Here is a 110,640-nt window from a genome sequence, read left to right on the forward strand (position 1 = left end):
ACACGGGCCATGAAGGCTCGTTTGCAACGATCCACGCCAACTCGCCTCGCGACGCGCTGTCGCGGCTGGAGAGCATGGTCGGCATGGCAGGCGCCAACCTGACGCCGCGCACCGCGCGCCAGCAGATCTGCTCCGCCATCACGGTGGTGATGCAGCTTTCGCGCCTGACCGACGGCACGCGCAAGCTGGTCAGCCTGCAGGAAGTCACCGGGATGGAGGGCGACACCGTGGCCATGCACGAGATTTTCCATTTCGAGCAGACCGGTGTGGATGCCCAGGGCAAGGTGCAGGGCCATTATTTCGCCACCGGCGTGCGGCCGCGCTTTGCCGAACGCTTGCGCATGTTCGGCGTGCCGGTGCCCGACAGCGTTTTCGATCCCGGCAAAGTCTACGAATAGGGGGCGGTCATGGATTTCGCCTGGACTGCATTTTCCGTGCTGCTGTTCGCCGCCGTGATCTGCCTGTGCGAGGGTGTCTGGCTGTGGTGGAGCAGCACGCACGGCAACAGTGCGCAGCGCATCGCGCGCCGCCTGCGGTTGATGTCGGGCCGCACCGAGGGCGCGGGCGGCGGCATCAGCATCCTCAAGGAGCGCCGCTACGCGAACTCGCCGGGGCTTGATGCACTGCTGCGGCGCATCCCGCACATCGGCGCGCTGGACCGGCTGCTGCTGCAATCCGGCCTGCGTTGGCAGGTGGCGCGCCTGCTGCAGGTCCAGGGCGCCGCCGCGCTGGCAGGCTTGCTGGCGCCTGCCGCCTTGCACATGCCGCCGCTGCCATCGGCCATTGTCGGCCTGCTGTTCCTGGCAGCGCCGTGCGTGGCGCTGCTGCGCGCGCGCGCCGCACGCATACGCCGCATCGAGTCGCAACTGCCGGAAATGGCCGACTTCCTCGCGCGCGGCCTGCGTGCCGGCCATTCCTTTGCCAACGTGATGCAGATGGCGGGCGACGAAGTGGCCGATCCGCTCGGCGGCGAATTCCGCGTCACTTACGAGGAGGTGAATTTCGGCGTCACCATGCAGGACGCCCTGCACAACCTGGCTGCCCGCGTGCCGCTGACCGATTTGCGCTACCTGGTGATCGCGGTGCTGATTCAGCGCGAATCCGGCGGCAACCTGGCCGAGCTGCTGGACAATGTGTCGCGCATGACGCGCGCGCGCCTGCAACTGTTGGCGCAAGTGCGCGTGATGTCGGCGGAAGGCCGCATGTCGGCCTGGGTCCTGACCTTGATGCCGCTTGGCCTGATGGCCGCGATGCAGGTGACCAATCCGAAATACAGCTCCGTGCTGTGGCAGGACCCGAACGGGCAGCGCATGCTGTGGTACGGGGCATGCGCCATGGTGGTAGGCATGGTATGGATGCGCCAGGTGATCAGGGTGCGCGTATGAGCGGCGCCGACCTGTCTGGCATCCTGTTCCTGCTGCTGGTGTTTGCCGTGGTGGCAGGCCTGGCGCTGTGGGCCATGCTGGCCCTGTCCGGCGTGCCGCTGCGCGAGCGCCTGAAATCCTTCACCAGCGCCAGCGAAACGACGCCTGCGCCCGGCCAGGGCGAGTGGATCGAAAAAGTGGCGCGCGTGGCGGAGCCGTTCAGCCGCCTGTCGCTGCCCGAAGATGGCTGGGAACAGTCGGCGCTGCGCACGCGCTTCATGAATGCCGGCTGGCGCCATCCCGCTGCACCAAAACTGTACTTTGCCGCCAAGACCTTGCTGGCGCTGGCCTTGCCTGCGCTGGTGGCAAGCCTGGCGGGACGTAGCGGCAACCTGCTGCTGGCATTGTTTGCCAGTGCGGCCATCGGCTACTACCTGCCAAACGGCGTGCTGGCGCGCCGCGCCGAACTGCGCCAGCGCGATATCTTCGAAAGCCTGCCCGATGCGCTGGACTTGCTGACCATCTGCGTCGAGGCGGGCCTGAGCATGGAACGCGCGCTGGCAAAAGTTGCGGGCGAAATCCACATCAAGAGCCTGCCGCTGGCACAGGAGCTGCAGCTGGTGCTGATGGAAATGCGCTCCGGCTTTTCCAAGGAGCGCGCGCTGCGCAACCTGGCCCTGCGCAGCGGCGTGGAAGATGTCGATGCGCTGGTGGCGATGCTGGTTCAGGCCGAGCGCTTCGGCACCAGCATGGGCGATTCCCTGCGCGTGCACGCCGACAACCTGCGCCGCAAACGGGCCGTGGTGGCGCAGGAGGCGGCCGCCAAGGTCGCGCTCAAGCTGTTGTTCCCGCTGATCTTCTGCATTTTCCCGGCGCTGATGATCGTGTTGCTGGGGCCCGCATCGATTCAGATGAAAGCCGTATTCCATCCTGTGGCGCACAGCGCGCGTTAGGAGCTTGCCATGCGTAAGACGATCATTGCTGCCTGTGTGGGGATGGTGGCGGCCTGCAGCACGCCGGTGCTGCCGCCGCCCCCCGCCATCGTGGCGGCCACGCCGCCTGCTGCGCCGGCGCCGGCTGCGCTGGCCAGGGATGGCCGCTATGAAGAGGCCATTGCGTTGCTGGAACAGCGTGCGCGGCGTACGCCTGGCGCGGCCCTGCTTGGCGACCTTGGCTACGCCTACTACCTGGGCGGGCACCTGGAGGAGGCGCGTGCCGCACTGGAACGTGCCTGCCTGATGGCGCCATCCAGCCCGGTTGCCTGGGAACGGCTGGCGGCGCTGCTGGAAACGACCGGCGACAGCGGCCGCGCGCTGGAAGCCATGCGCCATGCGCGCCTGTTGCGCGAAGCTGCGAGCGAGCCTGGCGCCGGCACGCAGGCCGCGTCCGGAAGCACGCCCGGCAGCGGCCTTTGGCCGGCGGGCATGGCGCATGTCGAGGTGCGGCAAGTCAGCGCCGGGCTGGTCGAAGTCGCGCGAGTGGAAGACAAGGCGCCGCCGCCGGTACCGGCGCCAAACGCGCCCACGCGGCTGGAAGTCAGCAACGGCAACGGCATTCGTGGCATGGCGGCAGTGGTCGCGCAGCGCTTGCGGGCGGAAGGGATGCAGGTGGTGCGCCTGACGAACACCATCCCCTTCAACGTGGAAGAGACGCGGGTCGAAATACGCGGCAGCGGCGAGCCGCAACTGCGCATCGTGCTCGGCAAGGATGCGGCAATAAAAAAGCCGCCCGGGGTTAGCGGGCGGCAAGCACCGTGAAACAACTCACGAGTTGGTAGGGAAACTTTGGCGTCAGTTCCAGGACACGCTGCCCAGGCCGCGTGCGGTGGACTGGCGGTTGGCCGGCTTGCCGTACACCGTTGCCGAACCCATGCCGGAGAGGCGCAGGTTGGCGGAAGTCCTGGCGTTGAAGGTGGCGCTGCCAAGGCCGGTCATGTCGGCATCCACGCTCTCGCTTTGCAGCTGCTTCGCATCGAGGCTGCCGATGCCGCCCAGTTTTGCGTAAAGCTGCTTGCTCTGGCCGGAGATCGCGATCTGGCCGGCGCCTTTCAGGTTCAGGTCCACCACGTCAGCCTGGGTATCGCTGACGGTCATGCTGCCCACGCCGGTCAGGCGTGCGTCGACTTTCTTGAAGCGCGAGGCCATGTTCACGGCGCCGGCGCCTTCCAGGGAGAGGCGAACTTCATCGCCGTCGAATCCCTTCACTTCAGCCGAGCCCACGCCGGCAGAAACCAGTTCGCGCAGCTGCGGCAATGTCAGTTCCGCTTTCAGGTTGCGCGGGCCGATCTGGATGCCGCGCATGTTTTCGGTACCGATGCGGATGGTGTCGCCGTTCTGCGTCACCGTAATCTTTTGCAGGTAGCGCTTGTCGCCGGACAGCACCAGTGCCGGTGCGCCTTGCTTCAGCTTCAGGTCTACCACGCCATCCAGCACTACTTTCACAGGGCGGCCGTCGACAGTGCGCGCTTCGGTGATGATCTCGTCCGCGCGGGCGCCGCCGGCGGCGAACATCATTGCGGTCATCATCGTGGCGGTGAAAAGCTTTTTCATGTCGGGGCTCCGTGAAGTTTCGATTGCGTTCGAATTACAGTGCAGCTTTTTCAGCAGCGGTCAGGCGCTTGGCGGTGACGGTCACCACGGGCATTGCCTTGGCTTCGGCCTTTGCCACGACGGCTGCCGGAGCGCTGTGCTTCAGCGGGGTGGCGGCGGTGGCGAAGCCGGTTGCGCTGATCACGGCAACTGCTGCGAGGAAGATGTATTCCATGTTTTTGGCGATGTTCATTTTGCTCTCCATTCGGTTGGGTTAAGTTCATTTCGCGTTTCGTTGATTGAACTATAGATATGTGCGGTGTCCAGCACTACCGGTCTGCGACGAAATGCAGAAATGGCGACCTGAAATGCAGGAAAGCCGGTGTGACGAAGGCGGACGCCCGTGTGACGGGGGCTGTCGGCACCTATGAAAAGGGCCGGTATACTGTCCAGCCATGAGAACCTTGCATTTCCTACGTATCCTCGGCATCTGCGTGCTGGCATGGAGCGTCGTCTGCCTGACCGGCGCCGCCTCCTCCTATGGCTCGCTGCTGCAGCGCGGCGCCAACCCCTCCTATGTGGAGCTGCTGCGCGACTGGGGCAGTGCGCACGCCCTGATGGTGTTGTTCAGCGCCGTGCTGTATATCGTCCTGGAGCGATGGCCGCAGTCGCTGGCCAGTGCGCGCGGCATCGTGCGCACCTATCTGCTGGTGCTGATCCTGTTCCTGCCATTGGAGTGCCTGTTCGTCTCCCTGCAGCAGGAAAGGAGCAGGTTCGCCATCTTCCTCGAGCTGACCTGGACCACCTTCACCTTCGTTACCGTGGCCGGCCTCCGCATCTGGCAGATCCAGCGGGCGCGCGAGACCGACAACCTGACCCTGCGCCTGGAGCTGGAGCAGCAACGCCTGGCCGCTCTGCGCGGGCAACTGGAGCCGCACTTCCTGTTCAACGCCCTGAACGCCGTCAGCGCGCTGGTACGCATGGACGATAAAGGCGCAACCCTGAGCGCCATCAGCCGCCTGAGCGGCCTGCTGCGCTACGCCCAGGCGGCAAGCTCGCGCGACTGGGTCACGCTGGCGGAAGAATTGCAGTTCGTGCGCGATTACCTGGCGCTGCAATCGATGCGCTACGGCGGACGCCTGCGCGTATCGATCGAAGGCGATAGCGGCACCGTGCTGGCCGCCGATTGCCCGCCCTTGTTGCTGCAGCCCCTGGTCGAGAATGCGCTGCGGCATGACCTTGACTGCCATGACGGCGAAAGCGATATCGCGCTGCGTTTTTCAGAGCAGGGCGGCATGCTGCATATCGTTATCAGCAATTCGGTGCGCGAGGTGGAGCCCAATCCCGGCATGGGAATGGGCTTGCGCAATATCGAGGCCCGCTTGCGCATTGCGTGTGGCAGCGGGGCCGGCCTGCGCACCGAGCGGGCGGATGGCCGCTTTGTCGCTGAAATCAACATGCCGATGTATTTCGCCTCATGAAGATCCGTGCCCTGATCGTCGACGACGAAGAGCCAGGCCGTATCAACTTGCGCTACGGCCTCGCGCCGCATGCGGGCTGGGAACTGGTTGCCGAATGCGCGAGCGCCGCCGCCGCACGGGCGGCGCTGGACGCTCATTCGGTGGATGTGGTCTTCCTCGATATCCAGATGCCGCAGGAAACCGGCCTGGCACTGGCACGCGAGCTGGCCCGGCGCGAAGAACCGCCGCTGGTGATATTCGCCACGGCTTATAACGAGCACGCCATCGAGGCCTTTGAAGTGCATGCGCTGGACTACCTGCTTAAGCCTTTCGACGACCAGCGCCTGGCGCAGGCACTGGAAAGGGCTGCCGCCATGCTGGAGCAACGCCAGCGTGCGGCCTATGCGCGCGCGATGCGCGCCTTCGCCGAGCCGACGGCGCAGGCATACCTGCAGCAACTGAACGTGCGCTCGGTCGGCCGCATCGAATGCGTGCAGGTGGCGGAAGTGCTGTGGATCGAGGCGGCGGGCAATTACGTGGAGCTGCGCTTGCCGCAACGGCGCGTGCTGCACCGGGTGCCGCTGGCGCGGCTGGAGCAGCACCTTGACCCGGCCAATTTCCTGCGCGTGCATCGGCGTGCGCTGGTGCGGGTAAGTGAGGTGGCGTCGCTGGAGCGCGATGCCGAGGGCGCCAGCCAGCTGGTACTGCGCTGCGGCGACCGCGTGCCGGTCAGCGAACGCTACCTGCCGGCCGTAAAGGCCTTGCTGGGCGCTTAAACCAGGGCGGCGATAGCCGCGCCCATCTCGGTGGTGGAGGCGCTGCCGCCCATGTCCGGCGTGCGCGGGCCCTGGACCAGCACGGTTTCGATCGCACGCATGATGGCGTCGTGCGCCTGGGTGTAGCGGGCGTCGCCGTTGCCGAGAAAATCCAGCATCATGGCGCCGGACCAGATCATGGCGACCGGGTTGGCGATATTCTTGCCGTAGATATCCGGCGCCGAACCATGCACCGGTTCGAACAGCGAGGGCAGGGTGCGCTCCGGGTTCAGGTTGGCCGACGGTGCGATGCCGATGGTACCGGCGCAGGCCGGGCCAAGGTCGCTCAGGATGTCGCCGAACAGGTTGGACGCCACCACCACGTCGAATCGCTCGGGGCTCAGCACAAAGCGCGCCGCCAGGATGTCGACGTGGTACTGGTCCCAGCGCACGTCCGGGTAGTTGGCCGACATGGCTTTCACGCGCTCGTCCCAGTACGGCATGCTGATCGCAATGCCGTTCGACTTGGTGGCCGAGGTCAAGTGCTTGTTTGGGCGCGACTGCGCCAGGTCGAAGGCGAACTGCAGGATGCGGTCGACGCCCTTGCGGGTGAAGACAGCTTCCTGCAACACGACCTCGCGTTCGGTGTGCTCGAACAGGCGGCCGCCGACGGAGGAATATTCACCCTCCGTGTTCTCGCGCACCACGTAGAAATCGATATCGCCCGGCTTCTTGCCGGCCAGCGGGCAGGGCACGCCTGGCATCAGGCGCACCGGACGCAGGTTCACGTACTGGTCGAATTCGCGGCGGAACTTGATCAGGGAGCCCCACAGGGAGATATGGTCGGGAACCGCATCCGGCCAGCCGACCGCGCCGAAGTAGATCGCATCGAAGCCTTTGAGCTGGTCGAACCAGTCGGCCGGCATCATCTGGCCGTGCTGCATGTAATAGTCGCAGTTGGCCCATTCGAAGGTGGTGAATTCCAGCGGCAGGCCAAACCTGGCTGCGGCGGCCTGCAGGGTGCGCAAGCCCTCCGGCATCACTTCCTTGCCGATGCCGTCGCCGGCGATGACTGCGATGCGATGGGTGCTCATGCTGCGTCGGCCTCCTCTTCGACAGGGGCTGAGCGCATCCACTGCACCAGCGGCCAGGCATCCTTGAAAGCGCCCACGATCATGCCCAGCAGCTCGTCCGGCTTGTTCAGCGGCAGCTTCACTTCCTGGTAGACGAAGAAGCTTTTCAGCTTGATGAACTCGATGTGCTCGTGCTCCGGATCGAAGCCTTTCGGCGGCCGTTGCAGCTTGTGTTCTTCGGTGATGGAACCGTAGCGCGCCTTCAGCGCCTTGTTGGCCAGCGCCTTCTTGAAGCCCTTGGCATCGTTGACCATGTGGTTGCGCAGGGCCTTCAGGCGGTGCGGCGGCGGAATGTATTCGCCGGCGCCGATGCCCAGCACGCCGTCAGGGCTGATCTGGAAATACCAGGTCGGGCCGCCCGCCATGCTGGGGCGGCGCATGTCGTTCGGCGCAATGGCGGCCGAGAAATGCGTCTTGTACGGGCTCTTGTCGTGGGCAAAGCGCACGTCGCGGTTGATGCGGAACATGGCTTTCTTCGGATTGCAGAACTTGACCTGGGCATCGAACTTGCCCAACTCCGCGATCACCTGGGTCACCAGCTCCAGGAATTCCTCGCGCAGGATGTCGTAGCGCGGCTTGTTCATCACAAACCACGGGCGGTTGTTGTTGTCGGACAGTTCCGTCAGGTAGCGGGTGAGGTCGCGCAGGTGCATATTATTTTTTGGCTGGGGGGCGTTTGCCCACGGTGAGTTGGAGATCGCTTTCGCGGCTCTTGCGCAGGATGCGCATGGTCGACTGGCCGCCCGGCGCGAGCTGGGCGATCAGGTTCAGCATTTCATTGGTGTCCTTGACCGGCTTACCGTCCACCGACAGCAGGATGTCGCCCGGCTTCATGCCGGCCTTGTCGGCCGGTCCGTTGCGTACCACGCCGGCGATGATGGCGCCCGAATCGCGCGCCAGGCCGAAGCTGTGCGCCAGTTCCGGCGTGATTTCCTGCGATTCGACGCCGATCCAGCCGCGCACCACGTGGCCATCCTTGATGATGGCATCGAGCACCGAACGTGCCGTGCTGACCGGGATCGCGAAGCCGATGCCGACCGAACCCCCGGTCTGGGAGTAAATGGCCGAGTTAATCCCCAGCAGGTTGCCCTGGGTATCGATCAGGGCGCCGCCCGAATTGCCGAAGTTGATGGCGGCGTCGGTCTGGATGAAGTTTTCGAAGTGATTGATGTGCAGGTTGTTGCGGCCCAGGGCCGAGATGATGCCCATGGTGACGGTCTGGCCGACCCCGAATGGATTGCCGATGGCCAGCACCACGTCGCCCACCTTGGCCTGTTCCACCTGGCCCAGCGCGACCACCGGCAGCTTGTCCAACTCGATGCGCACCACGGCCAGGTCGGTTTCCGGGTCGGTGCCCACCATCTTGGCGGCAGCCTTGCGGCCGTCCGGCAGCACCACCTGGATCTCGTCGGCCGCTTCCACCACGTGGTAGTTGGTCAGGATATAGCCCTGCGGGCTGACGATGACGCCGGAACCAAGGCTGTTCTGGTCATCCTCCTCGTCGCGGTCGCCGAAGAAGCGCTTGAAGAAGGGATCGCGCGACAGCGGATGGCGCTTGCGCACCGCCTTGGTAGTCAGGATATTGACCACGGCCGGCATGGCGCGGCTGGCAGCGGCCCGGTACGATCCCGGAGAAGGCGGGGCGCTGGCGTCGGCCAGGATTGCCGTGTGCGCGGCAGTCGGCACGGGCTTGGGGAGCACGGCCGGCCGCTGCACGGCCGTGTATACAAAGTACAGTGCCAATGCGATGGTCACCGTTTGTGCAAACAATAACCAGAGTCTTCGCATGGCGGTATTGCTACAAAATGGGAGTTAACTCCTATTTTCGCAAAGAATCGCGAATTTCGCGCAGCAGCACGATATCTTCTGAAGGTGGTGCAGGTTCTGCCGGTGCGGCAGCCGGCGCTTCGGCGCGGCGCAGCTTGGCGACCAGGCGTACCATCTGGAAGATCACGAAGGCCAGGATGATGAAGTTCAGCAGGATGGTGAAGAAATTGCCGTAGGCGATCACAGCGCCCAGTTTTTTCGCTTCAGCCAGGGCCAGGTTGTGCGCCTGTCCGTTGAGAGGAATGTAATAGTTCGCGAAATCGAGGCCGCCCAACAGCATCCCGATCGGAGGCATGATGACGTCGGTTACCAGGGAATCGACGATTTTGCCGAAGGCGGCGCCGATGATGACACCGACCGCCAGGTCGGTGACATTGCCTTTCATTGCAAATTCTTTAAATTCTTGCATCGTTCCCATAACATATTCCTTCCAAAAATTTATGGATTTGTATCAACTTTGCTGCAAATTCATGGAACACGCAAGAGGCGCAACATTGGGATGGATTAGCTAATTGCAAGGTTTTGCTTTAAATCGCAACATCACTCCTTTATAATTTAAGGTTGCTAGAAGCTTTGTTAACAATAAAGATTTTGGATTTTTGACTGATTGGGGTTTGTATGAGTAACGAGAAGCAGGTCGATTCGAGCCGTCGCGGTCTCCTCGTCGCAACGTGTGCGGCAGGTGGTGTGGTCGGTTTGGGTGCAACTGGCGCCCTGGTAAGCACGTTCCAGCCGTCCGAGCGCGCGAAGGCAGCTGGTGCACCGGTGGAAGTGGACATCTCTACGCTGCAGCCGGGCGAAATGAAAACGGTCGAATGGCGCGGCAAGCCAGTCTGGATCCTCAAGCGTACCCCCGAAATGGTGGCAACGCTGGCGAAAGACGAAGCTGAACTGGCCGATCCAAAATCCGAGCGTACCCCCGACGACCTGACGCCGGAATACGCCCGCAATCCGCATCGCTCGATCAAGCCGGAAATCCTGGTGGCCGTGGGCATCTGCTCCCACCTGGGCTGCTCCCCATCGTCGAAATTCACCCCAGGCGCACAGCCTTCGCTGCCGGATAACTGGCTCGGCGGCTTCCTGTGCCCATGCCACGGCTCGACCTTCGACCTGGCTGGCCGTGTATTCAAGAACAAGCCTGCTCCGGACAACCTGCAAGTGCCGCGCCATATGTACCTGGGCGACAACAAGCTGATCATCGGTAAAGACGAGAAAGGCGAGGCATAATCCATGGCCGCATTCAAGGAAACCAAATTCCCTGCCGACGCACCTGCAGCCAAGAAGCTGATGGGCTGGGTCGACGACCGCTTCCCTGCCACCAAGCTGTGGAACGACCAGTGGGGCAAATACTACGCCCCGAAAAACTTCAACTTCTGGTACATCTTCGGTTCCCTGGCCATGCTGGTCCTGGTGCTGCAGATCGTCACCGGCATCTTCCTGACCATGCACTACAAGCCGGACGCCGGCCTGGCCTTCGCATCGGTTGAATACATCATGCGCGAAGTTCCATGGGGCTGGCTGGTGCGTTATATGCACTCGACCGGCGCCTCGGCCTTCTTCATCATCGTGTACCTGCACATGACCCGCGGCCTGATGTACGGTTCCTACCGCAAGCCACGTGAACTGATCTGGCTGTTCGGTTTCGCCATCTTCCTGTGCCTGATGGCCGAAGCGTTCTTCGGCTACCTGCTGCCATGGGGCCAGATGTCGTACTGGGGCGCCCAGGTGATCGTCAACCTGTTCGGCGCGATTCCGCTGATCGGCCCTGACCTGTCGCTGTGGATTCGCGGTGACTACGTGGTGTCCGACGCGACCCTGAACCGCTTCTTCGCCTTCCACGTGATCGCGATTCCGCTGGTCCTGCTGGGCCTGGTGGCTGCCCACCTGATCGCACTGCACGAAGTCGGCTCGTCCAACCCGGACGGCATCGAAGTGAAAGAAAACCTGGGCCCGGACGGCCACCCAGTCGATTCGATCCCATCGCACCCGTACTACACCGTGCACGACCTGTTCGGCGTGTCCGTGTTCCTGACCATCTTCTCGGCTGTGGTGTTCTTCGCGCCTGAGATGGGCGGCTACTTCCTGGAGTACAACAACTTCCTGCCGGGCGATTCGATGAAGACCCCGCCGCACATTGCTCCGACCTGGTACTTCACCGCCTTCTACTCGGTGCTGCGCGCCACCACCTCGGACTTCCTGTGGGTGCTGATGGTCGGCATCGCTGCCTACACCGCCTTCCTGTGGATGAAGTCCAAGCTGTCGGGCATGGTCAAGATCGCCGTCAGCGTGATCGCGCTGCTGATGATCGTCGGCATGCTGCCAGGTGCACTGGATGCGAAGTTCTGGGGCGTGGTGTTCTTCGGCGGTTCGGTGGTGATCCTGGCCTTCCTGCCATGGCTGGACCATTCGCCGGTGAAATCGATTCGTTACCGTCCTGACTGGCACAAATATGTGTACGCCGGCCTGGCCATCGCCTTCGTAGCCCTGGGCTACCTGGGCACCCAGCCGCCAAGCCCAGTCGGCACGATCATCGCTCAGATTGCGACCCTGTACTACTTCAGCTTCTTCCTGCTGATGCCGTGGTGGAGCGCGATGGGTACGTTCAAGAAGGTGCCGGACCGCGTTGTGTTCCACGCGCACTAATCGGACGACCAGAACGCTAAGCAAAGGACTAATAAATGATCTTTTCGAAGAAACTGCTGGCCCTCCTGGCCCTGGTACCAGCGCTGGCCTTCGCCAACGAAGGCGGCTTCCCCCTGGAAAAGGCCCCGGACCGCTCGCACAACATGGCCGCCCTGCAAAACGGCGCCAAGCTGTTCGTGAATTACTGCCTGAACTGCCACAATGCGTCGTCCATGCGCTTCAACCGCCTGCGCGACCTGGGCCTGACCGAAGAGCAGATCAAGAACAACCTGCTGTTCACCGGCGAAAAAGTGGGCGAAATGATGACCACCGCCATGCCGGCCAAGGACGCCAAAGTCTGGTTCGGCACCGTGCCGCCTGACCTGTCCGTGATCGCCCGCGCCAAGGCAACGCCGTCGAACACCGGCAGCGATTACCTGTACACCTACCTGCGTACCTTCTACAAGGACGACACCCGCCCAACCGGCTTCAACAACATGGTGCTGCCGAATGCGGCCATGCCACACGTGCTGTGGGAGCTGCAGGGCGTTCAGTCCGCCAAGTTCGAAGAAGTGGAAGATCCACACGAGCACGGCAAGAAGATGCACAAGTTCGTGGGCTTCGAGCAAGTCACGAAGGGCAGCATGAGCAAGCTGGAATACGACACCGCCGTGGCCGACATCGTTGGCTACATGGAGTGGATGGCCGAGCCGGCCGCCCAGAAGCGCAAGCAACTGGGCGTATGGGTCCTGATCTTCATGACTATCTTCGCTACCCTGGCATGGCGCCTCAACGCGTCGTACTGGAAAGAAGTCAAATAATTGCGTGCGCCGGATTTCCGGCGCGTGTTTGCGCCGCCTGATACGTCAGGCGGCCCAACTGGGGTGAACCGTTCGCGGTCTCGCCCCCTTTGTTTCTAAGGAACTAGGAAAATGATGGTTCTCTATTCGGGCACTACCTGCCCATTCTCCCAGCGCTGCCGCCTGGTCCTGTTCGAAAAGGGCATGGACTTTGAAGTGCGCGATGTTGACCTGTTCAACAAGCCGGAAGATATTTCGACCATGAACCCGTATGGCCAGGTACCGATCCTGGTCGAGCGCGAATTGATTTTGTACGAATCGAACATCATCAATGAGTACATCGACGAGCGCTTCCCACACCCGCAGCTGATGCCGGCAGACCCGCTGATGCGCGCCCGTGCCCGCCTGATGCTGTTCAACTTCGAGAAGGAACTGTTCGTTCACGTGCACACGCTGGAAAGCGAGCGCAACAAGGCGAGCGACAAGAGCCACGACAAGGCCCGCGCAGAAATCCGCGACCGCCTGACCACCCTGGCTCCGCTGTTCCTGAAGAACAAGTACATGCTGGGCGACGAGTTCTCCATGCTGGACGTGGCCGTGGCTCCGCTGCTGTGGCGCCTGGACCACTACGGCATCGAGCTGTCGAAGACCGCAGCGCCGCTGATGAAGTACGCCGAGCGTATCTTCTCGCGCCCTGCCTACATCGAAGCGCTGACTCCGTCCGAGAAAGTAATGCGTCGCTAATTGCGGCCCCTGCGGCGCGCCCATGGAGCGCGCCGCAACTTATAGTTTGAACATGGCAGAAATCTCCACCAAGCCCTATATGCTGCGCGCCATCTACGAATGGTGCACCGATTGCGGCTATACCCCCTACCTGGCAGTCAAGGTCGACGCAGCAACCCAGGTCCCGATGGAATACGTCAGGAAGGGCGAAATCGTCCTGAACATCAGCTTCGGCGCCACTTCCGGCCTGAAGATGGACAACGACGCGATCCACTTCCACGCCCGCTTCGGCGGCGTGTCGCGCGAGATCTACGTGCCGGTCAATAACGTGATGGCGATCTACGCCAACGAAAACGGCCAGGGCATGGCGTTTGAACCGCTGCTGGGCCAGGCGCCAGCACCGAAAATGCCTGCAGCGGTCGAAGAAGTTGCGCCAGCGCCGACCCTGTCTTCCGTGCCAAGCGCCCCTGCGCCGCGCAGCGAAGACGATAATGGACCGGACGATGGCGGCGAGCCACCAAAGAAAGGTGGCCGTCCAACCCTGACTCGCATTAAATAGCGTATAATCGCGGCGGAAGTTTTACAGCCGGCTTAGCTCATCAGGTAGAGCAGTTGATTTGTAATCATCAGGTGGCGGGTTCGAGTCCTGCAGCCGGCACCAGAATTTAGCAGTAAAAACAAAGGGCTACGAGCGAACTGCACGTAGCCCTTTTTCATTTCCCCGTCCTTCGCCCTCTCATGTAACCGCCATGTAACCCGCTTTCAACAATTACAAGCGCAGTCACCTGATCCCCGAGCCGCGATCTGAATTACTTATCTCGGAAAGAAACCCTTCATTCCTCTTGAAAGCACTCGGTAGGTCTTCTGGAGGAAGCGGACCAACACGTCCCCGGAACGCTTTTACCGTTCCGTCGAATTTCTTCGCCTTGTCGTCATCCTTTTGCCTTGACGCGGCATGTGGGAGCCCTTTAGCCGGCCTGCCCGGCCAGCGACGCTGACTTCAATCCAGCGAGTGCGTAGACCTAGGTAAATCATGTGAATTTGCCTGATCAGCTTGTGACCCTAGTACAGGTCGAGACCAAGCCCAACCTCTTGCAAAACAGCGTTCAGTTCAATATTGTCGCGGAGATATGAAGACGCAGGGGCGTCGAAGAATTGAATTGCAATGACTATTAACCGTAGTTGAGCGAAATCAGTGAAGTTGATTAATGTCATTAGATGATCTTTTCTGTCCTCAATTGTAAATCCGTTTGAGTCGCTTAATTTTTCTGTGACAATTTTTACTGTGATATAAAACCCTCTGAGGATGCCATAAATCCGCTCATCCCCATCAATTTGGTTAAGGAAGTTGACTATGGCTTTATCGTCAGCGCCGTTACCTCTTAGATTTTCTAGCTCATCCTCAATATAAATTATTGTGTTTGGCCCTGGTCTCAACATGCCGTTTCCGGGTGGGGCGTTAACGATAAAGCTATCCAGAAGACTTTTCTGTGAGGCGATCATATTAAAGAAGAGCGTACTAAATGACCGCAGTTTTTCGGTTTGCTTGCTATCTTTAAGTTCTTCTCTCAAGTCTACGTTTGCTTGATTTTGCAAGTTCAGCGACTTAATGAGTAATACAATTGATATAAAACTCAGAATAGGGTTGAGCGATCCACCCATATAGTCACCAAATTGGCCCCAAATTGCTGAGTCATCCGCAAAGCCATAGCCAAGAATGAGGCGGAATTTGATAACGTAGAAAGCAAATGCCGCAACCATGGCTGCGGCGGCAGCTACTATGTACCGAGTAAGAGTCATATCAATTTATGATGTACTTAATAATTTTTCCGTCTCGAAGGCGTATAGGGGAAGCGTTTATATCAAGATAGCGCCAATGCTCGCTGGGTTTTCCGTTGTTATAATGAAGATTCTCAGAGAATCGCTGTTTGACGGCAAAATCTAAACTTTGATATTCACCGCTGAAACCAAAGGCAACTGTCTCGTTCTCGCCTTTGATTTGAAGCCGCCCATTTCCGGTATTGGTATTTAAACGACTAATCCTTGCTACGAATTGCATTTCTTCATCCGACTTTTCTGCGTCAAGCACGCTTGCGGTATTGTCGTCAAACTCCGCCAATATTATTTGCTCTTCACGACTCTTCCGATAACGAATCTTTACGTCATGACCAAATTTTGTTGAAACTTCATGAATATTTTTCAGCGACGATACCCGAAGCTGCTGAACCAGTTCATCAGATTTATCTCCTAGTTGCGTAATGACTGCTTGGGCCTTTTCAGTTAATTCACGAGCCTCCTTGTAGATCGAATCGTTCAGGTAATACGCAACGAGTTCTGCAAAGACTGCTCTTCCGATTTTAGTGAAGCGCTTTTGAAATTTCTCGTCATAAATATCGATACTGAATTTTTGCCCATATGAACCCTTGAAACTTTGCCTCAAGGTTGTTCGCACTTTTGCCTTGTGGGACTGTCGTTCGGGCACTCGCTCACCGAGGACTGTCTCTGCAATATACCTTGTTGCATCTGAAACGCCTTGCAGAGTATCAAGCCCTGATTTCATGTCCACCGAATCTTCAGTGGTATCGATTACTACGTCAAAATTAATCGTCATGCGCCCAGCTTTCTCAAATGTGTGATTAGAATAGCAACAACAGTGGTCTATGTGATCACAACATTACCAGATTGCAGAGAGGAAAAATTCACCAATTGTCACGTAACGAGAAGAACATAAGGTAGTTCAAGAATTGCTGCGAGTACGATGGAACGGAGGGCATACAGTAGAAACACTGTGATTTCATACAGTATAGTCCTATTATGTGGCTAAGGTGATTGACAGTCGAAATCAGATCGTCGCAAAGTTGAGGCCCAACCTTTCGACCGCCAGCACACGGCGTCTGGGAACTACCTTTGTTCGCGATGTGCCGCACAGTTCGAGTTATGATAGTGTTGCGGTTTTCTTGGCGATATGTCATAACGGCAACGAATCGATTGCCGGTAGGCTATTTCTTCCCAACTATGGAACGTATTCATTCAATCAACGCGAGTCGCATTGCATGGTGTTGTGCCGATTTTGGCATCACCGTGGAGCAGCTTGCCGTCGATACGCATATTGCGGCTGCCAGTTTGGCAAAAGTGATAAGTGGTGAGGATGGAAGTGGTCTTACCTTCAAACAGTTGGGGAAAATTGCGAGCTACTTTGGGAGAGGCGTGCTGTTTTTCCTTGAGCAAGATCCTATCGAAGCTGAGCAGGTACATACGTTGGCTTTCCGCACGTTGACGAATCAGAAGCCTGAATTGTCAGCTCGAATCAAGCTCTTTATCGAACGCGTCGAACAGCAACGTGCAGTGTATTTGGCGTTGCGTGAAGAAATGACGAAGGAGGACCTCCCGCAATTTGAGTTTCCAAGACTTTCTAAGGATCCGGTGGCTGCGGCAAGGCTTGCACGTGAGTGGCTTGGTCTTGGGGCTCACAATACATTTGAGACTTACCGGGCTGCGATTGAGAGCAAGGGAATACTAGTATTTCGAAGCAACGGATATAACGGGAAGTGGCAAATTGCCAGCGATAGTCCGATACTGGGCTTCACCCTCTATGATGAAGAATGTCCCGTAATCGTGGTTAAGAAGCTGCGCGCCGAAACCAGGCAAGCCTTCACGCTGATGCACGAGCTAGGGCACCTTCTTTTGCATCGAGAGAGCTCGATTGATGACGAAGACGATATGTACTCCCATATGGGGGCTGAGCGGGATGCAAATGCGTTCGCGGGTCACTTACTCGTACCGGACGAATTTCTTCGACAAATTAGGGACCAAGAGCGCCCGGATGACGTTTCTCTGTTCGATAACTGGCTCCAACCTCAACGGCGGGCATGGGGCGTAAGCGGTGAAGTAATCCTTCGCCGTCTTATGGATGCTCAGCGGCTTTCAAGTGCAAAGTACGTAGCTTATCGTGCGTGGAGAGATGCTCTACCGAAACCGGAGCCAGAGCGTGCGGCAAGATTATATCGACATCGTGAACCCAAACACATTTTCGGCGAGACGTTCGTTCGAGCAGTCCTAGACGCATTGAGCGGGCGCAGAATTTCTTTGTCGAAAGCCAGCAAGTATCTGGATGGGTTGAAATTAAACGACCTGCATGAGCTTGAAAGGCACTATGCTGGTCTTTGATACCTCCTCGATTGTCTATGCTTGGGACAACTACCCTATAGATCAGTTTCCTAACCTATGGCACTGGCTAGAGGGTGAATTTGACAGCCGAAACATATGTCTTTCGGAGGTCGTGCTGGATGAGGTGGAGGAGGTTTCGCCAGAGTGTCATGCTTGGCTCTGCGACCAAGATGTTAACTATTTGGCTATCAGCGATCCGATTGCAACTGAAGCGTTGAGCTATAAAGCATTGTTGGAAATCGGAGCGCACTTCGGGGGCGGGGTGGGGGAAAATGATCTGTTTATTGTCGCTACCGCGCGGATCTATGGTGTAGAGCTTGTCACGAATGAAGCTCTGCAAAAAACACTTCCGAAGACGAAGGCTAACTATAAGATTCCTGCCCTTTGTGCAATGCAAGAAGTAAAGGTTACTTCTTGCAGTTTCTTGGAGTATCTGCGGCGGTCAAAAGTGGTGTTCGGATAGATGCGCTGTTTAGAAGCATGTCTTCAAAGGCTCCCGGCCACTACTTCAGTTTCTCGGTGAAGTCTTCGGCTCGCGTTGGATAGCCGCAGAATAACTTTTTTTGTCCACATTTATGAGCTGTAAGGGAGGCTTCGGTACTGGCTCCGACCCGCTCAGACTTTTGATAGCCCCCGCCCTTGGCTAGGACTCCTTCACACCAAGCTAGACACCAATTAGTTCGTCATTTTCCCCAGATGTGCACGCGACAAGCCATGGTTCAACACGATTGGCGCCATCGAGCGCCTCTTTGTTGAAGGCGGTCGCCGGATTGCCTCCATGGCATCCAATGCATTGCTTCATCCATTTCTGTCCGAGCCTACGCGGAAAGTAGCCCTCGCAGTCCAAGCAAGTCGCCACCTCGAAAGTCGGAATTTCAGATAGCGCATCTAGCCAAAGTGACGAAAAGCCTGCTGGACAGACCTCGGCAATATGCGCCGTCGCGTTGAGTACGCGGCCTCCATGCGCCAGCGCATCAAGTGAGATTGGAAAGCGTTCGAGGACTTCGTCCAAAAAGTGTGGAACAAACCAATCGTTTCTCGCTGATTCAAAGACTGGCTCAAAGCTGGCTTGCGCTAGCCGGGAGATGAGTTTGCCAATTTGGCTTAGCTCCTCATTGGTACGATTGACGCTAAAGTTCAAGTCACTGATACCGCTTCGCGTCCCCGTTCGTTGAAACGGCTGTTGTGCATCGTCCGCGAGCCTAATCGAAAGGCGGCCGAGACTCCCATAGTTCTCTTCGCCTCTCGCTACCTCTACTTTGGCCCCGACTGCGAAGCGCGCTTGAGGCACTCCCGCTTTCGAATAACTGCCCACGGAGAACGATTTGCGTCGTGTTCCATCCCCCTCGGCTAAGTATCCTGCTGCCAGGCAAAGGCAGTGCATTGCTGCTTCGTATTCCCAATCCCCGTTCAGGCAGAGCAATGCCCAATCGCGCGCCCCCTGAAATACCAGAACGTGCTGGTTATCGTTTGCTCCAGGCTCCCGTGGTCGCAAGACGTGCAGGGCTTCAGAGCCTTCTACTAGGCAGCAATACTCAATCAACATCTCATCCTCATGTGTGTCGTTAATGGGCTTAGCCTCGTACGGCTAACGCAGAAGGCAATTATCCCATTTTGGGATAATTTCTAGTGGATGGTCCCATCGGGGGATGAAATCTATCCACCGTCCACATTACGCCGAATTGATTGAGAAACTGGTCGAGGTACGGACTAGCTGTGGTGTGACGCAGACTGAGCTGGCGAAGCAGCTCGGTAAGCATCAATCCTACGTGGCTAAGATTGAGGCCCTGGACCGCCGACTCGATGTGGTCGAGCTTGCCGACTGGTTAAAGGCACTGAAAATGCAGCCGCAAAGGTTTATGGAAGGGTTGGATTGGTGGAACTAGTTTGAGTAACGCAATGCTGGTCGATTAGTCCTTACAAAGCTTGGCTAAGAAAAAACACCTAACAGAGCATAGGTGTTTTCCATTTTTCATCTTAGTGCGCGCGCCTAGCTTCTGGCTTGCACGGGCGCGTCATCATCCCCCTGAACGAATTTTCGTTGAGCTGCTGCAGCGGCGGTACGCCAAGCTTCGTGAGCAGCGAGAAGGGGTCACTGAGGTGCGGGGCTAGCAGGGCGATGAGGGCTTCGGACGAGAGGCTGCTGTGTGCCGCCACAAAGCCTGCCGCCACGTCAAGCGCGAGCTTCCTTTGTTGCAGGCTACGCTTGCGCTTACGTTTGGGTGGTTTCATGCCAAATTTCTTGCCCACCTTTTCATGGAAGTCCGCTTGCATGGCAGTGGTAGCTCGCCGGTCGCCCAGGAGGGCAGACCCCATCAACTTCCCATTTTTCAGCGGAAGCAATAGCACATGGGCGTGTGGATGCTGCTGGTCATCATGCATCACCGAGCTCAGAACTGGCGCAGCAAAATAGCTTTCCACCCATTCGGTCGAGCAGCGGAAATACTGTTCGAAATCGATCAACATGTTGCGGGGCAGGCTAAAGACAATCTCAACAGCCATGCTAGCGTTTTTCCGAACCTTTACGCCAGCCGACTTAATCCATGCATCTGCAAGGGCGCTTACTTCGGCCGCAGAGCCAGGGCCAACCAGGACGCGGTTACGATTGCTGCGGGAAAGATCTATCCCGTCGGGCACGGCCCAAGGCAAGTCGCGGTAGAGCTCGCGCAGGTTGTGGCGCATTGCCGTCAGAATCACCAAGGAATTAGATGAGACTTCCATCTTTTCTTTGCTCAACGTCGCCGCCGCGAGGAAGTGAACATCATCGTTTATGCGGTCGTAGTTCCGTGGAACAGCCCTAACGGCGCGCGCCCGGGACGACGCGGCGCGCACAATGGACTTGGTCGTCATTATTCGCCCACTTCCATGCCGACGATGCGTTTCAGGTCTTCGACGCGCCAGCCCAAACGGCCGTGGATCCGGATGGGGCGGATAGGACCATTTTCCAAGCACGCCCACTTGCGGAGGGTTTGTGGGCGACGGCCCAAGTGAAATGCTGCCTCGTTGGTGTCCAGGACTGCCCGGCGTTCGTTGTTCAGAGATACGATAGATTGATGGGAATTCATTACTAAGCCTCAGTGTTGATAAAGAGGGCTCAGTAAAAATTGCCAGCCTTTTGCCAGCGCTACTCAGGCAATTAGATTCGTGGTTTTTCTAGTGGCGGTGCCCTACATACCTCGAAAATCGGGCAATAAGGTCGGGCAATTCGAAATCATTTCCAAGGTTGCCCCTGTTTTCAGGCGCCTGATATCTCTACTCGTCCTTTGTCACATCCAGCAAAACAGTTTGCTTCGCAAGCAGCCCAAACTTTGGGCAGCCTTCGGCGGATAGCGCGTTCAGCCACGCTTCTTCGTTAAATCCTGGAAGCGCTTTCAACTCCTCCAAAACGTCCGTGCCGAAAATTATTCCCTCATCTAGCCGCGCTACGGTATCGAGAGCATGGACGATAAGTTGGGTGATAGTGTCGTCGTCACCGTCGCTCCTGGTCTCGGCTACGATGAGCTCAATGTCGGTGTAACGAACGAACCTAACCGTCATGAGGGGCTCATAGTAGACGAAGCCGTTCTCACTCATCTCTATTCCATAGTCCCAAAGACGCCTTGGCAGGAGGGTTCCCGGTACACCGGCAAATAGGCAAAGTAGCGCGAATACGGCGGTTCCAAGCAATTGCAACGGGTTCGACGAAGCTCGGAAATCATCAAGAAATAATAGTGCGATGAAGAGCACACCCATCACGAAGAATCCCAGTTGACTCCTTGGCGACATCTCAAAATTCGCTATGACGTTCGTAACGTGCTTTGCCCCGCGATTTTTCATAGCCAAAAATCCCTCCGCCCAGTTTGCATTACAGTCCAGCAGCCTAAGGTCACGACTATCGCTGGGCTTCCTCGCCATATGAGGACTTTTCCGACCACTCTTCCAGCCACGGGGCGAGCTCGGTTCGAGTCTGGAACCGAGCGGTCAAGCGAGAGCGAGATACGCCGTAACGGTCCTCAAGTGCAATTGCAAATTCCACGGGGTGCCATAGGCTATTGTCGCCCTTCCCACGGCTGCCCTTGTACTTCCGGATACCTTTCAACCATAGCGCTTTCCCATTCGCCAAAGTCTTAGACAGCTGTAACGTGGTCAGGTCCCCGAACGCATCAATGAGTTGCTGCGAGGTCAGGAGCGCGCCATTTTCAACGCCGCGTTTTCGGGATGCCGCTAACCTTGGCCCGAGCCTAAGAGTCGAAAGAAGTCCTCCATCCCATTCCTCTAGCGAGTTCAACGCTTTCCTTGCTAAGGGAAACCAGGTCTCGGAATTCCATCCATAGTCCATTGCGACGGAACGCACTACAACCATCATGTCTGTCCATTCGGTTTCAGACGGTGGCAGCTCCGACAGCGCCTTCACTTGATTGGACGGCACCAAGCTCCCGCCGGAGCGAGCAGCTTGCTCAAGAGCTTTTAGTCCGTGCCGGGACACTCTAATCATGTCGCGTGTCACCTTGACAGTCTTGCCAGGCGGTTCGAGAGCAACCTCCAGTGCGCTATTGGAAGTCCCACTTGGTATCGCAGCTACAAGAGCGTGGCCTTGCTCCAGCAAGTCGAATGCTTGCATCAAATCGATATGAAACGTGACGCCTCGACGAAGTGCCGCCAACCTTCGGACTTGGGAATCCAAGCGATAGATTCCAACGACTTCATCGTCAGGTAATGCGACAGTCAAAGAAGTGAGTGCGTTACTGTCGGACGCGGCGCCCTTGAGCCCCATTCTGACGACGTGGTCGAGAATGCGGGTTGGAGTCCACGTAATACCCTGGCTCTCGGACAGCCATGTGGCCGCCTCTTCAAGCGAGTTCAGCATCAATGGCTCGCTGTGGAGGCCAGTCTTATCGCACATTTGTTCTGTGGGTGTTTGGTGAAGGCCGCAATGTTACTACGGGCGCCTAGAGTAGATATGCAATGCCGATTCACGATGCCAACACGCGAAGCCTTTGGCTCACTTCTTCAAATTCAACTCCAGCCTCGCTAAGAATCCAGGCCTCAATCGTGCAGTGCCATTTGCGAAGTAGATCTAGCGGACGACGGATGTAGTTCTGTTCGCGAACACCTTGCGGCGCGTGGCCTTGGATTTGTGCCGAAATCCCACTTGGCGTTTCGACCCACTCGCTGAGGCTCGCAAACGAGCGGCGCAGCCCATGCAGCGTCAGATGCGGCAGGCCAGCTACTGCAAGCGCTTCGTTATGCGCGATGCGCGGCTCGGCAATGCGGCCGGATTCGGACGCTGGGCTCGAAAACACCCATTCATTGCGGCGGGGTAGGTTGGACAGCAAGTTCGCCACGTACGGAGTGAGCGGAACCATTCGGAAGTCCTCAACCTTGTCGGCCAATTTCAGGCTCTTCCAGCGCATATCCACATCAGCCCACTTCAAGGAGGCCAGCTCTTCGCGACGGGCGCCAGTCATGAGCAAGCACTGCAAATAGGCGGCGATTACCGGATTTCGAATTTGCCGCACCGCCTCGAACCACGCTCCTAGCTGCTCGCGCTGCAAAACGTCGTTTCGCAGTCGCGGCTTACCCAAGACCTCTCGAACCTTCGTGCTCTTTGCTGCATTGACTGCGACGATAGCGGAATAGGTAGGGTGCTGCGCGCACCAGTTTAGGCAAGCCTTCAGCAGTCGGATGGCGAGGCGTCCACTAGACGGACGTACTTGAGACTCCTCGCGCGCCCACACCTCGACGCACTCCATGCTGAGGTCGCACATGCGGACGTTCATCAGACTCGCCAGCGGCCCGGTTACGGTAAGGCCGGGACCGCGCTTTCGCTTTTCGCCTCCTGGCTGCGCAATTTTTCGATGGGCGACAACATGATGCGCGGACCAATACGGGGTCCGCTCTTTTATATATGCATCCCATACCACGGCCAGAGTGACAGCTTCGCGTTCCTGCTTCGCCAATGCTTCGTTGGCCTGTGCTTCTTTTTCCTCTCTAGCCGCGCGCTCCTCCGCAAGTTGGTCCTCTTTGACCTGGCGCGGATCCTTCCCTTCATCCACCAGCGTTTTCAATCGGCGCGCCTCTTGGCGGGCGCCCTTGCCCATTGGTTTGCCTTTTCCATCAGTGGGGGCATCAATAGGCCAGGTGTCCGGGTCGCCAATCGTGATACGAATTGTTTCGCCGCGTAGCTTGGCCTGAAACATGTATGAGCGTGCGCCTTTTGCGGTGACCCGCAGCCCGAGGCCTGGAGCGCCGCTGTCCCAAAGGAAGGATTGGCTCTTGCCTTGTTCGCACTGGAAGGCCGCGACGCGCCCCGCTGTGAAGTTCACCTTTGCCATTGCTTGTCTTGCTCCGCTTCCGTGTAACCACCATGTAACCCGGCACGGAGTATATCGTTCACAAAACATCAATGCAAATCAATCAATCAAATTTGGTAAGTATTTGATTTACTTGATTTCATGGCTGGCGAGGAAAGGACATCAACAGCGAAGATTTCGCTCTCCTCATGATTTGTAATCATCAGGTGGCGGGTTCGAGTCCTGCAGCCGGCACCAGCATTCCAAAAGCCCAGCCCTCACCGGCTGGGCTTTTTCTATTTGCGCCTGCGTGGTTGTTGTGCAGCCAATGCTGCAAATCAAAACCCCCGTAAAGTGCACCTCTATAATTATCTGACTTCTTGACAATAATCGAGGAAGAGTGATGGCTGCAGATTTCGTCGCCTATATCGATGAAGCGGGAGATGAAGGTTTCAAGTTTCTGGAGGGCGAACGTGGTAGCTCGCGCTGGTTCGTTCTATCTGCGACTATTGTACGAAAATCGAACGATTTGCAATTAGTGAAGGCTGCGAAGGATGTCAGGCAGCTGCTCGGCAAGCCGGATAAATTCGTACTGCATTTCCGTGAACTGAAACACGAGCAGCGAGTGCCTTACGTGCGCCTATTGGGAACACTACCCGTGCGAACTGTAAGTATACTTGTTCATAAGCCTTCAATTAACAATCCGGAGAACTTTCAGCAAGAGGCGCACAAGCTTTACCGCTACAGCACCAGGCTGCTACTAGAACGTGTTAGTTGGTTATGCAGAGACCACGCAATCGGAGGTGCTTGTAACACGGACCTCATTTTCTCGAATCGGTCTGCGATGTCATATGACGACTTGAGATCCTACTTGGAACTGCTGTCGCAACAAGCCAGGGCAGGTGCAGATATCAACATTCATTGGCCTGCGATCACGTGCGACAGCGTGCGCGCGGTAAATCACGACAAATTGGCAGGCCTACAGCTCGCGGATGCAGTGGCATCGAGTGTGTTCTTCGCAGTAAACAAAACTCAGTATGGAGAGGTCGAAAGTCGGTATCTAGAAATATTGAAGCCGACAATTTACAGAAAAGACCGTCGAGCCGATGGTTACGGCCTGAAGATCTGGTGTGGGGACGACGCGGAAAAACAAAGGCTCACCAAGCTGGTGAGCCTTGAGTAAAGTAGACCCCAGGTTCGAGGTTCCCACCCGTTCGGGCTGCCGCCGTTAAGCGACCTCTACAAATCCTGCGCTTGTCTACGCTTGAATAGTAACAAATGATGGAATTTTCAGCAATCGTTGGCATCAGTCAGTCAAGCGTTACCGTTCCCGTCCCCAGCTAACGCACGCGAATTTGACTCAAGGTTCCTTCGCCGAACGCTTTTGCAAAAGGTGATCGATTGAGAACTTGCCGCCGCCTTGAGCAATCAGAGGCAGCAGTAAGGCGGCCCAGCCCAGGTGGGTCGGCCAGGCTTGTGGATAGACGAAGATCTCGATGACGGCGGTCATGGCAAGGAGGCCGAGGGCGGCGAAGCGGGTGAACAGGCCGGCGACCAGCAGCAGTGGCAGGGCGTGTTCGGCGAAGGTGGCCATGGGGGCGGCGATCTCCGGTGGGATCAGGGGCAGCATGTACTCGTAGCGGAAAAGGTCGATCGTCGAATCCTTCAGCGTGAACCAGCCTTCGACTTTGGTGCGGCCGGAGAGGAAGAAGACTGCGGCAATGCCGAGGCGGGCCGCGAGCAGCTGTACCGATGGGGGCAGCAGGCGCGCGGCAAGTGCGTGGAGCGCTGCGATGCCTCCTGCGATGGTGCCGGTGGAAGTGGCTGCGGCGGCTGGGGATCGGGCGAAGTTGGTGTTCATGGTGGTCTCCGTTTTGTCAGGTATCAGGTGCGCCATTTGCCTTGGCGCGCCAGTGTGATGGCTGCATCGGCGATTTGTTGCGTGGTGGCGCTGGCGGCGAGGCCGATTGCCGGGACAGGCGTTGGCGTGGTGCCGCCATCCGCCAACACGAGGCCGATGACGCGCGTGCGGCGATGGCTGGCGGCGGCGCGCGCTGCCTGGGCTCCCTGACCGGTGCCGATGAAGACCGCTTCCGGGATGTGCAGGCTGTCGATGAAGGTCAGCAGGTCCTGGCCGAGCGCCGTGGCATCCGCATCACGCAGCGTCGGCAGCAGAACGAAGTAGCCTTGCGCTGCCAACAGCGATGCAATTTCGGTGTAGTGGTCGATGGAATCGCCCGGGCTGCGGGCGAGCACGATAGGGCGGCCGTCGTCAGGGCCGGCGGCGTGGTAGCTGAGTGCAGGCTGTGCTGCGGCTACTGCGCGCAGCACTTCGGTGGCGCTGCGGATGGGCAGCGCGGCGCCGGCGAGTGCCGGTGCGAAGGCGAGGCTTGCGGTCCCTGCCAGTCCGGTGAGGGCGGATAGCAGGAACAGGCGGCGGGTTTCATTCATTTTCAACTCCGGTAATGAGTTCACTACCAAGCCAGTCGGCCAGCATGGCGCCGGCGCTGGCGATGCCTTGTTCTTCGCCGACGCGTTCCACCAGCAACGCGCACAAGCCGGCGAAGCTGCCGTCGCGCTGGAGGTGCGTCAGCGCGGCAAATTCGATGGCGTCCAGTGCTCGCAGGCAGGAGACGAAGCCCTGGCGCCAGACCAGCAGGCCGCCGGGCGCGGGAAGCATTTCGCCTTCCAGGTTGCTGCTGCCGTCGCGCAGGGCGAACCACAAGTCGGCGGCGTTGGTGGTGGCAATGCGCAGTTGAAGTGTTGGCGCAAGCGTCAGGCTGGCGTGCTCCCAGTCGACTTCGGCCAGTGCGTCGGCAGCGACAGGCGCGGCATCGGGGCCGATGAACGCCTGGTCCAAGGCATGCTCGATCCAGGCCAGTTCGTGCAGGTCCGGATTGTCGGGGAACAGCGCCTGTAGCGTGTCGCAGAAATCGTCGGCGTAGGCGTCCAGCGTCCAGGCGTGTGGAGGGCGGCGCTTGATGTGCGCTGCGGCAGCATGCAGGAAGGCTTCTTCGCCGATGAAGGCGCGCAGTTGCGGGTAGCTCTCTTCCAGGCAGCCGACAAGCTGCGCGCGGTAGTTGTTCAGGTAGACCGCGCGGCCAGGGCCGGCCGGCACGCCTGCAACGGGCGTCGATGAGGCCAGCATGGCGTGGAAATCGCCCTGGAGATTGGCGAGGTTCATGCTGCCTCCCTGTGCGCTGCGAGATGGCGCGCGATATCGAGTTCGGCCAGCAGGTCGGCCAGCGGCGGGATATCGCCATCGCGCTCGATCATGGTGGCCACAGGGCCGCAGCGTGCGATCGTCTGCTGGTACAGTGACCACACCGCATCGTTGACGGCGCTGTCGTGGGTGTCGATCAGCAGGCCGTCGCCCTGGCTATGGCCGGCGAGGTGGATCTGGCATACGCGGTTCATCGGTACCCCGCGCAGGAAATCGAGCGGATCGAAGCCGTGGTTGCTGGCACTGACGAAGACGTTGTTCACGTCCAGCAGCAATCCGCAGCCGGTGCGCTTGGCCATGGCGGAAATGAATTCCCATTCCGTCATGCTGGACTCGGCATACGTCAGGTAGCTCGAAGGATTTTCGACCAGCATGGTGCGTCCCAGTGCTTCCTGCGCCTGGTCGATGTTGTTGCAGATGATGTCGAGCGCCTCCTGCGTGTAAGGCAGCGGCAGCAGGTCGTGCGAATTGAAGCGGCCGATGCGCGACCAGCTCAGGTGGTCGGAGACGAACATCGGTTCGATCTCTTCCACCAGGGCGCACAGGCGGGCCAGGTAGTCCGGCCGCAAACCGTCGGCCGAACCAAGCGACATCGACACACCATGCAGCACCACGGGATGCTTCTCCCTCACGCGGCGCAGGATATCGCGCGGCTGGCCGCCGGCGACCATGAAATTCTCCGAGATCACTTCGACGAAATCCACGTCGACGTCGCCTTCGAGGAAATCGCGGTAGTGCTCGCGGCGCAGGCCGAGGCCAAAGCGATGGGCATGCATGGTGTGCCTCCGTTTGGATTACTTGGCTTCGGTCAGGGTGCCGCCCAGTGCCTTGCACTCGGTCGGGGTTTTTACCAGCACTCCCTGGCCTTTGCACTGGTTCAGGCCTTTGCAGTCGTTCTTGGCGGTGGCGCACAAGCTGGTGCCCTTGCAGGTGTTGATGCCGTAGCAGCGGCCCGGTTCTTCCTTCACTTTTTCTGCAGCGAACGATGGTGCCGACAGGGATGCCAGTGCGATCAGGGCGGCGGCGCCGGCCAGGCCAGCGCGGGTTTTGGTAGCGATGCTCATGATGAATCTCCTTTGGTTAAAGTAGGACTTACTGGACGCTGAGGGCAGCGTCTTCGATGACTTTCGCGACCGCTTCCGGCTGCGAAATTTGTACTGCATGGCTTGCTGCGATTTCTGTGACCCTGGCGCCGGCACGCTTGTACATCCAGCGCTGCAGTTCCGGGCTCACCAGGCGATCCTGCGTGGCGACAATGCCGAAGCTTGGCTTCTGGTGCCAGGTGGCGAACCAGCTTGGCGTTCCCATCAGCACATTGCTGACCGGTACTTGCGAGGCCGCCATGAAGTTGACGCGGTTGGGCGTCAGGTCGGCGGCCAGGTCGGCCTGGAAGCGCGCAGTGTCGTAGAACTGGAAGCCTGCGCGGTCCGGCTTGACGCCTTCACCGGCGCCCGGTATCGACGACAACAGCTGCTGCGAGGTTTCGCCGACTTCCGGCATCAAGGCCGCCACATACACCAGCGCCTTGACCTTGTCGCCGGTGGCCACATTTGACATCACCGTGCCGCCAATGCCATTGCCGACCACGATCACGTTGCCGAACTGCTGGAAAATCGCTTTGCGGACGATGGCAATGTCGTCGTCGAGCGAGGTATGGGGCAGTTGGGCCACGGTGACGTTGAAGCCTTTCAGACGCAGGGTGTCGTGCACCACGCGCCAGCTGGAAGCGTCGATGAAGGCGCCCGGCACGATCACAACGTTTTTCGCGGCTGGCTGGGCGGCCGGTGCGGTGGCATGTGCCGCGCCGGCAAGGCCGGCTGCCAGGGCGATCACCGATGCAATGGCACGCTTCATCACTTCGCCTTCAGCGAGCCGTAGCCCTTAGGGGTTTTGATGGAGGTGCAAGTGCCTTTTTCGACCAGCACCCAGGCATCGCCCTGGTAGTCGACTTTGGAGGTTGCTGCGCACGAAGTGCCCGGGCCCGCGGCACAATCGTTATGGCCGGCTTTCGCCACGCCATAGCACTTTTCCATTTCCTTCTTGGGTTCTGCGGCGTGTGCGGCGGAGGTGCACAATGCGATAGCCAGGGTGGCTGCCAGTCCTGCGTAGGTGGTTTTCATAATCTTGGTCTCCTTGGTTAAGGTGTGACCAGATTAAGGGGGCAGTGTGTATCGCTTTTGTCGAGAGCTCGTGAGAAGTGTATCTGGCATGGCGCCAGATACACTGGGATACAAAAATGTCTACGGCAGGGTGCCGACGTCCACCGTTGGTACTTGTCCGGTAGCCGGGCGGGTGAAGCTTTGGTTGATTGGCACATTGGGGCTGAAGAAGCCGCCATTACGCAAGTAGAAGCTTCCGTTATGCAAGCCACCTGCGTAATCCATGCGCTGGGCGTTGGCTGCGGTGGCGTCGCCAGTGAAGCGTGCCGTCACCAGTTCGGTCCAGCTACCGCCGGTACTGCGCGCCCACTGGTTGTTGAACTGTACGCTGCGGCCAAGGTAGCCCCTGGTGTCAATGAAGTTCTCCAGGAAGGAATACACGCCGGCGTGGTAGGTCGTGGTGGCCGGGCGCTTCCAGGTGGCGATGAAGCGCCAGGCGTTGGTTTCGGGTGCGTAGAACCAGGCGGAGAAATTGGTACCGCCCGCGCCGTCCGGCACGACGCGTGTGATGAAGCGGTAGGTCTGTCCGGCCATCCAGTTGTACAGCAGGTAGGACTGGCCGCCGGTGCCTTCTCCGCCAAACGAGTTGTCGACCACGTTCGGGCCCTTGCGTACCAGCGTGGTCTTGGCGCCGTTATCGGCATCCCAGATCGAGAACAGCACGCGGCGTTCGGTCGGCGAGTTGACCTGGATGCCGAAGTAGCCGCCATTGAATCCGTTGGCCATGAAATAGGAGCCGATCTTGTCTTCGCCTGCCGGCACCGTCACCTCATTGTAGAAATACTCGGTGTTGGCCGGCACCGTGTAGCCGAGGTGGACGGATGGCCCGCGGCGCGACCAGTAGTAATTGGCTGCGTCGTTCGCATAGTTCAGCGGCGTGCTGGTGTTGACGCGCAGTGCCGCAACGTCACCGAAGTAGGAGCCGGATTTGCTAATGCCTTGCAGGTCGACCCGCACGTAACCGGCTGCGGGCACGTTGATGGTACCGACGGTGTAGGTCTTGGTCCTGCCCTTGGTGAGGGTGATGTCGAACGGCGTGCCATTGGCGGTCACGCGGATGTTGCTGGTCTTGCTGCCGGTCAGGCCGGCGTCCAGCGACAAGGTGGCGTTGCCCGCGGCGGCCATGCGGAACCAGATGCTGGTGACGGTATTGGCGCTGGTCCAGTTGGCCAGGCCGTTGTTGTTGATGACTTCCGTCGAACCGGCATCGGCGCTGGTGACGAAGCCGTTGCCGGCCAGGGCGACTACGGCATCCCCGCTGGCAACAGGCTGGCCCGCCAGGGCCGCGGCGGCGGAAAACGCAAGGATTAACAGCGAAATTCTTCGTTTCATCTCCATATCCTTTCAATTTTATTGAAAAACGAAAGGTAAACTACGATGAATCGAAAGTAAGCGCAACTGAAATCGCAGCGTACAATGAGCGGCATGAGGCCAGACCTGCCACCCGACCAGCAATGGAAGCTGATGCTGGGGAGCTTTATCCATGAGTTCTCCCGGCTGGAAGCGCACGTATTCATCCTGTGCGCACGCTGCATCGGTACCGACGACACGCGCAAGCTCACATTCGGCAAGCGGCTTGACCGCATCAAGGCCAGCCTGAAGCAACAATCGCCGCAGTCCAGTGAAGCCATGCTGGCGCTGTTGCGCGAGGCGCGCGGCCTGGCGGAATTTCGCAATGCGCTGCTGCACAACACGTCTTTCCACGGCATGGGCGGCAGCGCGCCGCAAATCGAAGAAATGGAAGCACGGCTGCAGCAGCTTGAGGTGCTGCTGGACGCGCTGGCGCTGGCTTAGTTGCGCAGGGCGGCGATGGCTTGCTGCACGCGCGCACTGTCGACGCGCTTGGCCAGCTTGCGGCCTTGTTCGCGCATGCGCTCGAACGCTTCGTCGAGTTCCGCCGCGCTCGGCTGCAAGGGCGCCAGCGAACGGGCCAGCTTCGGCAGGAGGCCGCGTTGCAGGAAGCGTTCTCCCATCTGGCTCAATTGCCAGGCTACCGCGCCAAGGCTGAGGAAGAAGGCGATGATGAAACCGGTGTCCATGTTTTCCGGCGCCTGCTGTCGCAGCGCGGCAAGCACCAGGGCGCAAAACGCGAATGCGCCGCCGATGGTCCACCACACTTCGCGGTCGAGGCGCGTGGTCGCTTCGAACTCGTCGAGTGCGTCGGCCTGCAGGCGCAACGCCGCATCGAGCTGGCGCCGGCGCTCCGATTCATCAAGCAGCAAGGGCGCTTCGCGCAGGCGCGCAGCAGCGGCCAGTGCATCGGCGTGGCGGATCGACAAATGGGGATTGGTGGTTTGTTCCAGCTGCACCAGCGGCAGCTGTTCCGCGCTCAACTGGGTGTAGTGTCCGACTTCCATGGGCAGCGCCATGCCGCAATCGCAGCAGGTGCGCTGATATCCGGCCAGCTCGCCTTTGGAAATGGTGAGGTAGTACACGTGCCAGGCCATGCCGATGCGCTGCACGGAGAACGCACGGGCTGCCCGGCATACGGGGCAGAAGTCGGCGACGTAGCCGGCGTGGGTGTAGACCGCCTTCCTGCCCCAGACGAAAATCATGCGTGCTTGTGGTGAGTGGTTGCCTTCGCGGTCTTATGGTGCGCGGAGGTTTTCTTCTTCGCCAGGTGATGCTTGGTGGAGGTCGAGGCGGTCTTGTGGTGGGTGGCGGTGGCCTTGGCGTGGGTGGTGCTGGCAAAGGCAGGCACGGTCAGGGCGAGGGCCAGGCTGGCAACGATCAGGTGTTTCATGCGTATCTCCGAGGGCGGCAATGGCGTGCCGGTTCGCCCAGCCATTATAGGCCCCGCCTCCGCCGTTTTTCCATAGGCACAAACCGTAAGGGATGCCCTTTGTACCGTCAGCCGAAATGGCGGCGCATCAGGGCTCGCGCCTGCCGTGCGCTGTGCTCGACTGTCTCGAAGTTCAGGGCGCCGCCCGCGTAGTATATGCGGCACTGGCCCTGCAAGGCGTCGATGCGTTCGAAATAACCGGCTTCCAGGGCGGTGCCGTCGACATGAGGGAAGTAATCCCACTCCTGCTGCAGGACGACGCGCGCCAACCTTCCCCCTTGGGCGGCAATATCGGCCGCCAGCAGCTCGCGCAACTGTCCGGTGCTGGCGGCGTCCCCGGCCAACTGCCAGCCCAGGTACATCGGCAGGGCAGGATTGCGGTTGGCCCAGGCATTCATGTGGCCGATGCGTTCGGGGTGTTCGTTCTGGTGCAGGAACAGGAATTCCCCACCCGGCAGGCTGCTGGCGGCAAAGGCGCTGACCAGGTAGCGGTTGCTGCGCAACTGCGCCAGCAGGGCGGCGGCTTCGCTGCCGGCCGGCAGGAAGCTGGCTGCCGTGTGCAGCGGCGCCGCCACCACCACTGCATCGAAGCTGTGCTGGTCGCGGCCATTGATGGTGAGCTGCACCGGACGGCCTGGTGGGCTGTCGAGCGCTGTCACGGCCGCGCCGAGGCGGACGTCGAGCTCTCGCGCCAGTCCTTCCCACAAGCCCTGGAAGCCCTGCGGGAAGACGTGGAACTTGCCCGGCGCCAGGCCGCCCTGGCCGTCGGGCCGGAACAGCCACGGGATCAGTTTCATGAAATACAGGGCCGGCACGGTTTCGTAATAGCCGTAGCCGAACCCCACCAGGGCGCCGCGCGCCAGTTCGGCCACCGGCGTGAAGCCGTGGCTGGCGGCGAAGCGGTCGAACGGCTGGTGCAGCGCGCGCGGCATGCCGGCCAGGGTATCGTAGCGAACCATGGCATAGCGTTCCAGCGCCGCGCCATAATTGGCGATGGCTTGCCCGATTTCGTCCGCGCTGTAGCGGCTGGCAAGGAAGGACGGGGCATCGTGCCGCACCCCATGCTCGTCGAGGAAGCGCTGCTCCACCGGGTAGGGCGCGATCGCAACGCCCAGGCGCTGCGCCAGTCCCAGCACCAGTTCGCACTCGGCGGAGGCGATGACGGCGCCCAGTTCTACCGGGCCGGCGGGCGTCTGCGCGGTGTACACCTTGCCGCCCACGCGCGTGCCCTGTTCGAACAGCGTGACTTTCTTGTAGCCCAGCTGGCGCAGGGTGTCCGCGGCGGTCAGCCCTGCCGGGCCGGCGCCGATGACGGCGATGTTTTGTATGGCTTCCATGGGTTCTCCCGTTCAGGCCCGCATCAGGCGATCGGCCTCGATCCACGCCGTGACCGAGCGCGGGAAGACCGGCGAGGCCGGATCCACGCCCAGTACCGCGCACATTTCATTGCTGCCCACCACGCCGTAGGGGCCGACAATGCCGCCCTTGGTGTGGCCGACCGCCATCACGTCCCCGTCGAGCACGAACTCGAAGCGGATATAGGTCCAGCGCTCGTCCCAGCACAGGGCGCAGAAGCGCAGGGTATAGCGCCGGAACGGCTTGAGCCCGCGCCGGAACGCGATCATCGAGCCGCCCAGCATCGGGCGCCAGCCGCGCTTGAGGGCCGGCCCCATGAAGCCGGCGCGCGTCATGTATTCGACCAGAGCCAGGTCGATGATGGTCATGTAGCGGCCATTGTTCATATGGCCGTTCAGGTCCAGGTCGTTGGGCAGCACGGTGAGCTGCATCTCGATCGTGTCGCCGATCTGGATCGCGGGCTTGAAGCAGGCCCGCAGCCAGACCAGCATGAGGCGGAAATACAGGTTCATTGCGCGGCTGCCGCGGCGGGTTGGCGCAGGCGGCTGGCGACGTAGCGCAGCGCCTGCTGGGTTTCCGGCTGCAGGAAGGCGTCGACGAAGTCGTCGACCGGCAGCGCATCGACGTCGGCAAACACGTCGCGCAGGTCGCGGCGGGCGATGGCGCGCGTGCTGACCAGGGCTTGCGGCGGCACCGACAGCAGTTCCTGCAGGCGCTCGCGCGTGCGCGCCACCACCTGCGAAGGCTCGGCCAGCTCGTCGACCAGGTTCACTTCCAGCGCCTGCTGCGGCGACAGCATGCGGCCGAACACCAGCAGCCTTTCGGCCTGCAGGGCTCCCACCACGCGGCGCACCGCAACCTGGAAGCAGTCCGGCAGCGCCACGCCGACCCGCACTTCGTTCAGGCCAACCTGCCAGGGGCCTTGCGCCATGACGCGGTAGTCGCAGAACACGGCCAGCAGGGCGCCGGCGGCCATGCAATGGCCGGTAATGGCGGCGAAAATCGGTTGGCGCGACAACGCCATCTCGGACGCCAGCAGGAACACTTGCTGCCAGTATTCGCGCACGGCTTCGTAGTCGCCGCCGACCAGGGCGGCCACGTCCACGCCGGAGGAAAACACGCCCGGCGCACCGGACAGGATGATGCCGCGCTGGCCTGTGCGCTCGGCTTCGGCCAGGGCATGGCGCAGGGTTTTCAGCACGCCCACGTCGATCAGGTTGACCGGCGGTCGGGCGATGCGCAATTCCGTGATGCCGGAATCGTGGGGAATGATATCGATCATGCTTGCTCCAGATTCTTTTTGAAACGGCGACAGCTGTCCCTGGCGCGCACTGCGCCATGCAAGCTGCCGCCTGGGGATGATGGGGCTTACTGCTTGATGATGTTGTGCTTCAGGCACCACTCGCGCACGTCGCGGAAGCGGGCTGCATTGAGGCGCTGGTTGTTCGGCGAGTTGCGCACCTCGCGGATCTTGTCGGTGTCGCCGGGTTTGATCGGGAAGTCGAAGGATGCATGCAGGGCGATTTCCGGCATGTAGGTGTATTCGTCCAGCAGGAAGCCGTAGCCCTTCTGGAAGAACTCGCACATCTCTTCCAGCTCCTCCTTGGGCGCCGCCTCGAAGTAGTTTTCGCAGATGGTCTTGGCGAAGGCGATGTGGCGCACTTCTTCCAGGTGGTGTTCCTTGAACATCTGGCGCGTCAGCGGGTCGATGCCGTCGGTCTGGGTCTGGAAGATCGAGTTCAGCTCCGCGAACCATTCGATCAGCAGGTTCCAGCAGATGCCGTACACCGGATGCTTGCCGGCCAGCTGGCGCTCGAACAGGGAGTAGTTGGGGATGTTTTCCGGATGGCTCCACAGGCGCAGGTTGGCCTTGTCCAGGTAGCGGCGGAACATCAGCGTGTGCACGATCTCTTCGCGCGAGAACACCATCAGGTATTCGCGCACGTCGTCGCTCAGGACGCCGTGGTACTGGTTGACGTAGCCGACGTACAGTTCGGGCAGGGTCTGTTCCAGCCAGATGAAATAGGACACGTCGCGGCCGGTCTCCAGCCACAGCACTTCATTGCGCTGTTCCTCGGTCAGCATATCCCAGTAGGGCGTGCCGTAGATCCAGCTCGACTCGGCCACCTTGGGCGGCTTGGAAAAGTCGATGCCTTTTTCCCAGTCGACCACCTGGTCGAGGAACAGCAGCTTGCGGTGCGAGGCGTTGATCAGCGTGCGCACGGTCTTGCTGCGCTTCTCGTCGAGCACGATAGGGTTGGTTTTAGGTTGGCTTACTGCGGCAATACTGGCTTCCATACTTAACTCCTGTTATTGAGATGTTCGGGGGCAGTACAGGGAATGCAGCAAAAACTTACGCCGCGACCTTTTCGTCGCGCAGCTCGCGGCGCAGGATCTTGCCCACATTGGTCTTGGGCAGGGCGTCGCGGAACTCGATGTATTTCGGTTTTTTGTAAGCGGTCAACTGCTGTTTGCAGTAGTCCATCAGCTGTTCGCTGGTGAGCGATTGGTGTTTGCGCACCACGAACAGCTTGACGGCTTCGCCCGAACCGGCGTCGGGTACGCCGATGCAGGCGCATTCGAGCACCAGCGGGTGGGCGGCCACCACGCCTTCCACTTCATTGGGGTAAACGTTGAAGCCGGAGACCAGGATCATGTCCTTCTTGCGGTCCACAATGCGGACATAGCCCTGTTCATCCATGATGCCGATGTCGCCCGACTTGAAGTAGCCGGACGCCGTCATGACCTTGGCCGTTTCGTCCGGACGCTTCCAGTAGCCGGCCATCACCTGCGGGCCGCGGATGGCGATTTCGCCGGCCTGGCCGAAGGGCAGGGGATTGCCGTCGTCGTCGACGATCGCCACTTCGGTCGACGGCACCGGCAGGCCGATGGTGCCGCTGAAGCCGTTCTGGTCGGGACGGCACAGCGTGGCCGTCGGCGAGGTCTCCGACAGGCCGTAGCCTTCCAGGATCGGGCTGCCGGTCGCGGCCAGCCAGCGTTCGCTGACCACCTGCTGCACCGCCATGCCGCCGCCCAGGGTGATGCGCAGGCCGGAAAAGTCGACCTTTGCGAGCTCGGGCTGGTTCAGCAAGGCGTTGAACAGGGTGTTCACCCCGGGGAAGAAATTGACGCGGTACTTGGCCAGTTCCTTGACGAAGCCCGCCATGTCGCGCGGATTGGGCACCAGCAGGTTCATCGCGCCCCAGCGCGCGCCCATCAGCATGCAGGCGTTCAGCGCCAGGACGTGGTACAGCGGCAGCGCACATACCGTCACCACCTGTTCGCCCTTGGCTTGATTGAGCAGGGCCGGCCCGGCCCACGCATCGTTCTGCAGCATGTTGGCGATCACGTTGCGGTGGGTCAGGGTGGCGCCCTTGGACAGGCCCGTGGTGCCGCCCGTGTATTGGAGGAAGGCGATGTCGTCGTGGCCCAGCTGCATCGGGCGCAGGGCTTCGCGTGCGCCCTGGCGCAAGGCCGCGCGGAATGGCACGGCGCCCGGCAGATCAAAGAGCGGCACCATCTTCTTCAACGTGCGCACCACGAAGTTGACCAGCATGCCCTTGGCAAAGCCCAGCATGTCGCCCATGCTGGCCACCACCACGTGCTTGACGCTGGTGCGCGGCAGCACCTTTTCCAGCGTGGTGGCGAAGTTTTCGAGGATGAAGATGGCTTCGGCGCCGGAATCGGTCAGCTGGTGCTCCAGCTCACGCGCCGTGTACAGCGGATTGACGTTCACCACGGTGCAGCCGGCGCGCAGGACGGCCGCCACTGCGACCGGATATTGCAGCACATTGGGCATCATCACTGCGACGCGGGCGCCCTTGGCCAGTCCGCGCTGCTGCAGCCATGCGGCCAGGTTGCGCGAGTGCTCGTCCCACTCGCGGTAGCTCATGACGCTGTCCATGCAGGCGTAGGCCTTGCGCGCGGCGAACTTGCCGAAGGACTCCTCCAGCAGGTGCGGCAGGGAGCGGTACAGGTCGGGATCGATGGAGGCCGGAATGCCATCGGGGTAGGACTTGAGCCAGACTTTATCGGTATTCATTGTTTGCTTGTCTCCTCTCTCATGCGCATCAAAGCGTGCGTCTTGTCATCGGCGCCGGGGCCGGCCACCGTATCGATCTGCGCCGGCGCCAGGTCGCGCCCGTCGGCGGCGCGGATGCCCACGCCGGCCACGGGCAGCCCGGTTTCGCGCTCCACCAGCGTCATGCGCGGCCCGTCCGGATGCGGCGCCCATTGCTCGCCCCACACGGTCATCGCGGCCAGGATGGGATAGAGCGAGTGGCCCTTGGGCGTCAGGCGGTAATGGACGATGCGGGCGTCCTCGTCGCTGGGCTGGCGCAGCAGGATGCCGTTCTCCACCAGCTTGCCCAGGCGGCGGGCCAGGATATTGGTGCTGATGCCGAGGTGGCGCTGGAAATCCTGGAAGCGGCTCATGCCGCAGAAGGCGTTGCGCAAAATGACAAAGGTCCACCATTCGCCGACCTGCTCCAGGGTCTGGGCGATGGGGCAGTTCATCTCGGCGAACGAACCTTTGCTCATTGGCTTCCATTTTGGTAGTAAATATATAACATTTACTCTATTGAAACCGCTTGCGTAACACAAGCGAATTTTCTAGAACGGTCGCTCTATTTTTCTGCGGTGCAACATGTCGCACCGTTGTCATTTCCGCCATTTATAGTTAATCTGTTTGCAAAATTACCAATCGTCAACGGAGGCGTGACATGCAAAAACTGGGTGCGGAATTCTTCGGTACGTTCTGGCTAGTCCTGGGCGGTTGCGGCAGTGCGGTGCTGGCGGCGGCATTTCCCGGGGTGGGGATCGGCTTGCACGGGGTGTCGCTGGCCTTCGGCCTGACGGTGCTGACCATGGCCTTTGCCATCGGCCACATTTCGGGCTGTCATTTGAACCCGGCGGTATCGGTCGGCCTGTGGCTGGGCGGCCGCTTCCCGGCCAAGGATTTGCCGGGCTATATCGTGGCGCAGGTGCTGGGCGGCATTGCTGCGGGCGGCGTGCTCTACCTGATCGCCAGCGGCAAGGCAGGTTTTGACGTGGCCGCCGGCTTCGCCTCCAACGGCTATGGCGAGCATTCGCCGGGCGGCTACAGCCTGGTGGCGGCCCTGGTCACGGAAGTAGTGATGACGGCCTTCTTCCTGGTGGTCATCCTGGGGGCAACCGACAAGCGCGCACCGGCTGGCTTTGCGCCGATCGCCATCGGCCTGTGCCTGACCCTGATCCACCTGATCTCGATCCCGGTCACCAACACCTCGGTCAACCCGGCGCGCAGCACCGGCGTCGCGCTGTATGTCGGCGGCTGGGCGGTGGCGCAACTGTGGCTGTTCTGGGTGGCGCCGATCATCGGCGCCGGCGTCGGCGCAGGCATCTACCGCTTCATTGGCGACGAACAGAAATAAGTGCGGCGGCGCCAACTGCTATCATTGGGACAATCCAGGGAGGGTATATGGCGCTACCGCATGCATCATCCGGGCAAGTGGTCCGGATTGGCCGCGAGGCCGGTGAAAGCTTGTCGCAGTTTTCTTCCATCGCACTGGCCAAGACGGAGCAGCTGGAATTGATCCGCATGACCGTGCCGGCCGGCCGTGCGGTACCGGAGCATGCGGTCAAGGGCCAGATCACGCTGCAATGCCTGGAAGGCGAGGTGGCGTTCGATGCGCATGGCCGCACCGCCATCCTGCGCGGCGGGGAAATGCTCTACCTGCAAGGTGGCGCGCCGCACGCCCTGCGCGCCAACACCGATGCGCTGCTGCTGTTGACTATTGTGCTGGAGGATTGAGCGGCAGGCGGAAGGTGAACCGGACGCCGTCGCCCGGCCTGCTGTCGAGGCGTACGCTGCCCTTCAGGATCGCTTGCACGGCGTTCAGCACGATCGTCAGGCCCAGCCCGCGCGCCCCCTCGCCGACCCGCGTCGTGTAGAACGGTTCGAACACGCGCGGCAACGCATCGGCGGCGATGCCGCAGCCATTATCCGTATACACCAGCTCCACGTCGCTGCCCTGGCGCGTAGCGGCAATGTGCACGCAGCGTCCCTCGCGGCCGGCAAAGGCATGGCGCGCCGAATTGTCCAGCAAGGCAACCAGGACCTGTTCGATATGGCCTGGGTAGCTGTCCATTTCCAGGCCGGCAGGAATATCCACCGTCAGGCTGATCGCTTCGCGTCGCAGCAAGGGCGCGGTGGCGCTGGCGACGTGGGCCACCGTTTCGTCGAGGTCGAAGCGGCGCCGCGGCTGCCCCTCCTGGTCCACTGCGATCTGCTTGATGCTGGCCAGCAGGTTGCCGGCACGCGTGCTATTGCGTTCGATCGTGTCGCAGGCTTGCCGCCCTTCGTCGAGCATGCGCCGCAAATTCGATTGCGACAGGGAGCGGGCTTCGGCCTGCTGCAAAATATCGTCCAGCCGCGCGGCCAGCGAGGACGAGCCCAGCACGATATTGCCGAGCGGCGTGTTCAGCTCATGTGCGATGCCGCCGACCAGGCGGCCGATGGTGGCCAGCTTGGCAGTGGCCACCATCTGTTCCAGCAGCGCGGCATCGCGCAGCGCCTGTTCGCGCCGTTCATAGACTTGGCGCAGGTCGCGTTCGACCAGGCCGCGGAATTGCTCCAGCAGTGCGCGCTGGGTATCGTCGTAGGGATTCCTCTTCCGGTCCAGCACGCAGATGGTGCCGAACACGTGGTCGTTAGGCCAGACCAGCGGCAGGCCGAGGTAGGAAACCATGCCGAGCTTGATGTCGGGATTGGCGCACCAGGCGGCGTCCTGCAAGGCATCCGGCACCAGGAGTTCGCCTCGCCGCGCCATCACGGTCTCGCAATACAGGCCGGTATTCAGCGGCGCCAGTTCATGTTCTTCGTAGGGATTGCCGGGCGAATGGCTGGACAGGAATACCTGGATGCTGGGCGGCTGCACGCGCATGATCAGGGCGGCCGGCACGTGCAGCAGGCGGGCCAGCAAGTCCAGGACTTGCTGCCACTTGTCCGCCATCGTCGTGTCGATCTCGAGCGTTTCGGCCAGGTTCGCGGAACTGATCATCGTCGCCTCCACTGAAGGGATGCGCCGATTATAGGATGGAGAGCGCGACGATGCTACTTAACTGGCGGCACCTGGTTTTCCGAGCGCGGGTCGCGCGCCAGCAAGCCTTGCACCAGGTCGGCCGGTTGCAAGCCGTCGAACAGCACGCTGGCGACGGCGTTTGTAATCGGCATCTCCACGCCGAGGCGGCGCGCCAGTTCGCGCACCGCTTTCGCGCAGGGCACGCCTTCGGCCACATGGCCCAGCTCCTTGACCACGGTTTCCAGTGACTTGCCCTGCGCCAGCCCCAGGCCGACGCGGCGGTTGCGTGACAGGTCGCCGGTGCAGGTCAGGATCAGGTCGCCCATGCCGGTCAAGCCCATGAAGGTTTCGACTTGCCCACCCAGGGCGGTGCCGAGGCGGGTAATCTCGGCCAGGCCGCGCGTGATCAGCGCGGCGCGGGCGTTCAGGCCCAGGCCCATGCCGTCGGCCACGCCGGTCGCGATGGCCAGGACGTTCTTCACGGCGCCGCCCACTTCCACGCCGACAATGTCGTCGCTCGAGTAGACGCGCATGGTGCCGCCGTGCACGGCGCCTACCACCAGCTCGCACAGGGCGGCATCGCTGGAGGCAATGGTCAGGGCGCAAGGCAGGCCCTTGGCCACTTCCTGCGCGAACGAAGGGCCGGACAGTGCGCCAGCCGGCACGCTATCGCCCAGTACTTCACGCACGATCTGGTGCGGCAGCATGCCGGTGTCGTATTCAAAGCCTTTGCACAGCCAGACGATGTTCGGAATCTGCCTGCCTTTCAGTGCTTGCAGCAAGGGGCGCAGGCCGGCAACCGGGCAGGCGGCAATCAGCAAGCCATCCTGGCCCGCATGGGCCACGGCGGCATCGAAATCGGAGCTCACCTGCAGCGCAGGCGGGAAGGGGAAGCCTTTCAGGTAATGGCTATTGTCGCGGGCGGCGGCCATCTCGGCCATCGCGGCGGCATCGCGGCCCCACAGCACCACTTCGTGGCGCGCGGCAACAGCGATGGCGACGGCGGTGCCCCAGGCGCCGGCGCCCAGCACGCTGATCTTGCGTTTGCCTTCTTGCAGCATCTTGCTCAATTACCCCAAATATCGTTGCTGCGCACATAGCCGACCAGGCCGTCGCGGTGCTTCACCTTGGTCCAGCCGTTGGCGGCCGGTTCAGCCAGTTCCAGCAGCACGCCCTTGTCGGCGATGAACACCACAGGCGAGGTATCGTCGGCCGCGCCGCGTACCCTGGTGTTGGCTGCGCGGACGATCACGTTGCGCTGCTTGATGCTCAAGCCCTTGGCTTCGGTCCAGGCCAGGTCGCCGGCCATATCGCGCACCTTGACCCACTCGCCATAGGTCAGCACGACTTCCAGCGGGGCGCCGGAGGGGACGATGTACTGCTTGGCCGCCCGGGTCGAGGGGGCGCCGTACAGCACGGCAGGATTGGCGCCGACCGACCGGTAGTCGATAGCCTGGGCGCTGGCGCAAGCCAGCAGCGGTGCGGCGATGGCGACAATTCGGCGTAAATTCATCGATTAATACCTTAAAAATGCGCAAAGGCCCACTGGGGCCTTTGCATGCGGGGGAACCGTGGTTCCCCATGATAGCGCAGAAGTATTACTGTACGGTGGCAGAGCCTTCGACCGGGGTGGCGCCAGCTTCAGCAGCTTGCTGCTGGGCGATGGCTGCCAGGCGCTGCTGGTAGAACACTTCAAAGTTGATTTCCGCCAGGTGGATCGGAGGGAAGCCGGCGCGGGTGATCATGTCGGCGATGTTCGAACGCAGGTACGGGTACACGATGTTCGGGCAGCCGATGCCCAGCAGTGGGTCCAGCTGTTCAGCTGGAATATTGCGGGCTTCGAAGATACCGGCCTGTTTGCCTTCAACCAGGAAAGCGACTTTGTCCTTGATCTTGGCAGTCACGGTCACGGTCACGGTGGACTCGAAGATGCCGTCAGACAGCGGCTCAGCGCCAACGTCCAGCGCCACTTCGATCGAAGGGGCTTCCTGTTCCAGGAAGATAGCTGGGGAATTAGGCTGTTCCAGCGACATGTCTTTCAGGTAGACGCGTTGGATTTGGAATACAGGTTGCAGGTTTTCTTCAGACATGGAACGCTTTCGTATCAGTTATATAGTTAATGCTTGTCCAGGCCACGGGGGTAAGCCAAAGTCAAACGCGACGGCAATTGTAGCAAAACTAGTTTATTTTCCAACGTTTCGCCCGCTTGTCCGTTGTATTTGGGGCCGTTTAACCTTTTAACAAGGGGTCGAGGCCGCCAGCCTGGTCCAAAGCGTACAAATCGTCAAAACCGCCAACGTGGGTATCGCCGATATAGATCTGCGGCACCGTGCGGCGGCCCGTCTTTTCCATCATCAGCTGGCGCTGGGCCGGGTCGAGGTCGACGCGGATCTTGTTGATGGCGGTGACACCCTTGCTTTCCAGCAAACGTTCGGCGCGCACGCAATACGGGCACACCAGGGTGCTGTACATGGTAACGTTGGCAGTCATGGCAACTCCTTTACTTTGTCAGCGGCAGGTTTTGCGACTTCCAGGCATCAATCCCGCCTTCCATCACGACAACGTCGGAGAAACCGGACTTTTCCAGCATGCGGGCGGCGCTGAAGGCGCTGATCCCTTTATCGCATACCACCACCAGGGTCTTGTCCTTGAACTTCTTCAGTTCGTCCATGCGGTTGCCCAGTTCGGCCAGCGGGATGTGTTTGGAATCGATGATACGGCTTTCGGCCTTGTCCTTGGCGCGCACATCGAGAATGCCGGCTTTGCCGCGGTTGATCAGCAGGGTGACTTCGGCCGGCGAGGCTTTTTTACCGCGCTGGGTCAGGACCGGGAACAGCAGGGCGCCGCCGGACAAGAGGACGATGGCGATCAGAAAAATATTGTCGATGATGAATTTCACGGTAATCCAATGGTTGAACTTAATCCGAGCATTATAAAATAGATGCTTGTTCGTGGCTTCGGCGGCGATTTTCACCCATTTCCAACTCTATTGTTATAGCTATATGTACAAAATCGTATTCATGCGTCACGGCGAGTCCACCTGGAACCTGGAAAATCGCTTCACCGGCTGGACCGATGTGGACCTGACCGAAAAAGGCGTCAACGAAGCCAAATCTGCCGGCAAAATCCTCAAAGATGCCGGCTTCTCCTTCGACCTGTGCTATACCTCCGTACTCAAGCGCGCCATCCGCACCCTGTGGCTGACCCTGGACGAGATGGATGAAATGTACGTGCCGATCAAGCATGACTGGCGCCTGAACGAGCGTCATTACGGCGCCCTGCAAGGCCTGGACAAGGGCGAAACCGCCGCCAAGTTCGGCGACGCGCAGGTGCTGGTATGGCGCCGCAGCTACGACATCCCGCCGCCAGCGCTGGAAGCCGGCGACGACCGCACTTCCTTCAACGACCCGCGCTATGCCGGTTTGCCAAAGGATGCCATCCCGCTGACCGAGTGCCTGAAAGATACTGTGGCGCGCGTGATGCCGGCCTGGGACGATGAAATCGCCCCAGCCATCAAGGCCGGCAAGCAGATCCTGATTTCGGCCCACGGCAACAGCCTGCGCGCCCTGATCAAGATGCTCGATGGCATCAGCGACGAGGCCATCGTCGGCCTCAACATCCCGAATGGCCAGCCCCTGGTGTACGAACTGGATGCCGACCTGAAGCCGATCAAGCACTACTACCTGGGCGACCCCGCTGCCATCGCTGCCGCCCAGGCTGCCGTGGCCAACCAGGGCAAGGCCAAGTAATCCCCGTGGCGTTGCATCCGACTCGCCCGGGTCGCGTCTGGAATTTGCGTGGCGTTGCGCTGGCCTTGCTGCTGGCGCTGGGCGCCGTGCATGGCGCCGACGCCGCCAAGGCGCCCAAGCCGACCGAACGCAGCAAGCAAAAGGCTGCCGCCGAGACGGAGCGGGCGGCGCTGGCGCGCAAGCTGGCCAACCTGAAGGCGGAAATCGGCAAGACCGAAAGCGCCAAGGAAGACGCGGCTGACACGCTGGCCGAGTCGGAGGAAGCCATTTCCGACGCCAATCGCACCCTGCGCGACTTGGCGGCGGAGCAATCCCAGATCAATAGCAAGGTGGCCGAACTGGCCGCCGAGCAGCTGCGCCTGTCCGCCACGGTGGCGGCGCAGAAGCAGCAACTGGCCAAGCTGCTGCGCGAGCAGTACGTGGCCGGCAATGAAGACCGCATCAAGCTGCTGCTCTCGGGCGACAATCCCAACCGCATCAACCGCGAACTGCAACTGATGGCTTATGTGTCGCAGTCGCAGGCACGCCTGCTCGATTCGCTGCGCGCCAACCTGAAAAAGGTCGAAGAAAACCAGGCCGAGGCGCAAAACGCCAAGCAGGAACTGGACGAAATCGCCGAGGAAGAAAAGCAGCAGAAAGCGAAATTGGAACAGGAGAAGGGCCGTCGCGCCGCTGCCCTGGCCAGCCTGTCCAAGAAGCTGGTCGCCCAGCGCAAGGAAGCTGGCCGCATGGAACAGGACGCCCAGCGCCTGGATGCCCTGGTCGATAAACTGAACAAGCTGATCGAAGAACAGGCGCGCATCGCCGCCGCTGAAAAGGCACGCCAGGAAAAGCTGGCCGCCGAACGGGCCGCCAAGGCCAAGGCGGAAGCGGAAGCGCGTGCGCTGGCCCGCGCCAAGGCGCAGGCCGAGCGCGAACGCCTGGCGCAGGAAGCGAAAAAGGCCGGCAAGCCGGTGCCGAAACCGCCGCCGGTCGAGGACGAACCAAAGGTCGCCGCCAAGCCGGAGCCTTCCGAGCAGCGCGACGAGAAGTCGCCGCGTCCATCCGAGGTGGCACTGGCGCCAGTGGTGCCGGACGGCGTGTTCGCCAGGTTGAAGGGCGAGCTGCCGGCGCCGGTGGCCGGCAAGGTGGACAAGCGCTTCGGCAGCAAGAACGCCGACGGCGTGGCCTGGAAAGGCATGGTGGTGAAGGCCGCCGCCGGGGCCGAAGTGCGCGCCGTGGCGGCGGGCCGCGTGGTGTACGCAACCTCGCTGCGCGGCTACGGCAATTTCATTATCATCGACCACGGCGGTCAATACTGGAGCGGCTACGGCTACAACGAGTCTGTGCTGAAACGCGCCGGCGACGTGGTGAAAGCAGGCGAGGTGATCGCCACCGTTGGAAATACCGGCGGTTACGAAGAATCGGGTTTATACTTTGAAATGCGCCACCAGGGCAAGCCGATAGATCCGGCCGGGTGGGTCAAGTTCTAGCGGCGGAAAGCAATCAATGGGCAACAAAACGAAGAGTCTGGGCCTGGTCGGCCTTGGTATGGTGGCTGGCATCGCCGTCTCGATGCAGTTTTCCGCCCTTGCGCAAAAGGCTTCCACGCCCTTGCCGCTGGAAGAACTGCGCACCCTGTCCGAAGTTTTCAGCCTGATCAAATCCGACTACGTCGAACAGGTCGACGACAAGAAGCTGCTGCAGGACGCCATCGCCGGCATGGTTTCCTCGCTCGATCCGCATTCCACCTATCTCGATAAGGCCGCATTCAAGGAAATGCGCGAATCCATCCACGGCAAGTTTGTCGGCATCGGCATCGAAGTCGGGGTGGAGGACGGCTACATCAAGGTGGTGGCGCCGATCGAGGATTCGCCGGCCTGGCGCGCCGGCATCAAGGCGGGCGACCTGATTACGCGCCTCGATAACGAACCGCTGAAAGGCCTGCCGCTGGACGACGCCATCAAGAAGATGCGCGGCGAACCGCGCACCAAGGTGGTGCTGACGGTGGCGCGCAAGGATGAAGACAAGCCGCTGCTGATCCCCATCGTACGCGAGGAGATCCGCGTGCAGAGCGTCAAGGTGAAGATGGTGGAGCCGGACTATGCCTGGCTGCGCATCTCGCAATTCCAGGAGCCGACGGTGGAAGACATGGCGAAGAAACTCGGCGCCCTGTATGCCAGGAATCCGAACATCAAGGGCCTGGTGCTGGACCTGCGCAACGACCCGGGCGGCGTGGTGCAGGGCGCGGTCGGCGTGTCGGCTGCCTTCCTGCCGAAGGATGCGCTGGTGGTGTCCACCGACGGCCAGTTGGCCGATTCCAAGCAGGCTTTCCACGCCACTTCCGAGAATTATGCCACCCGCAGCGGCGGCGATCCGCTGGCCAAGCTGCCAGCCGCGCTGAAGACGGTGCCGATGGTGGTGCTGGTCAACGGCGGCTCCGCCTCCGCTTCCGAAATCGTCGCCGGCGCCCTGCAGGATTACAAGCGCGCCATCGTGATGGGCAGCCAGACCTTCGGCAAAGGCTCGGTGCAGACGCTGCGCCAGATCACCGCCGATTCGGCCGTCAAGCTGACTACGGCGCGCTACTTCACGCCGAACGGCCGCGGCATCCAGGCCAAGGGCATCGTGCCGGACGTGCTGGTCGATGAAACGGCGGAAGGCGACGCCATCAACAGCCTGCGCCTGCGCGAAGCCGACCTGCAGAAGCACTTGGCCAACGGCGACGGCGAAGAAGACAAGGAAGGCCGGATCCGCCGCGACGAACTGGAAGAAGCACAGCGCCTGCTGGCCGCTGCGAAAAAGCAGAAGCCTTTCGAGTTCGGCGGCAAGGACGACTTCCAGCTGGAACAGGCGCTGCGCCACTTCAAGGGCTTGCCGGTCAAGACATCCAGGCCTGAGCTGGCTGCCAAGTAAATGAACGACCAGCAGCTGCTGCGTTATTCGCGCCATATCCTCCTCGATGAAATCGGCATCGAGGGGCAGCAGGCGATGTTGCAGGGCAGGGCGCTGGTGATCGGCGCGGGCGGCCTCGGCTCGCCGGCTTCGCTCTACCTGGCCTCGGCCGGCATCGGCCAGCTGACCATCGTCGACCATGACAGCGTCGACCTGACCAACCTGCAGCGCCAGATCGCCCACACCACCGAGCGTGTCGGCCAGCCCAAGGCCGAATCGGCGCGCGCCACGCTGAATGCCATCAACCCCGAATGCCAGGTGAACGCCCTGGTCGAACGCGTCGACGACGCGCGCCTGGCGGCGCTGGTGGCGCAACACGACGTGGTGCTCGATTGCACCGACAATTTCAAGACCCGCCATGCCGTCAACCGCGCCTGCGTGGCGCATCGCGTGCCGCTGGTGTCGGGCGCCGTGATCCGCTTCGATGGCCAGGTCAGCGTGTTCGATACGCGGGTGGCGGGGCCTTGCTACTCCTGCCTGTTCCCTCAAGACCAGCCGTTCGAGGACGTGGCCTGCTCCACCATGGGCGTGTTCGCGCCGCTGGTGGGCGTGGTCGGCGCCATGCAGGCTGCCGAAGCGCTCAAGCTGGTGATGGGCATTGGCGAGTCGCTCTCAGGCCGCCTGTTGCTGCTGGATGGATTGCGCATGGAGTGGAACAGCATTAGCATCACCCGCAACGAAGCCTGTCCTGTGTGCGGGACACAACATCAATAAACAGGAGATCCATCAATGAAGCGAGTTTCCGCCGTCCTGGCGCTGGCGATTGCAAGCGCGTTCAGCGCACAGGCAGCCGTCACGCAAACCACGCGCTACGTCATCATTTCCGAGAACAACGGCAAGCAGATGGGCGAGCAGGTGGTGGAAAACCACGACGACGGCCTGACCAAGGTTCGCTACATTTACAAGGACAACGGCCGCGGCCCCGAACTGACGGAGGAATTCCGCCTGGCGCCGGACGGCACCATGTCGCAATACCACGTCAAGGGCAATTCGACCTTTGGCGCCGTGGTGGACGAGGTCTTCGAACGAAACGGCGACAAGGCGCAGTGGAAGTCCACCACCGAACAGGGCGCGAAGGATGTGCGCGGCCCGGCCGTCTATGTAGCGCTGAACGGCAGCTTCGAAGTCGATTCGCGTGCAATCGCCGCGCTGGCCAGGACGCCGGATGGCACCATCCCGCTGCTGCCATCGGGCACCCTGAAGCAGGTCGTGCTCGATGAAGTGCAGGTTGCCGGTCCCAAGGGCCAGTCGCAGCAGGTGCAGCTGGTGGCACAGACCGGCCTTGGCCTGAGCCCCAAATTCCTGTGGATCACCAAGGGCGCCAATCCTTCCCTGTTCGCCGTCATCGAGCCTGGCACCTATGTGTTCGCCATCGAAGGCTGGCAGGACAACGGCAAGGTCCTGGCCGAGCGCCAGAAAAGCGCCGAAGCAAACATGCTGAAAGACCTGGCGGCCAAGCTGCAGCACCCGCTGCAAGGCCTGACCGTGGTGAAGAACGCCCGCATCTTCGACAGCAACAAGGCCACCGTCGGCGCGCCGTCCGACGTGTACGTGCTGCGCGGACGCATCGCCGCCATCATGCCGGCCGGCTCGCCGGTGCGCGGCGCCGTCAACGAGATCGATGCCGCCGGCCGCATCATGCTGCCAGGCCTGTTCGACATGCACGGCCACATCGGCCGCTGGGAAGGCGCGCTGCACGTGGCCGCCGGCGTAACCACGCTGCGCGACATGGGCAACGACAACGCCCAGCTGCAGATGATGATCGACGAGACTTCCGACGGCAAGCTGCTGGCGCCGCAGATCGTGCCGGCCGGCTTCCTGGAAGGTGAAAGCCCGTATTCGTCCAATGGCGGCTTCGTGGTGAAAACGCTGGAGCAGTCCAAGCGCGCCATCGACTGGTACGCCGAGCATGGCTATCCGCAGCTCAAGATCTACAACTCCTTCCCGAAAGAGATCCTGAAGGACACCGTGGCTTACGCCCACTCGCGCGGCATGCGCGTCTCCGGCCACGTGCCGGCCGGCCTGCGCGCCCAGCAGGCGCTGGACGCCGGCTACGACGAGCTGCAGCACATCAACCAGGTCATGCTGAACTTCCTGTTCAAGCCGGGCGTGGAAACGCGCAGCCTGGAACGCTTCTACCTGCCGGCTGAAAAAGTGGCCGGCCTGGACTTCAATTCGAAGGAAGTGAAGGACTTTGTCGCGACCCTGAAGAAAAAGCAGATCGTGATCGACCCGACCCTGGCGACCTTCGCTTTCCTGAAGCAGAAGGATGGCGACGTCAACGAGCCATGGGCGGCAGTGGAAGGCAATATGCCGCCCGACGTGGCGCGCGGCTTCCACGTCGGCACCATGAAGATCCCTGATGCCGCCACCCAGGCGCGCTACGAGAAGTCTTTCGCCAAGATGGTGCAATTCGTCGGCACCCTGCACAAGGCCGGCGTGCCGATCGTGGCTGGCACCGACGACCTGGCAGGCTTCACCCTGCATTCGGAACTGGCCCTATTGGTGAAAGCCGGCCTGACCCCGGCCGAAGCGATCCAGATCGCGACCCGCAACGGCGCCCGCTACACCCGCACCAGCGCCGACCGCGGCAGCATCGAAACCGGCAAGCTGGCCGACCTGGTGCTGGTCGACGGCGACCCGACCAGGAATATCGAAGACTTGCGCAAGGTATCCGCCGTCATCACGCGCGGCCAGGTGATCTATCCTAAGGAAGTGGACGAGGCGCTCGGCATCAAGCCTTTCGTCCGAGATTTGCCGGGGTTGCAGCCGTTGGAAGCTGTACCTGCCAATATAGCGGGTTCGAACGACGGCCTGTTGCGCCGCGCTGGCGCAATTGGCCGCAAGCACGATTGAATCACTTATACTGCCAGTTTAATTTCTAATGAATCTTATGCAAAAACCAAGCAAACGCCGCTCCGGCGGCTTCACGCTGATCGAAATCATGGTTGTCGTTGTGATCATGGGCGTGCTGGCGGCACTGGTGCTGCCTAAGGTGCTGGACCGCGTGGGCCAGTCCAAGACTGCCGCCGCCAAGGTCGAAATCTCCACCATCATGCAGGCGCTGAAGATGTACAAGCTGGATAACCAGCGCTACCCGACTACCGAGCAGGGCCTGCAGGCCCTGATGGCCAAGCCGACCGCCGGCCCTGCCGCCAATGGCTGGAAAGCGCCGTACCTGGAAAAAATGCCGAAGGACCCTTGGGGCAATCCGTACCAGTTCCTGTCCCCGGGCGTAAAAGGTGAAATCGATGTGTTCTCCTATGGCGCCGACGGCCAGCCAGGCGGCAGCGGCGACGATGCAGATATCGGTTCCTGGGAAATCTAAGCGTTCGGCAGCGCACTCGGCGGGGTTCACGCTGATCGAGCTGCTGGTGGTGCTGGTCATCATCGGCATCACGCTCGGCCTGACCGTGATGAATGTCGCGCCGTCCCAGGCGCAAGCCATGCAAAAGGAAGCGCAGCGCATCGCGCTCCTGATGCAGCTGGCGCGCGACGAAGCCATCGTGCGCAACCGGCCGATCGCCTTCGAAGCGGGGCAGGACAGTTACCGCTTCCTGGTGCGTAACGACAAGACCTGGGAAACGCTGCCGCAGGACGACCTGCTGCGCGAACGCCCATTCCAGTTCACCCCGATCACGCTGCTGCTGGACCCGCCGACCAATGTGCCCGGCACCATGCGCATCGTCTTTGGCCGCGAACCGGTAGACCGCCCATTCACGCTGACCATGGCCAGCGGCGATTTGCGCGCCATCATCCGTGCCGACGGCGTCGGCCATTTCACGGTGGACTGAAGAATGCGGCAAAAAGGCTTTACCCTGCTGGAAGTTCTGGTGGCGCTGCTGATCGTCTGCACCGCGCTGGGCGCCGCCTTGCGCGCCATGGGCAGCCTGACCCAGAACAGCGAAGGACTGCGCACCAACATGATGGCCATCTGGTCGGCGGAAAACCGCATGGTGCAGGTGCGCCTGGCCAAGGTATGGCCGGCGCCAGGGAAAACCACCTTCGAGTGTCCGCAAGCCGATTTCAATTTCATTTGTGAAGAAGTGGTGTTCACGCTGCCGAATCCGCGCATGCGCCGCATCGAAGTGAGCGTCTATGAAGCCAGCGCGCCGGAACGGCGCATCACGTCGTTGAACCAACTGGTGCTGCAGGAATGAAGAACGCGCGCGGCTTTACCCTGATCGAACTGCTGGTGGCGATCACCGTGCTGGCCATTGTCGCCGTGCTGGGATGGCGCGGGCTCGATGGCATTGTGCGCTCGCGCGAACAGCTCACGCAGAACATGGAGCAGACACGCGGCACCCAACTCACCTTCGCCCAGATGCAAAGCGACCTGGAACAGATTGCCGACAAGCCCCTGCTGCGCGAGCGCCAGAATCTGCTGGCCGAGAGCAACCGCCTGGTCTTCGTGCGCACCGTGATGGTCGAGAATGCCGCTTCGCAGCTGCAGGTGGTCAGCTACACCATCCGCGAGGGCTTGCTGTCGCGCACCGAGTCGCGCGGCGCGCGCGACCTGATCGAGCTGGACGCCCTGTGGAAGGCCGCGCTGGAACAATCGGGGCCGCAGTCGCCGGTCGGCCTGCAAAGCGGCGTCGCCAGCATGGAATTCCGGGTATGGGAGGGCGGCGGCTGGCGCCAGCCGAACAATTCCACGGCTTCGCCTGCCGATGGCGTGAAATGCGCCGATCCCGACCCGAACAAGTGCAAGGACATCAACCCGAGGGCCGGGCCAAAGGCCGAAGGCCCGACGGGGCTTGAAATCTCGCTGCAGATCCAGGGCCAGCCGGCGCCCCTGGTCAAGGTTTTCCAGCTGGGGTCCGTATGAAACGACGCTTCCAGTCCCGCCAGCGCGGCGTAGCTGTTGTTACGGCGCTACTGTTAACCACCCTGGCCGTGACGATCGTGGCCAGCCTGTTCTGGCAGCAGCAGGTGCAGGTGCGCTCGATCGAGAACCAGCGCCTGCATTCCCAGACGCGCTGGATCGTGCGTTCCGGCCTTGATCTGGCGAGGCTTATCCTGCGCCAGGACATGCTCGATAGCCGTACCATGACGCGCGCCGACGGCCTGTGGGCCACGCCGCTGGCGGAAACCCGGCTCGACGACTTCGTCAAGCGAGAAAAGATCGAGGGCGAAACTTTCGACGCGACCATTTCCGGACAGAATTACGACGCACAATCGCGCTACAATCTTGCGAATCTGGCCAGCACGACTGGCGCCGGCGGCATCAACAAGAAACAGGTGGCGGTATTTGCGCGGCTGCTGCAAGTCCTGCAGCTTGACCCTGCGCTGGCCAAGGTGGTGGCGACCCAGGTGGCGCGCAGCGAGGGCGCCGGCCTGCTGCAGCAGCCACCCGGCGGCACGCCGACGCCGGACGTCGAGGCTGTAGCGCCGGGCAGCGGGCAGCCGATGAAGATGCTGCGGGCCGAGGATTTGCTGTCGGTGTCGGGATTTGACCAGAAAGCCATCGACAGGCTGCGCGATTTTGTCGTCGTCCTGCCGGCGGCGACGCCGATCAACGTCAACACGGCGCCGGCGGAAGTGCTGGCGGCTCTGATCAACGGTTCGGTGTCGGAGGGGCAGAACCTGGTGGTGGCGCGCAAGCGCGCTCCCTTCCTCAACGTCAGCAACTTCAAGCAGAACGCCGGCAAGGCGCCGCTGCTGCAGGACAGCGACATGGACTGCCGCAGCGACTACTTCCTGGTGATGAGCCGGGTGAAGCTGGATCGGGCGGAGCTGGTGTCGTGGTCGTTGATCCATCGCGACCAGAACGGCACCCAGGTGGTGTGGATACGGGAAATTTAAGGAACAGGGAAGGCCAGCTTTGACAACACTCTACATTCGGTATCCGGCCCGCGCCGCAGCCGCCGACAACGGCGTGCCGGCAAGCTGCCAGTTCGCGCTGGTGGGCGACGGCGGCAACGTGATGCAGCAGGGCGCCGGCGCGCTGGGCAACCTCGGCGAGCTGGTGTCCTCGGCGCGTCGCGTGGTGCTGCTGCTGGCTGCCGCCGATGTCTCGCTGCTGAAGGTCAAGATGCCGCCGCTGTCGGGCGCCCGGCTGAAGGCCGCCCTGCCCAACCTGGTGGAAGAACAGGTCCTGGGCGACCCAGCCGACTGCGTGCTGGCCCTGGCCCCCGCCAGCGGCGACAGCGACGAGCGCGTGGTGGCCGTGGCCAACCGTGCCTGGCTGGAAGTGCTGGTCAAGGCACTGGTGGCGCAAGGCGCGCATGGCGTGGCGGCGCTGCCGGTGCAACTGAGCCTGCCGCTGGCGCCGGGCAGCGTGTCGGCGGCCCTCGGCGTGGACGATGCGGGCCTGGAGCTGACCCTGCGCACCGCGCCCAACGAAGGCCTGGGCCTGACCCTGCCCAATGCCCCCGAACCTGCGCTGCACACCCTGCGCGCCCTGGCCGGCGAAGCCCCGGTCACGCTGTACGTGGCGTCGGCCCAGCGCGCGGAATATGCCGCTGCGGCAGCCAATGTGCCGGGCATCACGGTTGAAGAAGACAACTGGGCGCACCGCATCGCGGCGGCGAAAGCGGTGCCGTTCGACCTGGCTGCCGGCCTGGGCGCCGTCAGCGGCGCCACCGCCCGCGCCTGGGCGCGCTGGAAATGGCCGTACCGCATCGCCGTCGCGGCTGTGCTGGTCAATATCGTCGGCATGAACTGGGAATGGATGCGCCTCAAGCGCGAAGCAGACGCCGTCAGGCAGAACATGGTGCAGGTGTTCCGCGCGGCTTATCCGAACCAGCCGGTCACCGGCGACCCGGCGGCGCAAATGCGCCGCAATATCGCCGTGGCGCGCGCCAGCAGCGGCGGCGGCACGCCTGATGAATTCACCAATATGAGCGCGGTGCTGGGCGAAGCGCTGGCCGTGCTGCCCAATCGCGAGGCGGTGGCAGGCATCGAGTACAAGGAACGCAGCATGACGGTCAAGTTCAAGCCGAACAGCGTCGACGCCAACGCGCTGGCGCAGGTACAGGCCGCGTTGGCCCAGCGCAAGATGAGCGCCACCGAAAGCGGTCCTGGCGTGTGGCTGGTGAAGGCGGGGGGCAAATAATGGCAAAACTGAACGACGCCATGAACGGCTACCGCGCCGCTGCCGACGCCTGGTGGGCCGCACGCACCGAGCAGGAACAGCGCATGCTGGCCGTCGGCGGCATCGTGCTCGCCCTTGGCCTGGTGTGGGGCGTGCTGATCGATCCGGCGCTGAGCGGCCGCGCCAAGCTGCAGAAGGAGCTGCCGCAACTGAACCAGCAGGTGGCGGAGCTGCAGGCGCTGGCCGGCGAGGCCACCCAGTTGGCGGCCCAGCCGCCGGTGCAGCCGCAGCCCCTGAGCAAGGACGGTGTGGCGGCGCGGCTGCAAGCGGCCGGCCTGGCCACGCAAAACCTGGCAGTTACGGGCGATTACATTAAAGTGGAATTCAAGGGCGTGCCGTTTGCCGGCCTGGTGACCTGGCTCGATGCGATGCGGCGCGAACAGCGCGTGGTGGTGCAGGAAGGCAGCATGACGCAGCAAGGACCGGCTGGCCAGGTGGACGCCAACCTGACCCTGCGCCAGGAGTCTTCCCCGCAATGAAGCGCGCAGTCTTGTGGTTGCTGGCCATAGTGCTCAGCGCAGGCCTGACGGTGCTGGTGTTCCTGCCCGCGAGCTGGATGGGGCAAATGGTGGAAAGCCAGAGCGGCGGCCGTTTGACCCTGGGCGATGCGCAGGGTACGCTGTGGCGCGGCTCGGCCTTCATCGGCGGCGCCGCCAGCAAGGATGGCGCGGTCACGCCGCTGCTGCCGGGACGCTTCAGCTGGCGCCTGTCGCCGCTGGTGCTGTTCGGCAGCGTCGACATGGAACTGCAAAATCCGGACGCCCTGACGCAGCCGGTCACGCTGCGCGGCGGCTGGAACAGCTGGGACGTGAGCCCGGCGGCCCTGATGCTGCCGGCCGACGGCCTGGCGGGGCTGGGCGCGCCATTGAATACGCTGGCACCAAGCGGCCGCATGAAATTGTCCTGGACTTCGCTGCACCTGGCGCGCGAAGGGCAGGCGGTGTCGCTGAACGGGCGCACCACGCTGGAAATGCAGGACATGTCGTCGCGCCTGACGCCGGTGAAGCCCCTGGGCAGCTACCAGCTGGCCTTCGACTGGAAGGGCCAGCAAGCCGCGCTGGCGTTGAATTCGCAGCGCGGCCCGCTGCTGTTAAGCGGTGCGGGAAAGTTTGCGCAAGGCCGCCTGGAGTTTTCCGGCCAGGCGGAAGCAGCAACAGGATTTGAAGACCAGCTTGGCGGCTTGTTAAGCATGCTGGGCCAGCGTAAGCCAAACAGCGTTAAAAACGTCATTGCACTAGAGTTCCGATAATGAAAACACACACTGCAAGCCCAACCCCCTTCCCGGCGCTGCGCCGCCTGAGCGCTGCCGCGCTGCTGTGCTGTGCGCTGGCGCCCGCCGCCGCTCCGGTGCCGGCCTGGGCTCAGCCCAATGACGAAGCCGCGCTGAATTTTGTCGGCGCCGACATCGAATCGGTGATCAAGGCCGTCGGCCACTACACCAACATCACCTTCCTGATCGACCCCCGCGTCAAAGGCACGCTGACCCTGGTCTCGGAAAAATCCATCACCAAGTCGCAAGCCTTCCAGCTGCTGGCCTCCGCGCTGCGCCTGCAAGGCTATGCCATCGTCAGCGGCGACGGCTACGCCAAGGTGGTGCCGGAAGCGGAAGCCAAGCTGCAGGCTTCGCCGACCGTGATCGGCGGCCAGAAAAGCCCGCAGGGCGACCAGATCGTGACCCAGGTATTCCACCTGAACCACGAGAACTCGGCCAACCTGGTGACCGTGCTGCGCCCCCTGATCACGCCCAACAACACCATCAACGCCAACCCGGGCAACAACACCCTGGTGATCACCGACTACTCGGACAACCTGAGGCGCCTGGCCAAGATCGTGGCCTCGCTCGATGCGCCGTCGTCGGCCGACCTGGACGTGGTGCCGGTGCGCTACGCCATCGCCAGCGACCTGGCCGCCATGATCAACAAGCTGATGGAACCGGGCGCCGGCGGCGACTCCGGCCGCGTCACCCTAGTGCCGGACCCACGCACCAACTCGCTGGTGGTGCGCGCGCCTTCGGCCGCACGCGCCAACCTGGCCAAGTCCCTGATCTCGAAACTGGACCAGCCGACCGCGCAAGCCGGCAATGTGCATGTGGTCTACCTGAAAAACGCCGAAGCGACCAAGCTGGCGGAAACCCTGCGCTCCGTGGTGTCGGGCGACGGCGGCAGCAGCCAGTCCGGCAGCAATAGCGGCAGCCTGTCTTCGCTGGGCGGCGCCGGCAGCGGCAACAGCCAGATGGGCCAGTCGGGCCTCGGTTCTTCCTCGCAATCGGGCAGCGGCCAGAACGGCCCGAGCAATCCTGCGCTGCAAAGCGGCAGCCGCAGCGGCTCGCAGTCGTCCGGCGCCGGCGGTTCGGCAGGCTATATCCAGGCCGACGCCACCACCAACACCCTGATCATCACCGCGCCGGAAGCCGTGTACCGCAACTTGCGCGCCGTGATCGACCAGCTCGACGTGCGCCGTGCACAGGTCTACATCGAGTCGATGATCGTTGAAGTGAACGCTGAAAAGCTGTCCGAATTCGGCGTGCAGTGGGCGGGCCTGAGCGGCAACTCCGGCAGCACCTACCGAGTCGGCGGCGGCACCTCGTTCGCGACCGATTCGGGCAACAACATCATTAATCTGAATAACATCGCCAACACCACAGACATCACGAAGCTGACTCCACCAGGCGCTGGCCTGACTCTGGGCGTGTTCAAGCAGCTCGCCAACGGCAAGTTGGGACTGGGCGCGATTGCCCATGCCCTTGGCTCGGACGGCGACAGCAATATCCTGTCAACGCCGAACATGATCACGCTTGATAATGAAGTGGCGACCATTAAGGTAGGCCAGAACGTGCCGATCGTGACCGGTTCGTTCACCACCACTTCGGGCACTAACAATAACCCGTTCCAGACCGTGGATCGCAAGGACATCGGCATTACCCTGAAAGTGCGCCCGCAGATTTCCGAAGGCGGCACCATCAAGCTGGCGATCTACAACGAAAGTTCGAGCATCGACAATAGCGTTCCTTCGAGCAGCGGCCTGATCCTGAAAAACCGCGTGATCGAGACCAATATCCTGGCTGACGACGGTCAGGTGCTGGTCCTCGGCGGCTTGATCCAGGACGACACCAGTGAAGGCGTGGAGAAAGTTCCGGGCCTGGGCGACATTCCTTTGATCGGCAACCTGTTCAAATACCAGAAGCGCCAACGCAAGAAAACCAACCTGATGGTGTTCCTGCGCCCTGTAGTGGTGCGCAACCGCGAGCAGCAAACGAGCCTGACGGCCGACCGCTATGACTTTATCCGCGCCTCGCAAGAAGCGTCGAAGCCAGAACCGAGCATGGTGGTGCAAGACCTGGGTCGTCCAACCCTGCCGCAACTGGTGAACGGCGAGCCGAATGGAGGCGGCCAGATGGTGCGCCCGATTCCGCCGGCGCCGCACACCGTGCCTGAACAGAAGCAACAGCAACAGTAAAAGCGAGCAATGACCAACCTCCTGCCCTATGCCTTTGCGCGCGACTTCCTGGTGCTGGCCCAGCCCAGCGCCGAAGCCGAGCACGCGGTCGATGTGATGATGTCGGCCGCCACGCCTGCGTCGGCGATTGCGGAAGTATCGCGCCGCTTTGGCCGCATCAACCTCAAGCACCTGTCGCGCGCCGACCTGGAGGCGGCGATTGCCACCGCCTACGCCAGCGCCAGCGGCGACGCCTCGCAGGTGGCGGAGGAATTCGACGCCGACCTGGACCTGACCAAGCTGCTGCAGGACGTGCCGGCCATCGAAGACTTGCTGGAATCGTCCGATGACGCGCCGGTGATCCGCATGATCAATGCCCTGCTGACGCAAGCCCTGCGCGACGGCGCCTCGGACATCCACATCGAGCCATTCGAACAGACCTCGGTGGTGCGCTTCCGCGTCGATGGCGCGCTGCGCGACATCGTGCGTCCGCGCAAGGCGATCCACGGCTCGCTGATCTCGCGCATCAAGATCATGGCGCAGCTGGACATCGCCGAAAAGCGCTTGCCGCAGGACGGCCGCATCACCTTGCGCGTGGGCGGCAAGCCGGTGGACGTGCGCGTCTCCACGCTGCCGACCGGCCACGGCGAACGCGCCGTGCTGCGCCTGCTGGACAAGGAAGCGGGCCGCCTCGACCTGTCCCACCTCGGCATGAGCGAAAAGATGATGGGGCAGTTCAACAGCCTGATCAACCAGCCGCACGGTATCGTGCTGGTCACCGGCCCGACCGGCTCCGGCAAGACCACCACGCTGTACGCCGCGCTGTCCATGCTGAACAACACCTCCACCAACATCATGACGGTGGAAGACCCGGTCGAATACGACCTGCACGGCGTGGGCCAGACCCAGGTCAACGCGCGCATCGACATGACTTTTGCCAAGGCCCTGCGCGCCATCCTGCGCCAGGACCCGGACGTGATCATGATCGGCGAGATCCGCGACCTGGAAACCGCGCAGATCGCGGTGCAGGCATCGCTCACCGGCCACCTGGTGCTGGCGACCCTGCACACCAACGACGCCGCTGCCGCCGTGACCCGTTTGCTGGACATGGGCATCGAGCCCTTCCTGCTGTCGTCCTCCCTGCTTGGCGTGCTGGCGCAGCGCCTGGTGCGCAAGCTGTGCCCGAGCTGCAAGACATTCGACGGCACGCAATGGAAAGCCGTGGGCTGCGAACATTGCGGCAATACCGGCTACCAGGGCCGCGTTGGCATCTACGAGCTGCTGCAGACGGACGAACATATCCGCGCCCAGATCCACGACCGCACCTCGGAAGCGGAGATCCGCGCCACCGCGCAGCAGCAAGGCGGCATGATCACCATGCGTGAAGACGGCGAGCGCTGGCTGCAGCAGGGCGTCACCACGCCGGCTGAATTGCTGCGCGTGACGAAGGACTAAGCGATGCCGGCCTTCCGTTATGAAGCCGTCGATGCGGCAGGCGCCAGCAAGAAGGGCGTGGTCAACGCCGACAGCGCCCGATCCGCGCGCGCCGACCTGCGTTCGCAGGGCCTGGTGCCGATCAAGGTCGACGCCATTGCGGCGCAAGTGGACGCCAGCGGCGCCGCGTCGCGCCGCGGCTTCGGCGAAAAGCTCAGCACCACCGAACTGGCGCTGTTCACGCGCCAGCTGGCCAGCCTGCTGGAAGCGGGCCTGCCGCTGGAGCAAGCCTTCACCGCGTTGCTGGAGCAGGCCGAGCGCCCGTATGTGCGCGACCTGGTGGCCTCGATCCGCTCGGAAGTCATGGGCGGCTCTTCGCTGTCGGACGTGCTGTCGCGCCATCCGCGCGACTTCCAGGAAATTTACCGCGCGCTGGTGGCCTCGGGCGAGCAGATCGGCCAGTTGTCGCGCGTGCTGTCGCGCCTTGCCGATTACATCGAACGCCGCAACGCGCTGGTGCAGAAGGTCAAGCTGGCCTTTACCTACCCGGCCATCGTGACCGTGGTGGCCTTCCTGATCGTGATCTTCCTGCTCACCTATGTGGTGCCGCAGATCGTGTCGGTGTTTGCCAATACCAAGCAGAAGCTGCCGTTGCTGACCGTGATCATGCTGGCGATTTCGGACTTCGTGCGCAGCTATGGCTTTGCCGTGCTGGGCATCCTGATTGCTGGCGGTTTCGTGGTGCGGCGCATGCTGCAGAACCCCGACATCAAGCTGCGCTGGCACACCTGGCTCCTGACGGCGCCGCTGTACGGCAAGTTCGAACGCAGCCTGAACACCTCGCGCTTCGCCAGCACGCTGGCGATCACCACCGGCTCGGGCGTGCCTATCCTGCGCGCACTGGAAACCAGCCGCGACACACTATCCAACGTGGCCATGCGCCAGCTGGTCGAGCAGGCCAGCGATTCGGTGCGCGAGGGCGCCAGCCTGGCGCGTTCGCTGTCGGCGCAAAAACACTTCCCGCCGATGCTGATCCACATGATCCGTGCCGGCGAAATCACCGGCGAACTGCCCGCCATGCTGGACCGCGCCGCCAGCGCACAGGAATCGGACCTGGAGCGCCGCACGCTGACCATCGCCGGCCTGCTGGAACCGATGCTGATCCTGGCGATGGGCGTGGTGGTGCTGCTGATCGTGCTGGCCGTGCTGATGCCGATCATCGAAATCAACCAGCTCGTGCGCTGAACCTGGAGAATTGAATTGAAACGTTTGCCTTTGATCTGCAGTGTGGCCGCCGTCGCGGTGCTGTCTGCCTCGCTGGCCTATTGGGGCATGCAGCTGTTCAAGCCCAAGCAGCGCCCGATTGCGGCGGTGCCGGTGGCCCAGATGCCGGAAGCGAACATGGACGCGGCGCGCGGGCTGTTTGGCGGGAACACCGCGGTGGCTGTGGTGAGCAACTACCAGTTGCGCGGTGTGGTGGCCGATACGCGTGGCCACGGAAGCGTGGCGATCATTTCGGCTGACGGGCAGCCGGCCAAGGCTTTCCCGGTCGGTTCCGAGGTGTCGCCTGGTGTCAGCGTGAAGGAAGTGCAGCCGCGTCATGTGATCCTGATGGAAGGCGGCGTGCAGAAGCGCCTTGACCTGATGAGCGACCAGGGTGTGAGTTCGACCGGTGGCATCGTCGGGCCGGTTGGCATGGGCGGGCCGCAGGAGCCTCCGCCAGTCCCCCTGCCGCAGCCGGCCACGCCAATGGCGCCGCCGCCAGTGCAGATGGCGCCGGCGCAGCCGCCAACCATGTCGGCGCAACCGACCGGTGGAGCGCCGCAAGCGCGATGAAGCGCTTAATATTTGTCCTAGCTTTATGCACGGGCCTTGCCTGCGCAGCCGAAAACCCGGAAAGCGGGGTCAGGCCCATGGGGCAGACCCCTGACACGCGGCAGTCGCTGGCAGGTGTCGGACCCAGTGGGTCTGACACAGGGGTGCCGGTTTCACGCCGCCCTCGCGTTGCCCTAGTATTAAGCGGCGGCGGCGCCCGCGGCTTCGCCCACGTCGGCGTCCTGCGCGCCCTGCAACAAATGCGCATCCCGGTCGACATCGTGGTCGGCACCTCGATGGGCAGCGTGATCGGCGGCGCCTGGGCCGCCGGCGCCTCCCTGAAAGACCTGGAAACCATGGCCGCCACCACCGACTGGGACAGCGTGGTAGCCGACCGCCCCGCACGTGACGAGCTGCATTTCCGCCGCCGCGACGAAGACATCCAGATCCCGTCGCGCATCGAATTCGGCATCACGCGCCACGGCGTGCTGGGCCCGCCCGGCGCCGCCAGCAATGCCGCGCTGGAAATGGCCCTGCAACGCCTGCTGCCGCGCGGCACGCGCGACCTGCCGGTCAGCCAGTTGCCGCTGCCGTTCCGCTCGGTCGCCTCCGACCTGCTGACCGGCGAACTGGTCGTGCTCGACAACACGCCGTTGTTCCAGACCATCCGCGCCTCGCTGGCCGTGCCGGGCGTGTTCGCGCCGGTGCGCATCAAGGACCACCTGGTGGTCGATGGCGGCCTGGTTCGCAACCTGCCGGTCGACATGGCGCGTGCCATGGGCGCCGACATCGTCATCGCGGTCAACGTTGGCACCACGCTGGCGCCGGAAAAGGAATTGGGCAGCGCGCTGGGCGTCGCCAACCAGATGCTGCAGATCCTGACCGAACAGAACGTGCAGCGCTCGCTCAGCGAGTTGCGCAAGGACGATATCCTGATCGCCCCCAAGCTGGATGGCATCACTTTCCTCGATTTCTCCACCTGGGAGAAAGCCATGGCCGCCGGCGAAGCGGCTGCGCGCGAGCTGGAGCCGCGCCTGGCTGCGCTGGCGCTGCCGGAACGCGAGTACGTCAGTATGGAAAGCTTGCGCCTGGCGACGCCGGCCGACTCGGATCGTCCCGTCAAGCTGGCCAAGGTACAGGTCCAGGGTGCGCGCGAAGTGAATCCCGAAGTGCTGGAAAAGCAGTCCGGCCTGGTGATCGGCCAGCCGACCACGCGCGAGCAGGTGCGCCAGGCCGCCGTTGCGTTGTACGGCCGCGGCGACATGGCGCGCGTGGAAACCGATATCGACGACATGGATGGCGAACGCACTGTCACCATCCGCGCCACGGAAGCCGAATGGGCGCGCAGCCGCATGCGCGTCGGCCTCGAGCTGGCCAGCGACTTCCGCGACTCGAACAATTTCGCCATCAAGGTGATGCACGTGCTCTCCGCGCTCAATAGCTGGGGCGGCGAGTTGCGCACCGAGGGGCGCCTGGGCAATGAACGCGGCCTCGGCATCCAGTGGTGGCAGCCCTTGGGCGCGGGTTCGCAATGGTTCGTGATGCCGTCGGCGCAAGTTGGCAGGATTGCCGGCGATATCTTCCAGAAGGAGCGGCGCATGGCGCGTGTGGCCTACAGCACGCGCGCCGCGTCATTTGCGCTGGGGCGGCAGTTCGGCAACTGGGGCGAACTGTCGGTCGGCGTCACGCGCCAGGCCAACTCGGTGCGTCCGCTGATCCCGCAAGACCCTGCGGTTCCCGTGAACCGCGTGTACAACAGCAAGACTTTCGCCCGCTTCCGCGTCGATACGCTCGACTCCCTGGCCTTCCCGACACGCGGCACCCTGATCACCATCGGCCGCGAGCAAACGCCGGGCAGCGGCAAGAGCGTGGGCACGGGCGGCGTCAACTGGGGCGCGACGGCGCTGCAGGCTTTCGAGTGGAACGACTGGGCCGGCCATGTATCGGCGGAGTGGGCCAAGGCGCAAGCCGGCGCTTCGCCGGTAACCCTGGGTGGCTTCCTGCGCCTGTCTGGCACGCCGACCGATTCGATCCAGGAACCAACCATTTTGCTGGGCCGCCTGGTGCTGGCGCGCCGCATCGCAGCGTTGCCGAGTGCGTTCGGCGGCACCATGCGTGCCGGCTTCTCGCTCGAGACCGGCGGTGGCTTTGACCGCGGGACCAGCGCGACCGGCCGCGCGCTGAAACAGGCGGGAAGTGCATTCCTGTCGGTGGAAACCCGCTTCGGCCCCTTGTTCCTTGGCGCCGGCGCCACCCGCAGCGGCGAAGAAACCCTCTACCTCTTCCTTGGCCCGGTCTGGTAAGCCGGCCTCCCACTGGTGAGAATTCGATAGGCTTATAGCAATATTGTTTGATAAACTAGGTTGCTCAGGGGTAACTGCCTCCCCAGCCATCATATTCGTGTGGAAAAGAACTCTATTATGAAAAGCAGGCTTTTAGCGGCCGCCGCCGTGTTCATCTTCATTTGCCAGGGCAGCGCCATGGCAGCCGAGTTTGTCGATGAGGTAAAAGAATTCCGCTCGACAAATAAGGAAGCAAGCGCAGACATTTCCGAAATTGCCAGAAAATATATCGCAGCGGGCCAATCGCAAGAAACGGTCGAGCATTACTTGAAGGCTCAGAAGTTCAGCTTGAACTACCAGCCGGTTGCCGCCGGCAAGGTGCAGACGCTGGTCGCCGTCCACGCCGGGAAAGGTGCGGACAGCATCGGATTTCACGACGAGATCCGGGTCATCGTCACTTTCGAGCATGGCGTGGCCAAACGCGTCAACAGCAGGTTGATTTATCGCGCACTGTAATTGCCGGCGCTGGTTGGCGGAAAGGCGGCGCTATTCGTCGTCGGCGCCGGACAGCTTCTTGTCGATCAGCTTTTTGGCAGACTGGCGGTCGGCGGTGGTGCGGTTCTTGTCGTGCGGCCCCGCGGCGCGCGCCTTGGCCAGCGCCGCAATCGGATTGCGGGGCTTGCCAAAGTGTTGCGAGGGCTCGACGCGGATCCGCATCTTCTGCCGCGTCGCCAGTTGCTTGTTAGCCATTACAGTACGTAGCGTGACAGGTCTTCGTTGACGGCCAGCGCATCCAGCCGCTGGTTCACATAGGCTGCATCAATGGTGAGGTTCTTGTCGCCGGTTTCGGTCGCCGTGTAGGAGATCTCTTCCAGCAGCTTTTCCATCACCGTGTACAGGCGGCGTGCGCCGATGTTCTCGGTGCGCTCGTTGACCTGGAAGGCAATCTCCGCCAGGCGATTGATGCCGTCCGGCGCGAATTCCAGCTGCACGCCTTCGGTCGCCAGCAAGGCCTGGTATTGCTTGGTCAGACAGGCGTCGGTACTGGTCAGGATACGCTCGAAGTCCGCAATCGACAACGACTCCAGCTCAACGCGGATAGGGAAGCGGCCCTGCAGCTCGGGGATCAGGTCCGACGGTTTTGCCAGGTGGAAGGCGCCGGAAGCGATGAACAGGATGTGGTCGGTGCGCACCATGCCGTACTTGGTGTTGACCGTGGTGCCTTCCACCAGCGGCAGCAGGTCGCGCTGCACGCCTGCGCGCGAGACGTCGGCGCCGCCCACCTCCGAGCGCGAAGCGATCTTGTCCACCTCGTCCAGGAACACGATGCCGTTCTGCTCCACGTTGGCGAGCGCCTTCTTCTTCATCTCGTCTTCGTTGACCAGCTTGGCCGCTTCCTCGTCCAGCAGGAATTTCATGGCTTCCTTGATCTTGACCTTGCGCGCCTTCTTGCGGCCGCCGCCCATGCCGGAGAACATGGACTTGATCTGCTCGGTCATTTCCTCCATGCCCGGCGGCGCCATGATTTCCATGGTCGGGTTCTGCTCGGCCAGTTCGATCTCGATTTCCTTGTCGTCGAGCTCGCCCTGGCGCAGGCGCTTGCGGAAAGTCTGGCGTGTGGCGTCGTCGGTGCGCGGCTCGGCCGAGGCATTGGCAAAGCCGAAGTCGCGCGGCGGCGGCAACAGGATGTCGAGGATGCGGTCTTCCGCCGCATCTTCGGCGCGGGCGCGCACCTTGGCCATTTCCGATTGGCGGGTCTGCTTCACGCCGATCTCGATCAGGTCGCGGATGATGGTGTCGACGTCGCGGCCCACGTAGCCGACTTCGGTGAACTTGGTGGCTTCGATCTTGATGAACGGCGCGTCGGCCAGCTTGGCCAGGCGGCGTGCGATCTCGGTCTTGCCGACGCCGGTCGGGCCGATCATCAGGATGTTCTTCGGGGTGATTTCATGGCGCAGCGGTTCTTCCACCTGCTGGCGGCGCCAGCGGTTGCGCAGCGCGATGGCGACGGCCTTCTTGGCCTTGCCCTGGCCGACCACATGCTTGTCGAGTTCGCCGACGATTTCTTGAGGGGTCATGTTCATGCTGGGTCCAGGGTCTCGATAATGTGGTTCAGGTTGGTGTAGATGCACAGCTCGCCAGCAATGGTGAGCGACTTCTTCACGACTTCGCTTGGGGACATGTCGGTGTTCTCGATCAGGGCCTTGGCAGCCGACTGGGCATAGCTGCCACCGGAGCCGATGGCGCCGATGCCGCCTTCCGGTTCCAGCACGTCGCCGTTACCGGTGATCACCAGGGTGGAATCCTTGTCGGCCACCAGCAGCATGGCTTCCAGGCGGCGCAAGACGCGGTCGGTGCGCCAGTCCTTGGCCATCTCGACCGAGGCGCGCAGCAGGTTGCCCTGGTGTTTTTCCAGCTTGGCTTCGAAGCGGTCGAGCAGGGTGAAGGCGTCGGCGGTGCCGCCGGCAAAGCCGCACAGGACCTTGTTCTGGTACAGCTTGCGCACCTTGCGCGCCGTGCCCTTCATGACGATGTTGCCAAGCGTGACCTGGCCATCGCCGCCGATCGCGACATCGTTGCCGCGACGCACGCACAGGATGGTAGTGCCGTGAAATTGTTCCATGTTAATACCTTTGTTGGGGATTAACGCGGTACTTTGGGGCCGAAGCCCCAAAATTCAACTGATCAGTACTTGTGAGGGAAGAGCCGCGCTATATCAGCATAACCCAGCAGGCGCATCAGTGCTGCCACCAGATGGTTCAGGTCGCGGAACTCGACCCGGCGGCTGGCGCCTGCCAGTTCCGCCACCTTGCTTTGCAGGGCGCTGGCGGCGCCGAATTCCATGCGCGCCAGGCGGCCGCAGTCAAAGACCACCACCTGGTTTTCGCTGGCATAGGCGTCGATGGCCGTCAGCAGGGTGCCGATGTCGCCTTCGATCACGGCCGGCAGCATGAAGCGGTCGGAAGCGGCCGCCGTGGCCTGGCGTGGTGCGTTGGCAACCTTCTTTGGCGCGACGAAAGGCGGTGGCGATACCTCGAAGGTGACGCAGTAATCCATCGAGGCTTCTTCGAATTCCTTTTCCTGGTTCAGCAGGCGCAGCAGTTCAAGGTAGAGCAGCCACGGCGCTTCTCCGCCATCGCGGTTGCCGATGGTCAGGATGCAGCGAACCTGCTCCGCCAGCTCGGCGGCACCGACCACGATCAGGTCGCGATCAGCGGCCTGCACCTTCTTCAGGGCCGCCAGCAGGAGGGCGCAGCCTTCCGGGTCGACGCCGTTGACGCGCGAGAAATCCAGGCGCAGCGGCTGCTTCTGGTCCATGCCATCCAGCCGCTCCAGCTGGGCTGCGACGGAAGCGTTCAGGATGCCGGCCAGGCCCAGGGTCGGGGTCACGCCGGAATAGCCGCGCGTTACTTCCGGGGCCTTGCTGTCCGCGCTGGCGGGCGGGACCCAGGACGGCGGCGAGGTTTCATACTGGCTGGCGTAGTCGATCGAGACGTTCTCGAACGATTCCTGGCGGCCCAGTACCTGGTAGAGGTCGAACAGCATCCACCAGACAGTGCGGTCCTGCGCCGAGTCGGGCAGGCTGCCCAGCAGCATCTGTTCGGCCACTTCGGTCTGGCCGTTGGAATACAGGATCGCGATCTCTTCCACGATCGGCGCGCTTTCGGCGGCCGCCGCTTCGAGCGGCATATCCTCGTCGCCCAGCAGTTCGGTGGTGTACTGGTCCAGCAGGGGCAGGGTGGCGCCATCATTGGCGGCAGCGGCGGCAGCTGGCTGCAGCGTGCGCGGCTTGCGGGCCCAGGCCGGCTCCGGTTCGTTGAAGATGTCCGCAGCCATCGCCGCCTCGATGGCATCGATCTTCATGGCGGTGGCGCGGGCGATTTCGCGTTGCAGGTCCGACTGTTGCGCGCGTTGACGCTCCAGTTCGCTGTTCGCGGCCAGGCGTGCAGCGTCCGCATCGTCTGTTTCGACGGCGCGTTCGTCAACCTTGCCTTTTTTGAAAATGGAGAACAGTCCCATAGGATCACTAGTGTAGCCCAACGGAAAATTATAAGGGCGTACCGTACGTGTAAAGAAAAGAAAAAAGCACGCCTAAGCGTGCTTTTTCTCGATTTGTGGCAGTTCAGTCGCCGTACAGCTTCTGTTTCAGCTCACGGCGCTGCTGTGCTTCCAGCGACAGGGTAGCCGTTGGACGTGCGATCAGGCGTGGAATGCCGATCGGTTCGCCGGTCTCCTCGCAATAACCATAGTCGTTATTGTCGATTGCCGCGATCGATTGCTGCACTTTCTTCAGCAGCTTGCGCTCACGGTCACGGGTACGCAGTTCCAATGCGTGCTCTTCTTCGATGGTGGCGCGGTCGGCGGGGTCCGGCACCAGCACGGTTTCGCGCAGGTGTTCGGTGGTTTCGCCAGCGTTCTTCAGCAATTCTTTTTCAAGGTTCTGCAGCTTGTTCTTGAAAAACGCCATCTGGGCCGGATTCATATAGTCCTTGTCGCTCATCTTCAGAATTTCTTCCTCGGTGAGCAGGACTTCTGCGGCGGGGGTCGATTTATTTGCTTTTGTCATGACTTCGCTTACCTTCGATACGACAGAGTTTTCAAATTTCTGCTTGGGTGGCGTCAAAAAAAACGCCTTAGTTTATACCAAACATTGTTCAAGGCCAGTAATAAAGATGTCTTTTGGGAGATTTTTGCCAATAAACACCATTTTGCTTGCCCGTGTCTCGTTTTCACCCCATTTTGCACCCAGGTCGCTGCCCATCAACTGGTGCACGCCCTGGAACACTACTTTCCTCTCTGCGCCCTGCATCAACAATACGCCTTTGTAACGCAACATGCGAGGACCGTACACATCAACGAGACCGCCCAGGAATTCGTCCAGCTTGGCCGGGTCGAACGGGCGTTCGCTCTTGAAGACGAAGGCCGCGATATCGTCGGTATGATGGGCGTGGTGATGATCGTGATGGCCGCAGTGCTCGTCGTGCACATGGCCATGTTCGTGGTCGTGCTCGCTTCCATCGTGAAGGTCCTCGGCCAGGAAGTCGGGATCGATTTCCAGCTTTTCATTCAGGTTGAAGCCGCGCAGGTCGAGCACCTCGGTCAGCGGCGCCTTGCCGAAATCGGAACGGCTGATCGGCGCGCGCGGGTTGATGCGCTTCAGGCGGGCAGTCAGTGCATCGACGGCGGCGGCATCCACCAGGTCGGTCTTGGACAGCAGGATCTTGTCGGCAAAGCCGACCTGGCGCTGCGCTTCTTCGTGCTCGTCCAGCTGCTGCATGGCGTGGCGCGCATCGACCACCGTGACCACGGCGTCGAGCAGGTAGTTAGCGCCTACTTCCTCGTCGATGAAGAAAGTCTGGGCCACCGGGCCGGGATTGGCCAGGCCGGTGGTTTCAATCACGACGCGGTCGAACTCGATTTCGCCGGCGGCGCGGCGCTTGGCCAAATCGCTCAGGCCGACGATCAGGTCGCCGCGCACGGTGCAGCAGATGCAGCCGTTATTCATTTCCACGATTTGCTCGCGCGATTCCTGCACCAGGATTTCGTTGTCGATATTTTCCTGGCCAAACTCGTTTTCGATCACGGCGATCTTCATGCCATGCTCTTCACGCAGGATGCGGTTCAGCAGCGTGGTTTTGCCGGCGCCAAGAAAGCCGGTCAGGATAGTGGTGGGAATCATTGCCATAGTCGTACGAGAAGCATTTGGAATCGGTCGATTATGCCGGAATTCTGGAAATGCTGGCAAATGGGCAAACTTGAGCGGGATCAAGTTCCCGGCTATTTAATTTTAGCCCTTGGATGGGCCTTGTCATAGACCAGCGCCAGGTGCTGGAAATCAAGGGCGGTATACACCTGGGTCGAAGTGATGCTGGCGTGGCCCAGCATGTCCTGCACGGCGCGCAGGTCGCCCGAGGATTGCAGCACGTGCGAGGCAAACGAATGACGCAGCATGTGCGGATGCACCGCGACCGGCGCACCGGCCCGGATGCCGTGGGCCTTCAGCCGCAGCTGCACCACGCGCGGCGTGACGCGCTTGCCGCGCTCGTTGACGAACAGGGCATTGCTGCCATCGGCCGGCGCCGGGCGCACCGCCAGCCAGCGTTGCAGGGCATCGAGGGCGGCGCTGCCGACTGGCACGCGGCGCATCTTGTTGCCCTTGCCGGTCACCACGACTTCCGCGTTGCCCAGTTCCAGCCAGCCCAGCGATGCGGGCTGGCCATCGCCGGCCTTGCGGAATTCGCGGTCCAGGCTGGCCAGTTCGGACACCCGCAGGCCGCTCGAATACAGCAGTTCGAACATGGCGCGGTCGCACAGGCGGGCCGGCTCGCCAGCATCGGCAGCCGGCATGGCAGGCGCCACCAGCTGCACCGCATCGTCGGCCGAGAGGGCCTTGGGCAAGGTCTTGGCCCGCTTGGGCGCGCGCACGCCTTCCACCGGATTGGCGGCCAGCGCGCTGTGCTGGCCCAGCCAGGCAAAGAAGCCGCGCCAGCCGGACAGCTTGCGCGCGATGCTGCGCGCATCCAGGCCGCGGCTATGCAGCTGGGCCGCGTAGCGGCGGATATCGAAGTGGCTGAGGGCGTCCCAGGCTTTGCCGTCGGACAGCGCGGCCAGCTCGCGCAGGTCGCGCCCGTAAGCAGCGACCGTGTGCGCGGACAGCTTGCGCTGGGCGGCCAGGTGGGCCAGGTAGGCGTCGGCCTGTTCGAGCTTGCCGGCGCCGCTCATGGAAGGGTCGGCCTTGATGCTAGGCCAGCAGGGGCGCCAGGGCAACGCTGGCTGTTTCGCCGATGTGGACCAGGAAATCGGTCGCCATCAGGGACGTGAAGCGTTCCGGGTCCGGCGAGCCCATGATCAGCAGGCCGAAGGCCGGGCCTTTGGCGCCGGGCTTGCGCAGCGGCAGGATGACCGTTGACTTGATGCGCTCCGCATCGTCCAGCCAGCGCACCGCTTCGAAATCGTTGTTGCTGCCGCAGTAAGGCGTCAACAGGCTGTTGGCGAACAGGCGGGCATCCTCGGAGACGCCGCTGGCAAACCATGCGCCGGCGAATTCGTCGCTCACGTTGAACAGGCGCAGGGTCGCGGCCGGCACCTGGAAGCTGTCGACCAGGCCTTGCACGATGGCGCGCGGCACTTCGGCATCGTCGCGGGTTTGCAGGATGGCCTGGTTCCAGCTGTGGAAGCGGTTGGCAATGGCGGCATTGGCCTCCGCGTGGCGGGTCAGTTCTGCCATGCGCAATTCCAGAGCCTTGTATTTGTCGCGCATGACTTCCATCTGGCGTTCCTGCAGCGAGACCGCACGCCCGGTCAGTGGGCTGGACAGCCTGACGTCGCCGAGCAGATTGGCGTGTTCTTCGAAGAAGTGGGGATTGTCGGCCAGGTACTGCGCGACGATTGCGGAATCCAGGGTGTCGGTCATTGTTGATGTCACATCGAATGTTGCAGGCGTGGACATTTTAACCGATCCAAACCGGTAAACCAGTGTCAGACCCAAGGGTCTGACACTTAACCCGCGGCGGAAGAGCAGACTGGGTCAGCCCCTTGGGTCTGACCCAGGTTTACCGGTTTTAGAAGTTGTGATGAATACCCAGCGCGTAATGATTCTGGTTAGTATCCGAAGTCGCCGTCGCAGTGAGCGGCAGCTTCTTCTGCGACAGGTCCAGGTACAGATAGGTACGCGGCGACAGGCTGTATTCATAGCCGACCGAGAACTGCTTGGTCTTCAACTGCCCATCCGGGTCCTTCTGGCCGTAGCCGATCAGGAACTTGCCCGGCCCGACAGTGTAGTTCGCACCCAGCATCCAGGAAGTGATGCCGTCATTGCTGGCCAGGATATGGCCCAGGTCCTGTTTACCGTAGTTGGCCATCAGCTTCAGGTCAGGAATCGGGCGGTAATAAGCGCCGATCGAATGCCATTTGACCTCGGTGGCATTGCGTTCGGTACCGGCGTAGATCGCCCACTGCGGCATCGTGCCCGGCGCCATGTACGTAGCGCTGACCGAATACGGATAGGCGCCGGCCAGCGAGCCCACCGGATACTGCGGCGCCGCCGCGGTGCCGCGGCCGACGATCGGAGTCGTCAGGCCATTGTTTTCCTTGCTGCCGATGTTCACATTGAGCTGGAAGCCATTCCACACCGGCGTGTTGTACCAGATGGCGTTGGAGAAGCGGTTGCCGGAATTGCCGGCAATGCCCAGAGGATCGGAGCCGCTGCCCGACAGGGCGGTGCGGTAGCCCGCCACCATGATGTCGGTCTGAAAGCCGGCGGGGTTCGGCATGCCGGACCATGGCTCGAACTGGGTCGTGGTTTCCTGCAGGGAAGTCAGTGCGCGGCCGGCGCGAATGGTACCGAAGCCGCCTTGCAGGCCGACCCGGCTCTGGCCCTGGAACAGCGGACGGGTCACGCCTTCAATGGTGCCGGTATCGGGCTCGAAGCGGATCTCCAGCTGGAACAGCGCCTTCAGGCCGCTGCCCAGGTCTTCCACCCCGCGGAAGCCCAGCTTGTTGTTGTCGCGCTTGGCTTCCTGGACGGCGGAATTGGCTGTATGGGTCGTCTTGGTAATGCCGGCATCCAGCGTGCCATAAATTGTGACCGAGGATTGGGCAAAGGCGGCACTGCTGAAGGCGCCCATCAAGGCCAGGGCCAATAACGATTTCTTCATGTGTTCTTCCTTTTTATGAGTCAAACCGGGTACAGGGATGCTTATACGATAAGTGCAGACAGCGCCGTATTCGGGCCGATTGGTCATCTACCTGCACGAAAAAGGGTCAAAACCGTCCAGTGCTGTTGTATTTTTGAAACGCTTGCCAGCCTGTTCATTTAGTGAAAGAGCTGTAAGGAAGCCGAAAGCTAGGGCTGTCACATTTGTCACATATCAAAAAGTCCGGGAGTCATGCGCCAGCGCATAGTGGTGCGGCTACACTGGACATGCAGCTTATTCCTTGGAACCGGATACATCGATGGCAAATCGAGACGAGCTGGTGATTATCAGGGGAGCGCGGTCAGGAGACGCCGCAGCCCAGTTAGCGCTGGGCAAGCTCTACCTTTTTGGCGGGGCCAGCCTGCCACGGAACATGCCGACAGCCTTGCATTGGCTATGCCGCGCCGCGACCCAGGGCGTGGAGGAAGCCTGGCAACTGATTGGCGCCAACATCCCCTTCGAAGTCGCGCAGCCTGCGCGGGCCCAGGCATTGCAGTGGTTCGTGCGCGCCGCGCAGGAAGGTATCCCGGCGGCGGTGCGCGTGCTGGCGCAACTGCGACGCGTCGATCCATCGCCGCCAGCCGCGACGGGCCAGCCGCGCCAGGCCGCCGCGCCAGCGATGCCGCGCGCGGTGCCGGGCCGCGAGGTGCCGTCCAGTGTGCCGGATGCCTGGCGCGCGCTGGAGGCCGAGCCGGATGCCGACCAGGACGAGCTGCTGCGCTTGCGTACCATGGCAGCCCAGGGCGGCGACCGCGATGCCCAGTTGGCGTTGGGCCTGCACCTGGCCCGCATGAACAGCGAGGGCGACCGGGTCGAGTCCAGCAGCGGCACAGTCAACTTCAAGCGCGCCCTGCGCTGGCTGGCCCAGGCCGGCGAGCAAGGGCTGGCCGATGCCTGGTTTGCCATGTCGCGCATCTATATCCGCCCCGAGTTCTCCCAGCGCAGCGCGAGCGAGGCGCAGGCCTGCCTGGAACGGGCGGCGGACATGGGGCATAGCGGGGCGCAGCTGGAATGCGGCATCCATGCCTGGCGCGCGCGCCGTGGCGCCGAGGACAATGATGTGCGGGCCGTGTTCTGGCTGCAAAAGGCGGCAGCCCAGGGCAGCGCCGAGGCGCAGCAGGCACTGGACCGGATCGCGCCGCCGCCACCGCCGGCAGGCTGGGCCGATCCGCTGTTGCCGTTGCTGACGCGTGAAATCCTTAGCAGCCAGCCATTGCTGGCGGCGCGCATCGAGCTGGCGGCCCTGTTCCGCCTGACGCGCGCCGAAGCTTTGCTATTGGACGTGAAGGCGGCCGACCAGGGGCATTGCCTGGTGGTCGATATTCGCGCCAGTTATGGCCGCAGCAAGCGCCGCCTGGTGCTGGTGCGCACCGCGGCGGAGCGGCAGAAGCTGGACCGCATCGTGCGCCTGTTCGAGCAGGTGGATGCGGATATGGAAGGAAATTACCGGCAGCGGCTGTACCGGCTCAAGAGCTGGTTGGGCGCCGACATGATGGCGGCTGCTTGAGAACCGGTAAACCTGGGTCAGACCCCAGGGTCTGACCCAGGTTTACCGGTTTCAGATCGTGATCTCGCCTTCGAAGACGGTCACGGCCGGCCCGGTCAGGTAAACTGGCTGGCCCTCGCCCGCCCACGCAATCGACAATTGCCCGCCGCGTGCGTCAACCCGCACCGGCGAATCGAGCAAGCCGCGACGAATGCCTGCCACCACCGCCGCGCAAGCGCCGGTGCCGCAAGCCAGCGTCTCGCCGGCGCCGCGCTCGAATACGCGCAGCTTGACGTGTTGGCGGTTCACCAGCTGCATGAAGCCGGCATTCACCCGCTTGGGGAAGCGCAGATGGTGCTCGATCAGCGGCCCCACCAGCTCCACCGGCGCGCTGTCGACGTCAGCCACCACCTGCACCGCGTGCGGGTTCCCCATCGACACCACCGACACCTGCACCGCTTCGCGCTGGCCGCCCAGTTCGAGCACCAGCGGCCACAGGGTTTCGCGGCCTTCCGGCTGGCCCTGCAAGCCCTCCGCATCGAACGGCACTTGGGCCGGATCGAGCACAGGGGCGCCCATGTCAACCGTGATGCTGCCGTCATCCTCCAGGCGCGGTTCGATGATGCCGGCCAGCGTTTCCACCCTGATCTTGCGTGCCGCGGTCAGGCCTTTTTCGACCACGAACTTGACGAAGGCGCGCGAACCATTGCCGCACTGTTCCACCTCGCCGCCGTCATTGTTGAAGATGCGGTAGCGGAAATCGCAACCCGGCACGCTCGACTTTTCCACCACCAGCATCTGGTCCGCACCGACGCCGAACCGGCGGTCGGCCAGTGCTTGCCACTGGGCGGGGCTGAAATCGATTTTCTGGTTAATGGCGTCGATGACCACGAAGTCATTGCCTGCGCCGTGCATCTTGGTGAATTTGAGTTTCATTTTTTCTTTGAATAGAAAGAAGGCTGGCCATCCGGGCGGGTCTTGAAACGCTTGTGGGTCCAGAAGTATTCGGCCGGCGCTTCCTTGACGCGTTCTTCGATAAATTCATTCATGCGGCGCGTTGCCGCGACCATGTCGGGCCCTGGGTAATTCTCCCACACCGGATAGAACTTCACACGGTAGCCTTCGTAATTGGGCAGGAAAGTGGCGATCACCGGCATCACCTGGCCGCCGGTTGCCGCGGCGATGCGCGCAGTAGCGGTCAAGGTCGCGGCGGGTACGCCGAAGAAGGGCACGAATTCCGCATCCTTGTCGCCAAAGTCCATGTCCGGCAGCATGAAGTAAGGCAGCTTTTCCTTCAGCGCGCGCAGGATGGGCTTGATGCCGTCCTGGCGCGTGAACAGCCTGACCGGCTTGAAACGCGCGCGGCCGGCGCGCAACACTTCATCGAAGACCTTGTTTTTTTGCGCGACGTACATCGACGATGCCGACGCTTCCATGGCGATCGAGGCGCCGCCCACGTCCAGGCAAACGAAATGCGGGCAGAGCAGGATGGTCGGCTTTTCCGTCATCTCGGCAACCGGAACCTTGCCGGGCGCCATGCCGTCGCTGGTTTCCACCTTGATCAGCCTGCGCAGGCGCTGTTCGGAGGCCCACCACAGGATCGAGCGTTCCAGCACGCTGCGCGAATAGGCCTGGAAGTGCTGGCGCGCGATGCCACGCCGCTGTTCCTCCGTCAATTCCGGCATGGTCAGGCGCAGGTTGGTCAGCGCGATCTCGCGGCGTGGTCCCATCACGATAAACAGCAGGTTGCCAACGGCCTTGCCGATGCGGCCCAGCACCGGCAGCGGCAACCAGTGCAGCAACCACATCATCCCCAGCAGGAGCCTCATGCCGATGCCTCCTGCGCCGCGGCGCCCGGACCGGTCACGCCGGCCGGCACTTTGTAGCGGTTATAGCTCCAGTAGTACTGGGCCGGACAACGCGCGATCAGCTTCTCCATTTCAGCGTTGATGGCGCGCGCCTGGGCGGCGGAATCGCCTTCCAGCGAGCCCTCGAACGGCACGAAACGCACCACGTAGCCCTTGCCGCCCGGCAGGCGTTCGGCGTAGACGATCAGGATCACGGCATCGCCCAGCTGCGCCATCTTGGCCGGCAAGGTCATGGTGTAGGCAGTGCGGCCGAAGAAATCGGCCCACACGCCTTCGCCTTCCTGCGGCACCTGGTCGGGCAGCAGGCCGATCGGCTGGCCTTTCTTCAGGAACTTGGCCAGCATGCGCACGCCGCCCATGTTCGCAGGCGCCAGCAACAGGTTCTTGCGGGCGCGGGCGCCCTCGATCAGCGGCTTCATCGCTTCCTTGCGGGGCGGACGGTACATCACCATCAGCTCGGTGCGGTGGGCGATTTCCTGCGCGGTGATCTCAAAACAGCCCAGGTGCGGGGTCAGGAAGACAATGCCCTTGCCGGCATCGAGGTATTGCTGCACCAGGCCCCAGTTTTCGACGGTGGCGCGGTCGGTCACGCGCTGCGGGTCGGCGCACCAGATGAACGGCAGTTCGGCAATGGCCTTGCCCGCTTCCCCCACGGCGCTGCCCAGGTGTTCGCCGAACCCGGCCTGTTTCATATTGGCGCGCATGCGGCGCCGGTAGGAAGGGGAGAGCAGGTAGACCAGCCAGCCGAGACCCACGCCCAGGGCATGCAGGATTGGCAGGGGGAAGATGGAGAAGAAGCGAAATATTCTTAACAGCATTTCTTAATTTATAAGAGCATTTTTACGTTGCTCTGCACAAAAATTTTTTAAGAAGCGTAAAATACCACGTTGCAGTAGCCGCTGAGTTAACAGACAACTTGCGAGGCGGGATACAAACTTCGCTAAAGCGTCGCAAGCTTTATTGGTTTTGCGACAATGTTATTTAGAACCAAAGCTAGGAGCTTGCGATGTCCAACGATTTCCTGTTTACCTCTGAATCCGTCTCTGAAGGCCACCCGGACAAGGTAGCCGACCAGATTTCCGACGCGATTCTGGATGCCATCCTGACCCAGGACCCACGTGCCCGCGTTGCCGCGGAAACCCTGTGCAATACCGGCCTGGTGGTGCTGGCAGGTGAAATCACCACCCACGCCAACGTGGATTATATTCAAGTAGCCCGCGATACCATCAAGCGCATCGGCTACGACAACACCGAATACGGTATCGACTACAAGGGCTGCGCCGTGCTGGTTGCTTACGACAAGCAATCGCCCGACATCGCCCAGGGCGTCGATGAAGGTGCAGGCATCGACCTGGACCAGGGCGCCGGCGACCAGGGCCTGATGTTCGGCTACGCCTGCGATGAAACCCCGGAACTGATGCCAGCGCCGATCTACTACTCGCACCGCCTGGTCGAGCGCCAATCGCAGCTGCGCAAGGACGGCCGCCTGCCATGGCTGCGTCCTGATGCGAAATCGCAGGTCACCCTGCGCTACGTCGACGGCCGCCCGGTCTCCGTGGATACCGTCGTGCTGTCGACCCAGCACGCGCCTGAACTGAGCCACAAGCAGATCGAAGAAGCGGTGATCGAAGAGATCATCCGCCCGGTGCTGCCGACCGAATGGATCAAGGACACCAAGTTCCTGGTCAACCCGACCGGCCGTTTCGTCATCGGCGGCCCGCAGGGCGACTGCGGCCTGACCGGCCGCAAGATCATCGTCGACACCTACGGCGGCGCAGCCCCGCACGGCGGCGGCGCGTTCTCCGGCAAGGACCCATCGAAAGTCGACCGTTCCGCAGCCTACGCTGCGCGTTACGTAGCCAAGAACGTGGTGGCCGCGGGCCTGGCGCGCCAGTGCCAGGTGCAGGTGTCGTACGCGATCGGCGTGGCACGCCCGATCAACATCACCGTGTACACCGAAGGCACCGGCGTGATCTCCGACGAGAAGATCGCACAACTGGTGCAGGAACACTTCGACCTGCGCCCGAAAGGCATCGTGCAGATGCTGGACCTGCTGCGCCCGATCTACACCAAGACCGCCGCTTACGGACACTTCGGCCGCGAAGAGCCGGAGTTCAGCTGGGAGCGCACCGACAAGGCCGCGATCCTGCGCGCCGCTGCGGGCCTCTAAACCGGCAAACCGGCCGGATGGCCGTCCCGTCTGACCCGCAGGGTCAGACACCCCGGCCAGCGACCGCCGCGTATCAGGTGTCTGACCCCTTGGGTCAGACACCGGTTTACCGGTTCGGGCTCGCACAGTGTTACAATCTACCCCCTCCGAGGAGCGCTGCGACCAGCAAGCCTGGCCAGGCTCGGAACATCAACACCGCGCTCACGTTACTTTTTTCAACACACTGAAAGGAGGGCGTGATGAACGCCGTACTCAAAGACTCCCAAGACTACATCATCGCTGACATCGGCCTGGCCGCTTGGGGCGAAAAAGAGATCAAGATCGCCGAAACGGAAATGCCAGGCCTGATGGCAATCCGCGAGGAATTCGCCGCTGCGCAGCCGCTGAAAGGCGCGCGCATCACCGGCTCGCTGCACATGACCATCCAGACCGCAGTGCTGATCCGCACCCTTGAAGCACTGGGCGCGCAAGTACGCTGGGCCTCCTGCAACATCTACTCGACCCAGGACCACGCCGCCGCCGCCATCGCATCGGCAGGCACCCCGGTCTTCGCAGTCAAAGGCGAAACCCTGGCCGACTACTGGGACTACACCCACCGCATCTTCGAATGGCCAGGTGAAGGCGTGTACTCCAACATGATCCTGGACGACGGCGGCGACGCAACCCTGCTGCTGCACCTGGGCGCGCGCGCTGAAAAAGACATCTCCGTACTGAACAACCCAGGCTCGGAAGAAGAAATCTGCCTGTTCAACTCCATCAAGGCCCACCTGGCCAAGGACGCGACCTGGTACTCCAAGCGCCTGCCGCACATCCTCGGCGTGACCGAAGAAACCACCACCGGCGTGCATCGCCTGTACCAGATGCACAAGGAAGGCAAGCTGGCCTTCCCGGCCATCAACGTGAACGACTCCGTCACCAAGTCCAAGTTCGACAACCTGTACGGCTGCCGCGAATCCCTGGTGGACGGCATCAAGCGCGCCACCGACGTGATGGTGGCCGGCAAGATCGCCGTCATCGCCGGCTACGGCGACGTGGGCAAGGGCTCGGCGCAAGCCATGCGCGCGCTGTCGGCGCAAGTGTGGGTGACCGAGATCGACCCGATCTGCGCCCTGCAGGCCGCAATGGAAGGCTACCGCGTGGTGACCATGGATTACGCCGCTGAACACGGCGATATCTTCGTGACCTGCACCGGCAACTACCACATCCTGACCGAGCAGCACATGCTGAAGATGAAGGACCAGGCCATCGTCTGCAACATCGGCCACTTCGACAACGAGATCGATGTCGCCTCGCTGAAGAAGTACCAGTGGGAGAACATCAAGCCGCAGGTGGACCACGTGATCTTCCCTGACGGCAAGCGCATCATCCTGCTGGCGGAAGGCCGCCTGGTGAACCTGGGCTGCGGCACCGGCCACCCTTCGTACGTGATGTCGTCCTCGTTCGCCAACCAGACCATCGCCCAGATCGAGCTGTTCGCCAACACCAAGGCTTACCCGGTCGGCGTGTACACCCTGCCGAAGCACCTGGACGAGAAGGTCGCGCGCCTGCAGCTGAAGAAGCTGAACGCGCAGCTGACCACCCTGACCGAAGAGCAGGCAGCGTATATCAACGTCAAGATCGAAGGCCCTTACAAGCCTGAACACTACCGCTACTAAAACCGGTAAAGCGGCGGGAACTGACCCTAGGTCCAGCTCCCGTCCTCTACTGCAAATCAGGCGACTGCCGCGTATCAGGTGTCTGACCCTGCGGGGCGGACACCGGTTTACCGGTTCTAAAGAAGCGAGATGAAATCATGCGTTTGGTTCTCACCTGGATAATCAATGCCGCCGCGCTGTTCGCGGTGCCTTACCTCATGCATTCCGTCAGTGTCACAAGCATTGGCGCCGCTTTGGTTGCTGCCCTCCTGCTTGGCCTGGTCAACACCCTGGTGCGCCCGCTGCTGCTGTTGCTGACATTGCCCGTCACGGTGCTGTCGCTCGGCCTGTTCATCTTCGTCATCAACGGCTTCATGTTCTGGCTGGTGGCGAAAGTGGTGGACGGCTTCCACGTCGACAGCTTTGGCTATGCCGTCCTCGCAGCGCTCCTGTACAGCGTGATTTCCTGGGCCTTGTCTACCCTCCTGTTGAAAGACAATGATGGCTAACCATAATTTCAGTATCGAATTCTTCCCGCCGAAAACGGCGGAAGGGACGGAGAAGCTGCGCCTCGTGCGCGCCAAACTGTCCGAGCTGCATCCCAAGTATTTTTCCGTGACCTTCGGCGCCGGCGGCTCGACCCAGCAAGGCACCCTGGATACCGTGCTCGAGATCATGGCGGCCGGCGAAGACGCTGCGCCGCACTTGTCCTGCATCGGCGGCACGCGCGAATCGATCCGCGCCATCCTGCAGCAGTACAAAGCGCACGGCATCAAGCGCCTGGTGGCGCTGCGCGGCGACCTGCCTTCCGGCTACGGCATGGCGGGCGAGTTCCGCTACGCCAATGAGCTGGTGGAATTCGTGCGCGCCGAAACGGGCGACTGGTTCCATATCGAAGTGGCGGCCTACCCGGAAGTTCACCCGCAGGCACGCTCGCCGCAGGACGATATGCAGGCCTTCGTGCGCAAGGTGAATGCCGGTGCCAATGCCGCGATCACCCAGTACTTCTATAACGCCGATGCATACTTCCATTTCGTCGACGCGGCGCAGAAGGCGGGCGTGAACGTGCCTATCGTGGCCGGCATCATGCCGATCACGAATTACACGCAGCTGATGCGCTTCTCGGATATGTGCGGTGCGGAGATTCCGCGCTGGGTGCGCTTGAAGCTGGCATCGTTCGGCGACGATTCGGCTTCGATCAAGGCGTTTGGCCTGGACGTGGTCAGCGCGCTGTGCGAAAGACTGCTGGCTGGCGGTGCGCCGGGCCTGCATTTCTATTCGATGAACCAGGCCGTCGCCACGACGGCACTATGGAACCGGCTGGTCTGAAACCGGTAAACCAGTGTCAGACCCACAGGGTCCGACACTTGGCCCGCAGCCGTCGCAGGCCGGGTGCCTGACCCTGTGGGTCAGGCACAGGTCTTCCGGTTCTAGTCTTCGGTAATGATGCGGTCCAGCGCCACATCGTGTCCGTCGCTGCCGAATTCGGCGGCGAGGCAGCGATAGGCCACCCCCACAGTAGCCGGGCGCGGTTCGCGCGCCAGCGTGCGGTCGTAGAAACCGCCGCCATACCCCAGGCGGTAGCCTTGTGCGTTATAGCCCAGGCAAGGCACCAGTAAAGCCGGCGGATACTCTTCCACCAGGCGCAGCTTGGCCGGCACGGCCACTCCCATCGGGTCCTTCACCATCGGTTCGCCAATGGTCCACTCGGCGAATGCCAGCGGGGCATGCTTTTCCAGCACCACCGGCAGCAGCAGTTTCACGCCCAGTTGCGCCAGCTCCGCATAACAGGCATGCAAGTTTGGCTCGTCGCGCAAGGGCCAGTACACGCCCACCGATCCCACACCGGATTCACGCCACCACTGGACCACCTTCGCACCAATTTCCTTGTCCCATTGCGCACGCATTTCCGGCGCCAGCGCACGGCGTGCCGCCAGCATCTTCTTGCGCAGGTCCGCCTTGCCGGATGCTGGCTGGCCGTCGGGGTTGCGTGGTATCCTAGTTGGGCTGGTCATATCGTGAATTACCTTGAGAGTCGTACATTGATTTCCACCTCGAAATGGATAGCCGGCGCACTGATGGTCGCAGCATGCGCCGCCTCGCCACTGGCCTTGGCGCAGGATAACGCAAGCGACAGCCGCAAGGAAGACGATGCCTTCCTCCTGCTGCGTGATTCGGTACGGCGCGACGACGCCGCCAAGGCGGAGTTTTACGCCGCACGTCTTGCCGATTATTCGATTCCTTCCTACGTCGATTATTACCGCCTGAAGGCCCGCTTCAAGGAAGCGACCGATCCGGAAGTGCGCGCCTTCCTGAGCAAATACCAGGGCAGCGCGATCGCAGACCGCATGCGCAACGACTGGCTGCTGGAACTGGGCCGCAAGCGCGAGTGGGCCACTTTTGACGAACAGTTCCCGCAGTTCGTGCTGCAGGACGACACCCAGGTCAAATGCTACAACCTGCTGTCGCGCCTTTCCAAAGGCCAGAACGTCGCCGCCGATGCGCGCGCGCTGCTGGTCTATCCGCCTTACTACGGCGAAGGATGCGGTGCGCTGATCGCAGCGCTGGCGCAGACCGGACAATTCACCGAGGATGACTTGTGGGGGCAGGTGCGCCTGGCCGGCGAAACCAATGCCACGGGCCCTGCCAAGCGCACCGTGATCCTGCTGAACGGCTCCGACAAGAAGATGGGCCAGGCAGTCGACCTGCCGACGCTGGCGTTGGCCAAAGGCGCCGGCAGCACACGTGCCGACCACGAAACCTTCCTGGTCGCAGTGGGCCGCGGCGCCCGCACCAGCATGAACCTGGCGCGCATGGCGCTGGAAAAGAACTCGCCGCACCTGACACCGCAGGAGCGCGCGATCGGCTGGGCCAACCTGGCGCTGGTATCGTCCTACTCGTTCTCGCCCGACACGGCTGGCTACTGGGCCAAGTCGGCCGGCGCCCCGCTGTCGCTGGACCAGATGCAATGGAAGACCCGCATCGCCCTGCGTGAGCGCGACTGGAAAACGGTGAAGGCCACCATCGCCGCCATGCCGCCGCAACTGCGCAAGGACCCGACCTGGATCTACTGGAACGCGCGCGCCCTTGCCGCCGAAGCAGGCAGCAACACGCCGGAAGTGCTGGCGGCCTACCGCAGCATCGCCGACCAGTCCAGCTACTACGGCATCCTGGCCGGGGAAGAGCTGGGCCAGCTGGTCACCATCCCGCCGCCGGGCGCGGCCCCGACGCCGGCCGAAATGGCCGCCATCGCCGCCAACCCGGGCCTGCAGCGCGCGCTCAAGTTCTTCGAAATGCGCCTGCGCTTCGAAGGCACGCGCGAGTGGAACTGGGAGACGCGCCGCCTGAACGAGCGCGAGCTGATCGCCGCTGCCGAATTCGCGCGCGAAAAGCATGTGCTGGACCGCATGGTGTACACCTCCGAAAAGACCCGCGTGCAGGCCGACTACACGCACCGCTATCCGGTTCCGCATGACGACATCATGCAGCCGACCACCAGCACCCTGGGCCTGGACCGCGCCTGGGTATATGGCCTGATCCGCCAGGAATCGCGCTTCGTGATGGATGCGCAATCCTCGGTCGGCGCCTCGGGCCTGATGCAGGTGATGCCGTCGACCGGCCGCTGGGTGGCGCGCAAGATCGGGCTGACCGATTTCGTGCAGGGCATGCTGACCGACGTGAAGACCAATATCCTGCTGGGCGCGAACTACCTGAACATGGTCCTTGGCAGCATGGATGGCTCGCAGGTGCTGGCTACCGCCGCCTATAACGCCGGGCCGGGACGCCTGCGCTCCTGGCGCACGCAGCTGGCCAAGCCGATGGACAGCACCATTTTCATTGAATCGATCCCGTTCTCGGAAACGCGCGGCTACGTGAAAAATGTGATGGTCAACGCCACGTACTATGCGGCGCTGTTCGACGGCCGCCCGCAATCGCTGAAGGCGCGCCTGGGCAGCACCGTCACGCCAAAGGGTTACACCGAGCAGGAACAACAGGAAGCCGCCTACGGCGGCCGTTAAACCAGAGCAGAGGAACCATGCAGACCACAGAACTCGACCCGAAACTTGCCGAAACCCTGGCCGCGGCGCGCGAACCCGGCCTGACCCTGGTCATCGGCAACAAGAACTATTCCTCCTGGTCGATGCGCCCGTGGGTTGCGATGAAAGCCTTCAATATCCCGTTCACCGAAGTGCGCGTGCTGCTCGACCAGCCCGACACATCCAACAATATCGCCAGGTACAGCGCCAGTGGCCGCGTGCCGGTGCTGCTGGCCGGCGACATGGCGATCTGGGACAGCCTGGCGATCTGCGAATACCTGGCCGAGCAATTCCCCGACAAGCCCATGTGGCCGCGCGACGTGGCCGCCCGTGCCCTGGCGCGCTCGGTCTGCGCCGAGATGCACAGCTCCTTCGGCAGCCTGCGCACCACGATGTCGATGAACATCAAGGGCAGCTACCCGGGCAAGGGACGCACCCCGGCCACCCAGGCCGACATTGGCCGCATCAGCGAGATGTGGGAAGAATGCCTGAGCCGCTTCGGCCACAACGAATTCCTGTTCGGCGAGTTCTCGATTGCCGACGCCTTCTTCGCGCCGGTCGTGTGCCGCTTCAAGACCTATGGCGTGGCGCTGCCGCCGGCGCTGGCCGCCTACTGCGAGCGCATGCGCAACCATCCTGCCGTCGACGCCTGGATCGCCGGCGCCCTGGCTGAAACCGAAACCGCGCCATTGCATGACGCGGAGATGCCGGACGATTGATGGCGATGAAGAGTTACGTGGTCGGCGGCGCGGTGCGCGATGAATTGCTTGGCTTGCCTGTCAAGGACCATGACCACGTGGTGGTTGGCGCTACTCCGGAAGACATGGTGAAGGCCGGCTTCCGTCCCGTAGGCAAGGATTTCCCGGTATTCCTGCACCCCGAAACGCAGGAGGAATATGCGCTGGCGCGCACCGAGCGCAAAACGGCGCCCGGCTACAAGGGCTTCGTTTTCCACACTTCCAGCGACGTGACGCTGGAAGAAGACCTGGTGCGTCGCGACCTGACCATCAACGCCATTGCACGCGGCGACGATGGCGTGCTGGTCGATCCCTACCACGGCCAGCGGGACATCAGGGACCGCATTTTCCGCCACGTGTCGGACGCCTTCGCCGAGGACCCCGTGCGCATCCTGCGCGTGGCGCGCTTTGCCGCGCGCTATCCCGGCTTCCGCGTGGCGCCCGAAACCAACGCGCTGATGAAACGCATGGTGGAAGAGGGCGAGGTCGATGCACTGGTGCCCGAGCGCGTGTGGCAGGAGATCGCGCGCGGCCTGATGGAGCAGAAGCCTTCGCGCATGCTGCAGGTGCTGCGCGAATGCGGAGCCCTGTCGCACATCCTTCCGGAAGTCGATGACGGCCACGCTGTGGCGCCTGTGATCGATCGCGCCGCAGCGCAAGGCCATGAGCTGCCGGTGCGTTTTGCTGCGCTGACGCTTGCGCTCGAGGTGGCGCAGGTCGAGCAGGCCAGCAAGCGCCTGAAAGTGCCGACCGAATGCCGCGACCTGGCGGTGATGACCGCGCGCGACCGCGCGAGCGTGGGCCAGGCGCAGGCGCTGGACGCCGCAGCACTGGTCAGCCTGTTCGAACGCTGCGACGGCTTCCGCAAGCCGGCGCGCTTCATGCAGATGGTGCTTGCAGCCGAATGCGCGAATGCGGGCGGGACTTCGCCGTCGCCGCAGCGCGGGCTGCTGGCCAGGGCGCTCGATGCAGCGCGCGCAGTCAACGCCGGCGAGATCGCCCAGCGCTCGGCGGCGGCGCCGCAACAGATTCCCGAGCTGGTGCGCGCGGCGCGCGTGCAAGCGGTACATGCAGCGATCGGCGCGGAGGGGCGCAACGATGACCAGCCTTAACTTCTTCCGCAATCCCTTGCGCGGCCTGTTCGGCGGCACGGACCGGCCGACCGTGCCGGTCAAGGAACTGCGCGAGCGCGACCGGCGCCGCATGCTCAAGCACTTCCTCGCGCTGGAGCACCGCGACCGCCTGCTGCGCTTCGGCTCCCCCATCAACGACGAGCAGGTCACGCGCTACGTCAACAGCATCGACTTCGATCGCGACCTGGTGTTCGGCGTCTACAACCGCGTCTTCAAGCTGGTGGCGGTCGGTCACCTGGCCTTCAACGATCGCGACGAAGACAAGCACAAGGCCACCGAGAAGGACCAGGTGGCGGAATTCGGCGTATCAGTCTCCAAGTCAGCGCGCGGCCTTGGCATCGGCTCCAAGCTGTTCGAGCGCGCCAACATGGCCTGCCGCAACAACGACGTCGACACCCTGTACATGCACTGCCTGTCCTCCAACGCCACGATGATCCACATCGCCAAGAAGGCCGGCATGGAAATCCACCGCGACTATGGCGAAGCGGACGCCTATCTCAAGCTCGGTCCGGCCGACCCGGCCAGCGTGCTGCAGGAAGCGATGGAAGAACAGCTCGCGTCGCTCGACTACGCCCTGAAAGCCAACGTCCGTGCCGCCAGCAAACTGCTCGACAAGATCCCAGGAGTAAAATCGGACGAAAAGTAGAGGAGGCTTCATGCCGTTCGCCCTGCGCAGCATTGCTTTAGCCGTAACCATGGCCGCACCGCTGGCGCAGGCGGCGGGCGCGCCGCTGACCTTCTGCTACGAAGATATCCCGCAGGCGCCGTGGACCATGCCGGATGGCACGGGCCTGAATATCGAGTTGCTGAAACGCGCAGCCAAGATCACCGGCGACCATGTCAACTTCGTTCCCCGCCCGTGGAAACGCTGTGAAGAAGAGACTCGTACCGGCGTGATCGACGCCATGGTCGGCCCTTCCGACAACCCGCGCCGGCGCGCCTACAGCCGGCCGCCGACCAAGGCCGACGGCTCGCAGGACCCCGAGCGCGCCATGTATCGTGACCACGTCGATGTGTACCTGCGCGTCGACAGCGGCGCAAGCTGGGATGGCAAGACCCTGGTAAATCCGCGCAAACTGGTGGTGGCGCAGCGCGGCTACTACATCGTGGACATGCTGCAGGCGAGCGGCCAGACCGTGATTGACACGCCCAAGACCGCGGAGGAGGGCTTGCGGCTGCTGGCTGCCGGCAGTGCCGACGTCGCCGTGCTGATGGGGCGCGATGCGGAAAACCTGCTGAAAGAAGACCCGCGCTACCATGGCCGCGTGGTGCTGGCAAAACAGCCTTTCGCTAATTTCGATTTCCACCTGATGGTGGGCCGCAAAGCCTATGACAAGGACCCCAAGCGCTTTGAGTCGCTCTGGAACGCCATCGCGAAAGTGCGTTCTACGGCTGACTACCAGCGCCTGGAACAGTCGCTGGTCCGCCAGCACGAACACGATTGACGGCGGCACGCATGCCGTAAGCGAACAGCAGGCCGCTGGCGTACATCAGCACACCGTACAAGGCGCCCGGCATGGCATAAGCATCCTGCTTCAGGACGCTGCTGCCGATCACCATCGCCAGCGTGCCGTTCTGGATCGCGGTTTCGATACCGAGCGTCACGGATTGCTGGCGCGACAGGCGAGCCAGCCATGCCGCACCGAAGCCGCAGGCCAGCATGGCGACGTTGAGCGCGACCGCAAACGGCGCCAGGGTATGGAAATTATCGCGCAACATTGCCCAGTTCTTTGCCACGGCAGCGGCCACGATCAGGATGAACAGCACCGACGCAATCCTGGTACAGGCGCCCTCGATGCGCTGGCCCATGGCCGGCTTCAGGTGGCGCAGGAGCATGCCGATGGCAACCGGGAGGCCGAGCATCACAACCATCTGCTTCATCATGGCGCCAACCGGGGCCTCCACCCGCTGCCCGCTGCCTGCGAAGTATTCCAACGTGAAGGACACAATGAGCGGCAGCGTGAAAATGGTCAGCACGCTGGCCACGGCGGTGAAGCTGAGTGCCAGCGCCACGTCGCCGCGCGCGATGTAAGTCAGCAGGTTGGACGTGGTCCCGGTCGGGCAGGCAGCCAGGATCATGAAGCCGATCGCGAAGGCGCCGCCGATACCAGCCAACTGCAGCATGCCGAAGCAGACCAGCGGCAGCAGCACGAAATGACACAGCACGCCCACCAGCAGCGCGCGTGGCTGCGTGACGATGCGCCTGAAATCGGCCGGCGTCAGGCCCAGGCCAAGGGAGAACATGATGAAGGCGAGTGCGGCGGGCAGCAGTACGGTCGAGACGATGTCTCCTTGCATGGCGTGTCTCCTGTTCCAGATTGGGTTTTTGCAGGGCGACCTATTTATATCATGCGTCGCGCACCGCGCCGCACCTCAGCCAGCCCGTCGTAGCACTTGCAATAGATCGACTAATACATGCTAGAATGCAGTTAAATGGACTGGGGGTTCCCGGTCGGCGTCTATGCCTCGGTGGGTTCACCGGGGCTTTTCGCTTTCTGGGGGCGGAAAAATCTTGCGTCCCCAATCTTCATATCCTGACCCAGCGTTTGTTCTACCACCGCTACAGAAGAACTTTTTCTTCAAGACTTCAAAAGCGCGAGTTTCCTGTCCAGGCCGTACGACACTCAGACCTATTGGTCGGGCTACGAGGTCGGCTAGTTGTAATCCGGCAGAATTGACTTTCTTATCGGCGAACAGGATCTCGAACGGTAACGCAGTTGCGAGTCGATTCGCACCTGCGCAAATTCGTCGAAACTCCAATTCCAAATCGTTGTCCTCTTTCTTGCCTCGACACTCGACCAAAATATGCGTCGTTGCGCCGTCCTGTTTTTTTCCAAGAGCAGCTGATACAACGTCTCAATACAGAAGCCTAAGGCGAGATGGTACGGATTTGGTGGCAAGCTATCGGTTGTCTGCAAACGCAGTTTATCGATCACACAGCTTATGAGTATGAAATTGCTAGTGTCGATAATCCCGGTCAGATCCGCAATAAATTGCTGCTGGTGTCCCCTACTGCGAAAGAAGTTGAAGACACCGGTTTCCTTTCGTATTTCATGCTCATGCAATACGACCAGGTCGTGACCGAAGTAATTGAACTTAAACTTCTCTAGAGCAGGGACAACCGTCTCGCTATAGTACCGTTTGTGAAAGACACAAAATGACAGTACGAAAACAGGGTAAATGGGATCTACGCTCGCCATGCCATGATCGCCGCTTTCATCGACATAGACGATATAGTCACTAAACCTGACTTTGCTTGCAGCGTCAGTTGTACCGGATTCCACTTCGAAAAGCGGGAACTGGGGCGAGGCTGCAGGCTCAGCTTTTGTCATGGCTTTAGACCAGCGGCAGTGCCGTGGTGTCCTTGATGCGCTGCAGGGCGAAGGACGATTTCACATCCAGCACTGCCGGGTGGCGCAGCAGCGTCGCCATCATGAAGCGCGAGAAGTGGTCCATGTCTTCCACGTGCACGCGCAGCAGGTAATCCATCTCGCCGGTCATGGCGTAGCAGGCCACCACTTCCGGCCACTGTTCGACCGCCACAGCGAAGTCGGCGCGCGGCGAAGTGCCGGTCGGGTTCACGCCCAGGGCGCGTGCGTTGCTGTGGGCGGCGGCGTCGCTGTGCTTCTCCAGGCGTACATTGACGTAGGCGAGCAGGCCAAGGCCGATCTTGTCCGGGTCCAGCAGCGCCACGTACTGGCGGATCACGCCTTCCTCTTCCAGGCGCTTGATGCGACGCAGGCAGGGGGAAGGGGAGAGGTTGACCTGCTCCGCGACATCCTGGTTGGACAGCCGGCCGTCCGTTTGCAAGATGGACAATATCTTGCGATCCGTTTTATCCAGCGCAATCTTGGTCATAAATTCCTCATTCAGTCGATGTTCTCGCAATATTATTGCTCAATCCGTCCAATGTTGGGAAATGTTTGCAATTAAATGTCGCATGCAGGGGACTATACTGTGCGCAATTCTAATAGGGAGACGCACCATGAAATTCACCCCCTGGGAAAACCCCATGCGCACCGACGGCTTCGAGTTCGTCGAGTTCGCGGCACCCGATCCCAAAGCCCTGGGCAAGCTGTTCGAAAACATGGGCTTCACCGCGATCGCCCGTCACCGCCACAAGGACGTGACCCTGTACCGCCAGGGCGACATCAACTTCATCATCAACGCCGAGCAGGATTCCTTCGCCCAGCGCTTCGCCCGCCAGCACGGCCCGTCCGTGTGCGCCATCGCGATCCGCGTGGACGATGCAGCCTTCGCGTACAAGCGCGCGCTGGAACTCGGCGCGTGGGGTTTTGACAACAAAACCGGCCCGATGGAGCTGAACATCCCCGCCATCAAGGGCGTGGGCGACTCCCTGCTGTACCTGGTGGACCGCTGGCGCGGCAAGAATTCGGCTGATGGCAAGCCGTCCGGCGCCATCGGCGACATCTCGATCTACGACGCGGACTTCGTGGCCATTCCGGGTGCCGAAGCCAACCCGGTCGGCAATGGTCTGACCTATATCGACCACCTGACCCACAATGTGCACCGTGGCCGCATGAAGGAATGGGCTGACTTCTACGAGCGCCTGTTCAACTTCCGCGAAGTGCGCTACTTCGACATCGAAGGCAAGCTGACCGGCCTGAAGTCGAAGGCCATGACTTCGCCATGCGGCAAGATCCGCATCCCGATCAACGAATCGTCGGACGACAAGTCGCAGATTGCCGAGTACCTGAACGAGTACCACGGCGAAGGCATCCAGCACATCGCGCTGGGTACCGACGGCATTTACGACTCGGTGCAGGGCCTGCGCGACCAGGGCATCGTGTTCCAGGACACGATCGAGACCTACTATGAGCTGGTCAACCGCCGCCTGCCTAACCACGGCGAGAACGTGGAAGAATTGCGCCGCCTGCGCATCCTGATCGACGGCCATTCGAACGAAAACGAACGCGAACTGCTGCTGCAGATCTTCACCCAGAACGTGATTGGACCGATCTTCTTCGAGATTATCCAGCGCAAGGGCGACCAAGGCTTTGGCGAAGGCAACTTCCGCGCGCTGTTTGAATCGATTGAGCTGGATCAGATTCGACGTGGCGTGCTGGACGATCCTAACAAGACCGCCGCTTGAAACCGGTACCCCGGTGTCAGACCCGCAGGGTCAGACACCCGGCCAGCGGCCGCCGCGTATAGGTGTCAGACCCAGTGGGTCTGACCGGACGGCGACCCGGACGGCTTACCGGTTTAAGAATTCCGGCAGCCCCGCAAACAAGAACGGGGCGCCGCTCACAACTTGAAGAAGTTTTTGGAGACACACCTGATGAACGCACCCGTCAAGAGCGGCGAGCTATCGCCTGCGCACGACATCACCCTCGACGACAAGTGGACCCTGGAGCGCGGCCGCGCCTTCATGACCGGCACGCAAGCCCTGATCCGCCTGCCGATGCTGCAACGTGAACGCGACCTGAAAGCCGGCCTGAACACCGCCGGCTACATCACCGGCTACCGCGGTTCGCCGGTCACCTCGGTCGACCAGACCGCGATGAAGGCCAAGAAGCACCTCGACGCGCACCACGTCAAGTTCCACCCCGGCATGAACGAAGACCTGGCGGCGACTGCCGTCTGGGGCACTCAGCAGACCAACCTGTTCGAAGACGCCAAGTACGACGGCGTGTTCTCCATGTGGTACGGCAAGGGACCGGGCGTCGACCGCTGCGGCGACGTGTTCAAGCACGCCAACAACGCCGGCTCTTCCAAGCACGGCGGCGTGCTGGTGCTGGCCGGCGACGACCACGCTGCAAAATCGTCCTCCACCGCCCACCAGTCGGACCACATCCTGAACGCCTGCGGCATTCCTGTGCTGTATCCGTCGTCGGTGCAGGAATACATCGACTACGGCCTGCACGCCTGGGCCATGAGCCGCTACACCGGCCTGTGGGTATCGATGAAGTGCGTGACCGACATCATCGAGTCGGGCGCCGTGGTCGACTTCGACCCGGACCGCGTGCAGATCAAGATGCCGGAAGACTTCGAGCTGCCGCCGGGCGGCCTGAATATCCGCTGGCCGGACACCGTGCTGGACATGGAAGTCCGCATGAACAGCTATAAGTGGTACGCCGCGCTGGCCTACTGCCGCGCCAATAAGCTGAACAAGATCATCTGGGATGCGCCCAAGCCGAAGATCGGCATCATCACCGCCGGCAAGTCCTACCTCGATACCCGCCAGGCGCTGGCCGACCTGGGCATCGACGAGCAGGCCGCTGCCGACATCGGCATCCGCCTGTACAAGATCGGCATGACCTGGCCGCTGGAAGCGGACGGCGTGCACGAATTTGCCAAGGGCCTGGATGAGATCCTTGTCGTCGAAGAAAAGCGCCAGATCCTGGAATACGCGCTCAAGGAAGAGCTGTACAACCTGCCGGACGGCGAGCGCCCGCGCGTGGTCGGCAAGTTCGACGACACCGGCGAGTGGAGCAACAAGGGCAAGACCGGCCACGGCGACTGGCTGCTGCCTGCGACCTATGAGCTGAACCCGGCCCAGATCGCACGCGCCATCGCTTCCCGCATCGAACACTATTGCAAGGACCATCCGGTTGCGGCCCGTGTGAAAGAGCGTATCGCCTTCCTGGAAGCCAAGGAAGCCGCGCTGAAGAACCTGCCGGCCAAGGCCAATCCGGAAACCGACCGCATTCCCTACTTCTGCTCCGGCTGCCCGCACAATTCCTCGACCAAGGTGCCGGAAGGTTCGCGCGCCATGGCGGGTATCGGCTGCCACTACATGGTGCTGTGGATGGACCGCGAAACGTCCACCTTCACCCATATGGGCGCGGAAGGCGTGACCTGGGTCGGCCAGGCGCCGTTCACCAATGAGAAGCACGTCTTCACCAACCTGGGCGACGGCACCTACTTCCACTCGGGCATCCTGGCGATCCGCGCTGCCGTGGCGGCGAAGGTGAACATCACCTACAAGATCCTGTACAACGACGCCGTGGCAATGACCGGCGGCCAGAACGTCGACGGCCCGCTGGACCCTGGCATGATCTCGCGCCAGATCGCGGCCGAAGGCGTGACCCCGATCATCGTCGTCACCGACGATCCCGAGAAATACCCGGACGACTACAACTGGGCGCCGGGCGTCACCGTGCGCCACCGCTCCGAGCTGATGGACGTGCAGAAGGAACTGCGCGACAAGCCGGGCGTGTCGGCCATGATCTACGACCAGACCTGCGCCTCCGAGAAGCGCCGCCGCCGCAAGAAAGGCGAATACCCGGACCCGGCCAAGCGCGCCGTGATCAACGAAGCCGTCTGCGAAGGCTGCGGCGACTGCTCCGTGCAGTCCAACTGCCTGTCCGTGGAGCCGCTGGAAACTGAACTGGGCCGCAAGCGCCAGATCAACCAGTCCAGCTGCAACAAGGACTTCTCCTGCGTGAACGGCTTCTGCCCGTCCTTCGTGACGGTGGAAGGCGGCGGCCTGAAAAAGCCGAAGAAAGCTGCGGCCGCGGGCGGCGGCGAAGTACCGGCCCTGCCATCGCCTGTACTGCCTTCGACCGCCAACCCGTACGGTATCCTGATCACCGGCATCGGCGGCACCGGCGTGGTGACCGTCGGCCAGATCCTGGCCGTGGCGGCACACGTTGAAGGCAAGGGCGCTATCGTGCTGGACATGTCCGGCCTGGCGCAGAAGGGCGGCCCTGTGATGTCGCACGTGCGCCTGGCCGACAAGCAGGCCGACCTGCATTCGACCCGTGTCGGTACCGGCAGCGCCAACCTGGTGATCGGCTGCGACCAGATCGTGACCGCGTCGAAAGACGCTCTGTCGCGCATGGGCGAAGGCCGCACTTACGCCGCCATCAACTCGACCGGCGCTACCACCGCAGCTTTCGTGAAGAACCCTGACTGGCAGTTCCCGGGCACTTCTTCGCAGGCAGAGATCAAGCGTGCCTGCGGCGAAGCCAACGTGGACTTCGTCGACGCCGGCAAGATCGCGACTGCGCTGATGGGCGACTCGATCGCCACCAATATGTTCATGCTGGGCTACTCCTTCCAGAAAGGCCATGTCCCGCTGTCGGAAGCTGCGCTGATGAAGGCGATCGAATTGAATGGCGTATCGGTGCCGTTCAACAAGGCAGCCTTCAACTGGGGCCGCTACTGCGCGCACGACACTGCCGCCGTGACCAGACTGGCCACCCCGGCAACCGTGATCGAATTCAAGCGCACCCAGACGCTGGAAGAGATCATCGCCAAGCGCGTGGAACTGCTGACCGCCTATCAGGACGCCGCGTACGCCAAGCAATACAGCGACTTCGTGGCGCAGGTACAGGCTGCGGAAGGCGCGCTGGGCTCGAAGAAGCTGACCGAAGCCGTGGCCCGCTACTTCTACAAGCTGATGGCCTACAAGGACGAGTACGAAGTGGCGCGCCTGCACAGCGACCCTGCCTTCCGTGAAAAGATCGCCAATATGTTCGAAGGCGACTACAAGGTGAAGTTCCACCTGGCGCCGCCGCTGTTTGCGAAGAAGGACAAGGAAGGCCACCTGGTCAAGCAGGAGTTCGGTCCGTGGATGCTGAAAGCCTTCGGCATCCTGGCCAAGTTAAAGGGCCTGCGCGGCTCCGCCCTCGACGTCTTCGGCTACACCGCGGAGCGCAAGATGGAACGCGCACTGATCGGCGAATACCGCAAGACGGTGGAAGGCCTGCTGGGCAAGTTGAATGCCGATAACCTGGCAACCGCAGTGGCCATCGCGCGCATCCCCGAGGACATCCGCGGCTACGGCCATGTCAAGGAGCGCCACCTGAAGGCGGCCAAGCAGAAGGAAGCATCGCTGCTGGCAGATTTCAACAAACCGGCCGTCGCAACCCACGCAGCCTGATCCTGAGAAGCCGGGGCAAGTCCCCGGCTTTTTTCATAAGCATCTGCAAAATCATTCGTTCATTTAAGAACTTCGGATTGTTAAGGTGGCCGCTCTTCACAAGAGGACCACTTCAATGCAGACAAAATTCAAATTGAAACCGTTGGCAGCGGGCGCTTTCGTTTTGCTGGCCGGCGTTGCGCAGGCGCAGGAAGCTTCCCCTGCCGCTGTCGTCATTACCGGCTCGCGCATCCCCCGCGCCAGCCTGGAAGGCCCATCGGCCGTCACCGTCATCACCGGCGACGACATCACCAGGCAAGGCTTCAAAAACGTCTTCGACGCGCTGACCAACCAATCGCAGAACAGCGGCTTCGTGCAAGGCGCCGACTACGGCAATACCTTCACGCCATCGGCCAACGCCATCAGCTTGCGCGGCCTCGGCCCGAACCATACGCTGGTGCTGCTCAATGGCCGCCGCATGGCCGACTTCCCGATTGCTTACGAAGGCACTGTCAACTTCACTAACCTGGCCAATATTCCGTCGAGCGTGGTGGAGCGCATCGAGATCCTGAGCGGCGGCGCGTCGGCCGTCTACGGTTCGGATGCGATTGCGGGCGTGGTCAACATCATCCTGAAGAAGCAGGCCAACGGCTACGACCTCAACCTCAAGGCAGGCACCACAACGCGCGGCGGCGGCAGCGACAAGCGCCTGCAGTTCACCGGCGGCCACAGTTTCGACAAATTGAACACCCTGTTCAGCGTGGAACTTCTGGAGCGCGATCCGTTGTGGAGCGCAGACCGCGACTTCATGGCCAGCAAAACCGGCGTGGCGCCGACCTCCGTGCTGGCGCGCAAGAACGTCAGCACCGGCAAGTACGTCGACCCGGGCACTATCTGCTCCGACATCGGCGACCTGTTCGGCGGCAGCACCGTGAAATACACGGCCAAGGCAGGCAGCTACTGCGCCAGCCCGAAAGTCGGCCCGACCTACTGGACCACGCAAACGAAGAACAGCAGCCAGAACCTGTTCGGCAGTGCCAATTACGAACTGTCCGACAGCGCCACTCTCTTTGCGGAAGCGCTTTACGGCAACAACCGCAGCAGCAACAACACGCGCGGCCCGTCGTGGACTTCGCGCTCGGCCACCGACAGCTATTTCTGGAACCAGAACACCAGCCGCTACGAGGCGTGGAGCCGCTACATCTCGCCGGAAGAAATGGGCGGCGTCGGACGCTACAACCGCCGCTGGGACGACCAGGCAGCCTCGCTGTCGCTCGGCTTGCGCGGCCAGGTCCCGAGCACCACCTGGAATTACGAAGCAGGCTACACCGCCTCGCAGTACAAGAGCCAGAATCACACCCAGCGCGCGCTGGCCAATATCGACAGCTTCTTCCTCGGCCCGCAACTGGGTGTGAATGCCAGCGGCGTCGCCATCTTCGCACCTGACCCGGCGCGCCTGGCTACCCGCCTGACACCGGGCGAATTCAATGCCATCACCGGCGAATCGGTCAGCGACGACAAGTCCTGGACCAACACGCTGAGCCTGAGCGCCAACGGCGAAGCCTTCACGCTGCCGGCCGGCCCGGTCAAGGTGGCTACGGTGGCTGAGTTGGGCAAGCAGGGCTTCTCCAACACTCCCGATCCGCGCATCAACCTGGGCTACTTCAACACGCTGGCACCGTCCGACGTGACTGCAGGCACCCGCAAGCGCTACGCCATCGGCGCCGAGGCCAGCATTCCGCTGGTGAAGACGCTGGACGGCACCCTGGCGGGCCGCTACGACCATTACTCCTTCGCTGGCCGCGGCGACGGCAAGTTCACCTACAACGGCGGCCTGGAATGGCGCCCGGCTTCGCAGATCCTGCTGCGCGGGAATGTCGCCACCAGCTTCCGTGCGCCGGACATGAACTACATCTACAAAGCGCGCGGCACCGGCTACTATTCGTCCACCACCGACTACTACCGCTGCGCCAAAGCCGGCCAGCCAGTGGCGGACTGCGACTTTGCGAACTACTCGCCGGGTGCCGATTATGTGCAGACCGGCAGCAAGGACCTGCGCTCGGAAACAGGCCGTTCCGCCGGCTTGGGCGCCGTGTGGTCGCCAAGCGCCGACTTCGACGTCACGCTGGACTATTGGAAGATCCGTATCGACGACCTGGTGACCAACCTGAGCGCCGACAAGCTGCTGCGCGACGAAGCCAATTGCCGCATCAAGGGCGATCTGGCTTCGCCCACTTGCGCCGACGCGATCCGCCGCATCGTACGCTATGCCGACAATGCGCTGAACAGGCCGGGCGAGATCAGGCAAATCCTGGTCAACCCGATCAACGCGGCATCGACTAAAGTCAGCGGCATCGACCTGTCGGCCCGCTACGTCCTGCGCACCGCGGCTTACGGCAATTTCATCACCAGGGTGAATTATTCGAAGACCCTGAAGCAGGAGTCGCGTCAGTTCGCCGATGACCCGCTGAACAACGACAAGGATGACCTGGGCAACTACGACTGGCGCGACAAGCTGAATGCCAGCCTGACCTGGAACGCCGGCGACTGGTCTAACACGCTGTTCCTGCAGCGCTACGGCAAGGTGCCCAACAGCGCCGGCGATGCCTGGCTGACGCCGACTACCCTGGTCAACGCCAGCTCGGTGGTCAAGCTGGACAAGCGCATTACCGTGTCGCTGGCCGTGAACAACCTGTTCAACCGGATCAAGCATGACGACAGCGGCGGCTGGCCGTATTACCCGGTCGGCAATTACAGCCCGGCGGGGCGCCAGCTCTGGCTTGAGCTGAACTACCATTTTGGCTCTTAATCTGTTGTAAATATTGATTAGAATATTTACAATCAAATAGTTACTCCATAGAATCGTTGGATGCAATAATTCTATGGAGTACATCATCGACACCGCCACCCCATCGCAGTCGGCCGTACTGGCCGAGCTGACCCGTCCCACCGCCGCCTACCAGCGCAGCGCGCGCCTGGCCGTTGCCGGCCTGCTGGTTTTTGTGCTGCTGTATTTTGGCCTGGCAGGCTGGTTCCTGTTCAGCGCCTGGCGCCTGGTGCACGCCAGCCAGCATAGCGGAAATGGCTTCGCCAACTGGTGCGCCGCCATCGTCGCCGTGCTGCTGGCAATCGTCATGTTGAAGGCCATCTTCGCCGTGCGTCACTCGATGTCGCCCGGCATGGTGGAGATCAAGCGCGAAGAGCAACCGCGCCTGTTCAATTACCTGATGGAGCTGGCCGATGCGGCCGGCGCGCCGCGCCCGCACCGCGTCTTCCTGTCCAATCGCGTGAACGCCGCGGTGTTCTATGACCTGTCGTTGCTCAACCTGATTTTCCCCTCGAAGAAAAACCTGGAAATTGGCCTGCCGCTGGTGAACGCCATGCCTCTGGGCGAGTTGCGTGCGGTGCTGGCGCACGAATTCGGCCACTTCGCACAACGTTCGATGGCGGTGGGCCGCTGGGCCTACGTGGCGCAGCAAGTGGTGCAGGAAATGGTGGCGCGCCGCGACAAGCTGGACGACGTCATCGAAGGCATCGGCCGCCTGGATATTCGCCTGCGCCTGGTGGCCTGGGTGGTTCAGGTCATCGTCTGGTCGCTGCGTTCGCTGGTGGAGCAAGCCTTCCGCCTGGTGGTATTGATGCAAAGGGCCCTGTCGCGCGAAATGGAAATGCAGGCCGACCTGGTGGCGGTGTCGCTGACAGGCAGCGACGCCTTGGTCCACGCATTGCACCGACTGGGCGCGGCGGACGACGCCTGGGAGCGTACCGTTGGATTCGTGTTCGGTGAATATGGGTCGGGCCGCGCCACCATTGACGCCTTTGCCGTGCAAAACCATGTTACGGCGCGCATGGCCGGCATCCTGGACGATCCATACTACGGCAAGGTGCCGCCGCTGCCGGCAAGTCAGCCGGAACAACACCGCGTCTTCAAGGCCGAACTGGGCCAGCCTCCGCGCATGTGGCAAACCCACCCGCAAAACCACGAACGCGAAGAGAATGCCAAACGGCGCTACCTGGCCGCCACGATCGACCAGTCCAGCGCCTGGTCGCTCTTCGACGATCCCGCGGGTCTGCGCCAGCGCATGACGACGCACCTGCTGGAAGGACAGGAAGGCAAGGCCGAGCCGGTCGAGCTGGAAGAAAGCCTGAAACGCCTGGCAAAGGAATATCGGCGCGAGCATTTCCAGAGCCGCTATTGCGGCGTGTATTTCGGCCGTTCCCTGACGCGCCACGCGGCACAGGCAGCAGAGCTGCGCGCTGCGCGTAATGCCCAACCGGCTGCCGAAGCCAGCGCGCTGTATCCGGTCTCGCTCAAGGAGGACGTGCGCCAGCTGCGCCAGTTGCAGGAGGAGCGCGCGCAATTGTCGGCCGTGATCAATGGCCACGCCCAGGTACAGGGCAATCGCGTCCAGCTGGGCGGCGAGGAGTACCGGGTGAACCAGCTGCCGGCAGCGCTGCAACGCACCGAAGAACGCATCGCCCAACTGGAAGAAAAGCTGCGCCGCCATGATGCAACAGTACGGGCCTGGCACTATGCGGCGGCGGTCAAGCTGGGCGAAGGCTGGCCCGCCTACCTGGACAGCCTGCTCGACGTGCTGCACTACGCTGAACATGGCGCCGCCAACGTGCGCGATGCCTGGGGCCTGGTGCTGAACACCCGCGCCGTGGTGACGGCCGTGGCGCGCCAGAGCGAGAGCAATATCCAGCGCCTGATCGCCGATTGCTGCGGCCTGTACGTGGTGCTGGACGAAATCTATCGCGGCAACGGCGCTGTGCAGCTCGACCCACAGTTGATGGAACGGCTGGACATAAAGGAGAGCTGGCAAGACGCATTGCAGAAATTCACGCTGCCGCCTGTCTCGCGCGACAACATCAACGACTGGCTGCAGGTTGTCGCCAACTGGACGTCCCATACGAGCAACTGGCTGGGCGCCTTGCGCTCCGCGGTGCTGGAGCAAATGCTGGTCAGTGAAACGCTGCTTGCCAGCCATGTGCGCAGCGGCGCGCCGATCGAAGCGGCACCGCAAGCGTGCCAGGTCCCCAAGACCTACAGCGTGCTGCTGGCAGGAAGCGAGCGCAAACTGCAAACCTCGCTGGACTGGTGGTCGCGGTTCCAGCGTGCCGACGGCTGGCTTGCCGGCGGCGCGCGGCTGGCCGTTGCGGGCGGCGTCGTGGTCAGCGTGCTGGGCATGGGCATGGCGCTCGGCACTTCGACCGTCATGGTGTACAACGGCCTGGGCACGGCGGTACGCGTCACGATCGATGGCAATTCGAAGCTGGTCGAACCGGGCCAGCACATCACGATCGATGCCAGCCCTGAAGAGGGGCATGCGGTCGAAGCCCGCCTGCCGGATGGCCGGCTGCTGGAAAGCTTCCCCGCGCGCGATGGCGCGGACCAGTCGGTGTACAACGTCGCCGGCGGCACTGTGATGGCAACTGGCGTTGTTCATTACGGCGGACCCGGCAATGACGAGAACACCGTGCTTGGCGCACCGCGCTGGTTCGATACCGACGCCGACGTGCTGTTCGAAGAACCGCCGGAATCGGTCAGCAGCAAGAGCAAGAAATGGCGCAAGGTGCTTGCCGCGGCGTCGGGCATGGAGCCGGAGTCGCTGTCGCAGCTCGTGAAGGACGATGCGCAGCGCAAGGCCATGGTATTGGCCCACGCACGCTGGGACAACATCAAGGCTCCATCGACCCGCGCCTGGCTGACGATGGCGCACGAGGACGGCGCGGGCGACGTGCTGGTACAGCGCCTGAAGGAAGACCCGGAAAACGTCCAGCTGCGGCGCGCAGAACAGGGCGTTGCCAACGAGTCGCCGGAGATTTGTGCGGCCGCGCGCGAGCGTGCCAAGGCACGCCCGGATGACGGCGACCGGCTCTACCTGGCGCTGCGTTGCGGGCAGTCCGCCAGCAAGGAGGAAATCGCGGCGGCGCGGGCACGCTTCCCGGGCAACGCCTGGCTGGCCTACCTGCACGTGCGCACCCTGCTGGATCAAGGCGCCTGGGAGGAAGCACTGGAGCCGCTGCGCAAGGTGCAGGGCAAGCTGCCGTACGAGAATGCCGATCTGGAAATGCAACTGGAACGTTTGCAGCGCCTGTTGGATGGCCAGGCCGGGAACCGCGCCTTGCCCCAAGGTTCGCGCGTCGCTGCCATGGCGCAGGCCGAGCGCGATGCGAATGATCCTTACGGCGCCCTCGCGCGCGGCGAGCTGGCCAAGGCGCTGGACGCGGTCAAGGGCGATCCGGGGCGCGCGGCGCGCATGCGCCGGCTGGTTGGGGCGTCCGATGGCGCCACTGCCGCCCAGGTGCAGGCTGCGCTGGAGGAACCGATGACAAACGGTATCGACCAGGTGACCTTGCTGGTAGGAGCGGCACTGGCGCTGCGCCATGGCCGCGATACCGAACCATACTGGGCCCAGGCGAAGCCGATGGGGGAATATGCGCTGCGCATGCGCCGCTTCATCGAGGCTTCCGGGGCCGGCAAATACCAGGAAGCGGAAATGGCGCTGGGCGCAATGCCGATGGAAGCGCGTGCGCTGGCCTATGCGGCGGGCGTGGTGGCGGCAGGCGACGGCGCGCCTGCCCGCTGGCGCAAGACTGCGCGCCTGGCGCTGTTCGCTCCCGAGCGCCCATACCTGCGCAACTGAAGCGCACTATAATGCTCCGGCGTTTCCAACCCAACCGCCGGAGCATTGAGATGATTCGTAACGCCGTACTGCTTTTCCTGTTTGCCGCCTTCCCGCTGGCGCATGCCGCGCCGGACCTCTCGACGGTCGCCGAACGCTCCGGCTACCAGGCCACGGGCCGCTACGACGAAGTGCAGCGACTGTGCGCGGACTACCAGAAGGCCTACCCGAAAGCGGTGCGCTGCTTCTCCTTCGGCGAAACGCCGGAAGGCCGGCCGATGCTGGCGCTGGCCGTTTCCCGTACCGGCGCGCTGACCGCCGCTGCGGCCAGGCAGCGCAAGCTGCCGGTGTTGCTGGTGCAAGGCGGCATCCACGCCGGCGAGATCGACGGCAAGGATGCCGGCTTCCTGGCCCTGCGTGAGGCACTGGACGGCAAGACCGCCGCCGGTGCGCTGGACAAACAGGTCGTGCTGTTCATCCCCGTCTTCAACGTCGATGGCCATGAACGCTTCGGCAAGAACAACCGCCCCAACCAGCGCGGCCCGGTTGAAATGGGCTGGCGCGTCACCGCGCAGAACTACAACCTCAATCGCGATTACGTGAAGGCCGATGCGCCGGAAATGCAGGCCATGCTCAAGCTGGTCAACGAATGGGACCCGCTGGCCTACATCGACCTGCACGTGACCGACGGCGCCAAGTTCCAGCCCGACGTCTCGATCCAGGTCGAACCGGTGCACGGCGGCGATACGGCGCTGCTCCCGCTGGGCAAGGAGCTGCGCGACAACGTCATGGCCGACCTGCGCAAGCAGGGCTCCGACCCGCGCCACTTCTACATTTCCTTCGACAAGACCGATCAGCCGGATTCCGGTTTCGTCGACAGCATGGCCACGCCGCGCTTCTCGACCGGCTATTTCCCGCTGCGTAACCGCTTCGCCATGCTGGTGGAAACGCACTCGTGGCGCGATTACCCGCACCGCGTGATGGTCACCCGCAACACGATTGTCTCGCTGATGGAGCAATTCGCGCAGCATGGCGCGGCCTGGGCCAAGGCTGCAGCGGAAGCCGATGTGCGCGCCGCCAGGCTGGCCGACATGCCCCTCAGCTACAAGACCACCGAGCGTACCGAGATGATCGACTTCCCGGGCTACGAGTACACCCGCACGCCGTCGGACGTCTCGGGTGGCGTCTGGACGAAATATGATGAATCCCGGCCGCAGAAATGGACCGTGCCGCTGCGCGACGAAGTGGTGCCGGATGTAATGGCCAAGGCGCCGGCCGGCGGCTACCTGGTCCCTGCTGCGCAAGCTGCACTGATTGAACCCAAGCTGAAAGTGCATGGCATCAGCTACAAGCGCCTGGAGCAGGCGCCGGGCAAGGTCTCAGTGGAAGCCTTCCGCGCCGATGAAGCCAAGCTGACAGCAAGCTCCTTCGAAGGCCACCAGCTCGCAAGCTGGAAAGGCGCCTGGAAGATGGAACAGCGCGAGGTGGGCAGGGGCGCCCTGTTCGTGCCGATCGCCCAGCCGAAATCGCGGCTGGTGATGACGATGCTGGAACCGGCAGGCGCAGATTCGTTGGCCGCCTGGGGCTTCTTCAACAACTACCTGGAGCGCAAGGAGTACATGGAGGAATACGTGGCCGAGGAGGCTGCCCGTGAAATGCTGGCAGCCGATCCGGCACTGGCAGCCGCCTTCAAGGCCAGGCTGGAAAGCGATGCGGCATTCGCCAAGAACCCGCGCGCCCGACTGGATTTCTTCGCCCGCCGCCACGCCACCTGGGATGAGCGCTACAACCTGTATCCGGTGTACCGCACGGGACTTGTTTACTAAACTTTCTGAAACTTCGCCGTTTCTGTCACTTTCGATTGCGAGGAAAGATCGGGTAAAGGTATAAAAGGAGCATCATAAAAGGAGACACCATGGGTATCCGACCTTTCGTGGCGCTGTTTACTGCAACACTGTTGGCCGCCGCCGCCCAAGCGGCGCCCACGGGCAGTCCGGCGGCCGCCGTCAACGTGTTTATCGGCACGGGCGGCGACGGCCACACCTTCCCCGGCGCCAGCCGCCCGTTCGGCATGGTGCAACTGAGCCCGGATACCCAGGTGCGTCATTTCCGCCAAAGCTATCCATGGGCGGCGGGCTACCGCTACGAAGACAACTCCATCCTCGGCTTCTCCCATACGCATTTCTCGGGCAGCGGCCACTCCGACCTGGGCGACATCCTGCTGATGCCCTACAGCGGCGAAACCAAGCTTGAACCGGGCTATCCCGAACGGCCGTTCAGCGGCTACCGTTCCCGCTTCCGCCACGAAGATGAGCGCGCGGAACCGGGCTATTACGCGGTGCGCCTGCAGGATCACGAGGTCGATGTCGAACTGACCGCCAGCGAGCGCGTCGGCCTGCACCGCTACCGCTACGCCAAGGGCGCACAGGCAAAGCTGATCCTGGACCTGCGCCAGAGCATTTACGATTACGCCGGCAAGAACTTGTGGTCATCGCTGCGCCTGCGCGACAGCACCACCATCACCGGCATGCGCATTACGCGCGGCTGGGCGCCCGGACGCCAGGTCTACTTCGCCATGAAGCTCTCGCGCCCGGTCTCAAGCCACACCCTGCTCAACCGCGAGGAGGGCGTTGAATACAAGGGCTTCGCCGGTCCCGGCAAGACTCCGGCCGACAAAGTACAGGTGGAAGGCAAGGCACTGGTGGCCGCCCTTGAGTTCGGCATGCCGGAAGATGGCACGCTGATGGTCAAGGTCGCGCTGTCCGGCGTCAGCGAAGATGGCGCGCTGGCCAACCTGGAAGAAATGCCGGGCTGGGATTTCGATGCCGAACGCCAGCGCGCAAGCACAGCCTGGAGCGAGGCGCTGTCCGCCGTTGCCATCGAAGCGCCGGCCGACATGCGGAGCATGGTCTATACAAGCTTGTACCACGCCATGCTGGCGCCAAGCCTGTTCATGGACCGCGACGGCAGGTATCGCGGCCCGGACAACCAGGTGCACCAGGCCAAAGGCTTCCGCTACCATTCGACCTTTTCGCTGTGGGACACCTACCGCGCCCTGCATCCGCTTCTCACGCTGGTGCAGCCGGAACAGCGCAATGCCGACTTCGTGAATTCGCTTGTCGCATCGCGCCAGCATAGCCCGCACGGCATCCTGCCGGTATGGGCTTTCCACGGCCTGGAAACCTGGTGCATGATCGGCTACCACGCGGTGCCGGTGATTGCCGACGCCTACATGAAGGGCATCAAGGGCATCAATGCCGACGAAGCGCTGGCCGCGATGGTTGCCAGCGCCGACTATGGCCCGTACGGCGGCCTTGAACACTACAAGAAGCTGGGCTATGTGCCAATCGACCTGGAACCTGAAGCCGCCTCCAAGACCGTGGAATATGCCTTCGACGACTGGACCATCGCCCGCATGGCCGAGAAGATGGGCAAGAAGGATGTGGCCGCGCGCTTCTACCGGCGCGCGCAGAACTACCGCAATGTGTTCGACACCAAAACCGGCTTTGTCCGCGCCCGCAAATCCACCGGGGAATTCCGCGAGCCCTTCAACCCGGTGCAGTCCAACTTCGGCAGCGATTACACGGAGGGCAGCGCCTGGCAGTACTCCTGGTATATGCCTCACGATAACGCGGGCCTGGTCGGCATGCTGGGTGGCGACGCCGGCCTGCAGACGAAGATCGACCAGGTGTTCGACGCCAAGATCGATGACAAGGTCTACGCGCACATGGAAGACATCTCCGGCCTGATAGGCCATTACGCCCACGGCAACGAACCATCGCACCATGTGGCCTACCTGTACAACTACGCTGGCGCGCCGTGGAAGACCCAGGCGCGCCTGGCGCAGATCGTCGCCAGCCAATACCATAACAAGCCCGATGGCCTGGCGGGCAACGACGACCTGGGACAGATGTCCGCCTGGCTCGCCTTTACCGCATTGGGTTTCTACCCTGTGGCGCCGGGCAGCAACGAGTATGTGATTGGCCGCCCCTTCGTCGACAAGGCCACACTGAACCTGCCGAACGGGAAACGCTTTGCCATCCGCGCGGAGCAGATGTCGGTGGCCAATCCCTATGTCGGCAGTGTCACGCTGAACGGCAAGCCCTTGGCGCGCACTTTCCTGCGGCATGAAGACATCATGACCGGCGGCGAGCTGGTATTTCGCATGCAGGCCGGACCGAACAAGGAATGGGGCCGCGAAGCCGGCGCCCGTCCATATAGCCAAACGGGATATCAACAATGAGGAACACCATCTTCCGCGCCGGGCTGGCGCTTGTGCTGGCGGCCACCGCGCCGCTGGCAGCCGCACAATTCGTGGGCAAGATCAGCGATCCGGTCGAGTGGGTGAACCCGCTGATGGGCACTGCCAGCAAACCGGAAATGTCGAACGGGAACACTTATCCCGCCATCGCAGTCCCGTGGGGCATGAACCTGTGGACGCCGCAAACCGGCAAGATGGGCAATGGCTGGACCTACCAGTACGATGCCGACAAACTGCGCGGGCTGAAACAGACGCACCAGCCTTCGCCATGGATGAACGACTATGGCCAGTTTTCGGTGATGCCGGTGACAGGCAGCAAACGCTTCATGGAAGACGACCGCGCCAGCGCATTTTCGCACAAGGCGGAGGTTTCCAAGCCGTATTATTACAGCGTCTACCTGGCGGATGCCAACGTCACCGCAGAACTCACGCCAACCGAACGCGCTGCCCAGTTCCGCTTCACTTTTCCTGAATCGGACAAGAGCTTTGTGGTGGTGGACGCCTTCGACAAAGGCTCCTACGTCAAGATCGTCCCTGGGCAGCGCAAGATTGTTGGCTACAGCACCCGTTACGCGCGCGGCCCGCTGCCATCCAGTTTCCGCCTGTATTTCGTGATGGTGTTCGACAAGCCGTTCAGCTCCACCGATGTGTGGCGCGGTAAGGAGCTGGTGCAAGGCGCGCTCGAAATGGAAAGCCAGCACAGCGGCGCCATTGTGGGCTTCAAGACCGGTCGCGGCGAGCAAGTGCACATGAAGGTCGCTTCGTCTTTCATCAGTCCCGAACAGGCCGAATTGAACCTGCAGCGCGAACTGGCCAACGACGATTTCGACGCTACGCGCGCACGCGCCAAGGCGGCATGGAACCGCGTACTGTCCAAGGTGGAAGTGGAGGGCGGCAGCATCGACCAGATGCGCACGTTCTATTCGAGCCTGTACCGGATGGTGCAGTTCCCGAACAAGATGTATGAAATCGATGCCGCCGGCCAGCCGGTGCACTGGAGCCCTTACAACGGCAAGGTCTTGCCCGGCTACCTGTTTGCCGGCACCGGCTTCTGGGACACCTTCCGCGCCCTGTACCCCTTCCTGAACCTTGTCTACCCGTCGATCAACCGCGAAATGCAAGCCGGCCTGGCCAACGCCTACCGTGAAGGCGGCTGGCTGCCCGAGTGGTCTAGTCCCGGCTACGCCGACATCATGGTCGGCAACAACTCCGCCTCGGTGGTGGCCGATGCCTGGATCAAGGGGAGCCGCAGCCCGGACATCGAAACTCTTTGGCAAGCGCTCAAGCACGGCGCCGACAATGAAGGGCCGGTCAGCGCAGTTGGCCGCGCCGGCGTGAAGTACTACAACGAGCTTGGCTACGTGCCATACGACGTGAAGATCAACGAGAACGCCGCACGCACGCTGGAATATGCCTACGACGACTTCGCGATCTACCAGCTGGGCAAGGCACTGGGCAAGCCGGAGTCGGAGATCGGCGTCTACGCGCAGCGCGCCATGAACTACAAGAAGCTGTTCGACCCTGAAACGGGCCTGATGCGCGGCCGTAACAAGGATGGCAGTTTCCAGGCGCCGTTCAACCCGGTCAAGTGGGGCGATGCCTTCACCGAAGGAAATAGCTGGCACTACACCTGGTCGGTCTTCCACGACATTGACGGCCTGGTGAACCTGATGGGCGGCCGCGCGGCCTTCATCAACAGGCTGGATACCGTGATGAGCATGCCGCCCGTGTTTGACGAAAGCTATTACGGCTCCGTGATCCACGAGATCCGCGAGATGCAGGTGGCGAACATGGGCCAGTACGCGCACGGCAACCAGCCGATCCAGCACATGCTTTACCTGTACAACTATGCCGGCGCACCTTGGAAGTCGCAGTACTGGATCCGCGAAACGCTGAACCGCATGTACAAGCCAACGCCGGATGGCTACTGCGGCGACGAAGACAACGGCCAGACTTCGGCCTGGTATGTGTTCTCCGCCCTGGGCTTCTATCCTGTGACGCCGGCGGTCGGCCAATACGTGGTGGGCGCACCGCTGTTCCAGCACGCCACCGTGCACCTGGAGAACGGCAAGCAGATTCGCATCAACGCACCGGCCAATGGCGCCGCCACGCGCTATATCCGCGCCGCAAAGCTGAATGGCAGCGCGCTGCAGCGCAACTGGCTGGGCCATGACGAATTGCTGCGCGGCGCCATTTTCGATGTGGAGATGTCGGCGCAGCCGAACCAGCAGCGCGGCACGGCTCCCGGCGACGCGCCGTATTCCTTCTCGCGTGCTGAAACGGCGGCTACTTCGCCGAAATCCAGCGCGTCGAAGCGCAACAGGCCGCAGGCATAAATGCCGTCATAGGTATCGACGGCAGCGTTGTGAGCCAATCAGGAAGGAAACCTGGACTATCTGCGGATGAATCTGCGCGACGTGCTGGAAATGGCGCGCAGGCGGCGCGCCCTTCGCCAGCAGCGTTAGCCAGCCTGCAGTGGAATCACGCCGGGCACGGTTGCCGGCGTGGAGCAAGGCTCCTCGTCGAAAGCGATATCGCCCAGCGGGTTGGCGATGCCGTCGGTCTTGAGGTCCTTGAAGCCGAACAGCTCGCGGTCCATCAGGTGCGATGGCACCACGGTCGACAGGGCGGAGAAGGTGTTCTCCACGCGGCCGGGATGTTTCTTTTCCCAGTCGCGCAGCATGGCCTTGATCTGCTTGCGCTGCAGGTTCTCCTGCGAGCCGCACAGGTCGCAAGGGATGATCGGGAAGTTCTTCACCGCGGCGTAGCGCTCGGTGTCTTCTTCCTTCACATAAGCCAGCGGGCGGATCACCATGTGCTTGCCGTCGTCCGACACCAGCTTGGCCGGCATGCCCTTGATTTTCCCACCGAAGAACATGTTCAGGAAGAAGGTCTCGAGGATGTCATCGCGGTGGTGACCCAGGGCGATCTTGTTGCAGCCCAGTTCATCGGCCACGCGGTACAGGATGCCGCGGCGCAGGCGCGAGCACAGGGAGCAGGTGGTTTTGCCTTCGGGGATCAGGCGCTTGACGATCGAGTAGGTGTCCTGGTTCTCGATGTGGAAGGGCACGCCCAGCTTTTCCAGATAGGCCGGCAGCACGTCGGCCGGGAAGTTCGGCTGCTTCTGGTCCAGGTTGACGGCCACGATCTCGAAGTTGATCGGCGCGCGTTCGCGCAGCGTCATCAGGATGTCCAGCAGCGCGTAGGAGTCCTTGCCGCCCGACAGGCACACCATCACCTTGTCGCCGTCTTCGATCATGTTGAAGTCGCCGATGGCCTGGCCGACCAGGCGGCACAGGCGCTTGTGCAGCTTGTTGTTTTCGTAGGCGATCTTGTCTTCGGCCTTGGTGTCCACTACGGCGTTCATGCTGCGTCCTTGATCTTGAATACTTCAACGCCCACGCCTTCGCAGTCAGGATAGACGTCAGGCTTCATGGTCGACACACGGGCGGCGCGCACGCTTGGATGCGCCAGCATGGCCTGCACCACGTCGTCCACCAGGGTTTCCTGCAGGTGCACGTGGCCCTCGGCCATGCGGCGCGCAATGGTCTCGCGCATGAAGTCGTAGTCGACCACTTCGTGCAGTTCGTCGGCCTTTGGCGTGGACACGGCCAGCGGGATATACAGGTCAACGTTGATCAGTACGCGCTGCTCGCCTTTCTTCTCGAAATCGTGCACGCCGATATTGATCAGCACTTCATAGTTGCGCAGGAACAGCCGGCGGCAGTCTTGCAGTTGCGGGTGAATCAGGGCGGACAGCATGGTGCTAAAACCTTAAAAGTGAAAATTCTTTATTTGGCCAGGAACATTACATCGCGCGGCGACGGCAGCAAATGCTGGCCGCCATCGACCAGCAGGGTAGTGCCGGTCACCGCACGCGCGCCTGCCGCATAGACCACGGCGGCGGCAATGTCCTCGGGAGTGCTGGAACGGCCCAGCGGCGTCTGGGTGTGCGCCTTGGCGAAGCCTTCCTCGCTCTGGTCTCCGGATACCATGGTGATGCCCGGCGCCACGCCCACCACCCGGACCTTCGGCGCCAGCGACTGGGCCAGCATGGTGTTGGCCGCCTGCAGCGCCGCCTTGGACAGGGTGTAGGACAGGAAATCAGGGTTGAGATTATAAAGCTTCTGGTCCAGCAGGTTCACAACCACGGCCTGGCCGCCTTCCGGCGTCGCATCGTACAGGGCGCGCGCCAGCTGGATCGGCGCCGCCACGTTGGCGTGCATGTGCGCGTCAAGCCGGGCGTGGCTGAAATTCAGGTCGCTGTCGTAATCGAACAGGGACGCGTTGTTGACCACGCAGTCCACCCGTTCCAGCGCCTTCAATGCGGCGGGCAGCAGCCCGCGCACGGCTTCTTCGTCGGACAGGTCGCATTGCAGCGTAATGGCGCGGCAGCCGAGGGCGGCGACGGCCTGCGCCACTTCGCGCGCTTCGTCGTGCGAGTTGCGGTAGTGGACGGCGATGTCCCAGCCGGCGCGCGCCAGTCCCAGCGCGATTTCGCGTCCCAGGCGGCGGCCGGCGCCGGTCACCAGGGCCACGCGCGGCTGTTCGGGGGTCGGAATTGAAGTAGTCATAGTCAAATTGAGCAAAATGGCGCCGGCTGGCGCTGAACCGCTACAATGCCGGCATGTCTTTACCAGCACCTTCCCCCGACGCGCTGGCCGCGTCCCAAGCCCTGCAGCGCCTGATTGCCGACGACATCGCGCGGCAAGGCGGCGCCATTCCGTTCTCCCGCTTCATGGAGCTGGCGCTGTATGCGCCCGGCCTGGGCTATTACAGCGGCGGCGCCGCCAAGCTGGGCAAGGATGGCGATTTTACAACCGCACCCGAGCTGAGCGCCCTGTTCGGGCAGTCGCTGGCGCATGTTGCAGCCGCTATTATGGACCAAAGCGCGCCGCATATCCTTGAATTCGGCGCTGGAACGGGCAAGCTGGCGAGGGATATCCTGACCGAGGCGGCGCAAGCCGGCATCGTGGTCGAAAGCTATTCCATCGTCGAACTCTCCGGCGAACTGCGCGCCCGCCAGCAAGAGCTGCTGCGCGCCTTCCCGCAGGTGCGCTGGCTGGATGCCCTGCCGGAATCGTTTGAAGGCGCGGTATTCGGCAACGAAGTGCTGGATGCCATGCCGGTCGACGTGATCACCCTGGCCGACAGCGGCTGGCAGTCGCTGCACGTGGCCGCCGATGCCGACGAGGCAGGCGGCGCATGCTTCGCCTGGCGCCCGGTGGCGGCCGACGCCGCGCTGCAGTCGCAGATCGAGCGCCAGGTTCCTGATACGAAAGCGCTGCCGGTCGGCTATGTGACCGAAGTGCACGGCGCCGGCTGCAGCTTCATGGCCACGCTGGCCGCCATGCTTGCAAAAGGCAAAGGCGCCGCCTTCCTGTTTGATTATGGCTTCCCGGCGCGCGAATACTACCTGGGCGACCGCGCCACCGGCACCCTGATGTGCCACTACCGCCACCACGCCCACGCGGAACCGTTCTACCTGCCAGGCCTGCAGGACATCACCGCCCACGTCGACTTCACGGCGATGGCGCTGGCGGCGCAGGACGCGGGCGCCGACGTCATGGCATATAACAGCCAGGCCGGCTTCCTGATCGGCGCCGGCATCGGTGAGCTGATGCAGCGTTTCGACCCGGCTGACGCCCTGAATTACCTGCCGCACGCTAACGCACTGCAGAAATTGCTTTCTCCAGCCGAAATGGGAGAATTGTTCAAGGTGCTGGTGATTGGCCATGGCATTGAATTGCCGGGTCAATTGCTGCGTAGCGACCGCAGCCACCGTTTGTAATATGATTGAGAGATGGGAAAGATACATACTCACTATGACAACCTCAAGGTAGCGCGTGGCGCGCCACAGGAAGTCATACGTGCTGCTTACAAGGCCCTGAGCCAGAAATATCATCCTGACAAGAATCCCGGGGATGAGAAGGCGGCCCGCATCATGGCGATCGTCAACACGGCCTATGGCACCTTGTCCGATCCGCAACGCCGCAAGGAGCACGACGAGTGGATCACCCAGGAAGAATGGGAAATCGAATGGCTGGAGAGCACCAGGCACGAGCCGGCGCATGAGCCGGGCTGGTCCGACCAGCTTGACCTGCCGCGCCGGCGCCGGGTGCTGAAGTCCTGGCGCTTCTGGGGCACGGTGGGCGGCGCCGCCGCAGCCGGCTGGCTGGGCG

At 62.3% G+C, this 110,640-nt stretch carries 109 protein-coding genes, 1 tRNA gene, 1 pseudogene and 1 riboswitch (2 of these 112 only partly in view); of the genes and pseudogenes, 57 read left to right on the plus strand and 54 right to left on the minus strand.

Going from position 1 to position 110,640, the window contains the following annotated elements:
* The 4 genes in view from ACN9MW_RS02900 to ACN9MW_RS02915 are tightly spaced (at most 9 nt apart) and all read left to right on the plus strand, a layout consistent with a single transcriptional unit that may run on beyond the window.
* Positions 1-398, plus strand: partial view of a CpaF family protein gene (locus tag ACN9MW_RS02900; RefSeq protein WP_426167403.1) — the 3' portion only. 946 nt of this gene lie to the left of the window's left edge; only the last 398 of its 1,344 coding nucleotides appear in the window; the start codon falls outside the window, past its left edge; the stop codon is at positions 396-398.
* A 9-nt stretch (positions 399-407) separates the two neighbouring features.
* Positions 408-1,385 carry a type II secretion system F family protein gene (locus tag ACN9MW_RS02905; protein WP_426167405.1) on the plus strand — a complete coding sequence of 326 codons (978 nt, stop codon included), beginning with the start codon at positions 408-410 and terminating at the stop codon, positions 1,383-1,385.
* On the plus strand, positions 1,382-2,317 hold the full coding sequence (locus ACN9MW_RS02910) for a type II secretion system F family protein (protein ID WP_426167407.1): 936 nt from the start codon (positions 1,382-1,384) through the stop codon (positions 2,315-2,317). The genes ACN9MW_RS02905 and ACN9MW_RS02910 overlap by 4 nt, the downstream gene beginning before the upstream one ends.
* Before the next feature lie 9 nt (positions 2,318-2,326).
* Positions 2,327-3,121, plus strand: coding sequence for a tetratricopeptide repeat protein (locus ACN9MW_RS02915; RefSeq protein ID WP_426167409.1), 795 nt, complete (start codon positions 2,327-2,329; stop codon positions 3,119-3,121).
* Positions 3,122-3,154: 33 nt separating this feature from the next.
* Here ACN9MW_RS02915 and ACN9MW_RS02920 read toward each other — a convergent pair whose 3' ends face one another.
* Positions 3,155-3,913 carry a GIN domain-containing protein gene (locus ACN9MW_RS02920; RefSeq protein WP_426167411.1) on the minus strand — a complete coding sequence of 253 codons (759 nt, stop codon included), beginning with the start codon at positions 3,911-3,913 and terminating at the stop codon, positions 3,155-3,157.
* Positions 3,914-3,947: 34 nt separating this feature from the next.
* Complete coding sequence (locus ACN9MW_RS02925) at positions 3,948-4,145, minus strand: hypothetical protein (protein ID WP_426167413.1); 198 nt, start codon at positions 4,143-4,145, stop codon at positions 3,948-3,950.
* Between the two features lie 211 nt (positions 4,146-4,356).
* Between ACN9MW_RS02925 and ACN9MW_RS02930 the strand changes: the two genes are divergently transcribed.
* Together ACN9MW_RS02930 and ACN9MW_RS02935 are read left to right on the plus strand one after the other, a co-directional pair.
* Entirely contained in the window at positions 4,357-5,373 is a 1,017-nt protein-coding gene (locus tag ACN9MW_RS02930) for a sensor histidine kinase (RefSeq protein WP_426167415.1), read from the plus strand.
* On the plus strand, positions 5,370-6,128 hold the full coding sequence (locus ACN9MW_RS02935) for a LytR/AlgR family response regulator transcription factor (protein WP_426167417.1): 759 nt from the start codon (positions 5,370-5,372) through the stop codon (positions 6,126-6,128). Before ACN9MW_RS02930 ends, ACN9MW_RS02935 begins: the two co-directional genes overlap by 4 nt.
* Here ACN9MW_RS02935 and ACN9MW_RS02940 read toward each other — a convergent pair.
* The 4 genes from ACN9MW_RS02940 to mscL are packed head-to-tail and all read right to left on the minus strand — an operon-like array spanning position 6,125 to position 9,485.
* The gene (locus tag ACN9MW_RS02940) at positions 6,125-7,201 is read right to left on the minus strand and encodes a tartrate dehydrogenase (protein WP_426167419.1); all 1,077 of its coding nucleotides are present in this window, start codon (positions 7,199-7,201) and stop codon (positions 6,125-6,127) included. The two genes, ACN9MW_RS02935 and ACN9MW_RS02940, sit on opposite strands and share 4 nt — an antisense overlap.
* Positions 7,198-7,893: a DUF2461 domain-containing protein gene (locus ACN9MW_RS02945; protein WP_426167421.1), complete on the minus strand. Its 696-nt coding sequence runs from the start codon at positions 7,891-7,893 to the stop codon at positions 7,198-7,200. Before ACN9MW_RS02945 ends, ACN9MW_RS02940 begins: the two co-directional genes overlap by 4 nt.
* A gap of 1 nt (position 7,894) precedes the next feature.
* Positions 7,895-9,028 (minus strand): Do family serine endopeptidase, encoded by a 1,134-nt coding sequence (locus tag ACN9MW_RS02950; RefSeq protein WP_426167423.1) that lies wholly within the window; start codon positions 9,026-9,028, stop codon positions 7,895-7,897.
* 31 nt (positions 9,029-9,059) lie between these two features.
* Positions 9,060-9,485 carry a large conductance mechanosensitive channel protein MscL gene (gene mscL, locus ACN9MW_RS02955; RefSeq protein ID WP_426167425.1) on the minus strand — a complete coding sequence of 142 codons (426 nt, stop codon included), beginning with the start codon at positions 9,483-9,485 and terminating at the stop codon, positions 9,060-9,062.
* A 200-nt stretch (positions 9,486-9,685) separates the two neighbouring features.
* Here mscL and petA point away from each other — a divergent pair, with 200 nt between their 5' ends.
* The 6 genes from petA to ACN9MW_RS02985 all read left to right on the plus strand — a co-directional run bounded on the left by petA (position 9,686) and on the right by ACN9MW_RS02985 (position 13,873).
* Positions 9,686-10,294: a ubiquinol-cytochrome c reductase iron-sulfur subunit gene (petA, locus tag ACN9MW_RS02960; RefSeq protein ID WP_426167427.1), complete on the plus strand. Its 609-nt coding sequence runs from the start codon at positions 9,686-9,688 to the stop codon at positions 10,292-10,294.
* Between the two features lie 3 nt (positions 10,295-10,297).
* Positions 10,298-11,710 carry a cytochrome b gene (locus ACN9MW_RS02965; protein ID WP_426167429.1) on the plus strand — a complete coding sequence of 471 codons (1,413 nt, stop codon included), beginning with the start codon at positions 10,298-10,300 and terminating at the stop codon, positions 11,708-11,710.
* A gap of 35 nt (positions 11,711-11,745) precedes the next feature.
* Positions 11,746-12,510 carry a cytochrome c1 gene (locus ACN9MW_RS02970; protein ID WP_426167431.1) on the plus strand — a complete coding sequence of 255 codons (765 nt, stop codon included), beginning with the start codon at positions 11,746-11,748 and terminating at the stop codon, positions 12,508-12,510.
* Positions 12,511-12,621: 111 nt separating this feature from the next.
* On the plus strand, positions 12,622-13,233 hold the full coding sequence (locus tag ACN9MW_RS02975) for a glutathione S-transferase N-terminal domain-containing protein (RefSeq protein WP_057266034.1): 612 nt from the start codon (positions 12,622-12,624) through the stop codon (positions 13,231-13,233).
* A 52-nt stretch (positions 13,234-13,285) separates the two neighbouring features.
* Positions 13,286-13,771 (plus strand): ClpXP protease specificity-enhancing factor, encoded by a 486-nt coding sequence (locus tag ACN9MW_RS02980; protein WP_426167434.1) that lies wholly within the window; start codon positions 13,286-13,288, stop codon positions 13,769-13,771.
* A gap of 26 nt (positions 13,772-13,797) precedes the next feature.
* A tRNA-Thr gene (locus ACN9MW_RS02985) sits at positions 13,798-13,873 on the plus strand.
* Positions 13,874-14,274: 401 nt separating this feature from the next.
* Here ACN9MW_RS02985 and ACN9MW_RS02990 read toward each other — a convergent pair.
* Together ACN9MW_RS02990 and ACN9MW_RS02995 are read right to left on the minus strand one after the other, a co-directional pair.
* The gene (locus ACN9MW_RS02990) at positions 14,275-15,012 is read right to left on the minus strand and encodes a hypothetical protein (protein ID WP_426167436.1); all 738 of its coding nucleotides are present in this window, start codon (positions 15,010-15,012) and stop codon (positions 14,275-14,277) included.
* A gap of 1 nt (position 15,013) precedes the next feature.
* Positions 15,014-15,823, minus strand: a complete 810-nt coding sequence (locus ACN9MW_RS02995; RefSeq protein ID WP_426167438.1) for a hypothetical protein — start codon at positions 15,821-15,823, stop codon at positions 15,014-15,016.
* Positions 15,824-16,227: 404 nt separating this feature from the next.
* Here ACN9MW_RS02995 and ACN9MW_RS03000 point away from each other — a divergent pair, with 404 nt between their 5' ends.
* Entirely contained in the window at positions 16,228-17,379 is a 1,152-nt protein-coding gene (locus ACN9MW_RS03000; protein ID WP_426167440.1) for an ImmA/IrrE family metallo-endopeptidase, read from the plus strand.
* Positions 17,366-17,842 carry a DUF4411 family protein gene (locus ACN9MW_RS03005; protein WP_426167442.1) on the plus strand — a complete coding sequence of 159 codons (477 nt, stop codon included), beginning with the start codon at positions 17,366-17,368 and terminating at the stop codon, positions 17,840-17,842. Before ACN9MW_RS03000 ends, ACN9MW_RS03005 begins: the two co-directional genes overlap by 14 nt.
* Before the next feature lie 201 nt (positions 17,843-18,043).
* Here ACN9MW_RS03005 and ACN9MW_RS03010 read toward each other — a convergent pair whose 3' ends face one another.
* Positions 18,044-18,925: a hypothetical protein gene (locus ACN9MW_RS03010; protein WP_426167444.1), complete on the minus strand. Its 882-nt coding sequence runs from the start codon at positions 18,923-18,925 to the stop codon at positions 18,044-18,046.
* A gap of 103 nt (positions 18,926-19,028) precedes the next feature.
* Between ACN9MW_RS03010 and ACN9MW_RS03015 the strand changes: the two genes are divergently transcribed.
* Entirely contained in the window at positions 19,029-19,265 is a 237-nt protein-coding gene (locus ACN9MW_RS03015) for a helix-turn-helix domain-containing protein (protein ID WP_426167446.1), read from the plus strand.
* 91 nt (positions 19,266-19,356) lie between these two features.
* Here ACN9MW_RS03015 and ACN9MW_RS03020 read toward each other — a convergent pair whose 3' ends face one another.
* The 4 genes from ACN9MW_RS03020 to ACN9MW_RS03035 form a co-directional block, all read right to left on the minus strand.
* Positions 19,357-20,229 carry a plasmid recombination protein gene (locus ACN9MW_RS03020; protein WP_426167448.1) on the minus strand — a complete coding sequence of 291 codons (873 nt, stop codon included), beginning with the start codon at positions 20,227-20,229 and terminating at the stop codon, positions 19,357-19,359.
* Positions 20,230-20,631: 402 nt separating this feature from the next.
* Entirely contained in the window at positions 20,632-21,201 is a 570-nt protein-coding gene (locus ACN9MW_RS03025; RefSeq protein ID WP_426167450.1) for a hypothetical protein, read from the minus strand.
* 49 nt (positions 21,202-21,250) lie between these two features.
* Positions 21,251-22,225: a hypothetical protein gene (locus ACN9MW_RS03030; RefSeq protein ID WP_426167452.1), complete on the minus strand. Its 975-nt coding sequence runs from the start codon at positions 22,223-22,225 to the stop codon at positions 21,251-21,253.
* Positions 22,226-22,331: 106 nt separating this feature from the next.
* The gene (locus tag ACN9MW_RS03035) at positions 22,332-23,693 is read right to left on the minus strand and encodes a tyrosine-type recombinase/integrase (RefSeq protein WP_426167454.1); all 1,362 of its coding nucleotides are present in this window, start codon (positions 23,691-23,693) and stop codon (positions 22,332-22,334) included.
* 361 nt (positions 23,694-24,054) lie between these two features.
* Here ACN9MW_RS03035 and ACN9MW_RS03040 point away from each other — a divergent pair, with 361 nt between their 5' ends.
* Positions 24,055-24,834 (plus strand): DUF3800 domain-containing protein, encoded by a 780-nt coding sequence (locus ACN9MW_RS03040; RefSeq protein WP_426167456.1) that lies wholly within the window; start codon positions 24,055-24,057, stop codon positions 24,832-24,834.
* Between the two features lie 177 nt (positions 24,835-25,011).
* Here ACN9MW_RS03040 and ACN9MW_RS03045 read toward each other — a convergent pair whose 3' ends face one another.
* The 8 genes from ACN9MW_RS03045 to ACN9MW_RS03080 form a co-directional block, all read right to left on the minus strand.
* Positions 25,012-25,512: a DoxX family protein gene (locus ACN9MW_RS03045; RefSeq protein WP_426167458.1), complete on the minus strand. Its 501-nt coding sequence runs from the start codon at positions 25,510-25,512 to the stop codon at positions 25,012-25,014.
* Positions 25,513-25,535: 23 nt separating this feature from the next.
* The gene (locus ACN9MW_RS03050) at positions 25,536-26,102 is read right to left on the minus strand and encodes a hypothetical protein (protein WP_426167460.1); all 567 of its coding nucleotides are present in this window, start codon (positions 26,100-26,102) and stop codon (positions 25,536-25,538) included.
* Positions 26,095-26,835: a putative DNA-binding domain-containing protein gene (locus ACN9MW_RS03055; RefSeq protein ID WP_426167462.1), complete on the minus strand. Its 741-nt coding sequence runs from the start codon at positions 26,833-26,835 to the stop codon at positions 26,095-26,097. Before ACN9MW_RS03055 ends, ACN9MW_RS03050 begins: the two co-directional genes overlap by 8 nt.
* A complete protein-coding gene (locus tag ACN9MW_RS03060) occupies positions 26,832-27,650 on the minus strand; it encodes a DUF692 domain-containing protein (protein WP_426167464.1) in 819 nt (272 codons plus the stop codon). Before ACN9MW_RS03060 ends, ACN9MW_RS03055 begins: the two co-directional genes overlap by 4 nt.
* 18 nt (positions 27,651-27,668) lie before the next feature.
* The gene (locus ACN9MW_RS03065; protein WP_426167466.1) at positions 27,669-27,938 is read right to left on the minus strand and encodes a hypothetical protein; all 270 of its coding nucleotides are present in this window, start codon (positions 27,936-27,938) and stop codon (positions 27,669-27,671) included.
* 28 nt (positions 27,939-27,966) lie between these two features.
* Complete coding sequence (locus tag ACN9MW_RS03070; RefSeq protein ID WP_426167468.1) at positions 27,967-28,728, minus strand: alpha/beta fold hydrolase; 762 nt, start codon at positions 28,726-28,728, stop codon at positions 27,967-27,969.
* Positions 28,728-28,994: a BufA1 family periplasmic bufferin-type metallophore gene (locus ACN9MW_RS03075; RefSeq protein ID WP_090436148.1), complete on the minus strand. Its 267-nt coding sequence runs from the start codon at positions 28,992-28,994 to the stop codon at positions 28,728-28,730. Before ACN9MW_RS03075 ends, ACN9MW_RS03070 begins: the two co-directional genes overlap by 1 nt.
* Positions 28,995-29,114: 120 nt before the next feature.
* Positions 29,115-30,365 carry a DUF3472 domain-containing protein gene (locus tag ACN9MW_RS03080; protein WP_426167470.1) on the minus strand — a complete coding sequence of 417 codons (1,251 nt, stop codon included), beginning with the start codon at positions 30,363-30,365 and terminating at the stop codon, positions 29,115-29,117.
* Between the two features lie 93 nt (positions 30,366-30,458).
* Between ACN9MW_RS03080 and ACN9MW_RS03085 the strand changes: the two genes are divergently transcribed.
* On the plus strand, positions 30,459-30,827 hold the full coding sequence (locus ACN9MW_RS03085) for a hypothetical protein (RefSeq protein ID WP_426167472.1): 369 nt from the start codon (positions 30,459-30,461) through the stop codon (positions 30,825-30,827).
* Here ACN9MW_RS03085 and ACN9MW_RS03090 read toward each other — a convergent pair.
* From ACN9MW_RS03090 to ACN9MW_RS03125, 8 genes are all read right to left on the minus strand, one after another.
* A complete protein-coding gene (locus tag ACN9MW_RS03090; RefSeq protein ID WP_426167474.1) occupies positions 30,824-31,588 on the minus strand; it encodes a hypothetical protein in 765 nt (254 codons plus the stop codon). The two genes, ACN9MW_RS03085 and ACN9MW_RS03090, sit on opposite strands and share 4 nt — an antisense overlap.
* Complete coding sequence (locus tag ACN9MW_RS03095; RefSeq protein ID WP_426167476.1) at positions 31,585-31,776, minus strand: hypothetical protein; 192 nt, start codon at positions 31,774-31,776, stop codon at positions 31,585-31,587. Before ACN9MW_RS03095 ends, ACN9MW_RS03090 begins: the two co-directional genes overlap by 4 nt.
* 107 nt (positions 31,777-31,883) lie before the next feature.
* The gene (locus ACN9MW_RS03100; protein ID WP_426167478.1) at positions 31,884-33,152 is read right to left on the minus strand and encodes an FAD-dependent oxidoreductase; all 1,269 of its coding nucleotides are present in this window, start codon (positions 33,150-33,152) and stop codon (positions 31,884-31,886) included.
* Positions 33,153-33,164: 12 nt separating this feature from the next.
* On the minus strand, positions 33,165-33,683 hold the full coding sequence (locus ACN9MW_RS03105; protein ID WP_426167480.1) for a thioesterase family protein: 519 nt from the start codon (positions 33,681-33,683) through the stop codon (positions 33,165-33,167).
* Positions 33,680-34,453: an enoyl-CoA hydratase/isomerase family protein gene (locus tag ACN9MW_RS03110; RefSeq protein ID WP_426167482.1), complete on the minus strand. Its 774-nt coding sequence runs from the start codon at positions 34,451-34,453 to the stop codon at positions 33,680-33,682. The genes ACN9MW_RS03105 and ACN9MW_RS03110 overlap by 4 nt, the downstream gene beginning before the upstream one ends.
* 86 nt (positions 34,454-34,539) lie before the next feature.
* A complete protein-coding gene (locus ACN9MW_RS03115) occupies positions 34,540-35,469 on the minus strand; it encodes a diiron oxygenase (RefSeq protein WP_426167484.1) in 930 nt (309 codons plus the stop codon).
* A 55-nt stretch (positions 35,470-35,524) separates the two neighbouring features.
* The gene (locus tag ACN9MW_RS03120) at positions 35,525-37,213 is read right to left on the minus strand and encodes a long-chain-fatty-acid--CoA ligase (RefSeq protein WP_426167486.1); all 1,689 of its coding nucleotides are present in this window, start codon (positions 37,211-37,213) and stop codon (positions 35,525-35,527) included.
* Positions 37,210-37,710, minus strand: a complete 501-nt coding sequence (locus tag ACN9MW_RS03125) for a winged helix-turn-helix transcriptional regulator (RefSeq protein ID WP_426167488.1) — start codon at positions 37,708-37,710, stop codon at positions 37,210-37,212. Before ACN9MW_RS03125 ends, ACN9MW_RS03120 begins: the two co-directional genes overlap by 4 nt.
* 182 nt (positions 37,711-37,892) lie before the next feature.
* Between ACN9MW_RS03125 and aqpZ the strand changes: the two genes are divergently transcribed.
* Positions 37,893-38,582 carry an aquaporin Z gene (aqpZ, locus tag ACN9MW_RS03130; protein WP_426167490.1) on the plus strand — a complete coding sequence of 230 codons (690 nt, stop codon included), beginning with the start codon at positions 37,893-37,895 and terminating at the stop codon, positions 38,580-38,582.
* Between the two features lie 47 nt (positions 38,583-38,629).
* The gene (locus ACN9MW_RS03135) at positions 38,630-38,962 is read left to right on the plus strand and encodes a cupin domain-containing protein (RefSeq protein WP_426167492.1); all 333 of its coding nucleotides are present in this window, start codon (positions 38,630-38,632) and stop codon (positions 38,960-38,962) included.
* Here the strand turns inward: ACN9MW_RS03135 and ACN9MW_RS03140 are convergent.
* From ACN9MW_RS03140 to ACN9MW_RS03165, 6 genes are all read right to left on the minus strand, one after another.
* A complete protein-coding gene (locus ACN9MW_RS03140; protein ID WP_426167494.1) occupies positions 38,943-40,211 on the minus strand; it encodes an ATP-binding protein in 1,269 nt (422 codons plus the stop codon). The genes ACN9MW_RS03135 and ACN9MW_RS03140 overlap by 20 nt on opposite strands.
* Before the next feature lie 53 nt (positions 40,212-40,264).
* Positions 40,265-41,293, minus strand: coding sequence for an NAD(P)H-dependent glycerol-3-phosphate dehydrogenase (locus tag ACN9MW_RS03145; RefSeq protein WP_426172105.1), 1,029 nt, complete (start codon positions 41,291-41,293; stop codon positions 40,265-40,267).
* A 5-nt stretch (positions 41,294-41,298) separates the two neighbouring features.
* Positions 41,299-41,745 carry an SH3 domain-containing protein gene (locus ACN9MW_RS03150; protein WP_426167496.1) on the minus strand — a complete coding sequence of 149 codons (447 nt, stop codon included), beginning with the start codon at positions 41,743-41,745 and terminating at the stop codon, positions 41,299-41,301.
* 85 nt (positions 41,746-41,830) lie between these two features.
* Positions 41,831-42,322, minus strand: coding sequence for a protein-export chaperone SecB (secB, locus tag ACN9MW_RS03155; protein ID WP_426167498.1), 492 nt, complete (start codon positions 42,320-42,322; stop codon positions 41,831-41,833).
* A gap of 139 nt (positions 42,323-42,461) precedes the next feature.
* Positions 42,462-42,722 (minus strand): glutaredoxin 3, encoded by a 261-nt coding sequence (gene grxC, locus ACN9MW_RS03160; protein WP_057265991.1) that lies wholly within the window; start codon positions 42,720-42,722, stop codon positions 42,462-42,464.
* Positions 42,723-42,732: 10 nt separating this feature from the next.
* Positions 42,733-43,131 carry a rhodanese-like domain-containing protein gene (locus ACN9MW_RS03165; RefSeq protein WP_426167501.1) on the minus strand — a complete coding sequence of 133 codons (399 nt, stop codon included), beginning with the start codon at positions 43,129-43,131 and terminating at the stop codon, positions 42,733-42,735.
* Between the two features lie 103 nt (positions 43,132-43,234).
* Between ACN9MW_RS03165 and gpmA the strand changes: the two genes are divergently transcribed.
* The 19 genes from gpmA (at position 43,235) to ACN9MW_RS03260 (ending at position 63,493) form a co-directional block, all read left to right on the plus strand.
* Positions 43,235-43,981, plus strand: a complete 747-nt coding sequence (gene gpmA, locus ACN9MW_RS03170) for a 2,3-diphosphoglycerate-dependent phosphoglycerate mutase (RefSeq protein ID WP_426167503.1) — start codon at positions 43,235-43,237, stop codon at positions 43,979-43,981.
* 11 nt (positions 43,982-43,992) lie between these two features.
* Positions 43,993-45,453: a murein hydrolase activator EnvC family protein gene (locus ACN9MW_RS03175; protein ID WP_426172106.1), complete on the plus strand. Its 1,461-nt coding sequence runs from the start codon at positions 43,993-43,995 to the stop codon at positions 45,451-45,453.
* Between the two features lie 16 nt (positions 45,454-45,469).
* Entirely contained in the window at positions 45,470-46,876 is a 1,407-nt protein-coding gene (locus ACN9MW_RS03180) for a S41 family peptidase (RefSeq protein WP_426167505.1), read from the plus strand.
* Positions 46,877-47,629, plus strand: coding sequence for a HesA/MoeB/ThiF family protein (locus tag ACN9MW_RS03185; RefSeq protein WP_426167507.1), 753 nt, complete (start codon positions 46,877-46,879; stop codon positions 47,627-47,629).
* Between the two features lie 15 nt (positions 47,630-47,644).
* Positions 47,645-49,771 carry an amidohydrolase family protein gene (locus ACN9MW_RS03190; RefSeq protein ID WP_426167509.1) on the plus strand — a complete coding sequence of 709 codons (2,127 nt, stop codon included), beginning with the start codon at positions 47,645-47,647 and terminating at the stop codon, positions 49,769-49,771.
* Between the two features lie 37 nt (positions 49,772-49,808).
* Positions 49,809-50,243, plus strand: a complete 435-nt coding sequence (gene gspG / locus ACN9MW_RS03195; protein WP_426167511.1) for a type II secretion system major pseudopilin GspG — start codon at positions 49,809-49,811, stop codon at positions 50,241-50,243.
* Positions 50,215-50,709 (plus strand): GspH/FimT family pseudopilin, encoded by a 495-nt coding sequence (locus ACN9MW_RS03200; protein WP_426172107.1) that lies wholly within the window; start codon positions 50,215-50,217, stop codon positions 50,707-50,709. The genes gspG and ACN9MW_RS03200 overlap by 29 nt, the downstream gene beginning before the upstream one ends.
* A 3-nt stretch (positions 50,710-50,712) precedes the next feature.
* Positions 50,713-51,075 (plus strand): type II secretion system minor pseudopilin GspI, encoded by a 363-nt coding sequence (gene gspI / locus ACN9MW_RS03205; protein ID WP_426167513.1) that lies wholly within the window; start codon positions 50,713-50,715, stop codon positions 51,073-51,075.
* Positions 51,072-51,743, plus strand: a complete 672-nt coding sequence (locus tag ACN9MW_RS03210; protein ID WP_426167515.1) for a PulJ/GspJ family protein — start codon at positions 51,072-51,074, stop codon at positions 51,741-51,743. Before gspI ends, ACN9MW_RS03210 begins: the two co-directional genes overlap by 4 nt.
* On the plus strand, positions 51,740-52,720 hold the full coding sequence (gene gspK, locus ACN9MW_RS03215; protein WP_426167517.1) for a type II secretion system minor pseudopilin GspK: 981 nt from the start codon (positions 51,740-51,742) through the stop codon (positions 52,718-52,720). Before ACN9MW_RS03210 ends, gspK begins: the two co-directional genes overlap by 4 nt.
* A gap of 19 nt (positions 52,721-52,739) precedes the next feature.
* Positions 52,740-53,972 carry a type II secretion system protein GspL gene (gene gspL / locus ACN9MW_RS03220; RefSeq protein ID WP_426167519.1) on the plus strand — a complete coding sequence of 411 codons (1,233 nt, stop codon included), beginning with the start codon at positions 52,740-52,742 and terminating at the stop codon, positions 53,970-53,972.
* Positions 53,972-54,490, plus strand: coding sequence for a type II secretion system protein GspM (gspM, locus tag ACN9MW_RS03225; RefSeq protein ID WP_426167521.1), 519 nt, complete (start codon positions 53,972-53,974; stop codon positions 54,488-54,490). The genes gspL and gspM overlap by 1 nt, the downstream gene beginning before the upstream one ends.
* Positions 54,487-55,260 carry a type II secretion system protein N gene (locus tag ACN9MW_RS03230; RefSeq protein ID WP_426167523.1) on the plus strand — a complete coding sequence of 258 codons (774 nt, stop codon included), beginning with the start codon at positions 54,487-54,489 and terminating at the stop codon, positions 55,258-55,260. The genes gspM and ACN9MW_RS03230 overlap by 4 nt, the downstream gene beginning before the upstream one ends.
* Entirely contained in the window at positions 55,260-57,467 is a 2,208-nt protein-coding gene (gene gspD, locus ACN9MW_RS03235; RefSeq protein WP_426167525.1) for a type II secretion system secretin GspD, read from the plus strand. Before ACN9MW_RS03230 ends, gspD begins: the two co-directional genes overlap by 1 nt.
* A gap of 9 nt (positions 57,468-57,476) precedes the next feature.
* Positions 57,477-58,901 carry a type II secretion system ATPase GspE gene (gene gspE, locus ACN9MW_RS03240; protein ID WP_426167527.1) on the plus strand — a complete coding sequence of 475 codons (1,425 nt, stop codon included), beginning with the start codon at positions 57,477-57,479 and terminating at the stop codon, positions 58,899-58,901.
* A 3-nt stretch (positions 58,902-58,904) separates the two neighbouring features.
* Positions 58,905-60,125 carry a type II secretion system inner membrane protein GspF gene (gene gspF / locus ACN9MW_RS03245; protein WP_426167529.1) on the plus strand — a complete coding sequence of 407 codons (1,221 nt, stop codon included), beginning with the start codon at positions 58,905-58,907 and terminating at the stop codon, positions 60,123-60,125.
* Positions 60,126-60,140: 15 nt separating this feature from the next.
* Positions 60,141-60,716 (plus strand): type II secretion system protein N, encoded by a 576-nt coding sequence (locus ACN9MW_RS03250; RefSeq protein WP_426167531.1) that lies wholly within the window; start codon positions 60,141-60,143, stop codon positions 60,714-60,716.
* Positions 60,717-60,793: 77 nt separating this feature from the next.
* Positions 60,794-62,998 (plus strand): patatin-like phospholipase family protein, encoded by a 2,205-nt coding sequence (locus tag ACN9MW_RS03255; RefSeq protein WP_426167533.1) that lies wholly within the window; start codon positions 60,794-60,796, stop codon positions 62,996-62,998.
* Positions 62,999-63,115: 117 nt separating this feature from the next.
* On the plus strand, positions 63,116-63,493 hold the full coding sequence (locus ACN9MW_RS03260; RefSeq protein WP_426167535.1) for a hypothetical protein: 378 nt from the start codon (positions 63,116-63,118) through the stop codon (positions 63,491-63,493).
* Positions 63,494-63,523: 30 nt separating this feature from the next.
* Here the strand turns inward: ACN9MW_RS03260 and ACN9MW_RS03265 are convergent, their stop codons facing one another.
* The 9 genes from ACN9MW_RS03265 to ACN9MW_RS03305 all read right to left on the minus strand — a co-directional run bounded on the left by ACN9MW_RS03265 (position 63,524) and on the right by ACN9MW_RS03305 (position 71,634).
* The gene (locus ACN9MW_RS03265; protein ID WP_426167537.1) at positions 63,524-63,727 is read right to left on the minus strand and encodes a hypothetical protein; all 204 of its coding nucleotides are present in this window, start codon (positions 63,725-63,727) and stop codon (positions 63,524-63,526) included.
* Complete coding sequence (hslU, locus tag ACN9MW_RS03270; protein WP_426167539.1) at positions 63,727-65,061, minus strand: ATP-dependent protease ATPase subunit HslU; 1,335 nt, start codon at positions 65,059-65,061, stop codon at positions 63,727-63,729. The genes ACN9MW_RS03265 and hslU overlap by 1 nt, the downstream gene beginning before the upstream one ends.
* Positions 65,058-65,600 (minus strand): ATP-dependent protease subunit HslV, encoded by a 543-nt coding sequence (hslV, locus tag ACN9MW_RS03275; RefSeq protein WP_426167541.1) that lies wholly within the window; start codon positions 65,598-65,600, stop codon positions 65,058-65,060. The genes hslU and hslV overlap by 4 nt, the downstream gene beginning before the upstream one ends.
* Positions 65,601-65,662: 62 nt before the next feature.
* Complete coding sequence (locus ACN9MW_RS03280) at positions 65,663-66,997, minus strand: STAS domain-containing protein (protein ID WP_426167543.1); 1,335 nt, start codon at positions 66,995-66,997, stop codon at positions 65,663-65,665.
* 103 nt (positions 66,998-67,100) lie between these two features.
* Complete coding sequence (gene dksA, locus ACN9MW_RS03285) at positions 67,101-67,544, minus strand: RNA polymerase-binding protein DksA (protein ID WP_057265949.1); 444 nt, start codon at positions 67,542-67,544, stop codon at positions 67,101-67,103.
* Positions 67,545-67,616: 72 nt separating this feature from the next.
* A complete protein-coding gene (locus ACN9MW_RS03290; protein WP_426167545.1) occupies positions 67,617-68,663 on the minus strand; it encodes a CobW family GTP-binding protein in 1,047 nt (348 codons plus the stop codon).
* Positions 68,664-68,755: 92 nt separating this feature from the next.
* Positions 68,756-69,700, minus strand: a complete 945-nt coding sequence (locus ACN9MW_RS03295) for a tyrosine recombinase XerC (RefSeq protein WP_426167547.1) — start codon at positions 69,698-69,700, stop codon at positions 68,756-68,758.
* 19 nt (positions 69,701-69,719) lie between these two features.
* The gene (locus ACN9MW_RS03300; protein ID WP_426167549.1) at positions 69,720-70,391 is read right to left on the minus strand and encodes a DUF484 family protein; all 672 of its coding nucleotides are present in this window, start codon (positions 70,389-70,391) and stop codon (positions 69,720-69,722) included.
* A 148-nt stretch (positions 70,392-70,539) separates the two neighbouring features.
* Positions 70,540-71,634: a porin gene (locus tag ACN9MW_RS03305; protein ID WP_426167551.1), complete on the minus strand. Its 1,095-nt coding sequence runs from the start codon at positions 71,632-71,634 to the stop codon at positions 70,540-70,542.
* A 298-nt stretch (positions 71,635-71,932) separates the two neighbouring features.
* Here ACN9MW_RS03305 and ACN9MW_RS03310 point away from each other — a divergent pair, with 298 nt between their 5' ends.
* On the plus strand, positions 71,933-73,180 hold the full coding sequence (locus ACN9MW_RS03310) for an SEL1-like repeat protein (protein WP_426167553.1): 1,248 nt from the start codon (positions 71,933-71,935) through the stop codon (positions 73,178-73,180).
* A gap of 51 nt (positions 73,181-73,231) precedes the next feature.
* On the opposite strand, the gene dapF is transcribed toward ACN9MW_RS03310, so the two are convergent.
* Genes dapF through ACN9MW_RS03325 form a run of 3 tightly spaced genes read right to left on the minus strand, consistent with a single transcriptional unit; the run spans position 73,232 to position 75,845 of the window.
* On the minus strand, positions 73,232-74,095 hold the full coding sequence (gene dapF / locus ACN9MW_RS03315) for a diaminopimelate epimerase (RefSeq protein ID WP_426167555.1): 864 nt from the start codon (positions 74,093-74,095) through the stop codon (positions 73,232-73,234).
* Positions 74,092-74,988: a lipid A biosynthesis acyltransferase gene (locus tag ACN9MW_RS03320; RefSeq protein WP_426167557.1), complete on the minus strand. Its 897-nt coding sequence runs from the start codon at positions 74,986-74,988 to the stop codon at positions 74,092-74,094. Before ACN9MW_RS03320 ends, dapF begins: the two co-directional genes overlap by 4 nt.
* Positions 74,985-75,845, minus strand: coding sequence for a lysophospholipid acyltransferase family protein (locus tag ACN9MW_RS03325; RefSeq protein ID WP_426167559.1), 861 nt, complete (start codon positions 75,843-75,845; stop codon positions 74,985-74,987). Before ACN9MW_RS03325 ends, ACN9MW_RS03320 begins: the two co-directional genes overlap by 4 nt.
* Positions 75,846-76,033: 188 nt before the next feature.
* Here ACN9MW_RS03325 and metK point away from each other — a divergent pair, with 188 nt between their 5' ends.
* From metK to metF, 4 genes are all read left to right on the plus strand, one after another.
* Positions 76,034-77,197 (plus strand): methionine adenosyltransferase, encoded by a 1,164-nt coding sequence (gene metK / locus ACN9MW_RS03330; protein ID WP_426167561.1) that lies wholly within the window; start codon positions 76,034-76,036, stop codon positions 77,195-77,197.
* A 142-nt stretch (positions 77,198-77,339) separates the two neighbouring features.
* A riboswitch (S-adenosyl-L-homocysteine riboswitch) is annotated at positions 77,340-77,407 on the plus strand.
* Between the two features lie 29 nt (positions 77,408-77,436).
* Positions 77,437-78,852, plus strand: a complete 1,416-nt coding sequence (gene ahcY / locus ACN9MW_RS03335; RefSeq protein WP_426167563.1) for an adenosylhomocysteinase — start codon at positions 77,437-77,439, stop codon at positions 78,850-78,852.
* A 137-nt stretch (positions 78,853-78,989) separates the two neighbouring features.
* Complete coding sequence (locus tag ACN9MW_RS03340; RefSeq protein ID WP_426167565.1) at positions 78,990-79,340, plus strand: phage holin family protein; 351 nt, start codon at positions 78,990-78,992, stop codon at positions 79,338-79,340.
* Positions 79,333-80,160: a methylenetetrahydrofolate reductase [NAD(P)H] gene (gene metF, locus ACN9MW_RS03345; RefSeq protein ID WP_426172108.1), complete on the plus strand. Its 828-nt coding sequence runs from the start codon at positions 79,333-79,335 to the stop codon at positions 80,158-80,160. The genes ACN9MW_RS03340 and metF overlap by 8 nt, the downstream gene beginning before the upstream one ends.
* 101 nt (positions 80,161-80,261) lie before the next feature.
* Here the strand turns inward: metF and ACN9MW_RS03350 are convergent, their stop codons facing one another.
* The gene (locus ACN9MW_RS03350; protein WP_426167567.1) at positions 80,262-80,846 is read right to left on the minus strand and encodes a 5-formyltetrahydrofolate cyclo-ligase; all 585 of its coding nucleotides are present in this window, start codon (positions 80,844-80,846) and stop codon (positions 80,262-80,264) included.
* A gap of 27 nt (positions 80,847-80,873) precedes the next feature.
* On the opposite strand from ACN9MW_RS03350, the gene ACN9MW_RS03355 reads away from it, so the two are divergent.
* The 5 genes from ACN9MW_RS03355 to ACN9MW_RS03375 are packed head-to-tail and all read left to right on the plus strand — an operon-like array spanning position 80,874 to position 86,183.
* Positions 80,874-82,850: a transglycosylase SLT domain-containing protein gene (locus ACN9MW_RS03355; protein ID WP_426167569.1), complete on the plus strand. Its 1,977-nt coding sequence runs from the start codon at positions 80,874-80,876 to the stop codon at positions 82,848-82,850.
* A 17-nt stretch (positions 82,851-82,867) separates the two neighbouring features.
* Positions 82,868-83,587: a glutathione S-transferase family protein gene (locus tag ACN9MW_RS03360; protein WP_426167571.1), complete on the plus strand. Its 720-nt coding sequence runs from the start codon at positions 82,868-82,870 to the stop codon at positions 83,585-83,587.
* A gap of 5 nt (positions 83,588-83,592) precedes the next feature.
* Positions 83,593-84,717, plus strand: coding sequence for a multifunctional CCA tRNA nucleotidyl transferase/2'3'-cyclic phosphodiesterase/2'nucleotidase/phosphatase (locus ACN9MW_RS03365; RefSeq protein ID WP_426172109.1), 1,125 nt, complete (start codon positions 83,593-83,595; stop codon positions 84,715-84,717).
* The gene (locus tag ACN9MW_RS03370) at positions 84,704-85,384 is read left to right on the plus strand and encodes a GNAT family N-acetyltransferase (RefSeq protein ID WP_426167573.1); all 681 of its coding nucleotides are present in this window, start codon (positions 84,704-84,706) and stop codon (positions 85,382-85,384) included. The genes ACN9MW_RS03365 and ACN9MW_RS03370 overlap by 14 nt, the downstream gene beginning before the upstream one ends.
* Before the next feature lie 10 nt (positions 85,385-85,394).
* Entirely contained in the window at positions 85,395-86,183 is a 789-nt protein-coding gene (locus tag ACN9MW_RS03375) for a substrate-binding periplasmic protein (RefSeq protein WP_426167575.1), read from the plus strand.
* Here ACN9MW_RS03375 and ACN9MW_RS03380 read toward each other — a convergent pair.
* The 3 genes and pseudogenes from ACN9MW_RS03380 to ACN9MW_RS03390 all read right to left on the minus strand — a co-directional run bounded on the left by ACN9MW_RS03380 (position 86,125) and on the right by ACN9MW_RS03390 (position 88,596).
* A complete protein-coding gene (locus ACN9MW_RS03380; protein WP_426167577.1) occupies positions 86,125-87,036 on the minus strand; it encodes a bile acid:sodium symporter family protein in 912 nt (303 codons plus the stop codon). The genes ACN9MW_RS03375 and ACN9MW_RS03380 overlap by 59 nt on opposite strands.
* A gap of 177 nt (positions 87,037-87,213) precedes the next feature.
* Positions 87,214-88,070: pseudogene (locus tag ACN9MW_RS03385) on the minus strand (DUF3800 domain-containing protein).
* 4 nt (positions 88,071-88,074) lie between these two features.
* The gene (locus ACN9MW_RS03390; protein ID WP_028103119.1) at positions 88,075-88,596 is read right to left on the minus strand and encodes an Lrp/AsnC family transcriptional regulator; all 522 of its coding nucleotides are present in this window, start codon (positions 88,594-88,596) and stop codon (positions 88,075-88,077) included.
* 127 nt (positions 88,597-88,723) lie between these two features.
* Between ACN9MW_RS03390 and hppD the strand changes: the two genes are divergently transcribed.
* The 7 genes from hppD to ACN9MW_RS03425 all read left to right on the plus strand — a co-directional run bounded on the left by hppD (position 88,724) and on the right by ACN9MW_RS03425 (position 106,794).
* Entirely contained in the window at positions 88,724-89,851 is a 1,128-nt protein-coding gene (gene hppD, locus ACN9MW_RS03395) for a 4-hydroxyphenylpyruvate dioxygenase (protein WP_426167580.1), read from the plus strand.
* A 189-nt stretch (positions 89,852-90,040) separates the two neighbouring features.
* Positions 90,041-93,589 (plus strand): indolepyruvate ferredoxin oxidoreductase family protein, encoded by a 3,549-nt coding sequence (locus tag ACN9MW_RS03400; protein WP_426167582.1) that lies wholly within the window; start codon positions 90,041-90,043, stop codon positions 93,587-93,589.
* Between the two features lie 115 nt (positions 93,590-93,704).
* Positions 93,705-96,377 (plus strand): TonB-dependent receptor plug domain-containing protein, encoded by a 2,673-nt coding sequence (locus ACN9MW_RS03405; RefSeq protein WP_426167584.1) that lies wholly within the window; start codon positions 93,705-93,707, stop codon positions 96,375-96,377.
* A gap of 73 nt (positions 96,378-96,450) precedes the next feature.
* Positions 96,451-100,218, plus strand: coding sequence for a M48 family metallopeptidase (locus ACN9MW_RS03410; RefSeq protein WP_426167586.1), 3,768 nt, complete (start codon positions 96,451-96,453; stop codon positions 100,216-100,218).
* Between the two features lie 50 nt (positions 100,219-100,268).
* Entirely contained in the window at positions 100,269-102,023 is a 1,755-nt protein-coding gene (locus tag ACN9MW_RS03415) for a M14 family metallopeptidase (RefSeq protein WP_426167588.1), read from the plus strand.
* 89 nt (positions 102,024-102,112) lie between these two features.
* The gene (locus ACN9MW_RS03420; protein ID WP_426167590.1) at positions 102,113-104,440 is read left to right on the plus strand and encodes a GH92 family glycosyl hydrolase; all 2,328 of its coding nucleotides are present in this window, start codon (positions 102,113-102,115) and stop codon (positions 104,438-104,440) included.
* Positions 104,437-106,794: a GH92 family glycosyl hydrolase gene (locus ACN9MW_RS03425; RefSeq protein WP_426167592.1), complete on the plus strand. Its 2,358-nt coding sequence runs from the start codon at positions 104,437-104,439 to the stop codon at positions 106,792-106,794. The genes ACN9MW_RS03420 and ACN9MW_RS03425 overlap by 4 nt, the downstream gene beginning before the upstream one ends.
* Positions 106,795-106,919: 125 nt before the next feature.
* Here the strand turns inward: ACN9MW_RS03425 and ttcA are convergent, their stop codons facing one another.
* From ttcA to ACN9MW_RS03440, 3 genes are read right to left on the minus strand one after another with little or no spacing between them, the layout of a single operon-like run.
* On the minus strand, positions 106,920-107,825 hold the full coding sequence (gene ttcA / locus ACN9MW_RS03430) for a tRNA 2-thiocytidine(32) synthetase TtcA (RefSeq protein WP_426167594.1): 906 nt from the start codon (positions 107,823-107,825) through the stop codon (positions 106,920-106,922).
* Positions 107,822-108,220: a dihydroneopterin aldolase gene (locus ACN9MW_RS03435; protein ID WP_057265902.1), complete on the minus strand. Its 399-nt coding sequence runs from the start codon at positions 108,218-108,220 to the stop codon at positions 107,822-107,824. The genes ttcA and ACN9MW_RS03435 overlap by 4 nt, the downstream gene beginning before the upstream one ends.
* Before the next feature lie 29 nt (positions 108,221-108,249).
* Complete coding sequence (locus tag ACN9MW_RS03440) at positions 108,250-109,032, minus strand: SDR family oxidoreductase (RefSeq protein WP_426167596.1); 783 nt, start codon at positions 109,030-109,032, stop codon at positions 108,250-108,252.
* Between the two features lie 53 nt (positions 109,033-109,085).
* Here ACN9MW_RS03440 and ACN9MW_RS03445 point away from each other — a divergent pair, with 53 nt between their 5' ends.
* Together ACN9MW_RS03445 and ACN9MW_RS03450 are read left to right on the plus strand one after the other, a co-directional pair.
* Positions 109,086-110,249, plus strand: coding sequence for a class I SAM-dependent methyltransferase (locus ACN9MW_RS03445; protein ID WP_426167598.1), 1,164 nt, complete (start codon positions 109,086-109,088; stop codon positions 110,247-110,249).
* A 12-nt stretch (positions 110,250-110,261) separates the two neighbouring features.
* Positions 110,262-110,640 carry the 5' end (the start) of a J domain-containing protein gene (locus tag ACN9MW_RS03450; RefSeq protein WP_426167600.1) on the plus strand. Its footprint extends 566 nt past the window's final position, so only the first 379 of its 945 coding nucleotides appear in the window; the start codon lies at positions 110,262-110,264; the stop codon falls past the right edge of the window.

Origin of the sequence: Pseudoduganella sp. R-34 (assembly GCF_049904655.1) — a bacterium.
In the GTDB taxonomy this organism is placed as follows: Bacteria; Pseudomonadota; Gammaproteobacteria; order Burkholderiales; family Burkholderiaceae_D; genus Rugamonas.

What these genes read in the sequence shown, in the direction of transcription:
- ACN9MW_RS02905 (WP_426167405.1), top strand. Translation starts at nt 408, where the DNA reads ATGGATTTCGCCTGGACTGCATTTTCCGTGCTGCTGTTCGCCGCCGTG.
- ACN9MW_RS02910 (WP_426167407.1), top strand. Translation starts at nt 1,382, where the DNA reads ATGAGCGGCGCCGACCTGTCTGGCATCCTGTTCCTGCTGCTGGTGTTT.
- ACN9MW_RS02915 (WP_426167409.1), top strand. Translation starts at nt 2,327, where the DNA reads ATGCGTAAGACGATCATTGCTGCCTGTGTGGGGATGGTGGCGGCCTGC.
- ACN9MW_RS02920 (WP_426167411.1), bottom strand. Translation starts at nt 3,913, where the DNA reads ATGAAAAAGCTTTTCACCGCCACGATGATGACCGCAATGATGTTCGCC.
- ACN9MW_RS02925 (WP_426167413.1), bottom strand. Translation starts at nt 4,145, where the DNA reads ATGAACATCGCCAAAAACATGGAATACATCTTCCTCGCAGCAGTTGCC.
- ACN9MW_RS02935 (WP_426167417.1), top strand. Translation starts at nt 5,370, where the DNA reads ATGAAGATCCGTGCCCTGATCGTCGACGACGAAGAGCCAGGCCGTATC.
- ACN9MW_RS02940 (WP_426167419.1), bottom strand. Translation starts at nt 7,201, where the DNA reads ATGAGCACCCATCGCATCGCAGTCATCGCCGGCGACGGCATCGGCAAG.
- ACN9MW_RS02945 (WP_426167421.1), bottom strand. Translation starts at nt 7,893, where the DNA reads ATGCACCTGCGCGACCTCACCCGCTACCTGACGGAACTGTCCGACAAC.
- ACN9MW_RS02950 (WP_426167423.1), bottom strand. Translation starts at nt 9,028, where the DNA reads ATGCGAAGACTCTGGTTATTGTTTGCACAAACGGTGACCATCGCATTG.
- mscL (WP_426167425.1), bottom strand. Translation starts at nt 9,485, where the DNA reads ATGGGAACGATGCAAGAATTTAAAGAATTTGCAATGAAAGGCAATGTC.
- petA (WP_426167427.1), top strand. Translation starts at nt 9,686, where the DNA reads ATGAGTAACGAGAAGCAGGTCGATTCGAGCCGTCGCGGTCTCCTCGTC.
- ACN9MW_RS02965 (WP_426167429.1), top strand. Translation starts at nt 10,298, where the DNA reads ATGGCCGCATTCAAGGAAACCAAATTCCCTGCCGACGCACCTGCAGCC.
- ACN9MW_RS02970 (WP_426167431.1), top strand. Translation starts at nt 11,746, where the DNA reads ATGATCTTTTCGAAGAAACTGCTGGCCCTCCTGGCCCTGGTACCAGCG.
- ACN9MW_RS02975 (WP_057266034.1), top strand. Translation starts at nt 12,622, where the DNA reads ATGATGGTTCTCTATTCGGGCACTACCTGCCCATTCTCCCAGCGCTGC.
- ACN9MW_RS02980 (WP_426167434.1), top strand. Translation starts at nt 13,286, where the DNA reads ATGGCAGAAATCTCCACCAAGCCCTATATGCTGCGCGCCATCTACGAA.
- ACN9MW_RS02990 (WP_426167436.1), bottom strand. Translation starts at nt 15,012, where the DNA reads ATGACTCTTACTCGGTACATAGTAGCTGCCGCCGCAGCCATGGTTGCG.
- ACN9MW_RS02995 (WP_426167438.1), bottom strand. Translation starts at nt 15,823, where the DNA reads ATGACGATTAATTTTGACGTAGTAATCGATACCACTGAAGATTCGGTG.
- ACN9MW_RS03000 (WP_426167440.1), top strand. Translation starts at nt 16,228, where the DNA reads ATGGAACGTATTCATTCAATCAACGCGAGTCGCATTGCATGGTGTTGT.
- ACN9MW_RS03005 (WP_426167442.1), top strand. Translation starts at nt 17,366, where the DNA reads ATGCTGGTCTTTGATACCTCCTCGATTGTCTATGCTTGGGACAACTAC.
- ACN9MW_RS03010 (WP_426167444.1), bottom strand. Translation starts at nt 18,925, where the DNA reads ATGTTGATTGAGTATTGCTGCCTAGTAGAAGGCTCTGAAGCCCTGCAC.
- ACN9MW_RS03015 (WP_426167446.1), top strand. Translation starts at nt 19,029, where the DNA reads ATGAAATCTATCCACCGTCCACATTACGCCGAATTGATTGAGAAACTG.
- ACN9MW_RS03020 (WP_426167448.1), bottom strand. Translation starts at nt 20,229, where the DNA reads ATGACGACCAAGTCCATTGTGCGCGCCGCGTCGTCCCGGGCGCGCGCC.
- ACN9MW_RS03030 (WP_426167452.1), bottom strand. Translation starts at nt 22,225, where the DNA reads ATGCTGAACTCGCTTGAAGAGGCGGCCACATGGCTGTCCGAGAGCCAG.
- ACN9MW_RS03035 (WP_426167454.1), bottom strand. Translation starts at nt 23,693, where the DNA reads ATGGCAAAGGTGAACTTCACAGCGGGGCGCGTCGCGGCCTTCCAGTGC.
- ACN9MW_RS03040 (WP_426167456.1), top strand. Translation starts at nt 24,055, where the DNA reads ATGGCTGCAGATTTCGTCGCCTATATCGATGAAGCGGGAGATGAAGGT.
- ACN9MW_RS03045 (WP_426167458.1), bottom strand. Translation starts at nt 25,512, where the DNA reads ATGAACACCAACTTCGCCCGATCCCCAGCCGCCGCAGCCACTTCCACC.
- ACN9MW_RS03050 (WP_426167460.1), bottom strand. Translation starts at nt 26,102, where the DNA reads ATGAATGAAACCCGCCGCCTGTTCCTGCTATCCGCCCTCACCGGACTG.
- ACN9MW_RS03055 (WP_426167462.1), bottom strand. Translation starts at nt 26,835, where the DNA reads ATGAACCTCGCCAATCTCCAGGGCGATTTCCACGCCATGCTGGCCTCA.
- ACN9MW_RS03060 (WP_426167464.1), bottom strand. Translation starts at nt 27,650, where the DNA reads ATGCATGCCCATCGCTTTGGCCTCGGCCTGCGCCGCGAGCACTACCGC.
- ACN9MW_RS03065 (WP_426167466.1), bottom strand. Translation starts at nt 27,938, where the DNA reads ATGAGCATCGCTACCAAAACCCGCGCTGGCCTGGCCGGCGCCGCCGCC.
- ACN9MW_RS03070 (WP_426167468.1), bottom strand. Translation starts at nt 28,728, where the DNA reads ATGAAGCGTGCCATTGCATCGGTGATCGCCCTGGCAGCCGGCCTTGCC.
- ACN9MW_RS03075 (WP_090436148.1), bottom strand. Translation starts at nt 28,994, where the DNA reads ATGAAAACCACCTACGCAGGACTGGCAGCCACCCTGGCTATCGCATTG.
- ACN9MW_RS03080 (WP_426167470.1), bottom strand. Translation starts at nt 30,365, where the DNA reads ATGAAACGAAGAATTTCGCTGTTAATCCTTGCGTTTTCCGCCGCCGCG.
- ACN9MW_RS03085 (WP_426167472.1), top strand. Translation starts at nt 30,459, where the DNA reads ATGAGGCCAGACCTGCCACCCGACCAGCAATGGAAGCTGATGCTGGGG.
- ACN9MW_RS03090 (WP_426167474.1), bottom strand. Translation starts at nt 31,588, where the DNA reads ATGATTTTCGTCTGGGGCAGGAAGGCGGTCTACACCCACGCCGGCTAC.
- ACN9MW_RS03095 (WP_426167476.1), bottom strand. Translation starts at nt 31,776, where the DNA reads ATGAAACACCTGATCGTTGCCAGCCTGGCCCTCGCCCTGACCGTGCCT.
- ACN9MW_RS03100 (WP_426167478.1), bottom strand. Translation starts at nt 33,152, where the DNA reads ATGGAAGCCATACAAAACATCGCCGTCATCGGCGCCGGCCCGGCAGGG.
- ACN9MW_RS03105 (WP_426167480.1), bottom strand. Translation starts at nt 33,683, where the DNA reads ATGAACCTGTATTTCCGCCTCATGCTGGTCTGGCTGCGGGCCTGCTTC.
- ACN9MW_RS03110 (WP_426167482.1), bottom strand. Translation starts at nt 34,453, where the DNA reads ATGATCGATATCATTCCCCACGATTCCGGCATCACGGAATTGCGCATC.
- ACN9MW_RS03115 (WP_426167484.1), bottom strand. Translation starts at nt 35,469, where the DNA reads ATGGAAGCCAGTATTGCCGCAGTAAGCCAACCTAAAACCAACCCTATC.
- ACN9MW_RS03120 (WP_426167486.1), bottom strand. Translation starts at nt 37,213, where the DNA reads ATGAATACCGATAAAGTCTGGCTCAAGTCCTACCCCGATGGCATTCCG.
- ACN9MW_RS03125 (WP_426167488.1), bottom strand. Translation starts at nt 37,710, where the DNA reads ATGAGCAAAGGTTCGTTCGCCGAGATGAACTGCCCCATCGCCCAGACC.
- aqpZ (WP_426167490.1), top strand. Translation starts at nt 37,893, where the DNA reads ATGCAAAAACTGGGTGCGGAATTCTTCGGTACGTTCTGGCTAGTCCTG.
- ACN9MW_RS03135 (WP_426167492.1), top strand. Translation starts at nt 38,630, where the DNA reads ATGGCGCTACCGCATGCATCATCCGGGCAAGTGGTCCGGATTGGCCGC.
- ACN9MW_RS03140 (WP_426167494.1), bottom strand. Translation starts at nt 40,211, where the DNA reads ATGATCAGTTCCGCGAACCTGGCCGAAACGCTCGAGATCGACACGACG.
- ACN9MW_RS03145 (WP_426172105.1), bottom strand. Translation starts at nt 41,293, where the DNA reads ATGCTGCAAGAAGGCAAACGCAAGATCAGCGTGCTGGGCGCCGGCGCC.
- ACN9MW_RS03150 (WP_426167496.1), bottom strand. Translation starts at nt 41,745, where the DNA reads ATGAATTTACGCCGAATTGTCGCCATCGCCGCACCGCTGCTGGCTTGC.
- secB (WP_426167498.1), bottom strand. Translation starts at nt 42,322, where the DNA reads ATGTCTGAAGAAAACCTGCAACCTGTATTCCAAATCCAACGCGTCTAC.
- grxC (WP_057265991.1), bottom strand. Translation starts at nt 42,722, where the DNA reads ATGACTGCCAACGTTACCATGTACAGCACCCTGGTGTGCCCGTATTGC.
- gpmA (WP_426167503.1), top strand. Translation starts at nt 43,235, where the DNA reads ATGTACAAAATCGTATTCATGCGTCACGGCGAGTCCACCTGGAACCTG.
- ACN9MW_RS03180 (WP_426167505.1), top strand. Translation starts at nt 45,470, where the DNA reads ATGGGCAACAAAACGAAGAGTCTGGGCCTGGTCGGCCTTGGTATGGTG.
- ACN9MW_RS03185 (WP_426167507.1), top strand. Translation starts at nt 46,877, where the DNA reads ATGAACGACCAGCAGCTGCTGCGTTATTCGCGCCATATCCTCCTCGAT.
- ACN9MW_RS03190 (WP_426167509.1), top strand. Translation starts at nt 47,645, where the DNA reads ATGAAGCGAGTTTCCGCCGTCCTGGCGCTGGCGATTGCAAGCGCGTTC.
- gspG (WP_426167511.1), top strand. Translation starts at nt 49,809, where the DNA reads ATGCAAAAACCAAGCAAACGCCGCTCCGGCGGCTTCACGCTGATCGAA.
- ACN9MW_RS03200 (WP_426172107.1), top strand. Translation starts at nt 50,215, where the DNA reads ATGCAGATATCGGTTCCTGGGAAATCTAAGCGTTCGGCAGCGCACTCG.
- gspI (WP_426167513.1), top strand. Translation starts at nt 50,713, where the DNA reads ATGCGGCAAAAAGGCTTTACCCTGCTGGAAGTTCTGGTGGCGCTGCTG.
- ACN9MW_RS03210 (WP_426167515.1), top strand. Translation starts at nt 51,072, where the DNA reads ATGAAGAACGCGCGCGGCTTTACCCTGATCGAACTGCTGGTGGCGATC.
- gspK (WP_426167517.1), top strand. Translation starts at nt 51,740, where the DNA reads ATGAAACGACGCTTCCAGTCCCGCCAGCGCGGCGTAGCTGTTGTTACG.
- gspM (WP_426167521.1), top strand. Translation starts at nt 53,972, where the DNA reads ATGGCAAAACTGAACGACGCCATGAACGGCTACCGCGCCGCTGCCGAC.
- ACN9MW_RS03230 (WP_426167523.1), top strand. Translation starts at nt 54,487, where the DNA reads ATGAAGCGCGCAGTCTTGTGGTTGCTGGCCATAGTGCTCAGCGCAGGC.
- gspD (WP_426167525.1), top strand. Translation starts at nt 55,260, where the DNA reads ATGAAAACACACACTGCAAGCCCAACCCCCTTCCCGGCGCTGCGCCGC.
- gspE (WP_426167527.1), top strand. Translation starts at nt 57,477, where the DNA reads ATGACCAACCTCCTGCCCTATGCCTTTGCGCGCGACTTCCTGGTGCTG.
- gspF (WP_426167529.1), top strand. Translation starts at nt 58,905, where the DNA reads ATGCCGGCCTTCCGTTATGAAGCCGTCGATGCGGCAGGCGCCAGCAAG.
- ACN9MW_RS03255 (WP_426167533.1), top strand. Translation starts at nt 60,794, where the DNA reads ATGGGGCAGACCCCTGACACGCGGCAGTCGCTGGCAGGTGTCGGACCC.
- ACN9MW_RS03260 (WP_426167535.1), top strand. Translation starts at nt 63,116, where the DNA reads ATGAAAAGCAGGCTTTTAGCGGCCGCCGCCGTGTTCATCTTCATTTGC.
- ACN9MW_RS03265 (WP_426167537.1), bottom strand. Translation starts at nt 63,727, where the DNA reads ATGGCTAACAAGCAACTGGCGACGCGGCAGAAGATGCGGATCCGCGTC.
- hslU (WP_426167539.1), bottom strand. Translation starts at nt 65,061, where the DNA reads ATGAACATGACCCCTCAAGAAATCGTCGGCGAACTCGACAAGCATGTG.
- hslV (WP_426167541.1), bottom strand. Translation starts at nt 65,600, where the DNA reads ATGGAACAATTTCACGGCACTACCATCCTGTGCGTGCGTCGCGGCAAC.
- ACN9MW_RS03280 (WP_426167543.1), bottom strand. Translation starts at nt 66,997, where the DNA reads ATGGGACTGTTCTCCATTTTCAAAAAAGGCAAGGTTGACGAACGCGCC.
- dksA (WP_057265949.1), bottom strand. Translation starts at nt 67,544, where the DNA reads ATGACAAAAGCAAATAAATCGACCCCCGCCGCAGAAGTCCTGCTCACC.
- ACN9MW_RS03290 (WP_426167545.1), bottom strand. Translation starts at nt 68,663, where the DNA reads ATGGCAATGATTCCCACCACTATCCTGACCGGCTTTCTTGGCGCCGGC.
- ACN9MW_RS03295 (WP_426167547.1), bottom strand. Translation starts at nt 69,700, where the DNA reads ATGAGCGGCGCCGGCAAGCTCGAACAGGCCGACGCCTACCTGGCCCAC.
- ACN9MW_RS03300 (WP_426167549.1), bottom strand. Translation starts at nt 70,391, where the DNA reads ATGACCGACACCCTGGATTCCGCAATCGTCGCGCAGTACCTGGCCGAC.
- ACN9MW_RS03305 (WP_426167551.1), bottom strand. Translation starts at nt 71,634, where the DNA reads ATGAAGAAATCGTTATTGGCCCTGGCCTTGATGGGCGCCTTCAGCAGT.
- ACN9MW_RS03310 (WP_426167553.1), top strand. Translation starts at nt 71,933, where the DNA reads ATGGCAAATCGAGACGAGCTGGTGATTATCAGGGGAGCGCGGTCAGGA.
- dapF (WP_426167555.1), bottom strand. Translation starts at nt 74,095, where the DNA reads ATGAAACTCAAATTCACCAAGATGCACGGCGCAGGCAATGACTTCGTG.
- ACN9MW_RS03320 (WP_426167557.1), bottom strand. Translation starts at nt 74,988, where the DNA reads ATGAGGCTCCTGCTGGGGATGATGTGGTTGCTGCACTGGTTGCCGCTG.
- ACN9MW_RS03325 (WP_426167559.1), bottom strand. Translation starts at nt 75,845, where the DNA reads ATGCTGTTAAGAATATTTCGCTTCTTCTCCATCTTCCCCCTGCCAATC.
- metK (WP_426167561.1), top strand. Translation starts at nt 76,034, where the DNA reads ATGTCCAACGATTTCCTGTTTACCTCTGAATCCGTCTCTGAAGGCCAC.
- ahcY (WP_426167563.1), top strand. Translation starts at nt 77,437, where the DNA reads ATGAACGCCGTACTCAAAGACTCCCAAGACTACATCATCGCTGACATC.
- ACN9MW_RS03340 (WP_426167565.1), top strand. Translation starts at nt 78,990, where the DNA reads ATGCGTTTGGTTCTCACCTGGATAATCAATGCCGCCGCGCTGTTCGCG.
- metF (WP_426172108.1), top strand. Translation starts at nt 79,333, where the DNA reads ATGGCTAACCATAATTTCAGTATCGAATTCTTCCCGCCGAAAACGGCG.
- ACN9MW_RS03350 (WP_426167567.1), bottom strand. Translation starts at nt 80,846, where the DNA reads ATGACCAGCCCAACTAGGATACCACGCAACCCCGACGGCCAGCCAGCA.
- ACN9MW_RS03360 (WP_426167571.1), top strand. Translation starts at nt 82,868, where the DNA reads ATGCAGACCACAGAACTCGACCCGAAACTTGCCGAAACCCTGGCCGCG.
- ACN9MW_RS03365 (WP_426172109.1), top strand. Translation starts at nt 83,593, where the DNA reads ATGAAGAGTTACGTGGTCGGCGGCGCGGTGCGCGATGAATTGCTTGGC.
- ACN9MW_RS03370 (WP_426167573.1), top strand. Translation starts at nt 84,704, where the DNA reads ATGACCAGCCTTAACTTCTTCCGCAATCCCTTGCGCGGCCTGTTCGGC.
- ACN9MW_RS03375 (WP_426167575.1), top strand. Translation starts at nt 85,395, where the DNA reads ATGCCGTTCGCCCTGCGCAGCATTGCTTTAGCCGTAACCATGGCCGCA.
- ACN9MW_RS03380 (WP_426167577.1), bottom strand. Translation starts at nt 87,036, where the DNA reads ATGCAAGGAGACATCGTCTCGACCGTACTGCTGCCCGCCGCACTCGCC.
- ACN9MW_RS03390 (WP_028103119.1), bottom strand. Translation starts at nt 88,596, where the DNA reads ATGACCAAGATTGCGCTGGATAAAACGGATCGCAAGATATTGTCCATC.
- hppD (WP_426167580.1), top strand. Translation starts at nt 88,724, where the DNA reads ATGAAATTCACCCCCTGGGAAAACCCCATGCGCACCGACGGCTTCGAG.
- ACN9MW_RS03400 (WP_426167582.1), top strand. Translation starts at nt 90,041, where the DNA reads ATGAACGCACCCGTCAAGAGCGGCGAGCTATCGCCTGCGCACGACATC.
- ACN9MW_RS03405 (WP_426167584.1), top strand. Translation starts at nt 93,705, where the DNA reads ATGCAGACAAAATTCAAATTGAAACCGTTGGCAGCGGGCGCTTTCGTT.
- ACN9MW_RS03410 (WP_426167586.1), top strand. Translation starts at nt 96,451, where the DNA reads ATGGAGTACATCATCGACACCGCCACCCCATCGCAGTCGGCCGTACTG.
- ACN9MW_RS03415 (WP_426167588.1), top strand. Translation starts at nt 100,269, where the DNA reads ATGATTCGTAACGCCGTACTGCTTTTCCTGTTTGCCGCCTTCCCGCTG.
- ACN9MW_RS03420 (WP_426167590.1), top strand. Translation starts at nt 102,113, where the DNA reads ATGGGTATCCGACCTTTCGTGGCGCTGTTTACTGCAACACTGTTGGCC.
- ACN9MW_RS03425 (WP_426167592.1), top strand. Translation starts at nt 104,437, where the DNA reads ATGAGGAACACCATCTTCCGCGCCGGGCTGGCGCTTGTGCTGGCGGCC.
- ttcA (WP_426167594.1), bottom strand. Translation starts at nt 107,825, where the DNA reads ATGAACGCCGTAGTGGACACCAAGGCCGAAGACAAGATCGCCTACGAA.
- ACN9MW_RS03435 (WP_057265902.1), bottom strand. Translation starts at nt 108,220, where the DNA reads ATGCTGTCCGCCCTGATTCACCCGCAACTGCAAGACTGCCGCCGGCTG.
- ACN9MW_RS03440 (WP_426167596.1), bottom strand. Translation starts at nt 109,032, where the DNA reads ATGACTACTTCAATTCCGACCCCCGAACAGCCGCGCGTGGCCCTGGTG.
- ACN9MW_RS03445 (WP_426167598.1), top strand. Translation starts at nt 109,086, where the DNA reads ATGTCTTTACCAGCACCTTCCCCCGACGCGCTGGCCGCGTCCCAAGCC.